At 65.8% G+C, this 115343-nt stretch carries 98 protein-coding genes and 2 riboswitches (2 of these 100 running past the window's edge); of the genes, 26 read left to right on the top strand and 72 right to left on the bottom strand.

Features of this window, described 5'->3' with window-relative positions; all coding sequences use genetic code 11:
- The 3 genes from LK539_RS18540 to LK539_RS18550 form a co-directional block, all read right to left on the bottom strand.
- A protein-coding gene (locus tag LK539_RS18540; protein WP_227802538.1) for a beta-glucosidase crosses the window boundary here: on the bottom strand, positions 1-639 show its 5' portion. The gene continues 1632 nt to the left of window position 1, outside the view; the window shows 639 of its 2271 coding nt (coding positions 1-639); the start codon lies at positions 637-639; its stop codon lies beyond the left edge, outside the window.
- A 47-nt stretch (positions 640-686) separates the two neighbouring features.
- A complete protein-coding gene (locus LK539_RS18545; RefSeq protein ID WP_227802539.1) occupies positions 687-2297 on the bottom strand; it encodes a glycoside hydrolase family 43 protein in 1611 nt (536 codons plus the stop codon).
- A 297-nt stretch (positions 2298-2594) separates the two neighbouring features.
- A complete protein-coding gene (locus tag LK539_RS18550) occupies positions 2595-3050 on the bottom strand; it encodes a universal stress protein (protein ID WP_227802540.1) in 456 nt (151 codons plus the stop codon).
- 261 nt (positions 3051-3311) lie between these two features.
- On the opposite strand from LK539_RS18550, the gene LK539_RS18555 reads away from it, so the two are divergent.
- Positions 3312-4634 (top strand): polysaccharide lyase family 1 protein, encoded by a 1323-nt coding sequence (locus LK539_RS18555; RefSeq protein ID WP_227802541.1) that lies wholly within the window; start codon positions 3312-3314, stop codon positions 4632-4634.
- Between the two features lie 230 nt (positions 4635-4864).
- The gene (locus LK539_RS18560; RefSeq protein ID WP_227802542.1) at positions 4865-7384 is read left to right on the top strand and encodes a toll/interleukin-1 receptor domain-containing protein; all 2520 of its coding nucleotides are present in this window, start codon (positions 4865-4867) and stop codon (positions 7382-7384) included.
- An 84-nt stretch (positions 7385-7468) separates the two neighbouring features.
- On the opposite strand, the gene LK539_RS18565 is transcribed toward LK539_RS18560, so the two are convergent.
- From LK539_RS18565 to guaB, 4 genes are all read right to left on the bottom strand, one after another.
- Positions 7469-8050: a hypothetical protein gene (locus LK539_RS18565; RefSeq protein ID WP_227802543.1), complete on the bottom strand. Its 582-nt coding sequence runs from the start codon at positions 8048-8050 to the stop codon at positions 7469-7471.
- Positions 8051-8228: 178 nt separating this feature from the next.
- On the bottom strand, positions 8229-9284 hold the full coding sequence (locus LK539_RS18570; protein ID WP_227802544.1) for a substrate-binding domain-containing protein: 1056 nt from the start codon (positions 9282-9284) through the stop codon (positions 8229-8231).
- A 413-nt stretch (positions 9285-9697) separates the two neighbouring features.
- Positions 9698-11308, bottom strand: a complete 1611-nt coding sequence (gene guaA, locus LK539_RS18575) for a glutamine-hydrolyzing GMP synthase (protein ID WP_227802545.1) — start codon at positions 11306-11308, stop codon at positions 9698-9700.
- Positions 11309-11380: 72 nt separating this feature from the next.
- On the bottom strand, positions 11381-12841 hold the full coding sequence (gene guaB / locus LK539_RS18580) for an IMP dehydrogenase (RefSeq protein WP_227802546.1): 1461 nt from the start codon (positions 12839-12841) through the stop codon (positions 11381-11383).
- Positions 12842-12991: 150 nt separating this feature from the next.
- Between guaB and LK539_RS18585 the strand changes: the two genes are divergently transcribed.
- Entirely contained in the window at positions 12992-13489 is a 498-nt protein-coding gene (locus tag LK539_RS18585) for a DUF4124 domain-containing protein (RefSeq protein WP_227802547.1), read from the top strand.
- On the opposite strand, the gene LK539_RS18590 is transcribed toward LK539_RS18585, so the two are convergent.
- The 3 genes from LK539_RS18590 to LK539_RS18600 form a co-directional block, all read right to left on the bottom strand.
- Positions 13486-14646 carry a diguanylate cyclase gene (locus LK539_RS18590; RefSeq protein WP_227802548.1) on the bottom strand — a complete coding sequence of 387 codons (1161 nt, stop codon included), beginning with the start codon at positions 14644-14646 and terminating at the stop codon, positions 13486-13488. The two genes, LK539_RS18585 and LK539_RS18590, sit on opposite strands and share 4 nt — an antisense overlap.
- A 139-nt stretch (positions 14647-14785) precedes the next feature.
- Positions 14786-15103 (bottom strand): RnfH family protein, encoded by a 318-nt coding sequence (locus LK539_RS18595; RefSeq protein ID WP_227802549.1) that lies wholly within the window; start codon positions 15101-15103, stop codon positions 14786-14788.
- The gene (locus LK539_RS18600) at positions 15096-15527 is read right to left on the bottom strand and encodes a type II toxin-antitoxin system RatA family toxin (protein ID WP_227802550.1); all 432 of its coding nucleotides are present in this window, start codon (positions 15525-15527) and stop codon (positions 15096-15098) included. The genes LK539_RS18595 and LK539_RS18600 overlap by 8 nt, the downstream gene beginning before the upstream one ends.
- A gap of 107 nt (positions 15528-15634) precedes the next feature.
- Here LK539_RS18600 and smpB point away from each other — a divergent pair, with 107 nt between their 5' ends.
- Positions 15635-16084 (top strand): SsrA-binding protein SmpB, encoded by a 450-nt coding sequence (gene smpB, locus LK539_RS18605; protein WP_227802551.1) that lies wholly within the window; start codon positions 15635-15637, stop codon positions 16082-16084.
- 9 nt (positions 16085-16093) lie between these two features.
- Here the strand turns inward: smpB and LK539_RS18610 are convergent, their stop codons facing one another.
- From LK539_RS18610 to lepB, 4 genes are all read right to left on the bottom strand, one after another.
- Positions 16094-16744, bottom strand: coding sequence for an ATP-binding cassette domain-containing protein (locus tag LK539_RS18610; RefSeq protein ID WP_227802552.1), 651 nt, complete (start codon positions 16742-16744; stop codon positions 16094-16096).
- A 7-nt stretch (positions 16745-16751) separates the two neighbouring features.
- A complete protein-coding gene (locus LK539_RS18615; RefSeq protein ID WP_227802553.1) occupies positions 16752-17951 on the bottom strand; it encodes a hypothetical protein in 1200 nt (399 codons plus the stop codon).
- 22 nt (positions 17952-17973) lie between these two features.
- Entirely contained in the window at positions 17974-19155 is a 1182-nt protein-coding gene (locus LK539_RS18620) for a multidrug effflux MFS transporter (protein WP_227802554.1), read from the bottom strand.
- 106 nt (positions 19156-19261) lie between these two features.
- On the bottom strand, positions 19262-19927 hold the full coding sequence (gene lepB / locus LK539_RS18625; protein WP_227802555.1) for a signal peptidase I: 666 nt from the start codon (positions 19925-19927) through the stop codon (positions 19262-19264).
- Positions 19928-20070: 143 nt separating this feature from the next.
- On the opposite strand from lepB, the gene ppk1 reads away from it, so the two are divergent.
- Both ppk1 and LK539_RS18635 read left to right on the top strand, forming a co-directional pair.
- The gene (gene ppk1 / locus LK539_RS18630) at positions 20071-22221 is read left to right on the top strand and encodes a polyphosphate kinase 1 (RefSeq protein WP_227802556.1); all 2151 of its coding nucleotides are present in this window, start codon (positions 20071-20073) and stop codon (positions 22219-22221) included.
- Positions 22193-22669, top strand: coding sequence for a histidine phosphatase family protein (locus LK539_RS18635; RefSeq protein ID WP_227802557.1), 477 nt, complete (start codon positions 22193-22195; stop codon positions 22667-22669). The genes ppk1 and LK539_RS18635 overlap by 29 nt, the downstream gene beginning before the upstream one ends.
- Positions 22670-22818: 149 nt before the next feature.
- Here the strand turns inward: LK539_RS18635 and LK539_RS18640 are convergent, their stop codons facing one another.
- From LK539_RS18640 to LK539_RS18650, 3 genes are all read right to left on the bottom strand, one after another.
- Entirely contained in the window at positions 22819-24285 is a 1467-nt protein-coding gene (locus LK539_RS18640; protein WP_227802558.1) for a Ppx/GppA phosphatase family protein, read from the bottom strand.
- A gap of 76 nt (positions 24286-24361) precedes the next feature.
- Positions 24362-24550 (bottom strand): hypothetical protein, encoded by a 189-nt coding sequence (locus LK539_RS18645; RefSeq protein ID WP_227802559.1) that lies wholly within the window; start codon positions 24548-24550, stop codon positions 24362-24364.
- A complete protein-coding gene (locus tag LK539_RS18650) occupies positions 24547-25710 on the bottom strand; it encodes a PepSY domain-containing protein (protein WP_227802560.1) in 1164 nt (387 codons plus the stop codon). The genes LK539_RS18645 and LK539_RS18650 overlap by 4 nt, the downstream gene beginning before the upstream one ends.
- 109 nt (positions 25711-25819) lie before the next feature.
- Between LK539_RS18650 and LK539_RS18655 the strand changes: the two genes are divergently transcribed.
- Positions 25820-27961: a TonB-dependent siderophore receptor gene (locus LK539_RS18655; RefSeq protein ID WP_227802561.1), complete on the top strand. Its 2142-nt coding sequence runs from the start codon at positions 25820-25822 to the stop codon at positions 27959-27961.
- A gap of 53 nt (positions 27962-28014) precedes the next feature.
- Here the strand turns inward: LK539_RS18655 and LK539_RS18660 are convergent, their stop codons facing one another.
- The 6 genes from LK539_RS18660 to ppsA all read right to left on the bottom strand — a co-directional run bounded on the left by LK539_RS18660 (position 28015) and on the right by ppsA (position 35653).
- Positions 28015-28614 carry a hypothetical protein gene (locus LK539_RS18660; protein ID WP_227802562.1) on the bottom strand — a complete coding sequence of 200 codons (600 nt, stop codon included), beginning with the start codon at positions 28612-28614 and terminating at the stop codon, positions 28015-28017.
- A gap of 145 nt (positions 28615-28759) precedes the next feature.
- Positions 28760-29581 (bottom strand): SDR family oxidoreductase, encoded by an 822-nt coding sequence (locus LK539_RS18665; protein ID WP_227802563.1) that lies wholly within the window; start codon positions 29579-29581, stop codon positions 28760-28762.
- Positions 29578-30513 carry an SPFH domain-containing protein gene (locus LK539_RS18670; protein ID WP_227802564.1) on the bottom strand — a complete coding sequence of 312 codons (936 nt, stop codon included), beginning with the start codon at positions 30511-30513 and terminating at the stop codon, positions 29578-29580. The genes LK539_RS18665 and LK539_RS18670 overlap by 4 nt, the downstream gene beginning before the upstream one ends.
- A 40-nt stretch (positions 30514-30553) precedes the next feature.
- Positions 30554-30976: an NfeD family protein gene (locus LK539_RS18675; protein WP_227802565.1), complete on the bottom strand. Its 423-nt coding sequence runs from the start codon at positions 30974-30976 to the stop codon at positions 30554-30556.
- 199 nt (positions 30977-31175) lie between these two features.
- Positions 31176-33086 (bottom strand): carboxy terminal-processing peptidase, encoded by a 1911-nt coding sequence (locus LK539_RS18680; protein WP_227802566.1) that lies wholly within the window; start codon positions 33084-33086, stop codon positions 31176-31178.
- 134 nt (positions 33087-33220) lie between these two features.
- Positions 33221-35653 carry a phosphoenolpyruvate synthase gene (gene ppsA / locus LK539_RS18685; protein WP_227802567.1) on the bottom strand — a complete coding sequence of 811 codons (2433 nt, stop codon included), beginning with the start codon at positions 35651-35653 and terminating at the stop codon, positions 33221-33223.
- A gap of 182 nt (positions 35654-35835) precedes the next feature.
- Here ppsA and LK539_RS18690 point away from each other — a divergent pair, with 182 nt between their 5' ends.
- Positions 35836-36684: a pyruvate, water dikinase regulatory protein gene (locus LK539_RS18690; RefSeq protein WP_227802568.1), complete on the top strand. Its 849-nt coding sequence runs from the start codon at positions 35836-35838 to the stop codon at positions 36682-36684.
- Positions 36685-36846: 162 nt separating this feature from the next.
- Here the strand turns inward: LK539_RS18690 and LK539_RS18695 are convergent, their stop codons facing one another.
- From LK539_RS18695 to rpsB, 18 genes are all read right to left on the bottom strand, one after another.
- Entirely contained in the window at positions 36847-37383 is a 537-nt protein-coding gene (locus tag LK539_RS18695; RefSeq protein ID WP_227802569.1) for a peptide-methionine (S)-S-oxide reductase, read from the bottom strand.
- Between the two features lie 10 nt (positions 37384-37393).
- Entirely contained in the window at positions 37394-38611 is a 1218-nt protein-coding gene (locus LK539_RS18700) for an EAL domain-containing protein (protein WP_227802570.1), read from the bottom strand.
- Positions 38612-38661: 50 nt separating this feature from the next.
- Positions 38662-39459, bottom strand: coding sequence for an RNA methyltransferase (locus LK539_RS18705; RefSeq protein ID WP_227802571.1), 798 nt, complete (start codon positions 39457-39459; stop codon positions 38662-38664).
- Positions 39456-40103, bottom strand: a complete 648-nt coding sequence (gene rnhB / locus LK539_RS18710) for a ribonuclease HII (RefSeq protein ID WP_227802572.1) — start codon at positions 40101-40103, stop codon at positions 39456-39458. The genes LK539_RS18705 and rnhB overlap by 4 nt, the downstream gene beginning before the upstream one ends.
- On the bottom strand, positions 40100-41230 hold the full coding sequence (gene lpxB, locus LK539_RS18715) for a lipid-A-disaccharide synthase (RefSeq protein ID WP_227802662.1): 1131 nt from the start codon (positions 41228-41230) through the stop codon (positions 40100-40102). Before lpxB ends, rnhB begins: the two co-directional genes overlap by 4 nt.
- Positions 41231-41243: 13 nt before the next feature.
- Positions 41244-42032: an acyl-ACP--UDP-N-acetylglucosamine O-acyltransferase gene (gene lpxA / locus LK539_RS18720; protein WP_227802573.1), complete on the bottom strand. Its 789-nt coding sequence runs from the start codon at positions 42030-42032 to the stop codon at positions 41244-41246.
- 1 nt (position 42033) lies between these two features.
- Complete coding sequence (fabZ, locus tag LK539_RS18725) at positions 42034-42525, bottom strand: 3-hydroxyacyl-ACP dehydratase FabZ (RefSeq protein ID WP_227802574.1); 492 nt, start codon at positions 42523-42525, stop codon at positions 42034-42036.
- Positions 42522-43571: a UDP-3-O-(3-hydroxymyristoyl)glucosamine N-acyltransferase gene (gene lpxD / locus LK539_RS18730; RefSeq protein ID WP_227802663.1), complete on the bottom strand. Its 1050-nt coding sequence runs from the start codon at positions 43569-43571 to the stop codon at positions 42522-42524. The genes fabZ and lpxD overlap by 4 nt, the downstream gene beginning before the upstream one ends.
- A 70-nt stretch (positions 43572-43641) precedes the next feature.
- Positions 43642-44169, bottom strand: coding sequence for an OmpH family outer membrane protein (locus LK539_RS18735; RefSeq protein ID WP_227802575.1), 528 nt, complete (start codon positions 44167-44169; stop codon positions 43642-43644).
- A gap of 52 nt (positions 44170-44221) precedes the next feature.
- Complete coding sequence (bamA, locus tag LK539_RS18740) at positions 44222-46555, bottom strand: outer membrane protein assembly factor BamA (protein WP_227802576.1); 2334 nt, start codon at positions 46553-46555, stop codon at positions 44222-44224.
- Positions 46556-46624: 69 nt separating this feature from the next.
- On the bottom strand, positions 46625-47965 hold the full coding sequence (gene rseP, locus LK539_RS18745; RefSeq protein ID WP_227802577.1) for an RIP metalloprotease RseP: 1341 nt from the start codon (positions 47963-47965) through the stop codon (positions 46625-46627).
- 3 nt (positions 47966-47968) lie between these two features.
- Positions 47969-49144 (bottom strand): 1-deoxy-D-xylulose-5-phosphate reductoisomerase, encoded by a 1176-nt coding sequence (gene ispC / locus LK539_RS18750; protein WP_227802578.1) that lies wholly within the window; start codon positions 49142-49144, stop codon positions 47969-47971.
- A gap of 13 nt (positions 49145-49157) precedes the next feature.
- Positions 49158-49988 (bottom strand): phosphatidate cytidylyltransferase, encoded by an 831-nt coding sequence (locus tag LK539_RS18755; protein WP_227802579.1) that lies wholly within the window; start codon positions 49986-49988, stop codon positions 49158-49160.
- Positions 49989-50022: 34 nt separating this feature from the next.
- The gene (gene uppS / locus LK539_RS18760) at positions 50023-50775 is read right to left on the bottom strand and encodes a polyprenyl diphosphate synthase (RefSeq protein WP_227802580.1); all 753 of its coding nucleotides are present in this window, start codon (positions 50773-50775) and stop codon (positions 50023-50025) included.
- A 136-nt stretch (positions 50776-50911) separates the two neighbouring features.
- Positions 50912-51472 (bottom strand): ribosome recycling factor, encoded by a 561-nt coding sequence (gene frr / locus LK539_RS18765; RefSeq protein WP_227802581.1) that lies wholly within the window; start codon positions 51470-51472, stop codon positions 50912-50914.
- Positions 51473-51511: 39 nt separating this feature from the next.
- Positions 51512-52228 carry a UMP kinase gene (pyrH, locus tag LK539_RS18770; protein WP_036207004.1) on the bottom strand — a complete coding sequence of 239 codons (717 nt, stop codon included), beginning with the start codon at positions 52226-52228 and terminating at the stop codon, positions 51512-51514.
- Between the two features lie 154 nt (positions 52229-52382).
- On the bottom strand, positions 52383-53288 hold the full coding sequence (gene tsf / locus LK539_RS18775; protein ID WP_227802582.1) for a translation elongation factor Ts: 906 nt from the start codon (positions 53286-53288) through the stop codon (positions 52383-52385).
- A gap of 152 nt (positions 53289-53440) precedes the next feature.
- Complete coding sequence (rpsB, locus tag LK539_RS18780; RefSeq protein WP_227802583.1) at positions 53441-54193, bottom strand: 30S ribosomal protein S2; 753 nt, start codon at positions 54191-54193, stop codon at positions 53441-53443.
- A 315-nt stretch (positions 54194-54508) separates the two neighbouring features.
- Between rpsB and map the strand changes: the two genes are divergently transcribed.
- The 3 genes from map to LK539_RS18795 are packed head-to-tail and all read left to right on the top strand — an operon-like array spanning position 54509 to position 58718.
- A complete protein-coding gene (gene map / locus LK539_RS18785; protein WP_227802584.1) occupies positions 54509-55345 on the top strand; it encodes a type I methionyl aminopeptidase in 837 nt (278 codons plus the stop codon).
- 9 nt (positions 55346-55354) lie between these two features.
- Entirely contained in the window at positions 55355-57937 is a 2583-nt protein-coding gene (locus LK539_RS18790; RefSeq protein ID WP_227802585.1) for a [protein-PII] uridylyltransferase, read from the top strand.
- Positions 57938-57971: 34 nt separating this feature from the next.
- Entirely contained in the window at positions 57972-58718 is a 747-nt protein-coding gene (locus LK539_RS18795) for a pseudouridine synthase (RefSeq protein ID WP_227802586.1), read from the top strand.
- Here LK539_RS18795 and LK539_RS18800 read toward each other — a convergent pair.
- The gene (locus tag LK539_RS18800) at positions 58715-59902 is read right to left on the bottom strand and encodes an NAD(P)/FAD-dependent oxidoreductase (RefSeq protein ID WP_227802587.1); all 1188 of its coding nucleotides are present in this window, start codon (positions 59900-59902) and stop codon (positions 58715-58717) included. The two genes, LK539_RS18795 and LK539_RS18800, sit on opposite strands and share 4 nt — an antisense overlap.
- Before the next feature lie 129 nt (positions 59903-60031).
- Here LK539_RS18800 and LK539_RS18805 point away from each other — a divergent pair, with 129 nt between their 5' ends.
- Positions 60032-60568 (top strand): DUF488 family protein, encoded by a 537-nt coding sequence (locus tag LK539_RS18805; protein WP_227802588.1) that lies wholly within the window; start codon positions 60032-60034, stop codon positions 60566-60568.
- A gap of 3 nt (positions 60569-60571) precedes the next feature.
- Here LK539_RS18805 and LK539_RS18810 read toward each other — a convergent pair whose 3' ends face one another.
- From LK539_RS18810 to LK539_RS18825, 4 genes are read right to left on the bottom strand one after another with little or no spacing between them, the layout of a single operon-like run.
- Positions 60572-61312, bottom strand: coding sequence for an amino acid ABC transporter ATP-binding protein (locus LK539_RS18810; RefSeq protein WP_227802589.1), 741 nt, complete (start codon positions 61310-61312; stop codon positions 60572-60574).
- Between the two features lie 15 nt (positions 61313-61327).
- Entirely contained in the window at positions 61328-62020 is a 693-nt protein-coding gene (locus LK539_RS18815; RefSeq protein WP_227802590.1) for an amino acid ABC transporter permease, read from the bottom strand.
- Positions 62021-62027: 7 nt separating this feature from the next.
- Complete coding sequence (locus LK539_RS18820) at positions 62028-62723, bottom strand: amino acid ABC transporter permease (RefSeq protein WP_227802591.1); 696 nt, start codon at positions 62721-62723, stop codon at positions 62028-62030.
- Positions 62724-62726: 3 nt separating this feature from the next.
- The gene (locus LK539_RS18825; RefSeq protein ID WP_227802592.1) at positions 62727-63557 is read right to left on the bottom strand and encodes an ABC transporter substrate-binding protein; all 831 of its coding nucleotides are present in this window, start codon (positions 63555-63557) and stop codon (positions 62727-62729) included.
- A gap of 184 nt (positions 63558-63741) precedes the next feature.
- Between LK539_RS18825 and xth the strand changes: the two genes are divergently transcribed.
- The gene (xth, locus tag LK539_RS18830; protein WP_227802593.1) at positions 63742-64545 is read left to right on the top strand and encodes an exodeoxyribonuclease III; all 804 of its coding nucleotides are present in this window, start codon (positions 63742-63744) and stop codon (positions 64543-64545) included.
- A gap of 149 nt (positions 64546-64694) precedes the next feature.
- Complete coding sequence (locus LK539_RS18835) at positions 64695-65318, top strand: LysE family translocator (RefSeq protein WP_227802594.1); 624 nt, start codon at positions 64695-64697, stop codon at positions 65316-65318.
- 39 nt (positions 65319-65357) lie between these two features.
- Here the strand turns inward: LK539_RS18835 and LK539_RS18840 are convergent, their stop codons facing one another.
- The 3 genes from LK539_RS18840 to LK539_RS18850 form a co-directional block, all read right to left on the bottom strand.
- Positions 65358-67745: a TIM-barrel domain-containing protein gene (locus LK539_RS18840; RefSeq protein ID WP_227802595.1), complete on the bottom strand. Its 2388-nt coding sequence runs from the start codon at positions 67743-67745 to the stop codon at positions 65358-65360.
- A 102-nt stretch (positions 67746-67847) separates the two neighbouring features.
- On the bottom strand, positions 67848-69275 hold the full coding sequence (locus LK539_RS18845) for an FAD-dependent oxidoreductase (RefSeq protein WP_227802596.1): 1428 nt from the start codon (positions 69273-69275) through the stop codon (positions 67848-67850).
- Between the two features lie 121 nt (positions 69276-69396).
- The gene (locus LK539_RS18850; protein ID WP_227802597.1) at positions 69397-70344 is read right to left on the bottom strand and encodes an amidohydrolase family protein; all 948 of its coding nucleotides are present in this window, start codon (positions 70342-70344) and stop codon (positions 69397-69399) included.
- A gap of 167 nt (positions 70345-70511) precedes the next feature.
- Here LK539_RS18850 and LK539_RS18855 point away from each other — a divergent pair, with 167 nt between their 5' ends.
- A complete protein-coding gene (locus LK539_RS18855; RefSeq protein WP_227802598.1) occupies positions 70512-72026 on the top strand; it encodes a peptide MFS transporter in 1515 nt (504 codons plus the stop codon).
- Between the two features lie 69 nt (positions 72027-72095).
- Complete coding sequence (locus LK539_RS18860) at positions 72096-73307, top strand: pyridoxal phosphate-dependent aminotransferase (RefSeq protein ID WP_227802599.1); 1212 nt, start codon at positions 72096-72098, stop codon at positions 73305-73307.
- A gap of 1 nt (position 73308) precedes the next feature.
- Here LK539_RS18860 and LK539_RS18865 read toward each other — a convergent pair whose 3' ends face one another.
- Genes LK539_RS18865 through LK539_RS18875 form a run of 3 tightly spaced genes read right to left on the bottom strand, consistent with a single transcriptional unit; the run spans position 73309 to position 76570 of the window.
- Positions 73309-74694, bottom strand: a complete 1386-nt coding sequence (locus tag LK539_RS18865) for an ATP-binding protein (RefSeq protein ID WP_227802600.1) — start codon at positions 74692-74694, stop codon at positions 73309-73311.
- A gap of 7 nt (positions 74695-74701) precedes the next feature.
- On the bottom strand, positions 74702-76171 hold the full coding sequence (locus LK539_RS18870; protein WP_227802601.1) for an ATPase domain-containing protein: 1470 nt from the start codon (positions 76169-76171) through the stop codon (positions 74702-74704).
- Positions 76172-76570 carry a hypothetical protein gene (locus LK539_RS18875; protein ID WP_227802602.1) on the bottom strand — a complete coding sequence of 133 codons (399 nt, stop codon included), beginning with the start codon at positions 76568-76570 and terminating at the stop codon, positions 76172-76174.
- Between the two features lie 238 nt (positions 76571-76808).
- Between LK539_RS18875 and LK539_RS18880 the strand changes: the two genes are divergently transcribed.
- Positions 76809-78566, top strand: a complete 1758-nt coding sequence (locus LK539_RS18880; RefSeq protein ID WP_227802603.1) for a DUF885 family protein — start codon at positions 76809-76811, stop codon at positions 78564-78566.
- 110 nt (positions 78567-78676) lie between these two features.
- Here LK539_RS18880 and LK539_RS18885 read toward each other — a convergent pair whose 3' ends face one another.
- From LK539_RS18885 to LK539_RS18915, 7 genes are all read right to left on the bottom strand, one after another.
- Positions 78677-79156, bottom strand: a complete 480-nt coding sequence (locus tag LK539_RS18885) for a hypothetical protein (RefSeq protein ID WP_227802604.1) — start codon at positions 79154-79156, stop codon at positions 78677-78679.
- Positions 79156-79692, bottom strand: a complete 537-nt coding sequence (gene def / locus LK539_RS18890) for a peptide deformylase (RefSeq protein ID WP_227802605.1) — start codon at positions 79690-79692, stop codon at positions 79156-79158. The genes LK539_RS18885 and def overlap by 1 nt, the downstream gene beginning before the upstream one ends.
- Position 79693: 1 nt before the next feature.
- Positions 79694-80581, bottom strand: a complete 888-nt coding sequence (gene galU / locus LK539_RS18895; RefSeq protein ID WP_227802606.1) for a UTP--glucose-1-phosphate uridylyltransferase GalU — start codon at positions 80579-80581, stop codon at positions 79694-79696.
- A 13-nt stretch (positions 80582-80594) separates the two neighbouring features.
- Positions 80595-82901 (bottom strand): NAD-dependent DNA ligase LigA, encoded by a 2307-nt coding sequence (ligA, locus tag LK539_RS18900; protein ID WP_227802664.1) that lies wholly within the window; start codon positions 82899-82901, stop codon positions 80595-80597.
- Positions 82902-82940: 39 nt separating this feature from the next.
- Complete coding sequence (locus LK539_RS18905) at positions 82941-84116, bottom strand: cell division protein ZipA C-terminal FtsZ-binding domain-containing protein (RefSeq protein ID WP_227802607.1); 1176 nt, start codon at positions 84114-84116, stop codon at positions 82941-82943.
- Positions 84113-87637 (bottom strand): chromosome segregation protein SMC, encoded by a 3525-nt coding sequence (gene smc / locus LK539_RS18910; RefSeq protein ID WP_227802608.1) that lies wholly within the window; start codon positions 87635-87637, stop codon positions 84113-84115. The genes LK539_RS18905 and smc overlap by 4 nt, the downstream gene beginning before the upstream one ends.
- Before the next feature lie 117 nt (positions 87638-87754).
- Positions 87755-89956, bottom strand: coding sequence for a DUF1631 family protein (locus LK539_RS18915; protein WP_227802609.1), 2202 nt, complete (start codon positions 89954-89956; stop codon positions 87755-87757).
- Between the two features lie 271 nt (positions 89957-90227).
- Here LK539_RS18915 and LK539_RS18920 point away from each other — a divergent pair, with 271 nt between their 5' ends.
- Complete coding sequence (locus LK539_RS18920; RefSeq protein ID WP_227802610.1) at positions 90228-90425, top strand: hypothetical protein; 198 nt, start codon at positions 90228-90230, stop codon at positions 90423-90425.
- A 71-nt stretch (positions 90426-90496) separates the two neighbouring features.
- On the opposite strand, the gene LK539_RS18925 is transcribed toward LK539_RS18920, so the two are convergent.
- Positions 90497-91057 (bottom strand): ATP-dependent Clp protease proteolytic subunit, encoded by a 561-nt coding sequence (locus LK539_RS18925; protein ID WP_227802611.1) that lies wholly within the window; start codon positions 91055-91057, stop codon positions 90497-90499.
- Positions 91058-91223: 166 nt separating this feature from the next.
- A riboswitch (glycine riboswitch) is annotated at positions 91224-91309 on the top strand.
- Between the two features lie 19 nt (positions 91310-91328).
- Positions 91329-91428: riboswitch (glycine riboswitch) on the top strand.
- A gap of 47 nt (positions 91429-91475) precedes the next feature.
- Between LK539_RS18925 and gcvT the strand changes: the two genes are divergently transcribed.
- The 4 genes from gcvT to LK539_RS18945 all read left to right on the top strand — a co-directional run bounded on the left by gcvT (position 91476) and on the right by LK539_RS18945 (position 96740).
- Positions 91476-92594 carry a glycine cleavage system aminomethyltransferase GcvT gene (gcvT, locus tag LK539_RS18930; RefSeq protein WP_227802612.1) on the top strand — a complete coding sequence of 373 codons (1119 nt, stop codon included), beginning with the start codon at positions 91476-91478 and terminating at the stop codon, positions 92592-92594.
- A gap of 58 nt (positions 92595-92652) precedes the next feature.
- Positions 92653-93033 carry a glycine cleavage system protein GcvH gene (gene gcvH, locus LK539_RS18935; protein ID WP_227802613.1) on the top strand — a complete coding sequence of 127 codons (381 nt, stop codon included), beginning with the start codon at positions 92653-92655 and terminating at the stop codon, positions 93031-93033.
- A gap of 103 nt (positions 93034-93136) precedes the next feature.
- Positions 93137-96016, top strand: a complete 2880-nt coding sequence (gcvP, locus tag LK539_RS18940; RefSeq protein WP_227802614.1) for an aminomethyl-transferring glycine dehydrogenase — start codon at positions 93137-93139, stop codon at positions 96014-96016.
- Between the two features lie 163 nt (positions 96017-96179).
- Positions 96180-96740 carry a nucleotidyltransferase family protein gene (locus LK539_RS18945; RefSeq protein WP_227802615.1) on the top strand — a complete coding sequence of 187 codons (561 nt, stop codon included), beginning with the start codon at positions 96180-96182 and terminating at the stop codon, positions 96738-96740.
- Between the two features lie 65 nt (positions 96741-96805).
- On the opposite strand, the gene LK539_RS18950 is transcribed toward LK539_RS18945, so the two are convergent.
- A complete protein-coding gene (locus LK539_RS18950; protein ID WP_227802616.1) occupies positions 96806-98479 on the bottom strand; it encodes a methyl-accepting chemotaxis protein in 1674 nt (557 codons plus the stop codon).
- Between the two features lie 296 nt (positions 98480-98775).
- On the opposite strand from LK539_RS18950, the gene LK539_RS18955 reads away from it, so the two are divergent.
- The 3 genes from LK539_RS18955 to LK539_RS18965 are packed head-to-tail and all read left to right on the top strand — an operon-like array spanning position 98776 to position 100058.
- Positions 98776-99447 carry an outer membrane beta-barrel protein gene (locus LK539_RS18955; RefSeq protein WP_227802617.1) on the top strand — a complete coding sequence of 224 codons (672 nt, stop codon included), beginning with the start codon at positions 98776-98778 and terminating at the stop codon, positions 99445-99447.
- 37 nt (positions 99448-99484) lie between these two features.
- Entirely contained in the window at positions 99485-99649 is a 165-nt protein-coding gene (locus LK539_RS18960; protein WP_227802618.1) for a hypothetical protein, read from the top strand.
- Positions 99650-99707: 58 nt separating this feature from the next.
- A complete protein-coding gene (locus LK539_RS18965; protein WP_227802619.1) occupies positions 99708-100058 on the top strand; it encodes a DUF3108 domain-containing protein in 351 nt (116 codons plus the stop codon).
- 17 nt (positions 100059-100075) lie between these two features.
- Here LK539_RS18965 and LK539_RS18970 read toward each other — a convergent pair whose 3' ends face one another.
- From LK539_RS18970 to LK539_RS19015, 9 genes are all read right to left on the bottom strand, one after another.
- A complete protein-coding gene (locus LK539_RS18970) occupies positions 100076-101740 on the bottom strand; it encodes a peptide chain release factor 3 (RefSeq protein WP_227802620.1) in 1665 nt (554 codons plus the stop codon).
- 129 nt (positions 101741-101869) lie between these two features.
- Complete coding sequence (locus LK539_RS18975; protein WP_227802621.1) at positions 101870-106474, bottom strand: pilus assembly protein; 4605 nt, start codon at positions 106472-106474, stop codon at positions 101870-101872.
- Positions 106475-106499: 25 nt separating this feature from the next.
- A complete protein-coding gene (locus LK539_RS18980; protein ID WP_227802622.1) occupies positions 106500-107090 on the bottom strand; it encodes a hypothetical protein in 591 nt (196 codons plus the stop codon).
- The gene (locus LK539_RS18985) at positions 107087-108274 is read right to left on the bottom strand and encodes a PilW family protein (protein ID WP_227802623.1); all 1188 of its coding nucleotides are present in this window, start codon (positions 108272-108274) and stop codon (positions 107087-107089) included. Before LK539_RS18985 ends, LK539_RS18980 begins: the two co-directional genes overlap by 4 nt.
- Positions 108271-108708: a hypothetical protein gene (locus tag LK539_RS18990; RefSeq protein WP_227802624.1), complete on the bottom strand. Its 438-nt coding sequence runs from the start codon at positions 108706-108708 to the stop codon at positions 108271-108273. Before LK539_RS18990 ends, LK539_RS18985 begins: the two co-directional genes overlap by 4 nt.
- Positions 108705-109337: a prepilin-type N-terminal cleavage/methylation domain-containing protein gene (locus LK539_RS18995; protein WP_227802625.1), complete on the bottom strand. Its 633-nt coding sequence runs from the start codon at positions 109335-109337 to the stop codon at positions 108705-108707. The genes LK539_RS18990 and LK539_RS18995 overlap by 4 nt, the downstream gene beginning before the upstream one ends.
- Positions 109325-109756 carry a type IV pilin protein gene (locus LK539_RS19000; RefSeq protein ID WP_267877688.1) on the bottom strand — a complete coding sequence of 144 codons (432 nt, stop codon included), beginning with the start codon at positions 109754-109756 and terminating at the stop codon, positions 109325-109327. Before LK539_RS19000 ends, LK539_RS18995 begins: the two co-directional genes overlap by 13 nt.
- Positions 109757-109885: 129 nt before the next feature.
- Positions 109886-111226: a sensor histidine kinase gene (locus LK539_RS19010; RefSeq protein ID WP_227802626.1), complete on the bottom strand. Its 1341-nt coding sequence runs from the start codon at positions 111224-111226 to the stop codon at positions 109886-109888.
- A gap of 10 nt (positions 111227-111236) precedes the next feature.
- Positions 111237-111914, bottom strand: a complete 678-nt coding sequence (locus LK539_RS19015) for a response regulator transcription factor (RefSeq protein WP_227802627.1) — start codon at positions 111912-111914, stop codon at positions 111237-111239.
- A 267-nt stretch (positions 111915-112181) separates the two neighbouring features.
- Between LK539_RS19015 and LK539_RS19020 the strand changes: the two genes are divergently transcribed.
- Positions 112182-112982, top strand: coding sequence for a Crp/Fnr family transcriptional regulator (locus LK539_RS19020; protein ID WP_227802628.1), 801 nt, complete (start codon positions 112182-112184; stop codon positions 112980-112982).
- On the opposite strand, the gene LK539_RS19025 is transcribed toward LK539_RS19020, so the two are convergent.
- A complete protein-coding gene (locus LK539_RS19025) occupies positions 112979-114493 on the bottom strand; it encodes a CHASE3 domain-containing protein (protein ID WP_227802629.1) in 1515 nt (504 codons plus the stop codon). The genes LK539_RS19020 and LK539_RS19025 overlap by 4 nt on opposite strands.
- Before the next feature lie 285 nt (positions 114494-114778).
- Positions 114779-115343, bottom strand: the 3' portion of a protein-coding gene (locus tag LK539_RS19030) for a response regulator transcription factor (protein ID WP_005667428.1). 68 nt of this gene lie beyond the right edge of the window; 565 of the gene's 633 nt are visible here — the last part of the coding sequence; the start codon falls outside the window, past its right edge; it ends in the stop codon at positions 114779-114781.

Here is a 115343-nt window from a genome sequence, read left to right on the forward strand (position 1 = left end):
CTTGAGCGTGGAGATGATGCGGTTCGATTCCACGCCCTTGATCGCCTGCCCCGCCATGCTGCCGGCCAGCAGCGGATCTTCGCCGGCGTACTCGAAGTTGCGGCCGTTGCGCGGCTCGCGCTGCAGGTTCACGCCGCCGGCCAGCATCACGTTGAAGCCCGAGGCGCGCGCCTCGGAGCCGATCATGGCGCCGCCCGCGTAGGCCACCTTCGGGTCCCAGCTCGCCGCCGTGGCCAGGCCCGAGGGCAAGGCGGTGCGTTCGCGTACGGCCGGACCGGCCTGCGAAGCCACGCCCTGGGCGGCATCGGTTTCGAGCAGGGCCGGCAGGCCGAGGCGCGGAGTGCCCGGGATGTAGCCGGCCGACTGCGGCAGCGCATCCGGATGCTTCTTGCTCTTGCCGAAATCGTGGCCGAAATAGCCCAGCACCCAGCGCAGCTTTTCCTGCTGGGTCATGGCCTTGACTACCAGACGGGCGCGCTGGTCGGCGTCCAGCGAGCGGTCCAGCCAGGGTTTCTGGGCCGGCTCGGCTGGCTCCGGCGGTGCGGCGAAGGCGCTGCTCGCGGACAGGGGGAAGGCGGCGGCGATCGCCGCGACGAGGGCCGTGCGCGCGGCGGCCACGGCGAAGTACTTGTGGTGCATGTTGTCTCCTGATTGGTTTTTGTTGTGTGTTACAGCGGGCAGAGGTGCTAGTCTTCCGCGCCCGGGCGGTAGTCGAACCAGTCGAAGTCGGCCGGGGGCATCGGCGCGCTGGCGGGATTGTGCGCCACCATCCCGAGCACCACGCCGGTAAACCCGCCCGCGTCCTCGGAACTGAGCGGGGCGGTCGGCGTGCTGCCGAACTCGGCGACTTCGCGGCCGCTCTTGCCGCCGTCGAGGCGGTAGCCGAACACGTAGCGCTCCGCGGTGGCGCGCACGATCAGCTCCACCTTGCCCGCCCCGAGCGGCGCCTCGCGCAACACGGTGTTTACGCCCTTGACCCGCGTGAGCAGACGGATCACCCTGCCCTTGCCGCTACCGGCGACAAGCAGCTGGTAGTGGTTGTCCTCGTTCATGCGCAGCGCCAGGCCCGCTTCCTGGCCAGCCGCACGCGGCGCGAAATCGAGGAGCGTCGAGGCGCGCACGTTCAAATGCGCCTGGCGCCTACCCACAAAGGCGGGCGTGCCGATGTCGGACAGCGACAGCTTCGTGCCCTTCAGGCGCAGGAAGCCCGGCCGCTCGGCCAGCGACCACAGGTCGCGGGCCGGGGCGCGCAGGAAGATCCAGTCGCCGCCCAGCGTGCGTGCGCCGAACTCGTCGCGCGCCGGCGCGGCCGGCCACGGATGCGGCGCCGGCAGCCCGTCTGCCTGCATCTTCTCGGCCAGCGGCGCGCCGCCATTCACCTTGAGCCAGCCGTCCGCCGTCCACTCCACCGGCGCCAGCAGCGTTTCGCGGCCCAGGTGGTGCTTGTGCTTCAGGTGACGGACGCCGAGCAGCACCATGAACCATTTGCCGGCCGGCGTCTGCACCAGGTCGGCATGGCCGAGCGCCTGCAGGAGCAGCTCCGGGCGGTCGCGGTGGGTCAGGATCGGATTGTCGGGCGCGCCCTCGAACGGTCCCCAGGGCGAGCGCGAACGCGCAAGGATCACCACGTGGCCATAGGAGGTACCGCCTTCCGCATGCAGCAGGTAATACCAGCCGTTGATCTTGTACAGGTGCGGCCCTTCCGGCCAGACCCCGCCGGTGCCGTTCCAGATGCGGCGCGGCTGGGTCTTGAGCTTGCCCGTGGCGACGTCGATCTCGGCCTGGGCGATGCCGCCGCGCTCGCCGCCATCCTGGTAAGTGAGGTAGACCTTGCCGTCCTCGTCGAAGAACAGCGAAGGGTCGATGCCCTGCGCGTCCTTGATCCAGACCGGTTCCGACCAGGGCCCACTCGGGCTGGAGGCCTGGACAATGAAGTTGCCGCCGCCGGTGACGTTGGTGGTGATCATGTAGAAGCGGCCGTTCCCGCAGCGTAGCGTGGGCGCGAAGATGCCCTGCGAACTCTTCTGTCCCGCGAGCGGCAGCTGGCTGGGACGGCCGAGCGCATGGCCGACCAGGCGCCAGTTCACCAGGTCCTTGCTGTGGTAGATCGGTACGCCCGGGAAGTATTCGAAGGTGCTGGTGGCGAGGTAGTAGTTGTCGCCGTCACGGCAGATGCTGGGGTCCGGGTTGAAGCCGGACAGGACCGGGTTGCGGTACTCGCCCGCAACGGCGCTGGCTGCGTACGACAGGGTCAGGACAGTGCATGCCGCCAGCGCCACACGCAGGAAACGGCTCATCGCCTCTCCCCGGCAGGTGCTGTAGCCGGACAGCGGGGGCAATGCGGGCGACTGACACCCGACAAGGTTCGACGTGACATCCAGGCTCCTTTTCGTGCGTGAAATGTTAGCGCAACCAGTATAAGTTACAAAATGGTTACGGGCAACGAAAAGAATTCGCGTGCGCGTCGGGGGAAATAATGTGCTTTTCTATATGGGGCCGGCACGCGGTGACCCCTTGGCGGCCTCTTGTGTCGGAAGTTTGCGGATGTCGCGTGCCGGCACGGTGGCCGGCGCCTGGCGCACCGGATCGCGCTTTCAGCTGGTGCCCGCTCCCGGCCGCAGCACCATGACCGGCACCGGGGCATTGGCCAGCACGGCCTGGGTCACGCTGCCGGCGATCAGGCGGCTCAGGCCGCGCCGTCCATGCGAGCCCATGACGATCAGGTCACACCCCTGCTCGCGCGCAGTCGCCGCGATCGCTTCCGCGATGTCGAGTGCGCTGCAGGTGAGCGCGGTACATGGCACGCCGGCCCGATCGGCACGGACGACGACAGCGTCGACGTTGCGCTGCGCATGCTCCAGCAGCACCTCGGGCTGCAGGCCCGGATCGTAGGCCATCGCTCCTTCGAGCGATTGAAAGGAGGGTTCGGGCACGGCGACCGACAAGGCCACAATGGCGCTGCCGCGCGCCTGCGCGAAGTCGATGGCGGCCTCGACGGCCGCCTCGGAAACGGGCGAGCCGTCGCTGGGCACGAGAATGCGTCGGTACATGGCGAGCTCCGGTACGTGGAAATGATGGGTCAGGCCGGTAACGGGGTGGGAGACATTGGAGCGGAATGAGGCCAGTCTGTTCTCCCGACTACCCAAAATCTTTGACGTACATCAAAATCGACCCATGCAGTCCACCGCGCAGGTCGCCCAGTGCCGCGCTTGGTAGGTTTCAGCGCCAGATTGCCCCCAGGCTGCGCCCGAGCCGCGCATTCCCCTGCTATGCCATAATTTTCGTACTACACGACAAGACAGGAGACGAGGATGCGGTTTTCCACGCGCGCCGCCATAGCGACGATGCTGTACTGGTGCCTGGGCGCGCATGCCGCCGGGCCCTCCGCCGAGCTAGCCGGCATGTCGCGTGCGGGCATCGACGTCAAGGGCTGGGCCGACACGAAGGGCGGCGCAGGCGGCAGGATCGTGCGGGTGAGCAATCTGAACGCCTCCGGCGAAGGCTCGTTCGCCGCCGCGGTGATGGAAACCGGTCCGCGCATCGTGGTGTTCGAAGTGGGCGGCGTGATCGACCTGCAGGGCGCCAGCATCCGTATCAATGAACCCTTCGTGACGATCGCCGGCCAGACCGCGCCCAATCCCGGCATCACCTTCATCCGCGGTGAATTCGCGGTCGCCACGCACGACGTGATCGTGCAGCACATCGCGGTGCGGCCGGGCGAATTCGGGCGCGCCAAGAAGAGCGGCTGGGAAGCCGACGGGCTCTCCACCAGTTCCGCCGACAATGTCATCATCGACCATTGCAGCTTCAGCTGGGCCACGGACGAAAACCTGTCGGCCTCCGGCCCGCGCTTCAAGGGCGCGATGGTCGAGGAATGGCGCCAGGGGACCTCGCGCCGCATCACCTTCAGCCACAACATCGTGGCCGAAGGCCTGCGCGATTCGACCCACAGGAAGGGCGAACATTCGAAAGGCTCGCTGGTGCACGACAACGCCAACCGGGTGCTCTTCTACGGCAACCTGTATAACGCCAACCACGAGCGCAATCCGCTGATCAAGGGCGGCGCCCACGTCGCCGTCGTGAACAACCTGATTCATGACTTCGGCGCCAGGGCGATCCACTACAACCTGATCGCCCACGAATGGGGCGCGCATCCGCCGCAGCTTGGCGTCGTGACCCTGGTCGGCAATGTGGTGCGCGGCGGGGACGATTCGCGGCCTGGCGTGCCCCTGTTCAGCCTGGGCGGCGCGGGCGATGTCAGCCTGTACCTGCGCGACAATGTGGCGGTCGACGCCAACGGCAAGCCGATGCCGCAGACCGGCAGCTATACCGCCTCCGGCGCGCGCATCCTCAAGGCCGAGGCGCCCTACCTGCCAACGGGCCTCACACCGCTATCGAGCGCACGACTGGAGAACGCGATCTACCTGAGCGCCGGCATGCGGCCGTGGGCCCGCGATGCGGTCGACTTCAAGATCATCTCGGATGTCGCCGAAGGGCGTGGTCATATCGTCGATTCAGAAGGGCAGTCGAGCGGCTACCCGAGCTATGCGCCGACACGACGCGCGTTCGATCCGGCCGAATGGAATCTGGCGGACATATCGCCGAAGGCAGGTTGGGCGACGCTGTTCCGCTAACAAGAGGCTACGATTCCAGCCCGAGCCGTCATGTTCTTGAAGCCTGTTGTTCATGCGACGGGATCGGCTCTCCCAGAAGGAGGAACCGGGGCAGAGATGATGTGGAGTGTGTTGCATATCATTTAATATCGGTCCCTTAAGCGATCAAAGCCAGCGCAGCTCTTTGCGAGCTGGATTGGCAGATCGCTAACCTGCATACTGGTTCATTCGCGAGCAGAGGGAACCGTCTCTTGAAATATCGCGCCTTCCTTTCGTACAGTCATGTAGATAGCCTCACTGCCAGGTGGCTGCAATCCAGGCTGGAGTCGTTCAGGATCGATTCCGACCTGGTGGGCAGAAAGACCGCCATTGGAGAGGTTCCAGCCAATCTGAGCCCGATCTTCCGCGATCGCGGGGACTTTCGCGCTGGTTTGCCACTGCCTGAACAAACCTTGCTTTCGCTCGACGACTCGGCGGCCATGATCGTTCTGTGCTCTCCGGCCGCGGCAAAAAGTTTTCACGTGAATGAGGAAATACGCCTGTTCCGGTCACGGCATCCTGAACGCCCTTTCGTTCCCGTCATTGTCCCGAACGTCGCCAGTGTTTCAGAAGCGGAGATATTCCCACGCGCGCTACGCTTCCACGTATCCCCGGATGGCACTGTGACGGATTGCGCGCAGTCGCTGCTGGCTGCAGACCTTCGCGAGACGGCGGATGGTCGCGACCTTGCGCTTGCGAAAATCGCGGCATCCTTGATGGGAGTCGATACCGACGAGATCTTCCGTCGCGCAGTTCGGCAGCGCAAACGTCGAACACGCATCGTCATGGCTACTACACTTTCGTCAGTGGCAATCGTATTCGCTGCCTTGTCCGGCTACGCCCTAGTGGAATATCAAGGCGAAACGTCGCGTAGACTCGCGCAAGCCCAGCTGCTCGCCAGATCGCAACCGACCGAGGCGTTACTTGCTCTGGCCGACGCCGCCGGCAGATTGTTCATCGATAAAAGCCTGCTGAAACAGCTGACGCCAGACCTGATCCACGCGAGACTCACCCTGGCACGTCACGTGCATTCGGATAGTCTTTCCGGAGCGACGTGGGGGCCGAACGGCTCCTATGTCGCGGCCTCGCATGACGGCAGCGCCCTGCTCTACTCGTCCGACCATCGTCTCGCGGGCGTTGCGCCAGGCAGGAGCCCTGAAACTGCTGGCGAGCAGACGGCCTATGGCAAGAATGGTATCCCTTTGTCCTCGGCCGTCCTGGCGTCTGGCGGAAAAGTGCTGGTCACACTCGATTGGCGAGGTTGTTTACGCCAATTGCCAGTCAAGCAAGATAGCGGCCGACCAGCAGCGGACGAGCCGAGCGTCCAGCGCTGCTTGAACAAAAATATGGACGCAGGGGAGCCGGAGTATGCGCCAGCAGACCTGGCGGCCGATGGCAGCTTTGTGATCGCGAGGGATCAACAGCTCGAAATCTACGGTACAACCCGTCGGCTTGTGCCATTGCAAAGCAAGGGAAAGACGATTAAATCCTTGAAACTTGGCCCGAAGCACCAGGTGGCCATCACGTACGCAAATGGAGATATTCGACTCGTTTCGTCGCAAGGACAAGACGTTTCCCTCATGTCGTCAGCTGCGCAAGCCGGATTTTGCGCAGATGGCCGCGTGTGGTCAGTAGCTTCCGATGCAAGTCTTGTACTCGTTGACGAAGCCCGTCAAACGCAGGTTCGACTGGCAGGCAAGCGACCGTGGCACATCTCGAACACCTGTTCGCTATACCTGGACGACGCTGGTGACTTGTATCGCATTGGACGTAAGGACCCGCTACGAAAGGCCGTCGCATACGGCTGGAACTACAGCGGAAATGCCATTGCTACCGCATTCGCCCCGAGTGACAGGTATCTGGCTGTCTCCGGCAACCGTGGCGAGATTCAGGTATATGACCTCTCTACTGCCGAGAGCTTCACATTACGAGGTCATACGCGCCGCGTGTTCAGCATGCGATTCGATGCAACTGAAACCAGGCTCCTCACAGCCAGCCTGGACAGGCAGGCCCGGATCTTCGACCTCCAGCAACGGCTGATCTATTCGGGTGGCAGGTACACAGGGGCCGCTGCAGTCTATTCGGCCCAATCTGGACGCGCGGTGGTCAGCCAGAAGGCCTTCGATTACCTCGAGTTTGCGCCCCTCCCGGCCGAGCGCCCATTCGAGGTGCCTGCGATGCCTACAGGCGAACGTGTCCGTGTACGACAGGACTGGCGGGTCGGAAATCTGTACGCCATGGTTGACGGTGATACCCAGTTGCTGGCGCTATGCAGTACGAGTGATTGTCCCGATGAAGCCATTCAACGCCGGTTGGAAATGGATATCGCAGGCTCCGGCATTGGCCCCAATGCACGGGCCAGTGCGGCCGGAGAATTCCTGGTGGTTCTCGACGACAGTGAAAGGCATGACAGTGAAAGGCTTTCGATTTTTGACTTGCGTGGCCAGACCAGTCTTCCCGTGCTCACGCTCCCCAGTCAAGGGGTTACCAGCGCCACATTCAGTGCGAACAAGCAGGAGCTATTCATGCTGACTGGGGATGAGCTTTCGATTTTACCCTTCGGGCCAAGCGAGATCGCGCGCCGACTGCGTGGGCTGTCCTTCTGTTTTACACCTGAAGAACGTGAAAGCCTGTTCAATGAATCGGCGCGGGAGTCGATCGAACGACATGGCGCGTGCGAGAGCCAGCGCATCGGCCCGCAGCGGCTCCAGTCAAGCGGGAAAAGCAGCTGAAGCAAGAGGCGGCCAATCCATCCTTGTTCTTCGCTGTCGAATGAACGCCACCACTCCACGCCATCGCGCGGTCCGCCCTGTTCCTCATTCAGTACTGCCAAAGTCGCGCTTTGCAGCCAGCACGCGCGCGAGCGCGGTTTCGGGATCGAGTCCGGCCATCATCTGGTTGATGATCTCCCGCTTGTCCTCCGATGTCAGCGTTTCGCAGGCCTGCCGGTGCGAACAGAAATAGGCATACCAGGCTACGTCCGCCGGCCGTTCCTTGCGCGGTTTGAAACGTGCCGGCACCTTGGCGCGCATCGCTTCCACGTACCCCGCCAGCTGCGCATCGGCGGTACTCCAGTTGAAGCCGGCGACGGCGCGCTTGTCGGCTTCCCAGTCACCCTGGTACGCTGGCCCGGGCCGCAAGGTCTCCCTGTTCACGGCCAGGCATGCCAGGTTGGGAAAGCCGTGCGAAGCGCAAAAGCCTTCCACGAACTGGAGCTTGGGTCCGATGCCCACCAGTACCGCCCGGCCGAGCACCTCGTCTTTCGGATGCATGGAGCGCGCCAGTGTCAGCAGGTCGCTGTAGGTGATCGGCATGCCGGGCAGGGACGTGGCCTGGCGTGCCAGGGCCTCGACCATGCGGGCGCCTACCTCAATGTCGTTGAAGGTGAATGGAATCATTACGGGAATACGACGTGTGCTCGCTGCACACAAGAAAAAGCGCGCCTTGCGTAGCAGCTTGTCGATGCGTCAAATGCCTATCTTAGCAAATCCTCGAGACCAGGACGCCAGAGTAGCCCTTCGCCGCATGGTGCATTGTTTCAACGCGCTCGCACTTCCGCCTGCCGTAATCCGCTGCTTATGCCGGCTGCCGGCGTTTGCGGACATTCGCCGGGCGCCCGACGCCCGCCCCGGGCTTGGCAAGCGAGGCCCGCATCGTCACGCTGACGGGGAAGCTGCGCACCACCGGCCGGCGGCCGCCATCGCACAAGTTGAGCAGTTCGGCGACGCCGCTGGCCGTCATCTCGCGCCAGGGAATGCGCACCGACGTCAAGGGCGGCGCGGCATATGCGGCGCTGGGCGCGTCGTCATAGCCGACCACAGAGACGTCGCGTGGCACGTGGATGCCCGCTTCATAGAAACACGAAATCGCACCCAGGGCCATTTCGTCATTGGCGCAGAACAGGGCCGTGAAATGCGTCCCGGACGCGAGGAGTTCATGCGCGGCCGACCAGCCCGCGCTCGAAGAAAAATCGTGTTCGGTCACCCACATGGCGCCGGTATCGATACCGGCGCTTTCCAGCTCGCACATGAAGCCTTCGATACGCTCGACGTTGTCCTGTACCGTCCATGGCCCCGCCAGTACCGCGATGGCACGGTGTCCCTGCTCGAGCAGCGCGCGCGCTGCGAGGCGTCCGCCCAGCACGTGGTCCACCGTAAAACACTGCTCGGGGATGCTCTCGAAGGCGTAGTTCAGCGCCACCAGGCGCTTGCGCCGCTCGCCGAACAGGGCCAGGTCTTCTTCCTGCAGGGGGCTGGTCAGCACGATCACGCCGTCGCAACCACGCTCGATCAGGAGACTCACGCCTTCGATCGCTTCCTTCCTGGGTTCGCCCTTGCCGGTGCCGAAGCCGATCATCATGTGCAGTCCGGCGGCGCGCAGTTCGGCATCGATGATCTTCAGGATGGCGGTATAAAAGGTCCCCGCCAGCATCGGGATGTACACCCCGATCATGCGCGAGCTGCCGTACAACAGCGAGCGCGCCGTGTGCGACGGCCGGTAGCCCAGCGCGTCGATGGCCTGCTTCACCCGCTCCAGCTTGTCGGGCGAGACCGAGCCCTTGCCGCGTACCACGCGCGACGCGGTCCCCGTCCCTACCCCGGCCATGCGGGCCACATCCTTAATTGTCGGCACACTCTCCCTCGATTGACGCTGTTATGGCAAAGAAATCAACCTACGACAGTTTGAAGGGCGCGGGCCGGAATGTCCACCGCCACCTCGCTACCGTCTACCAACAGGCGATAACCCTGGGCCTGGTCCAGTTCAAGACGTTACCAAATCAACATAGCACGGTTGAGTGCGCTAGTGCCCGCGAATGCTTGACGCCGTCGACCTGCGCCCTTTCCTTGGAAGCTTTGCTGATGCAGTGTTGACTTGTTTGTGGCTGTTAGCGTTGAGGTATCGGTCCGCAGGATAAGATTCAGTGGGTTAGTTACATTTTTGGGAATTTGAAATTATGCAAAAACAAAAAAGCCGTTGATCATTCAAATCGAATGATCAACGGCTTAGCTGATTGCTTGACAGTCAGAGCTGGGCTATTACTCCGCTCACTCCCATTCGATGGTCGCCGGAGGTTTCCCTGAAATGTCGTACACCACCCGGTTCAATCCGCGCACCTCATTGATGATGCGGTTCGACACCTTCCCCAGCAGCGAATGCGGCAGATGCGCCCACTGCGCCGTCATGAAGTCCAGGGTCTGCACTGCCCGCAGCGCCACCACGTATTCGTAGGTGCGGCCATCGCCCATCACCCCCACCGACTTCACCGGCAGGAACACGGCAAACGCCTGGCTGGTCGCTTCGTACCAATTGACCGGCGCCTTGCCCGGGTCAATGCCCGCCACGGCCGGCAGCTCGAACGGCGTATTGCGCAGCTCTTCGATGAAGATGGCGTCCGCTTCGCGCAGCAGGTCGGCGTACTCCTTCTTCACCTCCCCCAGGATGCGCACGCCCAGGCCCGGGCCCGGGAATGGATGGCGGTACACCATGTCGTGCGGCAGGCCGAGCGCCACGCCCAGCTTGCGCACCTCATCCTTGAACAGCTCGCGCAGCGGCTCCAGCAGTTTCAGGTTCAGGGTTTCCGGCAGGCCGCCCACGTTGTGGTGGCTCTTGATGGTCTGGCCCTTTTTTCCCTTCCCGGCCGATTCGATCACGTCCGGATAGATCGTGCCCTGCGCCAGCCACTTGGCATTGGTCAGCTTGCCGGCTTCGACCTGGAACACTTCCACGAACTCGCGGCCGATGATCTTGCGCTTCTGCTCCGGATCGGTCACGCCGGCCAGGTGGCCCATGAACTGGTCTTCGGCATCGATGCGCAGCACCTTGACGCCCAGGTTCTTCGAGAACATGTCCATGACCATCTTGCCCTCGTCCTTGCGCAGCAGGCCGTGGTCGACGAACACGCAGGTCAGCTGGTCGCCGATGGCGCGGTGGATCAGGGCTGCCGCCACGCTCGAATCGACGCCGCCGGACAGCCCCAGGATCACCTCATCGGTGCCGACCTGCTCGCGGATCTTCTGCACCGCTTCGCCGATGTAGTCCGGCATGTTCCAGTCCGACTTGCAGCCGCAGATCTCGTGCACGAAGCGGCCGATGATGGCCTCCCCTTGCGAGGTGTGGGTCACTTCTGGGTGGAACTGCAGCGCGTAGAAGCGGCGCTCCTCGTCGGCCATGGCGGCGATCGGGCAGCTGTCGGTCGAGCCCATCAGCTTGAAGCCCGGCGGCATGTCCAGCACCTTGTCGCCGTGGCTCATCCACACGCGCAGCATGCCGTGGCCTTCGTCGGTGACGAAGTCGTTGATGCCGTTCAGCAGGGCCGTATGGCCGCGGGCGCGCACTTCGGCATAGCCGAACTCGCGTACCTTGCCGTTCTCGACCTTGCCGCCGAGCTGGGCGGCCATGGTCTGCATGCCGTAGCAGATGCCCAGTACCGGCACGCCGGCTTCGAACGCCGCCTGCGGGGCGCGCGGCGAATCGCCCTCCAGGGTGGAGTTGTGGCTGCCCGACAGGATGATGCCGGAGGCGCCGTAGTTGCGCACGAACTCGTCGCTGACGTCATACGGATAGACTTCCGAAAACACGCCGGCGTCGCGCACGCGGCGGGCGATCAGCTGGGTAACCTGGGAACCGAAATCGAGGATGAGGATTTTAGAATGCATGTGGGGAGGCAACAGTAGTCAGAATCGGGGTCATACGAAAACGCGGCCCTCGGGCCGCGTTTCATGGATGCGTTACTCGGAACGGTAGTTCGGCGCTTCCTTGGTGATCTGCACGTCGTGCACGTGCGATTCGCGCATGCCGGCCGAGGTGATCTCGACGAACTCGGCTTTCTCGCGCAGTTCTTCGATGGTGGCGCAGCCGCAGTAGCCCATCGACTGGCGCACGCCGCCGACCAGCTGGAAGATGATCGCCAGCACGCTGCCCTTGTAGGCGACGCGGCCTTCGATGCCTTCCGGGACGAACTTGTCGGCCTTGGCGGAGGCTTCCTGGAAGTAGCGGTCGGCCGAACCTTCGGCCATCGCGCCCAGGCTGCCCATGCCGCGATAGGATTTGTAGCTGCGGCCCTGGTACAGGATGGTTTCGCCCGGCGCTTCATCGGTGCCGGCGAACATGCTGCCCATCATGACGGTGTGCGCGCCCGCTGCCAGTGCCTTGGAGATGTCGCCCGAGAAGCGGATGCCGCCGTCGGCGATGCAGGGAACGCCCGTGCCTTCCAGCGCCTTGGCCACGTTCGAGATCGCGGTGATCTGCGGCACGCCGACGCCGGCGACGATACGGGTGGTGCAGATCGAGCCCGGGCCGATGCCGACCTTGACCGCGTCCGCGCCGTACTCCACCAGCGCTTTCGCCGCCGCCGCGGTGGCGATATTGCCGCCGATGACGTCCACGTGCGGGTAACGTTCCTTGATCCACTTCACGCGGTCGAGGATGCCCTGCGAGTGGCCGTGCGCGGTGTCGACCACCAGCACGTCCACGCCGGCCTGCACCAGCAGGTCGATGCGCTCTTCATCGCGCTCGCCAACGCCGACGGCCGCGCCGACCAGCAGCTGGCCGCGCGAATCCTTCGATGCCAGCGGGTGCTCGTGCGACTTCTGGATGTCCTTGACGGTGATCAGGCCGCGCAGTTCGAAGTCATCATTGACCACCAGCACGCGCTCGAGGCGGTGCTTGTTCATCAGGCGCTTGGCTTCTTCAGTGTTGGCGTCTTCGTTCACGTACACCAGCTTTTCGCGCGGAGTCATTTTGGCGCGTGCTTCCGCTTCCAGGTCTTCCTCGAAACGCAGGTCGCGGTTGGTGATGATGCCGACCACCTGCTTGCCCTCGACGACCGGGAAGCCGCTGATGCCGTGCTGTTGCGACAGCGCCAGCACTTCGCGGATCTTCATGGTCGGGGGAATGGTGATCGGGTCGCGCAGCACGCCCGCTTCGAAACGCTTGACGCGCGCTACTTCTCTCGCCTGGTCGGCCGGGCGCAGGTTCTTGTGGATGATGCCGATGCCGCCTTCCTGCGCCATCGCGATCGCCAGGCGTGCCTCGGTCACGGTGTCCATCGCAGCCGACAGCAGCGGGATATTCAGCGTGATATTCCGGGTCAGTTTGGTGCGAAGGGAAGTTTCGGCCGGAAGAACATTGGAGTAAGCCGGGACGAGCAGCACGTCATCGAACGTGAGTGCTTTTTGGAGTAGACGCATAGCATTTTCCTATAGGCGCAAAAGTGAATTATACAGAAAGTACAAACGACTGTCGCAGCCATGCCTAAAAACTGGCCGTAGGGAAGAGTCCGCGATTGACAGCCGGACTGAAGCATGGCGAAATCCGACTGTTACTTAAGGAAAACTTTTATGCCGCACCAGACCGCACCCCTTCGCCTGTTTGCCGCCTGTGCCCTGCTCCTTGGCAGCACCTTGGCCCATGCCCAGTATTCCTGGATCGGCGAGAATGGCGTGCGCCAGTTCTCCGACCGCCCTCCCCCACCGTCCACGCCGCCGCACAAGATCCTGAAGGCGCCGGGCCGGCTGCCGGCACCGCAGGCGGCGCCCGCTCCGGCCGCCGCGACACCTGGAATAGCCAAGGAATTGCCCGACCTGGCTCAGCGCGAAAGGGACTATCTCAAACGCACGAAAGCAAGGGAAGAACAGGAAAAGAAAGAGCTGGTGGAAGCCCAGCGCCGGCGCGACGACGGCGAGCGCTGCGATGCCGCGCGCCAGGCGCGCGCCCAGGTGGAATCGGGCATCCGTATTTCCCGCGTCAACGCCAAAGGCGAGCGCAGTTTCGCCAGCGACCAGGAGCGCGCCGAACAGCTGGCGCGCGCCAACAGGATCCTGGCGGAGTGCCACTAAGCCCCGCCGACTGAAGCGCCGGTGCGCGCGGACGCACACTCCACACGGTTGCGTCCGCCCTCCTTCGCCGCATACAGGGCTGCGTCCGCACGGCCCATCAGGCTAGCGACATCCTCGCCCTCTTCCAGCATTGCCAGGCCGATACTGACCGTGTAGGCGGCGCCGGTCTGCGCCGAGCGGTCGAGCGCGCTACGCAGGCGCTTCGCCACCGCCAGCGCCGTCTCTCCCGTCGCGTCCGGCAGCAGTACGCCGAATTCTTCGCCGCCGAGGCGCGCGAAGTAATCGACCTTGCGGATCACGTCCTGGGTGCGATGCACCAGGTCGCGCAGCACCTGGTCGCCGGTCGCGTGTCCATGGGTGTCGTTGATGCGCTTGAAGTGGTCGGCATCGACCAGCAGCAGGCCGAGTCCGCTGTGGTGGCGCCGGGCCCGTGCCAGCTCGCGCTCGGCGGCCTCGAAGAAGGCGCGGCGCGAAGGCGCGCCGGTCAGGTGGTCGTGCTCGGCGGCATAGGCCGTGTCGGACAGCACGCGCGCATTGGACATCATCACCGCCCCCAGCGTCAGGGCCGGCAGCGCCAGGGTGCCGAGGGCGAAGAAGATCAGGTTGGCGGTGCCGGGCGCGATGAAGCTCACCGGCTCGATCGCATCTGCCAGATAGAAGATGCCGCGCACGCTGTGGGCAAGTCCCAGCAGGAAGGCTGCGATCCGTGTAAAAGCGTAAGGGTAGCGCAGGCGGCCCTCGGCACGGGGCAGGCTGGCGGCGATGCCGAAGCAGGCCGCGCCGTGGAAGACCGATACCGAGGTGATACGCAGCGAGGTCGACTCAGGGCCGTAGTGGAACAGCACTACCCCGGCAAACGAGGCCAGTCCGCCGATTGCGAGGGGGCGCCAGGGCACCGGCAATCCCAGGTGGCGCCGGAATCCAACGAACATCAAGGCGATCGTGACGAGAAAGATCGCGTTTGCCAGTTCGATGCTCAACAGGTCGGGCATGACGCCGCGCGACGCGAACAGCAGCAGCGCGACCACTGCCAGGCCATTGGCCTGCCCCCATTCGCGGATGCCCTCGACCTTGCTGCCGGCGAGCGAAGACAGCACCAGCAGCATGACGACCGACAGCGCGGTGGTGACCAACAACAGACTCAGGGTGCTCAGCATGGGGAAACGGGCAGCGGACAAGGTAGCGGCCTCGCTACGCAGGCAAGGCAAATCCGGCTGCCGGGCGTCGAGGTATCACATGATACCCTGAAGCGGGCAATCCTTATTGCGCAGTGGAATTTTTACCACTTGGCAAAACTCAGGCAGCTGGCTGGGCGCCGCCTTCCTTCTTCGCTGCGCGCTTGCGGCGCGAATCCTTGGGGTCGGCCACGAGGGGCCGGTAGATCTCGATACGGTCGCGCTCGCGCAGCACCGTGTCCAGGGTCTTTTTCTTGGCGTAGATGCCGACCGGCTGGGTGCTCAGGTTAATGTCCGGATAGGCTTCCAGCACCCCGCTCATCTCGATGGCCGCGCCGATCGTGGTGCCGGGTGCGACCTTCATCGGGCGCAGGAATTCCTCGCCAGCCTTGGCGTAGCAGACATAAACCTGCAGCATCGCATCGGCCGGATCAGCCATAGATGGCCTCGGCACGCTTGCTGAAGGAATCGACCATGGTATTGGCGATCATGCCGAACACCGGGCCGATGATCTGTTCCAGGATGATGCTGGAGAACTCATAGTGCAGGTCGAAATCGATCTTGCAGGCGTCGGCGCGCAGGGGCTTGAAGTTCCAGGTTCCTTCCAGCATCTTGAAAGGACCGTCGACCAGGTGCATCTTCATCTGGGTCGGACGGTTGTTGTGGTTGGAAGTGGTAAAGCTCTGCTTCACGCCGTGGAAATTGATTTGCAGGCTGGCCACCAGCTTGTCGTCGCCGCGCTCGAGCACTTTCACGCCGCCGCACCACGGAAGGAATTTTGGATAGTCTTCGACCTTGGCGACAAGGTCGAACATCTGCTCGGTGCTATACCCGAGAAAAACTGATTTGTGCACTACTGCCATTGGTCAACCGTTTGTTATGATGTTGGACGAGTTGCATTTTGCGCCATGCAATCTTTGCATTGGCGCCACAGCAGTAGTTTAACCGAGACGCGGATTTTCGCTATTTCATGAGTATCGCAGACAATAAAAAAGCATTTTTCGACTACTTCATCGAGGACCGGTACGAGGCCGGCATCGTGCTGGAGGGCTGGGAAGTCAAGGCCATCCGCGCCGGCAAGGTGCAGATCAAGGAAGCCTATGTGGTCGTGCGCAACGGCGAGCTGTTCCTGTTCGGCGCCCACGTCAGCGCGTTGAACACGACCTCTGCCTTCAGCCACCCGGAAGCGCTGCGCACCAGGAAGCTCCTGCTGCACCGCGCCGAGCTGGACAAGCTGGTCGGCAAGGTCGAGCGCGCCGGCTACACCCTGGTGCCGCTCAACCTGCACTTCAAGGCCGGCCGCGTCAAATGCGAAATCGGCCTGGCCAAGGGCAAGAAGCAGCACGACAAGCGCGCCACCGAGAAGGACCGCGACGCCAAGCGCGAAGTCGCCGCGGCCATGAAGACCCACCGCCGCTGATCCCTTCCTTCACGCCGCGCTGCGCGCCTCCTCCCCTGGCAACGCGAACACCTGCGCTCGCGATCCCGCGACCGCCTCCTGGTCGTGGGTCGAAAAGAAGAACAGGCGCCTGTCCCCTTCCCGCCTGAAGACCTCCAGCAGGAATGCCTTGGCCTGGGCATCGATGCCGTTGGTCGGCTCATCCATCAGCACGAGCAGGGCTTCGCTGGCCAGGCCGGCGGCCAGCATGAATTTCTTGCGCGTGCCCAGCGACATCGTCCCGAAACGCTTGCCCGTGTGCGGCGCCAGCCCCAGTCCATCCAGCAGGCCGGGCAAGGCCGGCGCCTTGCCTTGGCCGCGCAGGACCAGGACGAAGCGCAGGAATTCGTCGCCCGTCATGAAGTCGTAGGCCACCGCTTCGTCCGGCACCCAGGCCAGCAGCGCACGCGCGCGGCGCGGCTCCCCGGCCAGGTCGTGGCCGCCCACCAGGATACGCCCACTCTGCTGCGGCGCTACGCCCGCCAGCAGCGACAGCAGCGTCGACTTGCCGGTACCGTTCGGCCCCATCAGCGCGACCGCGCCGGGCCCGAAGCCGAATGACAGGCCGGAAAACAGCGCCTGGCCGGAAAAGGCCATGCCGAGCCCCTCCACCGCCAACAGCTTGGTCGTCACAGGATGCATGCGTCTCTCACAGGATCAGGAAAGTTGCGACCAGCACCACGAACTTGAGCAGGACTCCGTCCTTGTGGCGCTGGATGATGGGGGCGCCGAGCAGCGCCAGGGTGGCAAGGCTGCCCGTGCCGTGCCGCAGCAGCTGCGCCGCGACCACGTCGCCCGCGCTTCCCTGCAGCTGGCACGCCGCGTAGCCCGCGCCCAGGATCAGCGCATGCAGGCCGAGCACGCAGCCCTGTTCGGCCACGGCCACACGCAGCGTGGCGAACGGCAGGCTGCGCAGCCACTCGGCCAGCGGTGCGCGGGCGCTCCACAGCACGTGGAAGAGTCCTGACAGCACCGCGGCGATCATCCAGCAGCCGACCTTCAGGAAGGCCGAGGATTCCGCCAGCTTGCCGACACTGAAGATCATCCACAGGCAGGCGACTTGCAGCGCGGCGGCCAGGAGGATGCGCGGCAGCCCGGCATGCGCGTGGCCGCGCACCAGCACGTTCGCCTGCCATGCGAGCAGGAAGGCCATGCCGCCGATGCGCAGGCCGCCGCCGCGGCGTGCGCGTCCCGGTGCATGCGGGACGGGATCGGCAGCCAGCGCGCTCCGCAATCCGAGCAGCACAGCGCTCGAGGCCAGTCCCAGTACCAAGGGCTCATACGGGCCGTAGGCGCCGCACCCAGCCAGCACGCCATAGCCGACGCACAGCATTGCCAGGGAGTGCGCCGTCGGACGCATGGCGGCCGCCTGCGCCGCGCCAAAGCTGAGCAACGCGAGCAGTACCGCGCGCAAGATGAACCACGGCGCCCCGCCGCCGTGCGCTGCGACCTGCCATATGGTCAATGCGACCGGCACCACGAAGACCTGCAGGCCCACCAGCAGCATGGCCGTATCGACCTGCCTCAGCGTACTCCGGTCCAGCGGCAGCGAGCGCGCATACGCCGCCAGCGCGCCGCCGGCGATGAAACCGCGGTGGATGCGCGCCCATAGCGCCACAATGGCCAGCCAGGCGCCAGCCCAGGCGGCGTTGGCGCCGACGCTGCCGGGCTCGCGCCAGAAATGCAGGATCGGCTCGGCCGGCAGCTCCGGCCGCTCGAGCAGCATCGGGCCACACAGGGCCACCACCACGCCGAGCACATGGGCGTAGCGCAGGTAGAAACCGAAGGATTCGCGCCGGAACCAGGCGCGCCGGCTGCGCAGCAGCAGGAAGAAGGGATGCGCCGTCATCCGGCCCATCCCTGCGCCGCCATCAGGCGGCCGGCTTCGCGAAGCGCAGGCTGAGGCGCCACATCAGGAAGCTCAGCACGCAGCCCAGGGCCGCGCCGCAGGCCAGCTTGAAGGCGCTGCCGAACAGCAGCGGCGCCACCAGGCCCGACACCAGGGCAAAGGACATCATCTGGATGAAGCCGACCATCGAGGCGGCCAGGCCGCGGTTGTGCGGGAACAGGCCCATCGCCGACAGCTGGATGCCCGGCATTGCCACCGCCAGGCCGAAGGTGAACACCGCCAGCGGCAGCACCGCCCAGGGCACGCTGGCCGCGAACAGGGCGTTGTAGCCGACGTTCAGGATCGAGGCCACGGCCATCACGCCGTAGCCGACCCACAGCAGGCGGCCGGGCGGCGCCTTGGCGGCGCGCTTGCCGCCCCAGGCCGAACCGACCACCATGCCGCCGATCAGCGGGATGAACATCCAGGCAAAGGCCGTCTCCGGCAGGCCCAGGATCTCCATCACGAAGTTGGCAGCGGAGCCGATGTACAGCGACAGGCCGCCGAACACCAGGCCGAGCGCCAGCGACAGCATCACGAACTGCGGATTGCGCAGCACCATCAGGTAGTTGCGCGAGATCGTCACCGGGTGGAAGACCTGGCGCTTCTCGCGCGGCAGGCTTTCCGGCAGCAGGCGCAGCACCAGCAGGATCATGGCGGCGCCGAACAGGGCCAGGAACACGAAGGTCGCGCGCCAGCCGAAGGTCACGTGCAGCCAGCCGCCCAGCACCGGCGCGATCGCGGGCGCCAGGCCGAACACCATCATGATGTGCGACATCATCTTCTGCGCCTGGGCGCCGGAGAAGCGGTCCTGCACGATGGCCTGGCCGATCACCGAGCCGGCGCCGGCCGAGATGCCCTGCAGCGCGCGAAAGGCCAGCAGCCAGCCGAAGGTCGGCGCCAGCGCCGCGCCGACCGAAGCCAGCGTGTACAGCACCAGCGCCCCCAGGATCACCGGACGGCGCCCGAAGGAATCGGACAGGGTCCCGTAGAACAGCATCATCAGCGCGAAGCAGAACAGGAACACGCTGAGCGTCTGCTGCACCGCCACCGGCCCCACCCCGAACTCGTTGCCGATCGCCGGCATCGACGGCAAATAGGTATCGATCGCGAGGGCCCCGATCATGCCGAGGCAGGCGAGGATGGTGGTGAGGAGTCGTTGCATGGCAGTGCCTTCTGAAAATGACCGGCACTGCGACAGGCAAGCGTCCGGGGGACGCAATTGTACTGAATTTCACAGAAACAATTTTGGCAAGGTCCAATCTGCGCTGTCAGCGCAGCGACATGCCGAAGCGTTCGGTGCGCGGCATCCAGTTGCCGAGGTAGTCGGCCGAGACCAGGATGCGCTCGGCGCGTCCGATCAGGCGGTGGCGCGGCACGAAGCCGATGTAGCGCGAGTCGCGGCTCATGTCGCGGTTGTCGCCCAACATCAAATAGGAGTCCTGGGGCACGATCACCGGGCCGAAGTCGCGCGGCACCACCAGCTGCGGCAGCACCTGGATGCGGTGCTGGTGGCCGTCGACGGTTTCGGCGATGCGCCGCGCCTGCAGCGTGGTGCCGGCCGCCAGTTCCTGCGCCGCTTCCTGCAGCAGGTAGTCCGACTCGACGCCGTTGATCACCAGGCGTTCGTTGCGCATCTCGACGCGGTCGCCCGGCAGTGCGATCAGGCGCTTGATCAGGCGGGTGCCGTCCTCGGGCGAGGTGAAGGTGACGACGTCGCCGCGGCGCGGTTCGCCGGTGCGGGCCAGCACCACGTCGGTGAGCGGCACCTTGACGTTGTAGGCGAGCCGGTTGACGAACACGACGTCGCCTTCCAGCAGGTTCGGGCGCATCGAGCTGGACGGAATCGGGTTCCAGTCCGCCACCGCAGTGCGGAACACGCCGAACAGCAGCAGGAATGCCAGGAAACCCTTGTTGTCGCGCAGGAACGCTTTCATCGAACAACCCTCCTCTTGTTATGATGAGAACGTTATACGCAGGCTGGCTTTAATGATGCTTAAACGTTAAGGCTGCGCCTGCATGTCACCGGGTTGTCATATTCAACAACTACACTTCCTGCGCCGACACTACGACGCAGATCATGGATATGAAACACAAGGCCATCGATACCGAGGCCAGGACCATTCCCGAAGGCGGCGCCTTCCTGAACCGCGAGCTGTCGCTGCTCGAGTTCAACCGTCGCGTGCTGGCCCAGGCCGAGGACCCGTCCATTCCGCTGCTCGAGCGGCTGCGCTTCCTGACCATCGTGTCCGGCAACCTCGACGAATTCTTCGAGGTGCGCGTCGCCAGCCTGCTGGCCCAGCACCAGATGGAAGCGGGCCACAGCGGCGTCCCGCACGCGGTGCACCACACGTTGGAACGCGCCAGCGCGGAGTGCCGCCACCTGATCGACCGCCAGTACAAGCTTTTCAACCAGCAGATCGTGCCGCAGCTAGCGGAGAACGGCATCCACATGCTGCGCCGCAGTGAACGCAACGCCGCCCAGCGCGCCTGGGTCAAGGCCTTCTTCGACAAGGAAGTGCGTCCGCTGCTCACTCCGATCGGGCTTGACCCGGCCCACCCCTTCCCGCGGGTGGTCAACAAGAGCCTGAACTTCATCGTCGAACTGGCGGGCAAGGACGCCTTCGGGCGCGGCACCGGCATCGCCATCATGAAGGCGCCGCGGGTGCTGCCGCGCGTGATCCGGCTGCCGAGCGAACTGTCGGACAAGAAGGGCGAGTCCTACTGCCTGCTGTCCTCGGTGATCCAGGCCCACATGGCCGACCTGTTCACCGGCCGCGAAGTGGTCTCGTATTCGCAGTTCCGCGTCACCCGCAACAGCGACCTGTGGGTCGACGAGGACGAAGTCAAGAACCTGCGCCAGGCCCTGCAGAGCGAGCTCCATGCGCGCAATTACGGGTTCGCCGTGCGCCTGGAGGTCGGGCGTGCCTGCCCGCCGCACCTGTCCAACTTCCTGCTCGAGCAGTTCGACATCGACCGCTCGCGCCTGTTCGCGGTGGACGGGCCGGTGAACCTGGGCCGGATGCTGGAGATCGCCAACACCAAGGACAAGTCGGAGCTGAAGTTCCCGCCCTTCACGCCGGGCTTCCCGCCCAAGCTGACCGGGCCCGACATCTTCTCCGCCCTGCGGCGCCAGGACGTGCTGCTGCACCACCCCTTCGAATCCTTCCAGCCGGTCATCGACTTCATCCAGCAGGCCGCCGCCGATCCTTGCGTGGCCGCGATCAAGCAGACCATCTACCGCGCCGGCATGAACTCGGACCTGATGGAAGCGCTGATCGCGGCCGCCCGCCGCGGCAAGGAAGTCACCGTGATCGTCGAGCTGATGGCGCGCTTCGACGAGGAGGCCAACATCAACTGGGCCGAGCGCCTGGAACAGGCCGGCGCGCAGGTGGTGTACGGCGTGGTGGGCCTGAAGACCCACGCCAAACTGGCCCTGGTGCTGCGCCGCGAAGAGAACGGCCTGCGCCGCTACGCCCACCTCGGCACCGGCAACTACAACTCGACCACCGCCAAGTTCTACACCGACTTCGGCCTGCTCACCTGCGACGACGAGATCACGGCCGACGTCAACGAGGTCTTCATCCACCTGACCAGCCTGACCCGCCCCAAGGCGATCACCAGCCTGTGGCTGGCGCCGTTCTCGCTGCAGAAGGAAGTGGTGCGGGCGATCCGCGACGAAGCGGCAATCGCCAAGGCGGGCCGCCCCGGGCGCATCATCGCCAAGATGAATTCGCTCACCGATGATTCCGTCATCAAGGCCCTGTACGAGGCTTCGCAGGCGGGCGTGCGCATCGACCTGATCGTTCGCGGCGCCTGCTCGCTGCGCCCCGGCGTAAAGGGCCTGTCCGAGAATATCAAGGTGCGCTCGATCGTCGGCCGCTTCCTGGAGCATTCGCGCATCTTCTACTTCCGCAACGACCTGAAGCACGACATTTACCTGTCGAGCGCGGACTGGATGAACCGCAACCTGTTCCGGCGCGTGGAGGTGGCCTTCCCGGTGCGATCCCCTGCCCTCAAGCGCCGGGTGCTGCGCGAAGGCCTGCATCCCTACCTGAAAGACAACGTCAACGCCTGGGAACTGGGCAGCGACGGGCACTACCGACGCAAGAAGACCCGCAGCGGCCAGAAGGGCAGCTGCGCCCAGCAACAGCTGATGGAGATGCTCGGCGCCGACAAGCATCCGAACAAGGAGATCGAGCATGGACCTGATCCTGTGGCGGCACGCTGAGGCTGAACCGCACGTGGAAGAAGGCGACGTCGCGGGCGACCTGCGGCGCGCGCTCACGCCCAAGGGCAAGCGCCACGCGGCGCGCGTCGGCGCCTGGCTGCACCGCCAGTTGCCGGACGACGTGCGGGTGCTGTGCAGCCCGGCGAAGCGCTGCGTGCAGACGGTGGAAGCACTGGGCCGCAACTACAAGCTGCTGGACGCGTTGGCCCCGGATTCGAACGCGGAAGCGATTCTCGACGCTGCGAGCTGGCCGGAGCACCGCCAGCCGGCGCTGATCGTCGGCCACCAGCCGCTGCTGGGCCATGTCGCCTCACTGGTGCTGTGCGGCGGCAAACAGGACTGGCGCATCCGCAAGGCGGGCGTTTTCTGGATCACCCGCAAGGGCAGCGACGGCCTGCCCTATGTAAAACTGGTGGTGGGGCCGGACTTCATCGGCCAGCTGCGCTGACCGGACACCCGTAGGGTGTGCGGCTCCACCGGCTCACCGGATCTGTCGCGAACGAAGGGCCGCCCACGCCGTCAGCTGCTTGTCCGCGTGGGCGGCTCGCAAGCTGCCAGTAGGTCAAGGTGCAGGGTGGAGCCGCCCACCCTACGAAATCAAGCGATACGCGCGTGGAACGGGATCCCGACCTCGTTCCACGCCCCTTCCTCTTTCGCCAGCCAGGGCCCGAGCGTCGGGTGCCTGTCCAGCAGCTCCGCCGGCAGCTCGAGCTCGATGCGCAGCGTATCGAAGCGGCTCTTCATGCGCGCTTTGACGCCGCCGATGTCATTGTCGGCGCGTGCATGCATGAACACCACCGCCATGCGCAGCGCCAGCACCGCGCGCGCGACATCGGTGTCGTCCAGGGCCTCGCGAATCTTGCGCAGGTTGCCCTTCTGGCCCAGCACCAGGGTGCTCATCAGGCGCTGCTCGCGGGTGGTGAAGCCCGGCAGGTCGGCGTGTTCGACGATATAGGCGCCGTGCTTGTGGGCGCCCGTCATCGATATCGAGAGGCCGGCTTCGTGCAGCATCGCGCTCCAGCACAGGTAATGATGGCGCGCATCCAGCGGCTCGAGTTTTTCGTACAGGGTCGAGGCGATGTGCGAGGTGCGCAGCGCGCGCTGGCTGTCCACACCGAAGCGGCGCATGCAGGCGCGAATCGCGGCGTCGCGGCGGTCGCGCCGGTTGGCGCGCAGCTCGAGGTCGGACAGCACGCCCAGACGCAGGCCGGCGTTGATGGCGGTGAGCTGCTGCACGCCCAGTTCTTGCATCACCCCGATCAGCACCGTCAGGCCGCCCACCATCACCGGCACCCGTTCCTTCTTGATGCCCGGCATGTTGAAGGCGTCGACGTGGCCCAGCTCGAGCAGGATGTCGCGCAGCGCATGCAGGCTGGCCTGCGACATGCTGCCGTCGCCGATGCTGTTCTTCGACAGGACTTCCGCGATGGCGCGCATCGTGCCGGAAGAGCCATAGGCGGCGTCCCAGCCCTGGGCCTTGTACAGGTCGGCCGCGTCTTCGAAGCGGGCGCGCGCTTCGGTGACCGCAGCATCGAAACGCTGCGGCGTGATGCGCCCGTCAGCGAAAAAGGCGGCGGTCTGCGGATGGGTGCCGATGCCGAAGGATTCGACCAGGTTGATCTCGGGGCCGATGGCGGCGATGACTTCGGTAGAGCCGCCGCCGATGTCGATGACCAGGCGGCGCTCCTCCAGGCGGTCGATGGCGCGCGCCACGCCCATGTAGATCAGGCGCCCTTCTTCCTCGCCGGAGATGACTTCGACCGGATAGCCGATCGCCCGCTCGAGCTGCGGCAGCAGCTGCTCGGCATTGCGCGCCACGCGCAGGGTGTTGGTGGCGACAACCCGCACCGCTTCCAGCGTGTATTCGTCGAGGATGGCGCGAAAGCCTTCCAGCGAGCGCACCGCGCTCTTCATGGCGGCCTCGGTGAGCATATTGTCGTGGTCCAGCCCCGCGGCCAGGCGGATCGGGTCGCGCGCGGTGCGCACGATGTGCATGCGGCCACCCGCCGGTTCGCCGATGTGCAGGCGGAAGCTGTTGGACCCGAGGTCCACTGCTGCAAACATACGCTCTCTCGCTGGTTGCGCAGGCGGCCCGCCAACCGGGCTGCCGCGTTGGCGAAAGTATACCGTGTCGCGCCGCCTAGCGTGCGTCCTTCGGAGGCGTGCGGCGCAGGGCGTACCAGGCGCCTACCGCCACCGGCGCGCCCAGCGTGACGGCCGAGACCAGGTCCCAGGCGCCGTCACCCAGCAGCGCCGCCACCAGGCCGACCAGGGTCAGGAATGCCAGCAGCACGGGGATCGCCCAGATCTGCGTGCGGCTGCGGATCATGGGGCCTCCGTGGAGCGTGCCAGCGCCGGCGCTTCGTGCACGGGCGAAGTGCTGTGGGCGGCGGCTTTGCTCTTGCGGCTGCGCTTGAGCCACAGGTAGAGGCCCGAGCCGAGGATGATGATGGTGCCGATGTCGAGCAGCGCCCACAGCAGCTTCATGGCCTGGCCGCCGTAGTCGCCGAAGTGCAGCGGCTGCGACAGCAGCAGCGCCGTCAGGTACCAGGGCAGCTCGCGGCGGTCGGTAATCGCGCCGGTGCCGGCGTCGATCAGGACCGGCTTGTACAGGCGCGAGCTGAAGGCTTCCTCGCCGCGCATGTAGACGCCGTAGTGGTGCGGGCTGGCGAAGGGCGTGCCGGGGAAGGCCACGAAGGCCACCTTCATGCCCGGCTCGGCCTGTTCGGCGCGCACGATCGCCTCGTGGATCGAGGCCATCTTCGTCACCTTCGGCTGGCCCTCGTAGGGCTTGAGCATGGCGGCGATCTCGGTGTTCTGCCAATACTTGAGCAGCAGGTCGGCCCAGGTGTTGACCATGCCGGTCGCGCCCACCACGAAGACCCAGACCAGGGTCACGATGCCGAGCAGGTTGTGCAGGTCGAGCCACTTGATGACGCGGCTGCGTTCGTGGCGCACGGCGCCGAAATCGAGCTTGCGCATGAAGGGTGCGTACAGCACCACCCCGCTGACGACTGCGACGATCAGCAACAGCCCCATGAAACCCAGGAACAGCTTGCCGTACAGGCCCGCGAACAGGTCCACGTGCAGGCGGAACATGGTGGACATGAAGGCGCCGCCCTCGAAGGCCGGCTCGGTGATTACCTTGGTGGTGCGGGCATCGACCGCGATCGGCTTGTAGTGTTCGTCCGTGGGGTGATCGCCCAGGGTGACGTTCCAGATCGCGGGCTCGTCGATTTCCTGCGACATGTACATCGCGATCTTGGTGGGATACAGCTCCTTGGCCGAGGCCAGCACGGCATCGATGTTGCCGCGCGGGGTATCGGCGGGCATTGCCGGGGCTTCGACGTCGGTGCCCAGCAGGTGGCCGATCTCGTGGTGGTAGATCAGGGGCAGGCCGGTCAGGCACAGCAGCAGCATGAAGACGGTGCAGACCAGGCTGCTCCATTTGTGGATCCAGCTCCAGCGGCGTAGAGAAACGGGTGACATGGGCGTGGGAAAGCGACAGTTCGGCAAATAATAATCGTTCTCATTTACAGAAGCAAGCCAAACCCGCTAGAATGACAATCATTCTCATTAAGAAAAACACCGTTCACCGATGAAACTGCTTCGCCTGACTCCGATCGCCCTCGCCGCCGCTGCCTTCGCCGCCCATGCCCAGGAGAGCGCCCCCGCCGAACCCGTTGCCACCGTCGTCGTGAGCGCCTCCGCCGACGCCTCGGCCCAGGGCCTGCCTTCTGCCTACGCCGGCGGCCAGGTCGCGCGCGGCGGCCGCCTTGGCCTGCTCGGCAACGTGGACATCATGGATACGCCCTTCAACTCCATGAACTACACCCAGGCTCTGATCCAGGACCAGCAGGCGCGCAGCGTGGCCGACGTGGTGCAGAACGACCCGTCCGTGCGCTCGGCGCGCGGCTTCGGCAACTACCAGGAGCTTTACATGATCCGCGGCTTCCCGGTGTATTCGGACGACATGGCCTACAACGGCCTGTACGGCCTGCTGCCGCGCCAGTACATCGCGTCCGAACTGCTCGAACGCGTCGAGGTGCTCCGCGGCGCCAACAGCTTCATCACCGGCGCGCCGCCCAGCAGCGGCGGGATCGGCGGCGCCATCAACCTGCTGCCCAAGCGCGCCACCAACCGTCCGCTGACGCAGGTGACGGCGGGCGTGGAGACCGGCGGCCAGGCCTACCTGGCGACGGACGTATCGCGCCGCTTCGGCACGGAAGACCGCCTCGGCGTGCGCGTGAATGCGGTGCGCCGCGACGGCGATACGGCAGTGGACCGCGAGAGCCGCGAACTGAGCATGTACGCGATCGGCATGGACTACCGCGGCAAGGGCTACCGTCTGTCGGCCGATGTCGGCCACCAGGACCACCAGCTGCGCGGCGCCCGCCCGAGCGTCACCGTGAGCGAGCCGCTGCCGATCATCGCCGCGCCCGACAGCGACAGCAACTATGCCCAGCCCTGGACCTTCTCGGGCGAACGGGACACCTTCGGCACCCTGCGTGCGGAAGCCGACCTGCCGGGCGGCGCGACCGCATGGGCCGCAATCGGCATGCGCAAGGGGGTCGAGTCGAACATCATCTCCTCGCCGACCGTCATCGCACTGAACGGCAATACCACCATGACGCGCTTCGACAATGTGCGCGAGGACGACGTGCGCACCGGCGAAGTCGGCGTGCGCACTGAGCTCAAGACTGGCGCCGTGTCGCACAAGCTGAGCGCCACGGCTGCGACTTTCCATGCCGAGTCGAAGAACGCCTACGCGATGAGCGACTTCGCGGGCTTCCCGTCCAACCTGTATCGCCCAGTCGACGTGGCCGCGCCGTCGAACGCCTTCTTCACCGGCGGGAGGATGGACAATCCGCTGCTGACCCAGAAGACCATCGCATCGAGCCTGGCGATCGCCGATACCATGGGCTTCCTCGACGATCGCTTCCTGGTGACGGTCGGCGCGCGCTACCAGAAGCTCAAGGACTACGGTTACGACTACGGGACCGGCGCGCCCAACGCCGCGTATGAGGAAGGCGAACTGACGCCGGCGGCGGGCATCGTCTACAAGCCGGCCAAGGGCGTGTCGGTGTACGCCAACTACGCCGAAGCCCTGCAGAAGGGCCCAGTGGCAAACGGCGTCAACATCATCAACCAGGGCGAGATCTTCCCGCCCTATGTCTCACGCCAGAAAGAAGCGGGCGTGAAATACGACGGCGGCAAGCTGGGCATGAGCGCAGCCGTGTTCACGACCTCGCGCCCAAGCGGCGCCGTGGTCGGCAACCGCTTCGGCATCTACGGCGCACAGCGTAACCGTGGCGTCGAGCTGAACGTGTTCGGGATGCCGATGCAGGGCTTGCGCCTGCTGGGCGGCCTGACCCTCCTGGACGCGGAAGAGCTGGCCACTGGCCAGGACGTCATCGGCGTACCGAAGACCCAGCTCAACATGGGCGCCAACTGGGACGTGCCGGGCGTGCAAGGGCTGTCGCTGAACGCTCGGGCGCTGTACACCTCGAAGGTGTACGCCAACGAGGCCAACACCCAGCGCCTGCCCTCGTGGACCCGGTTTGATGTCGGCGCGAACTACACCCTGCGCGTCATGGACCGCGACGTGACGCTGCGCGCCCGCATCGAGAACCTCACCGACAAGAGCTATTGGGCGTCGGCCGGCGGTTATCCGGGGTACGGCTATCTGGTGCAGGGCAACCCGCGCAGCGTGGCGGTGTCGGCAACGGTCGACTTCTGACCCGCCGCGCCTGCGCCCGCTTTACAGCCGCACACTGCCCCTCCGAAGGAGCACTACCAGGCCATCCTCACATTGACTAGCAGGTCTGCGGTGTCGAGCGAGTCACCAGCGCTGGTGACTCGCGCCGCACTTATCGTGACGAAGGTATCTTTCGGGCCATCGTAGCGTTCGACGACGTTATACCCGAGTACTTCCGAGGTAATTTGTTCGCCGGGACCCAGCGCTGCAAACCGTATCGGGGGCTGCCCCCAGATATCAGCGGGCATGTGCGTATCGTCGAGGCCGAACTTGCCAGGGTGTAGAAGCCAGGTGTGATCCAGCGAGCCGTCGATCAGCGTGTCCGGGGAGCCGTTGTAGACGGTGATCGCATATCGACAATCAGCGCCAGGAACGGGGCGAATACTGACATTGACCAAGGATTTGGGGCGCTGCTCGATTTCACGCGCCCGTTCCATTGTCCGTTCTGCCAGCGCCCTTATCCGCCCTCCCGGGTCTGCCTGTTCCGCAGCACGCTCGGCCATTCTACCGACGATGTGGCCACCAAGGCCGAGCGCTACACCAGCCAGGGCGAACGGCATGACATAGGGCCGGCCACCATCGATTAAATAAAACGCTGCCAGCACGACGAGAATCGTGCAGTTCAGCCCCGTCATACCTAGCCGCAGCCTGGCCAGGAATCGCGCTCGCTGGAAAGCCTGATGCATTGTCATAAAGTGCCGTACATATCGGTTTGTTGTGAACGCGGCAGTATCGCGCAAGCTGTCCATATCCGCAATCGCGGAGCGTTGCCAGGTGCGGTCAGTGCGGGCGTACATCCTGTTTGAGTGCAGCCAGCGCCATCTTCTCGACCAGCCCAGGGGCGATCAGCTTGATGAATCGCCCCAGCTTGCCCTTGGCCGTCATCACCACCTCGCGCTTGCGTGCGTCCATCCCGTCGATGATCAGGCGCGCGCATTCCTCCACGCTCATGGCGCCCTCTTCCTTCAGCGCGCTCGAACCCAGCTCGCCGCCCTGCGCGTTGAAGCCGCGGTAGCGGATACGGGTCGCCACCACGCCCGGGTAGGCGGTGGTGACGCTCACGCCATAGCCCTTCATCTCCGCGCGCAAAGCTTCGAAGAAGCCGGTCATGGCGAACTTGGTGGCGCTGTAGGCGGTGCGCCCCGGCACCCCGACCAGTCCCGCCAGCGAGGACACGGCAACGATCCGGCCCTGCGCGGCCTTGAGCGCCGGCAGCGCCGCCTGGGTGCACCAGACCGCGCCCCACAGGTTCACGCGCATCAGCTCCTCGTACCACGACAGGTCTTCGACTTCTTCGAACAGCGCGTGTGCCGAGCGGCCCGCGTTGTTGACCAGCACGTCGATGCGTCCGAATTGCTCGACCGCGCTGACGATCAGGCGGCGGCACTGGATCTGCACGCCGACGTCGGTCGGCACCGTGAGCGTTTGCGCGCCGTGCGCCGCGCACTCGCCGGCCACGGCATCGAGCTGCTCGGCATTGCGCGCAGCCAGCACCAGGGCGATGTTGGCGCCCTCCTTTGCCGCCAGCTGGCGCGCGATCTCGGCGCCGATGCCGTCCGAGGCGCCGGTGATGACAATGGTACGAAACTGCGCCCGCATCATCGCAGGATGTCCGGCTGTTGCGACTTCACGATCTGCAGCGCGCTGGCGATCACGCTGCCCATGTCGCCCATATTCGCAGGCACGATCAGCGAGTTGTTGGTCTTGGCCAGCTTGCCGAAGGCGTCCACGTAGTGCTCGGCCACGCGCAGGTTCACCGCATCCATGCCGCCCGGCTCGCGGATCGCGGCGCCCACCTGGCGCAGCGCAGCGGCGCTGGCGTCGGCCAGCGCGACGATGGCGCTGGCTTCGCCCTGGGCGCGGTTGATCGCGGCCTGGCGTTCGCCTTCGGAGCGGGCGATCGCGGCTTCGCGCTCGCCGCTGGCGATGTTGATCTGCTCCTGGCGGCGGCCTTCCGAGGCGGCGATCAGGGCGCGCTTTTCGCGCTCGGCGGTGATCTGGCGCTGCATCGCGTGCAGGATTTCGGCCGGCGGAGTCAGGTCCTTGATCTCGTAGCGCAGCACCTTCACGCCCCAGTTGGCGGCCGATTCGTCGATCGCGTTGACGATGGTGGTGTTGATGTGGTCGCGCTCTTCAAACGTCTTGTCGAGCTCCATCTTGCCGATCACCGAGCGCAGCGTGGTCTGGGCCAGCTGGGTGATCGCCTGGATGTAGTTCGATGAACCATACGAGGCGCGCATGGCGTCGGTGACCTGGAAGTACAGGATGCCGTCCACCTGCAGCTGGGTGTTGTCCTTGGTGATGCAGACCTGGGGCGGTACGTCGAGCGGGATCTCCTTCAGGCTGTGCTTGTAGGCGATGCGGTCGATGAAGGGCACCACGATGTTCAGGCCAGGCGCCAGCACCGCGTGGAACTTGCCGAGGCGTTCGACCACCACCGCATGCTGTTGCGGCACCACGTTGATGGTCTTGAAGATGAACACCAGCGCAATGATGAAGAAGACCAGCGCAACCATGCCAAACGAGAATTCCATGAGCATCCCTTATAAATGATGTGCCAACTATTAGTTGATCTTATGAATTAGAAACAATGAGCCGGTTGCCGAGCACTTCGACGATGCGGTAGTCGCCCGCCTCGGGAATCGCGCCCGGCCCCAGCTCGACATCCCACAGTGCGCCCCGGTACATCACGCGCGCCTGGCCGTTCTGCCATGCCGGCACGACCACGCGCTGGCCGATGTCGAGGTTGACGTTGCGGTCGCGCGTCGGCTCCGAGCGGGCCGGACGGCCGAAGCGGCTGCGGTGCAGGACCGCGGTGGCCGCCAGGCCGACCACGGCGGCGACCAGGGTCTGGGTCGGGCCGCTTGCGCCCAGGACGGCGGCAAGGGCGCCGGCGCCGAGGCCGATCGCGATCATCAGGAGGTAAAAGGTGCCGGTGAACAGTTCGGCGATCACGAGGACGCCGGCAACTACCAGCCAGTTCATCCAGTCGGTCATGGGCAGGTCTCCTTCGGGTGGGTCAAAAAAGTAAAAAACCCCCGCGGCCTGCAACAGGCGGCGAGGGTTCAACCATGTCGATGCGCTTGATTATTGTGTGCTTTCCGGCAAAAAGTTATCAATGTCAGTGTAGCAGGTCTGGAGGGGAATGGAAGCGTGGCGCCCACCGTTTATCGCAGGCGCATAGCCCTTGCGCCCCTCAAGGCTTGGCCTCTCGCGCCAGCACCAGCGCGTCCGCCAGGACCTGCAGGGCTTCAGCCTGCTGGACCGTCCGCGCATCGATGACGGGCTGCGCGTCGCGCATGCTGCGCCGCTCCGCTTCGTTCAGCGAGACTTCGCGCTGCCCGCGCTCATCCAGCGCGCGGCTCGCCAGCAGCGCCTGGCAACGTGCGTCCTTCGCACACCGTTGCTGGTGCCGAGCGCGCAAAGCCGGCAGCCGCGCGGCGAGCGTGGCATCCTTGCGGTAAGCGAGCGGCATCAAGGGAGGGCTGTCGAATGCCTTGCCCGGCGCCTGTGCGGGGCCGGCGTCGGCCAGGCCGGGCAGCAGGATATCGGGCTTGACGCCCTGCCCTTCGAAACTGCTGCCATCGAGACGGAACACCTGCGACACGGTCATTTTCAGCTCGCCCGGAATATCCTTCGACAACCGCGACAGGTCGACCAGCGTCTGGACCGTGCTCCTGCCATACGTGCGGTCACCCAGCACGATGGCGCGCCCGAGGTCCTGCAAGGCAGCCGTGACGATTTCGGCGCCGGCCGCGCTGCCCCTGTCGACCAGGACCGCGAGCGGTCCGTCCCACGCTGCTGCGCCCTCCGGCGCCTTCTCGACGCTGATCTCGCCCTTGCCCGAGCGCTGCTGCGTGACGGGCGCACCCGGCGCGAACAGCCCGACCAGGCGCAGCGTCTCGTCGAGTGCGCCGCCGCCGTTGCCGCGCAAGTCCAGCATGAGGGCATCGACCCGGTCGCGCCTGAGTGCCCCCAACTGGACCGCCAGGTCGCGGCTCATGCTGGAAAACTCCGTGAGCCCACGGCGCTTTGCCGCGGTGTCCTGGTAAAACTCCGGGACCTTCACCACGCCGATCCGGTAGCTTGCCGCGCCACGCTTGACGACCTCGATCCGGGATTCGGCCAGCCTGGTGGGCCCCGGCTCCCTGTCCCGCACCAGGCCGACCCGCGTGCGCGGGGCATCGGGCGAGGCGCCCGCAGGCAGTACATCCAGGATCATCTCGACCCCGACCACCTCGTCCGCCAGCGCGGCGACTTCGTCCGCAGGCCAGCCGACCACGTCGACCATCGGCTCGGCGGCATTGCGCGCAAGGCCGAGGATGCGGTCGCCCGGCTTCAGGCGGCCCGAGCGCGCCGCCGCGCCATCCGGCGCCATTGCGTGCACGCGTATCAGGCCCGCCTTCGACCCGATGTCGACGCCGATCCCGGACAGGCGGTGGGTAGCCCCGTGGTAGCCGCCCTCCTCGGCCAGGTAGGCCGAGTCCGGGTCGAGGTAACGGGTGTAGGCGCTCATGAAGCGCTCGAACACGGCCATGGGTTGCATGCGCTCGGCGTGCCTGAGCTGGGCATGGTAGCGCTGCCGCAGCCTGAGCCTGACGTCCTCCTCGGCCAGTCCCGCCAGGCGCAGGCTGAGGTAATCGTCCATGACACGCAGGCGCCAGAGCCGGTCCAGTTCCTGCCCGTCGCGCGGCCGCGCCGCCCCTGTGCGCAGGCGCTGGTAGCGCTCCTTGCCGCTGAAATCCATCGGCTGGTCGAGCAGCGCCACGGCGGCCACCATCCGGTCCGCCAGGCGCGCGCGATAGCGGTCGTGGATGGTGAACGCGATTGCCACATCGGGCGCCTTGCGGGCCATTCCCAGGCCGGCGCGCAGGGAGTCGTAGGCCTCGACGTCGGCCTGGGTGAACACCAGGCGGTCCGGGTCGAGCGCATCCAGATAGGCATCCAGCACGGGAACCCCGGCAGGCGCCGACTGCCCCTCCGGCTTGTAGCGGTAACGTTCGAGTACCCGCGAGGTCCAGAGCGCGGCTTCCGCCTGCGCCGCCGTCGGCTTCATGAGCACGTCGGCGGCCATGAGCTGGGTGCTCAGGGCCAATCCGAGTGCCATCCACGCGTGCCTGAACCCCATGTACCGCTCCTGTCGAGAAATGCGAGCGAGTCTAGCATGGGCAAGCCGCCCCAATGAAAAAGCCCCGCCGGCTTGCGCTGGCGGGGCTGTGGCGGGAGTCTGGCCGGCGGCGCTTAGCCCTTGGCGAGCTTCTGCCAGGTGTCGATCACCGAGTCCGGATTCAGCGACATCGACTCGATGCCCTCGCCCACCAGCCATTCGGCGAAGTCCGGATTGTCCGACGGCCCCTGGCCGCAGATGCCGATGTACTTGCCCTGCGCGCGGCAGGCCTTGATGGCGAGGCTCAGCATGGCTTTCACGGCCGGGTCGCGCTCGTCGAAGTCCTTGGCCAGCAGCTCCATGCCGGAATCGCGGTCCAGGCCCAGGGTCAGCTGGGTCAGGTCGTTGGAACCGATCGAGAAGCCGTCGAAGTATTGCAGGAACTGCTCGGCCAGGATGGCGTTCGACGGTACTTCGCACATCATGATGACGCGCAGGCCGTTTTCACCGCGCTTGAGGCCATACTTGGCCAGCAGCTCGATGACCTTCTCGGCCTGGCCCAGGGTGCGCACGAAGGGGATCATGATCTCGACGTTGGTCAGGCCCATGTCTTCGCGCACGCGCTTCATGGCCATGCATTCCATCTCGAAGGACTCGGCGAAGTCCTCGGCCAGGTAGCGCGCGGCGCCGCGGAAGCCCAGCATCGGGTTCTCTTCGTCCGGCTCGTAGCGCGAACCGCCGATCAGCTTCTTGTACTCGTTCGACTTGAAGTCGGACAGGCGCACGATCACCTTTTTCGGCCAGAAGGCGGCGGCGATGGTCGCCACGCCTTCGGCCAGCTTGTCGACGTAGAAGGCGCGCGGCGAGGCGTGGCCACGGGCGACCGACTCGACCGCCTTTTTCAGGTCGTTGTCGATGTTCGGGTACTCGAGGATGGCCTTCGGGTGCACGCCGATGTTGTTGTTGATGATGAACTCGAGGCGCGCCAGGCCGACGCCGGCGTTCGGCACCGACTGGAAGTCGAAGGCCAGCTGCGGGTTGCCGACGTTGAGCATGATCTTGGTCGGGATCGGCGGCAGCTCGCCGCGCGAGACTTCGGTGATCTCGGTTTCCAGCAGGCCGTCGTAGATCTTGCCCTCGTCGCCTTCGGCGCACGAAACGGTCACGAACGTGCCGTCCTTGAGCGCTTCGGTGGCATCGCCGCAGCCCACGACCGCCGGCACGCCCAGTTCACGCGCGATGATCGCCGCGTGGCAGGTACGGCCGCCGCGGTTGGTGACGATGGCCGAGGCGCGCTTCATGACCGGCTCCCAGTTCGGGTCGGTCATGTCGGCCACCAGCACGTCGCCCGGCTGCACGCGTTCCATCTCGCTCGGGTCCTGGATCACGCGCACCGGGCCGGCGCCGATCTTCTGGCCGATCGCGCGGCCGCTGGTCAGCACGGTGCCGGTGCCCTTCAGGCTGAAGCGCTGCTGGGCGTCGCTGGCCTTCTGCTGCGACTTCACGGTTTCCGGACGCGCCTGCAGGATGTAGAGTTTGCCGTCACGGCCATCCTTGCCCCACTCGATGTCCATCGGACGGCCGTAGTGGTTCTCGATGATGACCGCGTACTTCGCCAGCTCGACCACCTCGGCGTCGCTCAGCGAGTAACGGTTGCGCATCTCGATCGGCACGTCGACGGTCTTCACCGAACGGCCGGCCTTGGCCTCGTTGGTGAACTCCATCTTGATGAGTTTGGAGCCGATGTTGCGGCGGATGACAGGCAGCTTGCCCTGGGCCAGCATCGGCTTGTGGACGTAGAACTCGTCCGGGTTGACGGCGCCCTGGACCACGGTCTCGCCCAGGCCATAGCTGGAGGTGACGAAGACCACGTCCTTGAAGCCGGACTCGGTGTCGATGGTGAACATGACGCCAGCGGCGCCGGTGTCAGAACGCACCATGCGCTGCACGCCGGCCGACAGCGCGACTTCGGCGTGGGTGAAGCCCTTATGGACGCGGTAGGAAATCGCGCGGTCGTTGTAGAGCGAGGCGAAGACATGCTTCATCGCTTCCAGCACGTTGTCGATGCCGACCACGTTCAGGAAGGTCTCCTGCTGGCCCGCGAACGAGGCGTCCGGCAGGTCTTCGGCGGTGGCCGAGGAGCGCACCGCGAACGAGACTTCGGTACTGGAATCGGCCACCAGACGCTCGTAGAACGTGCGGATTTCCTGTTCCAGGCGCGGCTGGAACGGGGTGTCGACGATCCACTGGCGGATCTCGGCGCCGGCGCTGGCCAGCGCGCGCACGTCGTCGATGTCGAGGTTCTCCAGGCGCGTGGCGATGCGCTGGGCCAGCGAAGGCCCGCCATCGCTGTGTTCGAGGAAGTCGCGGAAGGCGTCGGCCGTGGTGGCGAAGCCGCCCGGCACGCGCACGCCGGCGCCGGCCAGCTGCGAGATCATCTCACCGAGCGAGGCGTTCTTGCCGCCGACCGACTCGACGTCGGTCATGCGCAGGTTCTCGAACGATGCTACGTAGACGCGTGAGGCTTGGTCAGGCTCCTTCAATGCCGCTACAGACAGGTTGGTCATGGTGATACACCCTTACTTGATGATAGAAAGCTTTTGGCGCATTTCACAATCTGCTGGGCGACGGAGTGTTCTTGTTATTCTGGCCGTCGTGCAGCACAATGCAGACCCGTTGCCGAGCATTTTACCCCGTGACCGGCAGACCATGCTGCTAGTTTGACAGCAAGACTTAGCAAATCGACACCATGACCGTAGAGACCAGCGTTCCCGCCACTCCCCCCTCGCGCACCGTATTCTTCGTTTCGGACGGTACCGGCATCACGGCAGAGACCTTTGGTCACGCGGTGCTGAGCCAGTTCGAGATGCGCTTCCGCCAGATCCGCCTCCCCTTCATCGATTCGATCGAAAAGGCGCACGAGGCGGCGCGCCGGATCAACGACAGCTTCAGCCGCGACGGCCAGCGCCCGATCGTGTTCTCGACCCTGGTGAAACATGACCTGTCGAGCGTGATCCGGGCCGCCAGGGGAATGCACATGGACCTGTTCCAGACCTTCGTGTCGCCGCTCGAGCAGGAACTGGGCGTGAAGTCGACGCACACGATCGGACGCATCCACAATGCAGTGGACACCGAGGAGTACAAGAACAGGATCGAAGCGATCAACTTTTCGCTGGCCCATGACGACGGTCAGTCGCACAAGAACCTGGCCGAGGCGGATGTGATCCTGGTGGGCGTGTCACGCTCCGGCAAGACCCCGACCAGCCTGTACCTGGCGATGCAATATGGCTTGAAGGCGGCGAACTACCCCCTGATCCCGGACGATTTCGAGCGCGGCAAGCTGCCTTCCTCGTTGCCGCCGTTCAAATCCAAGCTGTTCGGGCTGACGATTACCCCCGAGCGCCTGTCCCAGATCCGGAACGAGCGCCGCGCGGGCAGCAAGTATGCGTCGATCGAGAATTGCCGCTACGAGGTGAACGAGGCGGAAGCGATGATGCGCCGCGAAGGCATCCGCTGGCTGTCGTCGACCACCAAATCGATCGAAGAAATCGCTACGACGATCCTGCAAGAAATCAAACCGGACCGCCGCGAGTACTAAGACTGCATCGGGGCCAGGGTCAGCTTGTTCAGCAATTCTCCAGAATTTCCTGCAAATCGACTCCGTCCCTCATTCCCGTTACCTAAGCTTTCTGCAAATCTCCTTAAATGCATATTCGCTCTGGGCCGATTCGAGAAGTTCCCACGCGTCTGACTTCCGCGGCTACTCACGTGCCGACCTCAGTAAACCGCCGAATTCCTTTCTAAGCAGCGCCAGCTTCAGGTCGATATAGGTGGTGCAGAACGGGCCGCCGGCATTCTTTTCAGAATAGCGCTGAAAGCGCTCATCCGACGCTTTGAAGCTTCGAAAGGGCAGGATTCGCGTGACAAGAGGCGCCTCGAATCCTGGCCCGACTTCTATCAGGACGCGCCGTGCAGCTTCGGCCTGGGCCTCGTCCATTACATAAACCGCGCTGCGATACTTGCGCCGCATGGCGTGGTTCGACGTGCTTGAATGCGTCCGTAAATGGATCTCGATCAAGGACCCGAGCGAGATTTCGACTGGTTGAAAGGTGAGCAGCACGGCTTCGGAGAAGTTGTCGTCGGGCGCGTCGGCCCGGATGAACCCCTGCTCCACGCGGATAACGCCGCGAAGAGCAGCGAAGACGGCTTCAGTACACCAATGGCAGCCTCCACCAAAGCCGATTCTCTGCACCTCCGCAGACAACAAAGTTTCCCCTTGCGAAGCTGCATGGGTCATGACGGCACCCTTAGAAGAAGTGCCGCCAGTCTTCGAGCCAGCCGGGGAAGGCCGCCGCTTCCATGGGATTGGCGATATGGTAGCCCTGCGCGTAGGTGCAGCCGAGGTTTTGCAGGAAGTCCCAGTCCTGGCGGGTTTCCACGCCAACCGCCACTGACATGCGGTCGAGGCTGTGGGCCAGGCCGAGGCAGGAACGCAGCACCGTACCCAGCGGGCGGCGCTTGGAGGCGCCGTCGACGAAGCTGCGGTCGATCTTCAGTTCGGTGAAGGGGATGCGCGCCAGCAGCTGCAGGTTCGATCTGCCCGTGCCGTAGTCGTCGATTGCCAGGCCGAAGCCCATCATGCGCAGGCGCACCAGGCGTTCGATGAACTCGGGGTCGGTGTTCAGGACCGAGGATTCCGGCATCTCGAAGGTCAGGTATTCCGGCAGGATGCGGTGGCGCCCGATGCAGGCCGTGATCTGGCGCACGAAGGCTGGATGGGCCAGGGTCTCGGGCGCCAGGTTGATCGAGATCGGGACCGGGATGCCCTGGTCCTGCAGCCAGCGGCAGCGCTCGGCCGAGAGCTCGATCATGCTCCAGTCGAGGAAGTCGACCCGGTTGTTCTGTTCCAGCGCGTCGATGAAGGCGCCGGGACCCAGCACGCCGTGTTCCGGATGGCGCCAGCGGGCGAAGGCTTCCAGGCCTTTCACCTGGCCGGTCGCGAGTTCGATCTTCGGCTGGAAGAAGGGTTCGAACTGGCGCTTCTGCAGGCCGATGCCGATTTCCTGGAAGCTGAAGCGCGGGCTGCCTGCAGCTTCGCTGCTGCGCACGAGCGGGGTGTAGTTGTCGAGCAGGGGTTTGAGCTTGGCGGCGGTGACCGGCTTGCCGACGGTGCCCAGCAGCTCGACGCCATAGGCCTGGGCCAGGGTCTCGACCGAGAACAGCAGGCCGGCCGGCTGGGCGCCGGTGACGATCAGGCGCAGGCCATCGACGACCGCCCCCGTCGCTGCATGCAGCGACCCCACGCTGCGGATCAGTTCGAGGCCGTCCATGCCCGGCAGCGCCAGGTCGACGATCGCAACGTCCACCTTCGGCGTGAAGCCGGCTTCGAGGCGCTGCAGCGCCAGGTGCCCGTCCGGGACGTCGGTGACGCGGCTCGCGCCCAATTGGCCGAGCAGCTCTACCAGCGTCCTGCGCTGGGCTGCGTCGGCTTCCGCCACCAGGAAGTGCAAATGCGCGATGTCCATCTCTACTCCAGTCTGTCTGACGCAGCTTAACCTGAAGGCCAGCCCGGCGTCTATGGCCGAGCGGCCAGCTGCCCCTGGCGCAGCCCCTCGAAGAAGCACACGGCGGCGCAGGCGGCCACGTTCAGGGACTCCACCTTGCCCGCGTGCGGGACGGCGACGCGGTGCGTGGCCAGCTCCAGCAGTTCGCGCGAGACACCCTGCCCTTCATGGCCCAGCACCCAGGCGACCGGGTGGCGCAGGTCGAGTGCGTACAGCTGCTCGCTGGCGTAGCCGCTGGTGGCCAGCACCGGCACCCTGGCCTCGCGCACCAGCGGCGCCAGCTCGATGTTCTCGAAAATGTCGAGCACGAAGTGGGCGCCCATCGCGGCGCGCAGGACTTTCGGCGACCAGCAGAAGGCGGTGCCGGGACTGCAGTAGACCTGCTTGATGCCCGAGGCGGCGGCGCTGCGCAGGATCGAGCCGACGTTGCCGGGGTCCTGCACGCCGTCGAGCAGCACGCTCGATTCGACCAGCCCGGGCGCTTTCGAAGGGGTCGGGGATTCGACGATGAAGACAATGTTCACGCCGTGCTCGACCTGGCTGATGGCGCCGAACAGGGCCTCAGGCAACGCGGTCACGTGGGCATGCAGGGACTCGACGCGCGCGACGATGGCGGCCACTTCGGGGTTGTTCAGCGCTTCGTCGGACACCACGCAGTGCTCGGGCGCGCCACGCAGCTCGAGCCAGCTTTCGCACAGGTGGACGCCGTCCAGCAGGCTGCGACCCGCCTTGCGGCGCGCCTGCGAGCTGGTGGCAAGGCTTTTCAGCTCCTTGTAGAACGCGTTGTCGCGCGAGGTAATGCTCTTCATGCGGCGGCGAACAGGTCCGGCTGCAGCAGCTCCCGCACCGGCGCAAACGAGCGTCGGTGTACCGGCGACGGCCCGTGCAGGCGCAGGCGCTCCAGGTGCAGCGCGGTCGAGTAGCCCTTGTGCTGGTCGAAGCAGTATTGCGGATACTGCGCGTGCAGCTGCACCAGCGCGGCGTCGCGCGCGGTCTTGGCCAGGATCGAGGCGGCCGAGATGGCGTGCACCTTGTCGTCGCCTTCGACCACGGCGTGGGCCTTGATCTCCATCGGCGGACAGCGGTTGCCATCGATCAGGGCGATGGTCGGCATGGTCTGCAGAGCCTCCACCGCGCGGCGCATCGCCAGCATGGTCGCATGCAGGATGTTCAGGGTGTCGATCTCTTCGCAGGTGCACTCGGCGATGGCCCAGGCCAGCGCATGTTCCTTGATGAGCGGCGCCAGCTCGTCGCGGCGCGCTTCGGTCAGTTTCTTGGAGTCGCGCAGGCCCTCGATCGGGCGCTTCGGGTCGAGGATCACGGCGGCGGCGAACACCGGTCCCGCCAGCGGGCCACGGCCGGCCTCGTCCACGCCGCACACGATGTCGGCGTCGGTGAACGGCCGCAGGCGTGGCGGGAGTCCCGGGTAAAAATTGACCTTCTTTCTACTCATTTCTTACGTCCTATCACGCGGAGCACCGCGTCCGCGCTCGCCTCCGCGCTGTTGCGCAGCAGGCTGTGGTGCATGTCAGTAAAGCGGCGCGCCAGCACCTCGTTCCCGGCCGGGTCGTCCAGCTGGCGCTGCACCGCGTCGGCCAGGGCCTGCGGCGTGGCCGCATGCTGAAGATACTCCGGAACGACGAATTCGCGCGCCAGGATGTTCGGCAGGCCGATCCAGGGCTGGTAGCCCATGTGGCGCATGATTTCCCAGGAAGCGCGCATGACCTTGTAGGCGATCACCATCGGCTTCTTGAACAGCGCCACTTCCAGCGTCGCCGTCCCCGAGGCCACCAGCACCGCGTCGGCGGCCGCGATCGCCGCATGCGACTGGCCATCGATCAGCCGTACCGGCACGTCGGCCAGGCCGGCCTTGTTCACGATCTCGGTATAGTAGGCACGCTGGCGCTCGCCCGCCATCGGCGCGACGAACACCAGCTTCGGATCGCGCTGGGCCAGCAGTTTCGCAGCCGCCACAAAAGGCTCGACCAGGTACTTCAGCTCACCCATGCGGCTGCCCGGCATGATCGTGACCACGCGCGCATCGTGCGCAATGCCGAGCGCCGCGCGCGCCGCAGCGACGTCGGGCTGCAGCGGGATCATTTCGGCCAGCGGATGCCCGATATAGGTCACCGGCACCCCGGCGGCGCGGTAGATCGCTTCCTCGAAGGGGAAGATCACCAGCATGTGGGAGACGGCGCGCTTGATCTTCTTGATGCGCCCGCCGCGCCAGGCCCAGATCTGCGGGCTGACGAAGTGCACGGTCGGAATCCCCTGCGCGCGCAGCTGCTCTTCCAGTCCGAGGTTGAAGCCCGGGTAGTCGGCGCCGATGAAGGCCGCCGGGCGTTCCGCCAGCAGGCGGTCGCGCAGGCTGTTCTGGATGCCCTTGATTTCGCGGTAGCGCGGAATGATCTCGAACAGGCCGCGCACCGTGAGGGTCTCGATCGGCACGTCCGACACCATCCCCTGCTCCATCATGCGCGGTCCGCCGATGCCGTGGAAGCGTGCGTTGGGGAGCTGCGGGCGCAGGCCGGCCATGAGGCGGGCGGCGAGCATGTCGCCGGACACCTCACCGGCGACCATCGCTAGCGAAACCTCAGCGGACAATGCCACGGGTAGCCACCCCGAGGAATTCGCGCATGGCGCGGATGTCGGCGCTTGCCGCCGCATGCTGGGCTTCCAGCTCGAGCAGCGCAGCCTTCGATTCTTCCAGCGTCAGGCCCGAGCGGTACAGCTGCTTGTAGGCAGCGCGGATGCCGTCGATCTGCTCGCGCGTGAAGCCGCGGCGTTTGAGGCCTTCGATGTTGATGCCGCGCTGGCCGGCCGGGTTGCCCGACACCAGCACGAAGGGCGGCACGTCCTGCGTCAGGCTGGTGTACATGCCGATGAAGGCATGTGCGCCGATCTTGCAGAACTGGTGCACGCCGCAGTAGCCCGACAGGATCGCATGGTCGCCCACGTGCACATGGCCCGCCAGCTGCGCATTGTTCGAGAAAATCGTGTGGCTGCCGACCTGGCAATCGTGCGCCAGGTGGACGTAGGCCGAGATCCAGTTGTCGTCGCCCAAGCGCGTCACGCCTTCGTCCTGGGTGGTCCCCAGGTTCATGGTGACGAATTCGCGGATGGTGTTGCCGTCGCCGATCTCGAGGCGGGTCGGCTCACCCTTCCACTTCTTGTCCTGCGGCGCGGCGCCGATCGAGCAGAACTGGAAGAATTTGTTGTCCTTGCCGACCGTCGTATGGCCTTCGATGACCACGTGCGGGCCGACGACCGTGCCGGCGCCGATGCGCACATCGGGACCTATGATCGAGTACGGGCCGACCTCGACCGAGCTGTCCAGCTCCGCCTTCGGGTCGACGATCGCGCTCGGATGAATCTTGCTCATGTTACTGCCCTGCCGCTGCGTTGTCGTTGGCGCGGATGGTGCACATCAGTTCACCCTCGACCGCCACCTTGCCGTCGACGCTGGCGACGGCCTTGTATTTCCAGATGCCGCGCGAGACGCGCAGGATCTCGACTTCCATCTTGAGCTGGTCGCCCGGCTCGACCGGACGCTTGAAGCGCGCGTTGTCGATGCCCACGAAGTAGACGACCGAATTCTCGTCCGGCTTCACGTTCATGGTCATGAACGACAGGATGGCGGCGGTCTGCGCCATCGCTTCGATCATCAGCACGCCCGGCATCACCGGCTTGTGCGGGAAGTGGCCGTTGAAGAATTCTTCGTTGACGGTGACGTTCTTGATGGCGGTAATGCGCTTGCCCAGCTCGACGTCGAGCACGCGGTCGACCAGCAGCAGCGGATAGCGGTGCGGCAGGTATTCCTTGATCGCATTGATGTCGAGGGTCGTCTTCGCGGTCGTTTGAACTTCGGTATTCATTGTTGTTCTGAGAGAGTTTTGATGGTTTTTTCGAGCGTGCGGATCTTTTCGCGCATCGAGGCCAGGTTGCGCACGATGGCGGCGCTGCGTTCCCATTCGGCGTTCTTGGCCAGCGGGTAGAAGCCGGTGTACTGGCCCGGCTCGAGCACCGAGCGCGAGACCATGCTGCCCGACGAGATATGGACGTTGTCGGCGATCTCAAGGTGGCCCAGCACCATGGCGGCGCCGCCGAAGGTGCAGTGCTTGCCGATCTTCGCGCTGCCGGCCACGCCGACGCAGCCCGCCATCGCGGTATGGGCACCGATGTGGCAGTTGTGGCCGATCTGGATCTGGTTGTCGAGCTTGACGCCGTCCTCGATGACCGTGTCTGCCAGGGCGCCGCGGTCGATGCAGGTATTGGCGCCGATGTCGACGTCGTCGCCGATCACCACGCGCCCGGTCTGCGGGATCTTGATGTACACGCCGGCTTCGACGGCGAAGCCGAAGCCGTCGGTGCCGATCACGGCGCCCGAATGGACGATGCCGCGCGCGCCGATGCTGCAGCCGGCGTGGAAGGTAACGTTGGCGAAGAAGTGCGTGTCCGCCCCGATGCGCGCGTCACGGCCGATGAAGCAGCCGGCGTCGATCACGGCGTGGGCGCCGATCACGGCGCCGCTTTCCACCGTCACGTGCGGGCCGACGTGGGCGGTCGGGTCGACCGTTGCCTGTGGCGACACGACCGCGCTCGGGTCGATGCCGGGCGCCTTCGGCGTCTCGGACAGCGACACGAAATACTGCGCCGCGCGGGCGAAATAGGCGTACGGGTTGGTGGTGACGATGCGCGCGCCCTCGTAGGTCGCGGCCACGCTCGGATCGTCCAGCGGCGACAGGATCAGGGCCGCAGCCCCGCTTTGCGCCGCCAGGGCGCGCAGCTTGCTGTTGCTGAGGAAGCTGATGTGCTCGGGGCCGGCGCTGTCGAGGGGCGCAATGGCGCTGACGGTGATGCCTGGATCGCCGACCAGCTGCCCGCCGAAGCGTTCGACCAGGTCGCCGAGTCGAATGCCGATGTTGGTGTGTCGGGTGTCAGTCAAAATGTGGTGCTTCTCAAAGTCTGGTGCTGCGCCGTCCGTGGACGTATCACTTGTCGAGCAGCTTCAGGATCTTGTCGGTGATGTCGATGCGCGGGCTGTACCATGCGGCTTCGGCCAGCACGGCGTCGAGCTTGTCCTGCTCGGCCACCTGCTCGATGATCTTGTAGGCACGCGTCGCGATCGCGGCGCGCTCTTCGTTCTTGCGCTGCATGAGGTCTTCCTGGAACTCGCGCTGCATGCGCTGCACGTCCTTTTCCATGTTCAGCAGTTCGCGCGCACGGCGGGTGCGGTCGATGTCGGTCAGGCCGGGCGCCTCCTTGTCGAACTTCTCGGACATCTGCTTGAGTTTGGTGACGGTTTCCTCGACGAGCTTCTGGCGCTTCGAGAATTCGGCCTCGATGCGGGCATCGGCCGTCTTCGCCATTTTCGACTCGGTCATCAGGCGCTCGGTGGCGACAAAACCGATCCGGCCCGCGCCCGGCTGGGCCTGGGCGTGCGCCGGCGCCAGCGGCGCTGCGCACAGCGCGGCCAGGATCAGGGTCCGAGGCAGGTTGGCTATCAGCGTTTTCAACATCTTTCTCCGCAATTCTGGCGGCCTGCGCGAGGCGCAGGCGCCGTCTGGCCTGTCAGAAGCCGGTACCCATCTGGAACTGGAAGCGCTCCAGTCGGTCGCCCGGCAGGCTGTTCAAAGGCTTAGCATAACTCAACTTGAGCGGACCCACCGGGGAAATCCACGACAGCCCGATACCGGCCGAGTAGCGCATCCGGTCGAGGCGAATCTTTTCCTTCTCCTGGTAGACCTGGCCGCCGTCGACGAAGGCGAACCAGCGCAGGCTGCGGTCCTTGCCGCTGCCCGGGAACGGGAATTGCAGCTCGGCGTTGCCGATGAGACGCTTGGAGCCGCCGATCGCGTAGCCGTAGGCCTCGTCCACCACGCCCAGGGTCGAGCTTTCGTAGCCGCGCACCGAACCGATGCCGCCCGCGTAGAAGTTCTTGAAGACCGGGTAGCGGTCGCCGCCGATGCCCTTGCCGTAGTCGAACTCACCGCGCAGGGCCAGCGTCATCCACGAGGTCAGCGGGCGATACCACTGCTGCTCGTACACGGCACGGTAGTATTTCAGGTCGCCGATCGCGTCGATCTCGAGGTTGGCGCGCTGGTAGCGGCCGCGGGTCGGCGTGACCGCGCTGTCGCGGGTGTCGCGGCCCCAGGCCGCAGTCAGCGGGATCGCGGAGGTGCTGGCGCGGCCGATGCCGCTGGCAGCGCCGCCGTTCTGGCGCACGAACTCGAGGTACAGGAAGGGGCTGTTCTCGTCGGTCTCGATCTGGGTGCGTTCCAGGCCGGCGCCGAAGTACACGGTATCGCTTTCCGAGAACGGCACGCCGAAGGTCAGGTTGCCGCCGGTCTGGCGCGTCGAGTAGGTGCCGTAGCCGTACAGCGGACGCGAATTGCGGTGGTACATCTGGAACGAGCGCGAGATGCCGTCGTCGGTGAAGTACGGATTGGTCTGCGAGACCGCGATCGTGCGATTGTACTTGCTGGTATTGACCTCGATGCCGACGGTATTGCCGCTGCCGGCGAAGTTGGCCTGCGAGACCGAGGCGGTGAAGGTGAACTTCTCCGACTGCGAGAAGGCGCCACCGATCATGAAGTTACCGGTCGGCTTTTCTTCGACCGAGATGTTGACGTCCACCTGGTCGCTGGTGCCCGGCGACTCCGGGGTCTCGACCTTCACGTCCTTGAAGTAGCCGAGGCGGTCGACGCGGTCGCGCGAGAGCTTGACGCGGTTGGCGTCGTACCACGAGCTTTCGAACTGGCGGAACTCGCGGCGGATCACTTCGTCGCGGGTGACCGTGTTACCCGAGATGTTCATGTGGCGCACGTAGGCGCGCTTGCCCGGATCGATGAAGAAGGTGAAGGAGGCTTCGCGCTTGTCGCGGTTGATCTCCGGGTTGGCGGTGACGTTGGCGAACGCGTAGCCGAAGGTGCCGAGGCGGTCGGCGATCAGCTTGTTGGTCGCTTCCTGCAGTTCGCCCGAGTAGGTCTTGCCCGGCTGCAGAAGGATCAGCTTCTTCAGCTCTTCCTCGCGGCCGAACATCTCGCCTTCCAGCTTCACGCCCGAGACGGTGTACTGCTCGCCTTCGGTGATGTTGATGGTGAGGTAGATGTCGCGCTTGTCCGGCGTGATCGACACCTGGGTCGATTCGACGTTGGCTTCCAGGTAGCCGTTATTCAGGTACAGCGACTTGATCGCTTCCAGGTCGCCGGTCAGCTTCTGCTTGGAGTACTGGTCGGCCTTGGAATACCAGGTGAACCATCCCGACTTCGACAGCTGCAGGACTTCCTGCAGGCGCTTGTCGCTGAAGGCCTTGTTGCCCACGAAGGTGATCTGGCGGATCTTCGCCACGTCGCCCTCGTCGACGTTGAACATGATCGTCACGCGGTTGCGTTCGATCGGGGTGACGGTGGTGGTGATCTTCACGCCGTACAGGCCGTGCGACAGGTACTGGCGCTTGAGCTCCTGCTCGGCGCGGTCGACCGCGGCCTTATCGAAGATCTTGGTCTCGCCCACGCCGATTTCGCGCAGGGCCTTGACCAGCATGTCCTTTTCGAATTCCTTGGTGCCGGTGAAGTCCACTGAGGAGATTGCCGGGCGTTCCTCGACCAGCACGACCAGCACGCCGTTTTCTTCTTCCAGGCGGATGTCCTTGAAGAAGCCGGTGGCGAACAGGGCCTTGATGGCGGTGGTCGCCTTGGCGTCGTCGAAGGTTTCGCCCACGCGCACCGGCAGGTAGCTGAACACGGTGCCCGCTTCCGTCCGCTGGATGCCTTCGACCCGGATGTCCTTGACGACGAACGGGTTGACTGCGAAGGCATTGCTGGCGCAGAGAGCCAGCACGGCTGCGCCAATCATGCTGCGACGGATGAACGGCAGGGCAAAACGATCAGGTTGTGAATTCATTGGCTGGATCAAAGTCATTGGACAACGTACATATTTTTAGCCGGTGCGTCGGGCCGCTTGACGAGCTTTCTAAAGCAACCGCACCAGGTCATTGAAGACGGCGAGCGCCATCAGCATGAACAGCAGGCCGACTCCGAAGCGCTGTGCGAACTCTCCGACTCGCGCAGGCAGGGGGCGCCCGGTCAAAACTTCCAGCGAATAATACAGTAAATGGCCCCCATCCAGAACCGGAATTGGTAACAAATTCATTACGCCTAAGCTAATACTAATAAATGCAATGAACTGCAGATAAGTGGCCAGACCGATGCGCGCGGTCTGCCCGGCATAGTCGGCGATCGTGATCGGGCCGGTCACGTTCTTCCACGACGCCTCGCCGGTGATCATCTTGCCGATCATCTTGATCGTCATGACACTGGTTTCCCAGGTGCGTTCGGCGCCCCTGGCCAGCGCCTCGAGCGGTCCGGAACGCACCGTCACCATCTCGACCGGCTGCGACAGCAGCACCTTGGCCATGCCGCGGCCGGTGGCCGCGTCCTTCTCGGGCGTGACCGCCAGCGGCACGACGCGGCCGGCGCGTTCGACCTCGAGCTGCACGGTGCGGCCGCTGGCCGCGCGTATGGTCTCGGTGAAGGCCATGCCGTCCACCACCGGATTGCCGTCGGCGTGCAGCACCAGGTCGCCCGGCTGCAGGCCGGCGCGCTCCCCTGCCCCGCCCGGCAGCACCTTTTCGATACGCGCGCGCGCGCGCCACAGGTCCAGGCCCAGGGCCGTGGTGACGTCGCCTTCGACATCAAGCTGCGCGATCCGTTCGGCGGGAATGGTCGCCGCATAGCTGCCGCCGCCCTGGCCGCGCAGGGCCATGCGCAGCTCGCGCTTGTCGACGGTGGCATGGATGATCTGCCAGCGCAGCTCGGACCAGGACTGCACCGGGTTGCCGTTCACGGCCACCACGGTGTCGCCGCCGCGCACGCCGGCGATCTGCGCGCTCGAGCCCTGGGGCGCGGCGCGCAGGCGCGCCGAGGGTTCCTCGACGCCGTGCATGAACAGGACTGCCATCAGGCCGATGGCGACGATGAAGTTGGCGATCGGGCCGGCCGCGACGATGGCGATGCGGCGCCACACGCTCTGGCGCGTGAACTCGCGGTGCAGCTCGGATTCGTCCTTGGGCGCCGTCTCGGGGTCGCGGCTATCGAGCATCTTGACGTAGCCGCCCAGCGGCAGCATCGAGATCGCCCATTCGGTCTGGTCCTTGCCGAAACGGCGCGACCAGACCACGCGGCCCATGCCGATCGAGAAGCGCAGCACCTTCACGCCGCAGGCGCGCGCGACCAGGTAGTGCCCCAGTTCGTGCAGCACGATCAGGGGTCCGAGGGCCAGCGCGAAGGCCAGCACGGTATAGATCAGGCTCATGGCTCAGCCTCGCAGGCGGGCGATCACGGCTTGCGCGGCTTCACGCGCGCGCGCGTCCTGCTCCAGCACGGCCTCGATCGAGGACGCCGGGCCGTGCGGCAGGTCTTGCATCACTTGCGCGATCACGCGGTCGATGTCGCGGAAGCCGATCTCGCGCTCGAGGAAGGACTGCACCGCCACCTCGTTGGCGGCGTTCAGCAGGCTTGGGGCGGTGCCGCCCGCGCGTAGCGCGTCGAAGGCAAGCGCCAGGCAGGGGAAGCGCTCGAAGTCCGGCTTGTAGAACTGCAGCGCGGCCATGTCGGTCAGGTCGAGCTGGGCCACGCCCGAGGCGATGCGCTCGGGGAAGGCCAGCGCGTGCGCGATCGGGGTGCGCATGTCCGGGTTGCCGAGTTGCGCCAGCACCGAGCCGTCGGTGTAGGAGACCATCGAGTGGATCACGCTTTGCGGGTGGATCACGACCTCGATCTGTTCCGCCGGCGCGCCAAACAGCCAGTGGGCCTCGATCACTTCCAGGCCCTTGTTCATCATGGTGGCCGAGTCGACCGAGATCTTGCGGCCCATGACCCAGTTCGGGTGCTTGCAGGCCTCGTCCGGCGTCACCGCTTCCAGGGTCTCGACGGCGCGCTTCAGGAAAGGTCCGCCGGATGCAGTGAGGAGAATCTTCGCTACGCCCGCAAGCTGCGGGTCGCGCGCATAGGTGGCGGGCAGCGACTGGAAGATCGCATTGTGCTCGCTGTCGATCGGCAGCAAGGTCGCCTTGTGCTCGCGCACGGCGTCCATGAACAGCTGGCCGGACATGACCAGCGCTTCCTTGTTGGCTAGCAGGACCTTCTTGCCGGCGCGGGCGGCGGCCAGCGTCGGCGCCAGGCCGGCGGCGCCGACGATGGCGGCCATCACGGTATCGGTGTCATTGCTGGAGGCGATCTCGCACAGCGCCGCTTCGCCGTGGTCGACCTGGATGTCCAGGCCGGCCAACAGCTGGGCCAGGCGCGCGGCGGCGTCCGCCGAGCCGACCACGGCGCGCGCCGGCCTGAAACGGCGGCAGGCCTCGGCCAGTTCCTCGACGCGGCCGTGCGCGCTCAGGGCGTGAACGCGGTAGCGGTCCGGATGGCGTGCGAGTACGTCGAGGGTCGAGGCGCCGATCGAGCCGGTGGCGCCCAGGATGGTAATGCTTTGCATGGTGTGCTTCCTTTTACAGCCAGGCCCCGATCAGGGCCGCCAGTGGCAGGACCGGGACGAGCGCGTCCACGCGGTCCAGCACGCCGCCATGGCCGGGCAGCAGGTTGCTGCTGTCCTTCATGCCGGCGCGGCGCTTGAGCTGGGATTCGAACAGGTCGCCGACCACGCTGGCCGCGACGATGAGGATGAGCACCGCGTAGAGGACGCCCCAGCCGAGGACGGCCTGGACGCGCGCGGCGAAGGTGCCGAGCATGGCCTCGCCGCCGAACAGGATGCTGAGCGTGGCCAGCACCAGCACGGCGATGCCGCCACCGATCGCGCCTTCCCAGGATTTGCCCGGCGAGATCGATGGCGCCAGCTTGCGCTTGCCGAAGGCCTTGCCCGAGAAGTAGGCGAAGATGTCGGCGGCCCAGACGATGGCCATCACCGACAGCAGGTAGAGCGGCGACAAGCGGTACATCTCGACGATGGCGGCAAAGCAGCCCACCACGGAGATGGCATAGACCAGGCTCAGGAAGGTGTTGGCGGTGCTGTTCAGCGGCGGCAGGCCGAGCTTGAGCGAGGGTGCGAAGCGCAGCACCCACACCAGCACGCTGATCGCGAACCAGAACACGGGATTCGGGCTCGGCGAAATGAAGAAGGCGTAGACGAAGGCCGCGGTCCAGAATGCGGCGATCAGCGGCGCCTTGCTGGTGCCCGGGTTAAACAGGCGGAAGCACTCCCAGATCGCCGCCCCGAAAAATACCGAGGCGACCACCGCGAACGCCGTGTAGTTGTTGAAGTACAGGACCGGCAGCAGGACTGCCAGCAGTGCGAGCGCGGTGATGATCCGGGTCTTGAGCATTATTGGTCTTTTGCGTCCGTCTTGTGCGTCTGTCTTATGCCTTGGTCTTCTGCGCCACCTGGTCGCCGGTCTGGCCGAAGCGGCGTTCGCGCTGCTGGAAGGAAGTAATCGCCTCGTCCAACGACGCCTTCGAGAAATCAGGCCAGTAGGTTTGCGTGAAGTAGAGCTCGGAATACGCCAGCTGCCACAGCAGGAAATTCGAAATGCGCTCTTCGCCGCCGGTCCGGATGAACAGGTCGGGCTCGGGCGCATAGGCCATGGCCAGGTGCGGCGCCAGCATCTCTTCGGTGTACTCGGTGACGCCCGGATGGGCCGCCACCATCTTGCTTGTTGCCTGCATGATATCCCAGCGGCCGCCGTAGTTGGCGCACACGCTGACCGTAAGGCGGGTATTGTTGGCGGTGCGGCGCTCGGCCGCGCTGATCATTTCCTGCAGCTTCGGGTCGAAGCGGCTCAGGTCGCCCACGACCTTCAGGCGGATGTTATTCGCGTGCATCTTCGACACTTCGCGCTCGAGCGCGGTGACGAACAGCTTCATGAGCAGCGAGACTTCCTCGGCCGGACGGCGCCAGTTCTCCGACGAAAAGGCGAACAGCGTCAGGTATTCGACGCCGCGCTCGACGCAGGCCTCGACGACGCCGCGCACCGCCTCCACGCCCTTGACGTGGCCGGCGACCCGCGGCAGCAGTCGCTTGGTGGCCCAGCGGCCATTGCCATCCATGATGATGGCGATGTGGCGCGGCACGGCAAGCGCTTCGGGAATGGCTGTGGTCGAACTTTTGAACATCTTTGCTTCCAGCTAGGCCGGCGAAGCAGCTCATGAGAAGCAAGCAGCGTCGGCCGTCTTAAAGGGACTCGGACCGGCCGCAGCACGCATGCCGGGGCCGGTCCGCCTGGGCGGGGCATCTGCCCCAGACCCGGTATTACACCGTCATGATGTCTTTTTCTTTTTCCGCCAGCAGCTTGTCGATCTCGGCGACGAACTTGTCGGTCAGCTTCTGGATCTCGTCGGCGGAACGGCGCTCGTCGTCTTCGGAGGCGGTCTTGTCCTTGACCATTTTCTTGACGGCTTCGTTAGCGTCGCGGCGGATGTTGCGCACGGCGATCTTGGCGTCTTCGCCTTCCGACTTGGTCAGCTTGACCATTTCCTTGCGGCGCTCTTCGGTCAGCGGCGGGGTCGGCACGCGGATCATATCGCCCTGCGACGACGGGTTCAGGCCCAGGTCGGAGTCGCGGATCGCTTTTTCGATGGTGCTGCCCATTTTCTTTTCGAACGGGGCCACGCCGATGGTGCGGGCGTCGATCAGGGTCAGGTTGGCCACCTGCGACAGCGGAACCGGCGAGCCGTAGTACTCGACCATCACGGAATCGAGAATGCCGGCGTGGGCGCGGCCGGTACGGACCTTGGCCAGGTTGGCGCGCAGGGTCTCGATCGACTTGGTCATGCGGTCCTGGGCATTCTTCTTGACGTCAGCTAGGGACATGCTGCTCTCCTATTCTTCTTAAATATGTTGAAACGTGGTTCAAACGTGTACCAGTGTACCCTCGTCTTCACCCATGATCACGGCTTTCATCGCGCCGGGTTTGACGATGGAGAAGACCTTGATCGGCAGCTTCTGGTCACGGCACAGGGCGAACGCGGTAGCGTCCATCACCTGCAGGTTCTTGGCGATCGCCTCGTCGAAGGAAATCGAATTGTAACGGGTGGCGTTCGGATCCTTCTTGGGATCGGCGGTGTAGACGCCGTCGACCTTGGTCGCCTTCAGGACGATCTCGGCCGAGATCTCGGCGCCACGCAGGGCGGCGGCGGTGTCGGTGGTGAAGAACGGGTTGCCAGTACCGGCGGCGAACACCACGACCTTGCCCTCTTCCAGGTATTGCAGGGCCTTCGGGCGGACATAGGGTTCCACCACCTGCTCGATGCTGATTGCCGACATCACGCGCGCCGTGATGCCCACATGGCGCATCGAATCGGCCAGCGCCAGGGCGTTCATGACGGTGGCCAGCATGCCCATGTAGTCCGCGGTGGCGCGATCCATGCCCTGGGCGCCCGGGGCCACGCCGCGGAAGATGTTGCCGCCGCCGATCACGACCGCCACCTGCACGCCCAGCTTCGCCACTTCCGCCACGTCGGCCACCATGCGGTCGATGGTTGCGCGGTTGATGCCGAACTGGTCGTCACCCATCAGCGCTTCGCCAGACAGTTTCAGGAGGACTCGTTGGTAGGCTGGTTTTGTCATGATGAAGCGGCTCCTATGTTGTGTTTCGAATTCGGGTCTGACCGCCACTAAGGCAGTCTCATCTGCAACGACAGATGGCGCGGGTGGAGCCGTGCGACCAACGACGCATGCAGCACCACCCTGCAAAAACGGGCCTTACGGCCCGCTTTGTTGATTACTGCTTGTTGGCAGCCATCTGGGCTGCGACTTCTGCTGCGAAGTCGTCCACCTTCTTCTCGATGCCTTCGCCGACGACGAACATCGTGAATGCCTTCACGCTGGCGTTCGAGGCCTTCAGGTACTGCTCGATCGACTGCTTGTCGTTCTTCACGAATGCCTGGTTCAGCAGCGAGACTTCCTTCAGGTACTTCTGCACCGAACCGTCGATACGCTTGGCGACGATCTCGGCCGACTGCGGCTGCTTGCCTTCGGCAGTCGCCTTGTCGGCGTCTTCCTGGGCTTTCAGCTGGGCAACCGAACGCTCTTTCTCGATCAGTTCAGCTGGCACTTGCTCTGCCGACAGCGAGACCGGCTTCATTGCAGCGATGTGCATGGCCACGTCCTTGCCGACTTGCTCGTCACCCTCGAACTCGACCATCACGCCGATACGGGCGCCGTGCAGGTACGAAGCCAGCTTGGCGGTGGTTTCGAAGCGCTGGAAGCGGCGAACGGTCATATTCTCGCCGATTTTGCCGATCAGTGCCGTACGCACGTCGTCGAAGGTCTTGCCTTCGTGCGGCAGGGCTGCCAGGGCGGCGACGTCGGCCGGGTTGTTCTCGGCGATCAGCTTGGCTGCCAGGTTGGCCATGGCCAGGAAATCGTCGTTCTTGGCGACGAAGTCGGTTTCGCTGTTGATTTCCACCAGCGCGCCGATGTTGCCGGAGATGTAAGCCGCGACCACGCCTTCAGCGGTGATACGCGACGCTGCCTTCGATGCCTTGCCGCCCAGCTTGACGCGCAGGATCTCTTCGGCACGACCCATGTCGCCTTCGGCTTCGGTCAGTGCCTTCTTGCATTCCATCATCGGCGCGTCGGTCTTCGCGCGCAGTTCACCAACCATCGCTGCGGTAATAGCTGCCATGTTGAATTCTCCCAAATGTTTGATGTGTGAGCGGATGTCCGCCGGACACCCACGTGATAATTTATTGCTAAGCGTCGTGCTTAAAAAAAGGGGGGCTCGTGCCACGGCTCGGCGCCCCCTTTGATGTTCAGGCAGGATCTCCCTGCCCTACATTATGCCTGCTCGGAAACTTCGACGAAGTCGTCAGCGCCGGCAGCCTTGACCATCTCAACGACTTCGTTGGTGGCATTGGCGCGGCCTTCCAGGATCGCATCGGCGACGCCGCGTGCGTACAGGGTGATCGCCTTCGACGAGTCGTCGTTACCCGGGATCACGTGGGTGACGCCTTCCGGCGAGTGGTTGGTATCGACCACGCCGATGACCGGGATGCCCAGCTTGCCGGCTTCGGTGATGGCGCCCTTGTGGTAGCCGACGTCGACGACGAAGATCGCGTCAGGCACGCCGCCCAGGTCCTTGATGCCGCCGATCGACTTCTGCAGCTTGACCAGCTCGCGCTGGAACATCAGGGCTTCCTTCTTCGACAGCTTCTCGACCGAACCGTCTTCGATCTGGGCTTCCATGTCCTTCAGGCGCTTGATCGAGGTCTTGATGGTCTTGAAGTTGGTCAGCATACCGCCCAGCCAGCGCTGGTCGACGTACGGCACGCCTGCGCGCTGCGCTTCGGCGGCGATGATGTCGCGGGCCTGGCGCTTGGTGCCGACCATCAGGATGGTGCCGCGGTTAGCCGAGATCTGCTTGATGGTCTTCATCGCATCCTGGTACATTGCCATGGTCTTTTCCAGGTTGATGATGTGGATCTTGTTGCGATGACCAAAGATGAACGGTGCCATCTTCGGGTTCCAGAAACGGGTCTGGTGGCCGAAGTGGATACCGGCTTCCAGCATTTCACGCATAGTAACGGACATGTAATTCTCCAGGGTTGGGTCTTGAACGTAGCCAGTCACCTAATAGGCACCCTTTTGCGGCCACGTTCGCGATTTCATTAAAAAAGACGTTTTTTACAACGTTGCTCGATGCGAATACGAGCAACCCGAGATTCTAGCGGGATTTCACGTGGTTTTCAAGGGTTACGAACGGGCATGCGCCGCAGTCAACATTGCGGCGTGGGCGTTCGTCAAAGAGGCCACTGGCCTCATTGACCCCGCCCACCCTACGAAACCTTTATAATGGCGCAATATCGCCCGCTGACCGGGCTAAACTCATTTGCAGGATAAGAATCTATGGCTTCCACTCCCAAGACACCCGACGAAATCGAAGGCATGCGCGTCGCCTGCCGCCTCGGTTCCGAAGTGCTCGACTACATCACGCCCTTCGTGAAGCCGGGCGTCACCACCGGGGAACTCGACCGCCTGGCAAAGGACTACATGATCAACGTGCAGGGCACGGCGCCTGCCACGCTGAACTACGCGCCGCCGGGCTACCCGCCCTTCCCCGGCTCGATCTGCGCCTCGGTCAACGACGTCATCTGCCACGGCATCCCGGGCGACCGCGTGCTCAAGAGCGGCGACGCGCTGAACATCGACATCACCCCGATCACCAAGGAAGGTTTCCATGGCGATAACAGCCGCATGTTCCTGGTCGGCGAACCCACCATCCTGGCCAAGCGCCTGTCCGAAGTGACCTTCGAGTGCATGTGGCTGGGCATCGCCAAGGTGAAGCCGGGCAACCGCCTGGGCGACATCGGCCACGCGATCCAGCAGCACGCCGAGAAGCACGGCTACAGCGTGGTGCGCGAGTTCTGCGGCCACGGCGTCGGCCGCGTGTTCCACGAAGAGCCGCAGGTGCTGCACTACGGCCGCCCCGGCACCGGCGAAGAGCTGGTGCCCGGCATGATCTTCACCATCGAACCGATGATCAACTCCGGCCGCCGCGAGATCCGCGAAATGCCGGACGGCTGGACCATCAAGACCAAGGATCGCAGCCTGTCGGCTCAGTGGGAGCACACCGTGCTGGTCACCGAAACCGGCGTCGAGGTGCTGACCATGTCGGCCGGCAGCCCGCCGCCGCCCGCCATCGTGGTGCCGCTGCTGCCCCAGTACGCCCCGGCAGAGGCCTGAGGAGGCACCATGGGCCAGGCGGCGCTCCTCGACGGCTCGCGCAGCACGCTGCGCCAACGGCTGAAGGCCGAACGCCAGGCCCTGATCGATGCCTTCCACCAGGACGGCAAACCTGAAAAACTGCTGCGCGGCCTGCGCACCTGCGTCGACGGCATCCTGGGCGACGCCTGGGCCGCTGCCGGCCTGCCCGCCAACACCACGCTGGTCGGGGTGGGCGGCTACGGGCGCGGCGAACTCTTTCCGTATTCCGATGTCGACCTCCTGATCCTGCTCGGCCAGCCGGCCGATGCCATCACCCAGGCGAAACTGGAGGCCCTGGTCCAGCTGTTCTGGGACCTGGGGCTGGAGATCGGCCACAGCATCCGCACTGTCGACGAGTGCCTGGTCGAATCCAGCGCCGACATCACGGTGCAGACCAGCCTGCTCGAAGCGCGGCTGGTCACCGGCGACGCCCAGCTGTTCGACGAGCTGCGCCGGCGCTACCGCGAAGCCCTGGATCCGCAGGCCTTCTTCCAGGCCAAGACCGCCGAGATGCGCCTGCGCCACGCCAAATACGAATACACCGCCTTCGCACTCGAACCCAACGTCAAGGAAAGCCCGGGCGCGCTGCGCGACCTGCAGGTGATCATGTGGGTGGCGAAGGCTGCGGGCCTGGCCGAATCCTGGAGCCAGATGGCGCGCGCCAAACTGATCACGCGCGCCGAGGCGCGCCAGCTGATGGAGAAGGAATACGCCTTCAAGGACATTCGCGTGCGCCTGCACCTGCAGACCAAACGGCGCGAAGACCGCCTGGTGTTCGACGTCCAGACCGCGATCGCCAAGACATTCGGCCTCGAGAACGCGGATGGCCGCCGCGCCAGCGAGTTCCTGATGCAGCGCTACTACTGGGCCGCCAAGGTGGTGACGCAGATGAACACCATCATGCTGCAGAACATCGAGGCCCAGCTGTTCCCGCGCCCGAGCACGGCGGTCCCGATCGGCGGCGACTTCAGCGAGCACTTCAACGAAGTCAACGGCTTCATCGACGTCGCCGAGGACGACACCTTCGAGCGCTTCCCCTCGACCGTGCTCGGGATCTTCGTCGCCATGACCGAGCGCCCGGACATCAAGGGCATGACGGCGCGCACCATGCGCTCCCTGTGGCATGCGCGGAACGTGATCGACGCGGGGTTCCGCGCCAATGCGGCCAACCGCGCCCTGTTCCTGCGCATCCTGAAGGCGCCGAGCGGCCTGGTGCACGCGCTGCGGCGCATGAACGACATGGGCGTGCTGGGCCGCTACCTGCCCGCCTTCCGCAGCATCACCGGCCAGATGCAGCACGACCTGTTCCACGTCTACACCGTGGACCAGCACATCATGATGGTGGTGCGTAACCTGCGCCGCTTCACGATGCCGGAGCATGCCCACGAATACCCGTTCTGCAGCCAGCTGATCGCCAACTTCCGCGACCGCTGGCTGCTGTACGTGGCCGCCCTGTTCCACGACATCGCCAAGGGCCGCGGCGGCGACCATTCGGAACTCGGCATGATCGATGCGCGCGAGTTCTGCCGCGGCCACGGCATCTCCGCGCCCGATACCGAACTGGTGGTGTTCCTGGTCCAGCATCACCTGGCCATGTCGACCGTCGCCCAGAAACAGGACATGTCCGATCCGGACGTGATTGCCAGCTTTGCCGCCCTGGTCAAGGACGAACGCCACCTGACGGCGCTCTACCTGCTCACCGTGGCCGACATCCGCGGCACCAGCCCCAAGGTCTGGAATGCCTGGAAGGCCAAGCTGCTGGAAGACTTGTACAAGGTCACCCTGCGTGTCCTGGGCGGCGAGCCGCATAGCGCCGACCGCGAGCTGCGCGCGCGCCAGAAGGAAGCCCTCGCCACGCTGCGCCTGTACGGCCTGGGGGCCGAGGCCCACGAAGCGCTGTGGAAGCAGCTCGACGTCGCCTATTTCCTGCGCCACGACGCCTCCGACATCGCCTGGCAGACGCGCGCCCTGCACGACAAGGTCGACAGCGGCAAGCCGGTGGTGAAGGCGCGCCTGGCGCCGATCGGCGAAGGCCTGCAGGTGGCCGTCTACATCAAGGACCAGCCCGACCTGTTCGCGCGCATCTGCGGCTACTTCGAGCGCAAGAACTTCAGCATCCTCGACGCCAAGATCCACACCACGCGCCACGGCTACGCACTGGACTCCTTCCTCGTCACGGAAGAGAATTTCGCGGGGAGCTACCGCGACATCATCAGCCTGATCGAGCACGAACTGTGCGTGCAGCTGGCCTCGCAGGAAGCCCTGGCGCCGCCTACGCGCGGCCGCCTGTCGCGCCTGTCGCGCACCTTCCCGGTCACCCCCACCGTGGACCTTCGACCGGACGAGCGCGGCCAGTTCCACGTGCTGTCGGTCGCCGCCAACGACCGCCCCGGCCTGCTGTACGCGATCGCCAGCGTGCTGACGCGCTACCGCATCAACCTGCACACCGCCAAGATCATGACCCTGGGCGAGCGCGTCGAGGACGTATTCCTGATCGACGGCGCCGCCCTGAACAACCCGCGCACCCAGGTCCAGCTCGAGACCGACCTGCTGGATGCGCTCAAGATTTAAACCCTCAGTTTCAACCCTTTTTCCTGTTTTCCCGATGACCGAACCTGTCCGCCTCTCCAAACGTATGTCCGAACTCGGCCTGTCCTCGCGCCGCGAAGCCGATGACTGGATCGCCAAAGGCTGGGTGCGGGTGGACGGCAAGGTGGTGTCGGAACTGGGCAGCAAGGTGCTGCCGCACCAGAAGATCACCGTCGAACGCCAGGCCGCCGCCGAGCAGTCCAAGCGCGTCACGGTCCTGATCAACAAGCCGGTCGGCTACGTCAGCGGCCAGGCCGAAGACGGCTACAAGCCGGCCGTCACCCTGATCAAGCCGGAGAACCGCTGGGCCGATGACCCGTCGCCCGAGCAGTTCCACCCGACCCAGCTGCGCAGCCTGGTCCCGGCCGGCCGCCTCGACATCGACTCGGTGGGCCTGCTGGTGCTGACCCAGGACGGCCGCATCGCCAAGCAGCTCATCGGCGAGAACACGGAGATCGAAAAGGAATACCTGGTGCGGGTGCAGTACACCAGGCCGGGCACGCTGCCGGAAGCGGACCTCAGGAAACTCAACCACGGCCTGTGGATGGACGGGAAGCCCCTGCTGCCGGCCAAGGTGCGCTGGCAGAACGAGGACCAGCTCAGCTTCACCTTGCGGGAGGGTCGCAAGCGCCAGATCCGCCGCATGTGCGAGATGGTGGGACTGAAGGTGCTTGGCCTCAAGCGTGTGCGCATCGGGAAGGTGAAGCTGGGCGACCTGCCGCCGGGGCAGTGGCGTTACCTGCGGCCGGACGAGCAGTTCTAGGAAGCCTCCGCCCAGGCCTCCCGAACGCAGCGCCGTGGCGCCGCGAGCGAGCGGTGCATCAGGTAGCGCGTGCCGGGCACATACAGGCCGCCGGCAAAGATCAGGTCACGCCACCACCCATTACCACCAGCCTGGAAGCATGGCGTCAGCGCGCGGCTCAGGGCCTGGTAGGCGCGCACGGTGCGCAGGCGACCGGCTGAATAGCGCGCCAGCCCTTCCGAAGGGCCGTACTGCTGGACGCTGCCTGCCAGCGCCAGCGCATCCTGCACCGCCAGGGTGGAACCCATGCCGAGCTGCGGGCTCATGGCGTGGGCGGCGTCGCCAACGATCGCGATCGGGCCTTCCGCCAGCCGCGCCGGGCGCGCGTGGCAATAGCTCGCAAACGCGAACTGGTCGTGCGAGTGGATGCGTTCCACCACGGCGCTTGACTCGGGCCACAGCGCCAGCAGCTCGGCTTTCCAGTCTTCGATCAGCGTCGCCAGCCAGACCGCGTGCTGGCCGCGGTGCAGGCTCCAGAAAAAGGAGACCCGCAGCCCATCCTGGACACGCTCGGTCGGCATGATGCCAAACATGCGGCGCGTGCCGCCGTAGCGCTGCAGGAGGTCGGTGGGCGCATGCCATGCCGGCAGGTCGATCAACGACCACAGGGCGCCCCAGGCGTAGGGGGTGGAAGGCACCGCGAGGCCGGAGTCGGCCGGCAGGCGCGAGGTGGCGCCGTTGGCAATGACGACGAAGTCGAAATCGTGTACGGTGTCGCCGGCTGCAATGAGGCCACGTCCGTCCTGCGCACGCACGCTGGCGACGTCGGCGCCGAATTGCAGCGCCACACCGAGGCGCAGGCATTCCTGGTGCAGCACGCCGCCCAGCGCGGAGCGGCTCACGGCGCGCGCCTGCAAGTCCCCGTAGGCGATGTCGACCAGCTTCCAGCCGCGGTGGTTCAGGCCGACCAGGCGTTCGATCGGCACGCTGGCCGCCTCGAAGGCCGGGCCGACGCCCAGGTCCCCGATTGCCGCTACGCCCTGCGGCTGGATCAGCACTCCGGCGCCGAGCGTGGCCAGCGATGGGTGTTTTTCGAAGACGTGGACTTCATGGCCATGGCGCGCCAGGCCGATGGCGGTGGCCAGTCCCGCCGTTCCCGCGCCTACGATACCGACTCGACAGCCCTTCCGCTTGGATTGCAGCATCTTGATCTCCCTATACCGGCGCAGAGTGGACCGCTGGCCAGGCAATGAAGATTATAGATGAGCAACAGTCCGCCGGGGACCAGCGAATACGGCCAGAATGGCGCTACGACAGTCTCAGGGAAATCAAATATGGAACTGGTCTACACGATCGGCCACTCCAACCGGCCGATCGAAGAATTCATCGACCTGCTGCGCGAGCACGGCATCAAACGCGTGCTCGACATCCGCACGGTGCCGAAGTCGCGTCATAACCCCCAGTTTGGGCAGGACCAGCTGCCTGGATCGCTCGAACAGGCGGGCATCGGCTACGAGTACATCCGCGAACTCGGGGGACTGCGCAAGGCGCGCAAGGATACGCCCAACGGCGCCTGGCGCAATGCCTCGTTCCGCGGCTATGCGGACCACATGCAGACGGATGCATTCCGGGAGCACGTCGATATCGTCGCCGCCATGGCGCAGTCGATGCGCTGCGCCCTGATGTGCGCCGAGGCAGTGCCCTGGCGCTGCCACCGCTCAATGGTGGCCGATGCGCTGGCGGTGCGGGGCGTGCCGGTCGAGCATATCATCAACAGGGGCAAAACCAAGCCCCATACCTTGACGCCGTTCGCGCAGGTGAGCGGCACGCAGATCCTCTATCCGCCGGAGGCGGCAGAGGCGCACACTTGACGCTCAGTCCCGGCGGCGGTCGGCCAGGAACTGTTGGGCGCGCGGGTGCTGCGGGTTGGTGAAGAAGGCCTCGGGCGTGGCGCGTTCCAGGATGCGCCCTTCGGCCATGAACAGGATGCGGTCGGCCACTTCGCGCGCAAAGCCCATCTCGTGGGTGACGCAGACCATGGTCATGCCCTGCTGTGCGAGCGAACGCATTACCTGCAGAACTTCGCCCACCATTTCCGGATCGAGGGCACTGGTCGGCTCGTCGAACAGCATGATCGGCGGACGCATGGCCAGGCTGCGTGCGATCGCCACGCGCTGCTGCTGGCCGCCCGACAGCGCGTTCGGATAGGCGTCGCGCTTGTGCGCCAGGCCCACCTGCTCCAGCAGCAGCATCGCGTACTCGCGCGCTTCTTTTGCGGTGGCGCGCTTCAGGTTGACGGGCGCCAGCGTGCAGTTCTCCAGCACCGTCAGGTGCGGGAACAGGTTGAAGTGCTGGAACACGAAGCCGATCCCGGCGCGCAGCTCGTTGACGTCCAGGCCCCTGGCGTGGATATCGCGGCCATCAATGTTGATACTGCCGCTGTCGATTTCTTCGAGCCGGTTGAGAGTGCGGATCAGCGTGGACTTGCCGGAACCGGAGGGGCCGCACACGACCACCACTTCGTTCTTTTCCACCCGCTCGCTGATGTCGACCAGGGCGTGGTATTTGGTCGATCCTTCGCCGTACCACTTGTTGACTTTGTCGAGAACGATCATCGTTCGCTTTCTTGATTACGAAGCCTGCCTTGCGCCGCGCTGCATGCGGCGTTCGAGCAGGAAGGCCAGGCGGGACAGGCCGAAACAGAGGATGAAATAGGTCAGCGCCAGGATCAGGTACACCTCGACCGCCTGGGTGAACACCAGCGTGTTGACCTGGGTCGCGATGAACGAGACCTCGGACAAGCCGATGATGTAGCCGAGCGAGGTCGCCTTGATGGTCGAGACCAGCTGGCTGACGATCGAGGGCAGGCCGTTCCTCAGGGTCTGCGGCAGCACCACCAGGCGCAGCGCCTGAGCATAGGACAGGCCGAGCGAGCGGGCGCTTTCCAGCTGCCCCTTCGGCAGCGCACGGATACCGGCGGCCACGATCTCGGCCAGGTACACGCCGTCGAACAGCACCAGCACCATCAGCATGGTCGTGGCCTGCCCGGTCTTGACGCCGGTGACGGCCGGCAGGAAGAAGTACACCCAGAACACCACCAGCAGCAGCGGCACCGCGCGCACCAGCTGCACCAGCGCGGCGACGGGCCAGGCGACGGCGCGGCGGCTGCTCACGCGCGCCACGCCCAGCAGCAGGCCGAAAGGCATTGCCAGCAGCAGCGCCCCAAACGACAGCAGCACGGTAAGCGCCAGGCCGCCGAGCGGACCGTCCGGGTACTGGCCGACGAGGAAATAGAGCCAATAGGTATCGATCAGTTCGAGCATATTGACCTCATGCCGGACGGACCGGATAACGCCGCTGGAACAGCCAGGCGGCAAACGAAATCAGCAGCGATACGCTCAAGTACGCCAGGGTCGCGAAGGTGAACGCTTCGGCGCTGCGGAAGCTGCTCGTTTCCACGCGTGCGGCCTGGTACATCAGTTCGGCGGCGCCGATGACGGTGGCCACGCTGGTGTCCTTCCACAGGTTGACGGTCTGCGACAGCAGCGGCGGAATCGAGGCCCGGAAGGCTTGCGGCAGCAGTACCAGGCGCACAGCAGCAAATCTTCCCAGGCCCAGCGAACGCGCCGCTTCCAGCTGGCTCGGGGGCACCGCGCGGATACCGCTGCGGATGTCCTCGGCCATGTGCACACCGCTGTACAGCGCCAGTGCGATGACGGCGCATACGGCTTCCGGGTTGTGCGCGTACAGGAACTCGCGCGCGCCCTCGGGCAGCAATTCGGGGAAGGCAAAGTACCAAAACAGCAGGTGCGCCAGCAGCGGCACGTTGCGGATCGCTTCGATAATCGTAGAAGCAATCGCACGCGCAGGCGCGAAGCTGGCCGTGCGCATCACCGCCAGCAGCGCGCCGAAGGGCAAGGCAACGACGAAGCTCGCTGCCGTCAGTTGCAGCGACAGGATGAGACCCTGCACCAGCCAGTCATGGTACTGGCCGGATTGCGGGATGCTGGGGTCGAAAAACTGCAAAACTTAAATCTTGTCGGTGCTGATCTTGAAAGTGCGCTTGGCGATGTTGGCGCGGGTGCCCGGGCCATACCACTTGTTGAACAGCTTCTCGGCTTCGCCGCTGGCTTCCAGGCCGCGCAGGGTCTCGTCGACCACGGCCTTCAGGTTCTTTTCGCCCTTGCGCAGGCCGAGGGCGATCGACTCGATGCCGATGCTGGTCGGCAGGATGGTGAAGCCCTTGGCGGCCGGACCGAGCTTGCCGTAGTCGGCCAGCAGCGAGGATTCGTCGTTGACGTAGGCGATGCCCTTGCCCTGGCGCAGGGCCTGGAAGGCCTGCTGGGTGTTCTCGAAGGTGACCACTTCCGCAGTCGGCACGGCCGCGCGGATATTGGTTTCCTGGGTGCCGCCGCGCACGGTGACGACCTTCTTGCCGGCCAGTTGCGGCAGTGCGGTGACGCCGCTGCCCGCGCGCACCATGACTTTCGAGCCGGTCACGAAATGGGTCAGCGCGAAGTCGACCTGCGATTCGCGTTCCTTGTTGTGGGTGAGCGTGGCGGCCAGCACGTCCACATGGCCCTGCTGCAGCTCGGGGATACGGCTCGATACCGACATCTGCTTGAACTTCGGCGTGACGCCGATCTTCTTCGCGACCGCGGTCGCGATGTCGATCTCGTAACCCACCAGCTGGCGGGTCTTGGGATCGATGAAGCTGTTCGGCTCATCGGTGCCCAGCACGCCGAACACGATCTCGCCTTTCTTCCTGATGTCCGCGAGCTGGTCGGCGTGCGCGGCGGCCGCGACGAGGTTGGTGGACAGGGCGACAGCGCCAATGAGGATGTGACGGCGGGTGAACATGTTCTTCTCCAGACAGCAAAAATTCGATCGCAACAGTATACGACATGGTCTTGCATGGCCGAACGATCAATTAGCCATAAGAAAATGTGTTACGGACTATAAGCGCCGAGAAATCTTCAGGGCCGCGTGGCCCTGCGCCCGCATGCTAAAGTAGCAATCAGATAACGGATACCGCGGAGGCACGATGCTGGTCGTCACCTATAACGTCAATGGAATCGGGGCCCGCCTGGGCGCCCTGCTCGACTACCTGGAAGAACGCAAACCCGACGTGGTCTGCCTGCAGGAGCTCAAGGCGCCGCAGGAAAAATTCCCGGAAAGCGCCATCCGGGACATCGGCTACCACGCCATCTGGCACGGCCAGAAAAGCTGGAACGGCGTCGCCATCCTCACCCGCGACGGTCCGGCGCAGGAACTGCAGCGCGGCCTGCCGGGCGACCCCACGGACGAGCAGAGCCGATACATCGAGGCGGTCTACCAGGGCCTCCTGATCTGCGGCCTGTACCTCCCGAACGGCAACCCGGCGCCGGGACCGAAGTTCGACTACAAGCTGGCCTGGATGGAACGCTTGATCACACGCGGCGCCGAGCTGCTCGATGCGAAAGTGCCGGTCGTGATGTGCGGCGACTTCAACGTGATCCCGACCGATCTCGACGTCTACAAGCCGGAACGCTGGGTCGACGACGCCCTGTTCCGGCCGGAGTCGCGCGCAGCTTTCGAGCGCCTCATGGCGCAGGGCTGGACGGATTCGCTGCGCGCCATGTACCCCGACCAGGTCATCTATACCTTCTGGGATTACTTCCGCAACGCCTTCGGGCGCGACGCCGGCATCCGCATCGACCACCTGCTGCTCAGCCCTGCCCTGGCGCCCGCCCTGCGCGGCGCCGGCGTCGACAAGTTCCAGCGCGCGAAGGAAAAGCCGAGCGACCACGCACCGACCTGGGTCGAGCTGGACATGGATGCCGTCGTGCAGCCGAAGGGCAAGGGCTGACTTGGCGCTAGAGCGCCTAACAAAACCCCAGGGCAAGGCGCAACGTCGAAGACAGTACGCTAGTACGGCGAGACGATGCAACGCAGCCATGGGGGAATTGTTAGGCGCTCTTAGGCTAAGATGCGGGTTTGCCAACACCCAGACCCACCATGCTCACGCCAGAACAGTTCTTCGGTTTCCTCACCGCCGCCATCCTGATCACGCTCTCGCCTGGGCCCGACAACATGATGGTGCTGGGCGTCGGCATCGCCAAAGGGCGGGCGCGCGGGATTGCCTTCGGCCTGGGCTGCGCGTTGGGCTGCCTGAACCACACCCTGCTGGCGGTGATCGGCGTGAGCGCACTGATCGCGGCCTCGCCGACGGCGTTCACGGCGCTGAAGATCGCGGGTGGCCTGTACCTGATCTGGATGGGCATCGGCGCGCTGCGCAGCCGCGGCGGCGCCCAGGCGGCGGGCGTGGTGCCGGACGAATCGGCGCGCCAGCTGTTCTTCAAGGGGCTGCTGGCCAATGCCATCAATCCGAAGGTGGTGCTGTTCTTCCTGTCCTTCCTGCCGCAGTTCGTGGTGGCTTCGCGCGGGGATGCGAACTGGCAGATTGCCTGGCTGGGCCTGATCTTTACCGTGCAGGCCGCGGTGCTGTTCGGACTGCTGGGCTACTTTTCGGGCGCGATCGGGCAGTGGCTGAACCGCACGCCGCGTGCCGGCATGTGGCTGGATCGGACCGCCGGCGCGATCTTCGTGGGACTGGGCCTGCGCCTGATCGTGGCGCGCTGATGCGCCCTGTGCGCGCCAATGGCGCGCACAGGACGGGACTTACAGGCTGATGCTGACCTTTGCTGCGGGCTGCTTGCGCGCCGCCAGCGGCACTTCCAGCAGGTGATGCTTGCCGTTCCAGCTGAAGGGAACGGCACGTCCATCCACCGTCACCGAGCGCGGTTTCTTCTCGATGTTGTGCACCTTCAGTGCAAAGCCGCGTTCCAGCGGCGCCTGCGCCTTGCCGGTCTCGGTCTGCAGCTTGACTTCGAGCTTGCCGCCGGCGTAAGTGCTGTCGAAGCGCACGATCTCATACAGGCCCTTGGCGTAGGCGTCCGCGGTCTCGCCGTCGTCGTCGTACATTTTTCCTTCACCGCGCCCGACGCTGGCGTCATGGTAGTAGTGCAGGTCGATCTGGCGGCTCGAATAGTCGCGCGTGGTCTGCACTACCTTCGCCATCGGGACGAAAGCGCCGGCGCGCACGTAGACTGGGATGTTCGCCTCCACCGGCTTCACCACTTCCAGGATGCCGCCCCGGTGCTTTTCGCCCGTGTGGAAGTCGAACCAGACGCTATCCTTGACCGGGAAGTGCACTTCCTGGCGCATCGCTCCCGGCTGCACGACCGGCGACACCAGGAAGTCGGGTCCCCAATGATAGGTCGAAGAAATCGAGGTAGCTTCCTCTTCGCCGAACAGCACGGGACGCATCAGCGGCATGCCGGTCTGGCTGTTGTCGAAGGCCAGTGTGTAGTTATACGGTAGCATGGCGTAGCGCAGCCAGACCGCTTCGCGCGCCAGCACCTTGGTGCGCTCGGAACGGAACACGGGTTCAGGCGGCACCTCCGCCTGCGCGTGCGGGCGGAAGATCGGCTGGAACACGCCGTACTGCAGCCAGCGCACGTACAGCTCGTCGTCCAGCACCGGTCCGGCAAAACCGCCGAGGTCCGAGTGCATGTAGGCCAGGCCCTGCATGCCCATCTGGAGCGAGATCTCCATCTGCGACTGCAGTCCGCCCCAACCGCGGCTGACGTCGCCCGACCAGGGGATCATGCCGAAGCGCTGCGAACCCGAGTAGCCGGCACGCATCAGGATGAAGGGACGCTCGTTCGGGTAGTCCTTGCGGTAGCCGTTGGCGATCAGGCCGGCCCAGTCGTGGCCGTAGACGTTATGGACCTGGTCCGCCGTCTTGCCACCACCATGCTGGACCCACGAAGGATGCACTTCCGGCTCGCCCAGGTCGCCCCACCAGCCGGCGACCCCACCCTGCTTCAGGCCCTTGTAGATATTCCAGAACCAGTCGCGGCCCTGCTGTGTATACAGGTCGACGATGCCGGTGTTCCCGAAGTAGAAATCATAGGTGGCGGGTTTGCCCGCCTTATCAAGGGCGAGCACCTTCTGCTGCACCGCTTCCTGCCAGCGCTGCGACGTGGTCAGGATGAAGGGCTCGGTGATGACGATGGTCTTGACGCCCTTCTGCCTGAAGTCCGCCATCATCTGCTCGGCCCTGGGGAAGGTGTCGCGGTCCCAGGCCAGGTTGCCCATGGTGCCCTTGACTTCCTTGCCGAACCAGTACAGGTCGAGCACGACGGCGTCGAGCGGGATCTTCTCCTTGGCGAACATCTCGACCACGGCGCGCGTCTCCGCCTCGGACTTGTAGCCGAAGCGGCTGGCGAAGTTACCGAAGGCCCAGCGCGGCGGCAGCGGCTGGCGGCCGGTCAGGCTGGTGTAGTTGGCCATCACGTCGGCCCAGCTGTCGCCGGCCACCACCTGGTAGGTCTTGCGCCCGCCGATCACTTCGTAGCGCAGCGTGCCGTCCTTGCGGCTGTCGAAATCGAGGAAACCCACCTGCGGATTGTCGAAGTGGATCGCGTATTTTTTCGAGGATAGCGCGACGGGAATCGTGAAGTTGAGCAGCTGCGAGCTCTTGCCATAGCCGTAGTCGGCCTTGTTGTAGAGCTGGAAGCGGTTGCCGCGGCGGTTCATGCCGACCGCACGCGCGCCGGCGCCGTACAAGGCCTCGCCCTCTTCCAACGCGAATTCGATCGATTCCAGCTTGTCGCCGCGCGCATAGCCGCCCTTTTCGACGACCAGCGGCTTGCCCTTGTACAGGTAGCTGATGCGGAAGGGCTGCTTGTCGACGACGACGGTAATGCCCGGCGTGGCGAACTCGATGCGGCTACCCTCGGTCTTGAGCGTAGCGCCGACGTCCACGGGCGCCAGCACCACGGCGTGCGAGGACGCGTCAAACTGCTGGCCGTTAGGGATAAAGGTGGTCTCGACCACGTTGGCCGAATACGGCTTGATCAGGTAACGGCCGTCGCTGGTGGACAGCTCCAGGGTGTTCTGGTTGCGGGTGACACCTTCGAGACGCCGTTCGGCGTTCTGGGCAAAGGCGAGCGGACTGGCGAGCAGGCACAGGAGAAGCCGGGCGATCGTGGTTTTCGTCATGGGGTCTCGGTTGATTGTCTTGGACGGCAAGCGAGAGCATGACAGAAAATCACGCCGCGAAAAAGTGGCAATGTAACTAAATTACAGGATGGGTTTGCCAAATCATGGAATCGAGCGGCCCGGCACCGCAGCTCGGGCCAGCCCGGCCAGGTCGTCGTACATTCGCGCTTCGATGGCCAGCCGGGCACGAACGCCGCGTTCTGCCAGCACGGTTTCGGCGGCGATGTAGCCGGACTTCGTCGCGCCTTCCATGGTGCATGGCATGCGGGTACGGGTCCAGTCGCCCGCCAGGGTCAGGCCCGGCATCGGCGAGCGGGCCCGCGGACGCATGGCTTCGAAGCCGACCGTCGGGCAGGGAATCGCCATCGGCACCCGGTGTACATCGGCGTGCAACAGGCGTGCACGCGCGGCGCGCGGCGCGATCTCGGCCAGCTCCGCCACGGTGCGGCGCACGATCTCGGCGTCGCTCAGGTGGTGGGCGCGGTGGCTGTAGATGATGTTGCTGGCGATGACCGTGGGGCGGCCGCGCCAGCCCTTGCGGATCTGGCACAGGTCATAGAAATCGTAATTCAGGCGGCCGGGCGACCACAGGTGCGAAGCGAAGCGCTCGGCCTTGATGTCGCGGTCGAACCAGAGGTAGACGCAGACATAGGGACTTGGCTCGAAGCGCGGCAGCACGTCGAAAGGCGCCTGCTGCCGCCAGTCGCGCGGAAGCGTCGCGGACAGGTCCTGGGGCGGCAGTGCGCTCACCACCTGCTGCGCCGGGATATGCGTGCCGTCAGCCAGCACCACGCCGTCGACGCGTTCGCGGCCGGACAAATAGGCCACGCCCCTGCCCTTGATGACGCGCCCGCCGGCGCGCTCGATGACGCGAACCGCCTGCTGCGTGTACAGCTCACCCAGGCCTACCTTGGCGAAGCCGAAATGCAGCCCGCGGTAGCCGCTCAGCTGGGCATGGATGCGCATCAGGGAGGCGGCGGATACCCGCTCGAGCGGCACGTTGGTGACCACCATCGAGGCGAAGCGCCACCACCAGTCGATCAGGTCTTCGGTCACGCCCAGCGAGCGGAAGAAGTCGAGCCCGGAGATGCGGTCCAGCTCCGGCACCTGCTCTTCGCCGAAGCGCATGCCGCGCCAGCCCGTGGGCAGCATCGACAGGTAGTCATGCATGCCGAGGCCAGGGGCGCCCAGGATGCTGGGCGCGAGGCTGAGCGGCGCCGGCAGCGGATAGTGGCGCAGGACCGTGGGCCTGGGCTTGCTGGCGACCGTGAGCACCTTGCCCGGCTGCCAGCAGATCAGGTCATCCGTGCCGAGGCGCTTCAGGAAGGCCAGCATGTTGTGGTATTCGGAGTGGAAGATGTGGGGACCGATGTCGACCACGTCGCCGGTTACCGGCTCGCGCCAGCAGCTGGCCCGTCCTCCGAGGCGGTCGGAACGCTCGACCACCGTGACCGCGATCCCATGGTCCGCCAGCGCAACCGCGCATGCCAGCCCTGCCAGTCCTCCTCCCACCACCGTGACCTGCGTCATCCCTCTACCTTTCGCTCACCGCACCAGCGCGTCCGGCCAGTGTAGAGAAGCAGGCACGGCCTTCGGTTAGCGCGCGCACATAGCGGTATCGAAATGCGGGTAGAGCCGGTTCAAACCCCGCTCAGCGCAGGTAGGACATCACGTTGTTCGCCACCCGCGCCGCCTCGGCGTCGGTCAGCGGCAGGCTGCGGAACGCCGCCCAGGCCTCGCGCGGCCGCACGTCGACGCCGACCGCGGCGTCGGAACCGTAGAGCACGCGCTCCATGCCGACCTGGCGCAGGCGCCGTACCAGCCGGCGCGCATCGGCGGCCGACAGGCCGGGACGGGCAAAAGCGGTGACGTCGACCCAGACCTGGCGCATGCGCGGATCCTGGCGCGCGGCGGCGTCGGCCAACACCGCCAGGCCGGCGAGCTGCGGCGCGGCTTCGCGTTCGCCGGCATAGGCCACCTGCACCGGCACGTCGGGCGCATGCGGCAGCAGCTGGTCGATCAGGAGGCGCGCCTCGCGGGTGCCGGTTTCGCGCAGCTGCAGCACGATCGCCATGCGGCGCGCGTTGGCCGAACGGAATACCCGGCGCAGGCGCTCGACCTGCTCCGGATCGTCCAGCATCACGCCGCCGGCGGCGGGCTGCAGCCGGATGCCGCGCCCGAACTCCGGGCTGGCCGCGCAGCGCGCCAGTTCGGCCAGGGCGTAGTCCTTGAGCGGATCGACGCTGCACAGCGCCACCAGGCGCTCCGGATATTCCCCGGCCTGGCGTGCCGCCCAGTCGTTCTCGGCGCGCACGCGCTCGTATTCCTCGTCCTGCGAACGCACCGGCTGCCCATACACGTAGGCCACCGACAGCACCGCGGCGCGCGCGATGCCGGCGGCATCGAGCTGCGGAATCACGTCCTGCGCCGATACCGGACGCAGGGTGATGGTCGACGAGGACATGAAGGCCGCGGCGGCGGGGCTGTACACATACTGCTGGTGGTCGGCCATGGGCGCGCCGGGTACGGCGGGAGCCGCCGACACAAGGCCGTGTGATGCTGCCAGGATGCCGCACAGCAGGACGGAAAGACGCCTCATACATACACCTCGAACTGGATGGGCCGGCCACGAACTGATGCCGGACAAAACGCCATGTTATCGCATTGGCACGAACGCCTGTCAAGATTGCATCTTCCATGCCCCTCGCGTAGCATCGCCGGGTGCCCGCCGCCGAGGGGCCGATCACCAGAACAGCAAGGAGACGCATGAAAAACGAACTTCCCCCGCAGATGGGCCAGCCCATCAGCCAGACCCGCTCATTCCTGACGGTGGCGCTGATCGAACTGTGGGAACGCTTCGGCTACTACGGCATGCAGGCGCTGATCGTCTACTTCATGGTGCAGCGCCTCGGCTTCGAAGACAGCCGCGCCAACCTGGTGTGGGGCGCGGCGGCCGCGCTGATCTACGTGGCCCCGGCCATCGGCGGCTGGATCGGCGACAAGGTACTGGGCACGCGCCGCTGCATGATCCTCGGCGCCCTGATCCTGACCCTCGGCTATGCGCTGATGGGCGTACCGACCACGAACACCTGGATGACCTTCTCGGCGCTGGGCGTGATCGTGGTCGGCAATGGCCTGTTCAAGCCCAACACCGCCAACCTGGTGCGCAAGATCTACGAAGGCGACGATTCCAAGATCGACAGCGCCTTCACCATCTATTACATGGCGGTGAATGTCGGCTCGACCTTCTCGATGCTGGCCACGCCGGCCATCAAGGACTACGTCAACGCGACCTACGGCGGTGAGCTGGGCTGGCACGTGGCCTTCGCCGCGTGCAGCGTGGGCTTGAGCATCGGCCTCTTGACCGTGGGCGTGCTGCGCAAGACCATCGGCCACGTCGGCTCGCCGCCGGACGCGGAACCGCTGCGCATGAACCGCCTGCTGGCGGTCCTGGCCGGCGCCGTGTTCGCGGTGGCGGCATCGGCCGTGATCCTCGAGTACCGCGAACTGGCGCGCGCCTTCGTCTACGTCGCCGGTTTCGTCGTGCTGGGCATCTTCTTCCACCTGATCCGCACCAGCGCACCAAACGAACGCGCCGGCCTGATCGCCGCCCTGGTATTGACCCTGCAAACCGTGTTCTTCTTCATCTTCTACCAGCAGATGTCGACCTCGCTGTCGCTGTTCGCGCTGCGTAACGTCGACCTCGAGTTCAACGTGTTCGGCGCCCATTTGTGGACCTGGTCGCCGGCCCAGTTCCAGGCCCTGAACGCGATCTGGATCATGCTCCTGAGCCCGGTGCTGGCCTGGCTCTACACCCGCGCCGGCAGCAGCGGCAAGGACATCTCGATCGCGGGCAAGTTCGCGCTCGGCTTCGCGGTGGTCGCCGCCGGCTTCTTCACCTACGGCTTTGCCGGCGCGTTCGCCGTGAATGGCCTGACTTCGTCCTGGATCATGATCGCCGGCTACGGCTTGTACTCGCTGGGCGAACTGCTGGTGAGCGGCCTTGGCCTGGCCATGATCGCGCGCTACGTGCCGGCACGCATGGGCGGCTTCATGATGGGCGCCTATTACGTCGGCGTGGGGATTTCGCAGTACCTCGGCGGGCTGGTGGCGAACGTGGCGGCGGTGCCGGAGGGCATGACGGATCCGCTGCAGACGCTGCCGGTCTATACGAGCCTGTTCAACAAGCTGGGGATCGCGGCGATCGTCTGCACCCTGATCGCGCTGGCGGCGCTGCCGCTGATGCGGCGCCTGACCGCCACGCACCACACGCACCAGTAATGTCCCGCGTGGGCGGCGAAGCCGCCCACCCTACGGTATCATGGCGGATCAGATTTTACGGATTCGAGCATGTCCATCAACATTCCTACCGAGACCCAGTCCGCGCGCGCGCTACAGGTCGCCCAACGCGTCCACGCCATCGAGCCTTTCCGCGTCATGGAAATGGTGAAAGCCGCCGGCGAAATGAAACGCAGCGGCATCGACGTCATCAGCATGAGCGTGGGCGAGCCCGATTTCACCGCGCCCGACATCGTGGCCCACGCGGCAATGGAAGCCATCAAGGGCGGCGTTACCCAGTACACCGATTCGCTCGGCCTGCGCGAACTGCGCGAGGCGATCTCCGGCCACTACGCGGCCGTGCACCAGCTCGACATCGACCCGCGCCGCATTGTGGTCACCGCCGGCGCCTCGGCCGGCCTGCTGCTGGCCTGCGCCGCGCTGGTGGCCGAGGGCGACGAAGTCCTGATGCCCGATCCCTGCTACCCCTGCAACCGCCATTTCGTCACCAGTTTCGGCGGCAAACCGGTGCTGGTGCCGGCATCGAGCGAAGACCGCTACCAGCTGAGCGGCGCGCATGTGCAAGCCAACTGGCGCGAGCACACCCGCGGCGTGCTGGTCGCTTCCCCCTCGAATCCGACCGGCACCTCGATGACGCCGGAGCAGCTGCGCGAGATGCTGGACGCCGTGCGCGCGCGCGGCGGCTTCGCCATCATCGACGAAATCTACCAGGGCCTGTCCTATGACCATCAACCGGTCAGCGCCCTGGCGCTCGATCCGAATGTCATCACCGTCAACAGCTTCTCGAAATACTTCAGCATGACGGGCTGGCGCCTGGGCTGGCTGGTGGTGCCGGAGCCCCTGGTATCCACGTTTGAAAAACTGGCGCAGAACCTGTTCATCTGTGCGCCGACCGTGGCCCAGCAGGCCGCGCTGGCCTGCTTCACGCCGGAAGCGCTCGCGATCTATGAAGAGCGCCGGCGAGAATTCCAGCGCCGCCGCGATTATCTGGTGCCGGCCCTGCGCGAACTGGGCTTCCAGGTGCCCGTGATGCCGGACGGCGCGTTCTACGTGTACGCCGACATCAGCGCCCTGCCCCATGCGGAAAGCCACGACAGCACCGCCTTTGCCTGGTCGCTGCTGCGCGGGGCGCATGTGGCGATCGTACCGGGGGATGATTTCGGTTTCGCGGCGCCGCAGCGCCACGTCCGTTTCTCGTACGCGACGAAACTGGAACGCATCGAAGAAGCGGTCGGCCGCATGGCGCGCGTGCTGCGCGCCTGATTCAGCCGGCCTGCAGCGCCTCGCGCGCCTCGCCCACCAGTTCCAGCAGGGTGTCGGGCGCAGCGGGCTTGACCAGGTAGCGGTCGAAGCCCGCCTCGAGCGCTCGCTCGCGGTCTTCGCCCTGGCCATAGCCGGACAGCGCGATCGCGAATGGACGCCGGTCAAGCGGGCCGTCCACCGGCGCGCTGCGCAGGCGCCCGATGATTTCCAGCCCATCCATGCCCGGCAGTCCGATGTCGCAGATCACGATGTCGTAGCGGCGCGCCTGCGCCGCGGCCAGGCCTGCGCGGCCGTCGTAGGCCACCGCCACCTCGTGCCCGGCCAGCTCCAGCAGCGCGCGCAGGGTGTCGCAGGCGTCGACGTTGTCTTCGACCAGCAGGATGCGGCAGGCGCCCTCGGAGGCGCTCGGCCCGGCCGGGATTTCATCGATCGGCGCGCCCGCGCTGCACAAGGGCAGGCGCACCGTGAAGGTGCTGCCCAGCCCTTCGCCCGGGCTCTCGGCCGACACCGATCCGCCGTGCATGCCCACCAGGTTGCGCACCACGTTCAGGCCGATCCCGAGTCCTCCTTCGGAACGCGCCAGCGCGCGCGGGCCCTGCACGAACAGGTCGAACACCTGGGGCAGCATGTCGGCCCCGATGCCGCTGCCGTTGTCGTTCACCTGGACCACCACTTCCTCGCCGTCGCGCCAGGCGCGCAGCACGATGCGGCCGCCCGGGCTGGTGTACTTGGAGGCGTTGCCGAGCAGGTTGGCGAAGACCTGGGTCAGGCGCACCGGGTCGCCTTCGATGCTCAAGCGCTCCTCGGGCAGCTCGAGCACGAGCGACTGGCCGCGCTCGCGGATGCGGCCGGCGACCGTCTCCACCGCCTGGTCGAGGGCGCCGTTCAGGGACAGCGGCCGCACCGACAGGGTGATCTTGCCGCTGCTGATGCGGGCAGCGTCGAGCAGGTCGTCCAGCAGGTGCGCCATGTGGTCGACCTGGCGCCGCACCACCCCGGCCACGTGGGCCAGCTGGGCGGAGCTGCCGCTCAGGCTCTGCAGCAGGCTGGCCGACATGCTCAGCGGCGCCAGCGGGTTGCGTAGCTCGTGCGCCAGCATGGCGAGGAATTCGGTCTGGCGGCGATTGGTGGCTTCGGCCAGGTCGCGCAGCGACTGGGCGCTGACGGTGGCCATCACCAGGTGTTCATTGGCTTCGCGCAGCTGGACCACCTGTTCTTCCAGGCGTTCGCGTTCGCGCGCCAGGATGCGGGCGTGCGACAGTTCCGCTTCCAGCGCCGCGACGCGCAGGCGCAGCTCCTGCTCGCGCGAGAGCTCAGACAGGGGACTGTCCTCCCCCATCATGGAACGTTGCTCCGAGCCGGTAGTCGATTCGTCGAACGTTCCCATGCCCGCCTCATTCGCCTGATTTGCCGCTGTCGGTGCGACCGAACAGGACGCCGTTCACCTGGGCCGGGACCGGGTCGATTTCGATGCCGTCGTCGGTGATCCGGAACTCGCGCAGCTCGTTGCTGTGGTCCGATCCGCGCACCTTCACGACCGCGATGTAGCGCCGCACATGGCCGTCGACTTCGGCGTAGCGCATCGCCACCATGGCATCGCTGAGATACGCGATATCGGCGCGCGCGTGGTTCATGTTGAGGTTGCGGTCGTCCAGGCCCACGGTCACCAGCACCGTCACGCCGCGCTTGGCGAGCGAGGCCAGCATATGGAACACCCCCTCGCGGAAGTGGCGGCGGCATTCAGGCGCGAGATAGAGGCTGAACTCCGACAGCGAATCGATGACGACGCGGCGCGCGCCGGTGCGCTCGATGGTCGCCAGCAGTTCGTCCTCGAACTCTTCCATCGTCAGGTCGACGCGGCGGGTCTCGACGATGTGCACCTGTCCGGCCTGCACCATGGCCGCCAGCTCGGCATTGCGCAGCCGGGACGTGCCTTTTTCAAAGCACAGCATCACGCCCTGCTCTCCCAGGCTGACGCCGGCCTGCAGGAAAGCGGAGCCGAGGATGGTCTTGCCGCTGCCCGTCGGACCGACCACCAGCAGCGAATGGGCTTGCGGCAGTCCGCCCAGCAGCATCTCGTCCAGCCCGGCCACCCCGGTCGGGATGCGGCGTGGTTCGCGGTCGACCGCCACGCCCGGATGGCGGTCGTCGGCCAGTGGCGGCAGCAGGCGCGGATAGATGCGCAGGCCCTCGCTCGAGATCCGGAAGGTATGCGAGCCGGACATGTGGGCCTGGCCGCGCATCTTGACGATCCGGATCTTGCGCACCACGGCGTTGTCGTCATGGACCTGGCTCATGCTGATCATGCCGTCCGCGACGGTCGCGATCGGATTGGCCTCGGCTTCGGTGTGCTGGTATTCGCCGATCAGGAAGGTGGTCGCCATCCAGCTCGTCATGCGGGTGCCCAGCTCCTGGACGAAGTGCTGCAGGTCGTTCATGCCTTCGATGCCGGGCTTGCCGCTCTGGATGACCGAGCGGAAGGAATCGACGAACACCAGGCTGGGCGAGAAGTCCTCGACCTCGCGCGTGATGCGTTCCAGCACCCCGCTGTAGTCGCCGGCGCGCAGGTCGGCCGCCAGGTTGACGTAGCGGATCGCCGTGCCGACCTTTTCGGTGTCAAAGAAGGTGTATTGCTGCTGGTAGCGCAGCATCTTCAGCGGCGGTTCGCCGAGCACCGTGAAGAACAGCGCGCGGCGCTCGGGATTGGCGAGCGCGAACATCATCTGGTGGGCGAGCGTGGTCTTGCCGCAGCCGGGAGCACCGGTAATGAGGTTGAACGAAAACTCGTTCAAGCCGCCGCCCAAGAGAATATCGAGCCCCGGCACGCCAGTGGCCAATTTCCCCAAGCTAACTTTATCGGTCATTTATTTCTGCTCCTGTGCATTCTTCTGCTGGCCTGCCGGATGGTCTGCGGCGTTGGTAGCCGAAGCCAGCAATTGCTGCGTCAGCCTCTCTCCGATGAGTGCGGCGAGTAAATCAGTGAAGGTCCGCAGCAAGGCATCGCTGGCTGCAGCGGCGCGTTGCCCGTCGACCAGCGCCATCCGCTCTTCGAGCGCACTGAAGAGCTGCTCGGGCGCACGGCAGGCCTGGCGCGGGGCAAGCCAGGCATAGTCCGGCCCGATGACGTGGACTGCACGGCCGAACAAAGCACAAAACCCGCTCTCTCCGATGAGCGGGCAAAGTTGCGTTGCGATCCGTCGCCACGGCTGTACCAGCGCGCTGTTGCCAGCGGTCGGTTCCGGCGCGCCCGTGCTATTCGTCATGTGTTTATCGTTCAACAATGATTGCCGCTGGTGGAAGTCTAAATCGATGGGACTGGCGCGAGTCCGCGGCAAGGGACGCCGTGGCCGGGTCCCGATGCAACGGGAATTATAACGTGTCAACTGGGCAAAATGATGATTTAACCAACGATCTTTCGGAAACATTTGAACCGTGCCAATCCTTCGCCGAGCCGCTAATATGTATAGCGCGAGCAATATTGCTCTTCTGAGTAGGAGTTCCATGGAAAAGAAACTGGGCGCCGTCCTTGCAACGGCCTGTGTACTGCTGAGTCTTGCGACTACCCCTGCCGGCGCCGCCACCGACGCTGATGCTCGCTTCAAGACAATCTACACCAAAGAGTGGAAGTGGCGCGTCTCGGAACGACTTGCCAGGGCCGACGACGACCGCGGCGTGAGCCCCGCGCTGGCCCGGGTCGATGCGCCGGCCCAGGAGGCACGGCGCGCCTACTGGCAGGGCATCCTCAAGGAGCTCGACGCCATCAAGCCGGCCGACCTTTCCCCCGCCGAGCGCATCAACTACGCCGTGTACCGCGCCCAGATCGCCGCACTGGAAGAGGCCCAGCGTTTCCGCGAGTATGAACAGCCCGTGAATGCCGACAGCGCCTTCTGGACCAACGTCACTTTCGGCGCGCGCCGTCCGTTCAGGAACGGCGAGGATTACCGCAACTACCTGAAGCAGCTGGCCGCCCTGCCCGAGTATTTCGCCCAGGAGACCGCCAACATGCGGGCCGGCCTGGCGCGCGGCTTCACGCCGCCCCAGGTGACGCTGCAGGGACGCGACGTCGCCCTGGTGCCGATCGCCGAAGCGAAAACGCCGCAGGAAACCGTGTTCTTCAACCCCTTCAAGACCATGCCGGCCTCGATTCCCGCCGCCGAGCAGGAAGCCTTGAAGGCGCAGGCAGCGCAAATCATTCGCGACGGGGTGCAGCCGGCCTATGCAAAAGTGCTGGCCTTCTTCCGCACCGAATACCTGCCGAAGGCGCGCACCACGCTCGCCGCCGAGAGCATGCCCGGCGGTAAAGCCTATTACCAGTCGAAGATCGTCGAGTTCACGACCACCAATCTCAGCGCCGAGCAGATCCATGCGATCGGCCTCGCCGAAATGGCGAAGATCCGCGCCGAGATGCACGAGACGATGAAAAAGGTCGACTTCAAGGGCGGCCTGCCGGCCTTCCTGGCTTTCCTGCGCACCGATCCGCAGTTCTACGCGAAGACGCCGAAAGAACTGCTGATGCACGCGGCCTGGACGGCCAAGAAGTTCGACGCCAAGGCCGACCAGTATTTCGGCTACCTGCCGCGCCGGCGCTTCGCGATCCTGCCGGTGCCGGACGACCAGGCGCCGTTCTACACGGCCGGCCGCGGCGGCGCCGGCTCCTACTGGGTCAACACCTACAACCTGCCGGCGCGCGCGCTCTACAGCCTGCCGGCGCTGACCCTGCACGAATCGGCGCCGGGCCACGCTTTCCAGATGCCGGTCGCGCAGGAACAGAAAGGCGTACCGAACTTCCGCCGCGCCTACATCTCAGCCTTCGGCGAAGGCTGGGCCCTGTATTCAGAGCGCCTGGGTGTGGAGATGGGTATCTACGAGACACCCTACGAACACTTCGGCATGCTCAGTTACCAGGCCTGGCGCGCATCGCGGCTGGTGGTCGACACCGCCATCCACGCCAAGGGCTGGACCCGCGAGCAGGCGCAGAACTACCTGATGGAGAACACGGCGCTGGCGAAGCACGAGGTGGAGACCGAGGTCGACCGTTACATCTCGTGGCCGGGACAGGCGCTGTCCTACTACCTGGGGCAGATGGCGATCCAGGAAGCGCGGGCGCGGGCGGAGAAGGCGCTGGGGCCGAAGTTCGACATCCGGAACTTCCACGATACCGTACTGCAGCTGGGATCTGTGCCGCTGCCGGTGCTGCAGCAGCGGATCGATGCGTTCATTGCGGAGGGTGGGCCGAGTCCGTATCCGAAGGAAGGCTGACACGGCTCATGCAAAATTGGATCCCGGCCTTCGCCGGGATGACGGCTCAAGCGTTGACACTAGCTCATGCACGTCGTTCCGGCGAAGGCCGGAACCCAAGTTTGCCTGCGTTATTCGAACAGCTTGAACTTGAGCTGGAACGATATCCCGCCGTACAAGCGGTCCTTGTACGTCGGGATGATCCCGACATTCACCCCCACCCGCTTGTACTCATAGGTCAGGGTCGGGATCGCCGCCGGGAACCAGCCGCCGTGGCGCATGTTCGGGTAGCCATCGAAGGCCGCCAGCGCCAGCCCCACGCGCACCGGACCCACCGCATACGGCTGCCAGATCACCCCCGCATAATTCGACCAAGCGCGGTCGCTGTTGTAGAAGCGCCCGGCCGTGGCCGACATGGTGCCGCTGAAGCGGTACTCGGCGCCCAGGCCCTTGTTGGCGCCATTCAGGTCCTTGTCGCTGTCGAAGTGGGCAGTCGCGAAGCCGGTGTCGAGCCAGAATTCGCTTCTCGGCGCCGGGTCGATTTTCGTGAACAGCTCATCGGCCTGCGCCAGCGGCGCAGCCAGCAGCAGAGAAAGGAAGATGGCGCGCATCAGTCGTCGGCCTTCGGATCGAGATCGGGGAACATCACTTCGGTAAAACCGAAGCGGGAAAAGTCGCGGATGCGCATCGGGTACAGGATGCCCAACAGGTGGTCGACCTCGTGCTGCACCACGCGCGCATGGAAGCCGTCGACGTCGCGGCTGATCGGTTTTCCGTACTGGTCGACGCCCTCATAGTGCAGCTTGGTGTAACGCGGCACGCTGCCGCGCAGGCCGGGGACCGACAGGCAGCCCTCGAAGCCCTCTTCCATTTCCTCGGACAGGGGCTTGAGCACCGGGTTGATCAGCACCGTCTCCGGCACCGGCGGCGCGTCAGGGTAGCGGCCGTTCTTCGCGAAACCGAAGATGACGAGCTGCAGGTCGACCCCGATCTGCGGCGCGGCCAGGCCGGCACCGTTCGCGGCGTGCATGGTGTCGAACATGTCGCCGATCAGGGCGTGCAGCTCGGGCGTATCGAATGCGTCTACCTTCTTGGCCACGCGCAGCAGGCGCGGATCGCCCATGCGCAGGATCTCGCGAACGGCCATGTCATTTCCCCTGTTCGAGCAGGCCCGCCAGCGACGCGCGGAAGCCCTCGGCCGTCTCCGGGTGCTTCAGGCCGATCGCGGCGGTGGCCTTCAGGTAGCCCAGCTTGGAACCGCAGTCGTAGCGCTGGCCCTGGTAGCGGTAGGCCAGCACGCGCTCGGCCTGCATCAGCGCGGCGATGCCGTCGGTGAGCTGGATCTCGCCGCCGGCGCCGGTGCCCAGGTTCTCGAGGTAGCCGAAGATGGAACCGGACAGCACGTAGCGGCCGACCACGGCCAGCGTCGACGGCGCCACTTCCGGCGCCGGCTTTTCGACGATGCCCGAGACCAGTTCCAGGTTCGGACGGTAGCTCGACGCGCTGACGATGCCGTACTGGCGCGTATTCTCGCGCGGGACGTCCTGCACCGCCAGGATGCTGGAGCGCTCGTAGGCGTACAGGTCGGTCATCTGGGCCAGCACCGGCTTGGTCCCGGCGTCGGTGTCCATGAAGTCGTCCGCCAGCAGCACGGCGAAGGGCTCGTCGCCGACCACCGGGCGGGCGCACAGCACCGCGTGGCCCAGGCCCAGCGGCGCGGACTGGCGGATGTAGATGCAGTTGACGTTCTTCGGGATCACCCCGCGCACCAGGTCGAGCAGGGCCTGCTTGCCGGCCGCTTCCAGCTCGGACTCGAGCTCGTAGGCCTTGTCGAAGTGGTCTTCGATGGCGCGTTTGTTGCGGCCGGTGATGAAGACCATCTCGGTGATGCCGGCGGCGACCGCCTCTTCGACGGCGTACTGGATCAGCGGCTTGTCGACGATCGGCAGCATTTCCTTCGGCTGCGCCTTGGTGGCGGGCAGGAAGCGGCTACCGAGGCCGGCAACGGGGAATACGGCTTTACGAATCAGGGTCATGCGATTTTCCTTTTCATTGTCCCAGCAGCGCCAACAGGCCCGCTTCGTCGAGGACGGTGACGCCGAGTTCCTCCGCCTTGGCGAGCTTGCTGCCCGCTTCGGCGCCGGCCACCACGTAGGAGGTCTTTTTCGAGACCGAGCCGGACACCTTGCCGCCGGCGGCCTCGATCAGCGCCCCCGCCGCGTCGCGGCTCATGGTCGGCAGCGTGCCGGTCAATACAAACGTCTTGCCGCTGAATTTGCCTTCGGCTGTGGCCTGCTCCGGCAGCTGGGCCAGCAGCTCTGCGCGCAGCGTCGCCAGCGCGGCGAGCTTGTCGCGGTTGCCGGGGACCGCCATCCATTCTTCCAGCGACGCGGCCACGTTGGCCGGCAGCCCGAACACGCCGAACACGTTCAGGTGGGCCAGCGATTCCAGGTGCTGGCCGGCGGCGATGAGCTGGCGCGCACGCGGCTCGGTCAATTTCGGGATGCCGAGGGCAGCCAGCAAATTGACTTCGTCCAGCTTCTCGCGCAGCTGGGCCCTGGGCGCGTGTTCGCCCTGGGGCGCAACCCCGGCGGCGAGCAGCGCATCGATCTCGCGCTGGTTCTTTTCTTCGGCGAAGAATTCGGCAATCGCCTCGGCCACGGTGCCGCCGATATCGGGCAGCACGCGCAGCAGCGCTTCCGGCGCCTGGCGCACCAGCGCAAAGCGTCCCAGCCAGTCGGCCAGGGTCTTGGCGGTCGATTCGCCCACGTGGCGGATGCCGAGTGCGAACAGCAGGCGTTCCAGCGGCGGATTCTTGCTGGCCGCGATGGCCTCGAGCAGGTTATCGGCCCACTTGGTGGCCACCTTGCCCTGCTTGACGGTCTCGGGGGTGGTGCCGTCGCGCTCGTCGGCCATGCGCTTCATGGTGAGCAGGTCGTCGAGGGTCAGCTTGTACAGGTCGGCCACGCCGTGGATCAGGTTGCACTCGACCAGGCTGTCGATGTAGCGGTCGCCGAGGCCTTCGATGTCCATCATGCGCCGGCCCGCGAAGTGGCGGATCGCTTCCTTGCGCTGGGCGGCGCAGGTCAGGCCGCCGGAGCAGCGCGCCACCGCCTCGCCTTCTTCGCGCACCACGTGCGAGCCGCACACCGGGCAGGTTTCCGGCAGCCGGTAGCGCATCGGCTCCGGGCTCGGGCGGCGCTCCAGCACCACCGACAGCACCTCGGGAATGACGTCGCCGGCGCGGCGCACGATCACGGTGTCGCCCACGCGCACGTCCTTGCGCAGGACTTCGTCCTCATTGTGCAGGGTGGCGTTGGTGACGGTGACGCCGCCCACCGACACCGGCACCAGGCGCGCTACCGGCGTGATGGCGCCAGTGCGCCCCACCTGCACGTCGATCGCCGACACGGTGGTCAGCGCTTCCTCGGCCGGGAACTTGTGGGCCAGCGCGAAGCGCGGCGCGCGCGACACGAAGCCCAGCGCCGCCTGGTCGGCCACGCGGTCGACCTTGTACACGACACCGTCGATCTCGTAAGGGAGCGAACGACGCTTTTCCCCGATACCACGGTAGTAGCCCAGCAGGCCTTCGCAGCCAGTGACGACGGCACGTTCTTTCGAAACGGGCAAGCCGAGACGCTCGAACCACTCCAGCACGCCCGAGTGCGTCTCCGGCAGCTCGGCGCCTTCGAGGCGGCCGATGCCATAGGCGAAGAAGCGCAGCTTGCGCTGGGCCGTGATGCGCGCATCCAGCTGGCGCAGGCTGCCTGCAGCCGCGTTGCGCGGATTAGCGAATTCCTTCTGCCCGGCGTCGCGCTGGCGCTGGTTCAGGCGGGCGAAATCATCCTTGAACATCAGGACTTCGCCCCGTACTTCCAGCACCGCAGGCAGCTCGTCTCCGTGCAGGCGCAGCGGGATCACCTTGACGGTGCGGATGTTGGCGGTGACGTCCTCGCCGGTATAGCCGTCGCCACGGGTGGCGGCCTGTACGAACACGCCGTTCTCGTAGCGCAGGCTGATCGCCAGGCCGTCGAATTTCAGCTCGCTGGAGTACGCCACCTGCTTCGCTTCCAGGCCGTCGCGCACGCGGCGGTCGAAGTTCTCGACGTCTTCATCAGAGAAGCCGTTGTTCAGCGAGAGCATCGGCACCGAGTGCGTCACCTGCCTGAACTCCGGGATCGGCGCGGCGCCCACGCGCGAGGTCGGCGAATCGTTCTTCACCGCCTGCGGGTATGCGCTTTCCAGCTCCTGCAGTTCCTTGAACAAACGGTCGTACTCGGCGTCGGGAATCGTCGGCGCGTCGAGTACGTGGTAGTTGTAGATGTGGCGGTTGAGTTCCTCGACCAGCCACGCCATGCGGTCCTGGATTTCCTTAGGGATGCTCACGGCGCTGCCTCAGACGAACAGGCGCAGCGCGCGGGTGGAGCCGGCCGGAATGTCGGAGGCTTCCATCTCCTGGTAGAACTCCTGGACCTGGCCCTTGATCTCTTCCAGCGCCGGGTCAAGCAGCGGCTGCTCGAAATCGTCGACGATGGTCGCGTCCAGGCGCATGGTCAGCTCTTTCGCGCACTTGACCATGGCGCCGAAGCCGTCGCGCTCAGGCGCCACGCAGGGCACGTCCAGCAGCAGGGTCAGGCGGCCGGTAGCATCGGCGCCCAAAGTGACGTTGGTCGACAGCGTGAACAGCACCCCGCCCTCCCCGTCCGGCATCGAGAAGCGGCCGTCCGGACGCACGTCGAAGCCCTGGTTTTCGAGCGCGCCGATCAGGGTCGAGATGGCCCACGGGGCGCCGTTGGCGGCCAGGTTCACGCCCAGCTGGGCGTCGTGACCGGCGACGAAACGGTGCAGCGTGCGCGCTTCGCTCATCACCTCGATCATGTCCGGCACTTCCGGCTCGGCGCCGATCTCGTCGGCCACGGCGCGCAGGCGCGTGACCAGTTCCGAGTATTCGATTTCGTTCAGGGCCGTGGTGCGGGTGGCCATCTGCACGCCCGCCTGCAGCTTGGTGTACACGCCGCCGTGCACGATCGGCTCCCATTCGCCGCTGACGGCGAAGCCGATGTAGTGGATCGGCTTGTTGCCCACGCGGCGCAGCTTCTGCAGCGCCGGCAGCACCTTGTCGCCGCGCAGGGCGCCCTCGAAGTTGAGCGGGATGATGCAGTCGATCAGCGGGTCGACCAGGCTTTCGGCCAGTTCCGACGGCGGCGTGTCCGGCTTTGCGCCCGGCAGGGCCACGGCGGGGGCCAGTTGCTCGATCGGACGCACACCCGTCGTCGCAGGTGCTGCCGGAACCGCAGGCGCCGGCGCGGCGCTCGGCGCCGCGGTCGGGACCTCCACGGTACCCGGTTCGACGTCCAGCGGCGCCAGCGGCGTTTCCGCGGCGAGGTCGAGCACCGGCTCCTGGCGCTCGACGGCGGTTTCGCCGCTGCGCATCAGCACGTCGTCATGATCCGACGCGAACGCGCGTTCCACGCTCTTGCGGGCCTTGTACTCCTGCCACTTGTTGTAAGAGATGACGCCGGCGACGAACACGCCGCCCGCTGCGATCAGGGTCATTTGTAAATCAGTCATGCTGCTTGTGCCTCAGTAGCGAAATTCGCGGCGGACTCCATGTCCACCGCCACGATGCGCGATACGCCCTGCTCCTGCATCGTCACACCGATCAGTTGATTGGCCATCTCCATCGCAATCTTGTTGTGCGAGATGAAGAGGAATTGGGTATGGTCCGACATACGCTTGACCATGCGGCAGAAGCGCTCGGTATTGGCGTCGTCCAGTGGCGCGTCGACCTCGTCCAGCAGGCAGAACGGCGCCGGGTTCAGGCGGAACATCGAGAACACCAGCGCGGTGGCGGTCAGCGCCTTTTCGCCGCCGGACAGCAGGTGGATGGTGGCGTTCTTCTTGCCCGGCGGCTGGGCCATCACCTGCACGCCGGAATCGAGGATCTCGTCGCCGGTCATCACCAGCTTGGCCTGGCCGCCGCCGAACAGGATCGGGAACAGTTCCGAGAAGTGGGTGTTGACGCGGTCGAAGGTATCCTGCAGCAGGTCGCGGGTCTCGCGGTCGATGCGGTGGATCGCATCTTCCAGGGTGGAGATGGCTTCCTGCAGGTCGTTGTTCTGCGAGTCGAGATAGCGCTTGCGCTCGGTCGCCTGGGCCAGCTCGTCGACCGCCGCCAGGTTGACGGCGCCGAGCGCGCTGATGGCATTGGTCAGGCGCGTCACCTCGCCCTGCAGGTATTGCGGCTTCATGTCAGGCGTGAGCTTCTGCTCCAGCTCGGACTCGACGGCGCCGGTCGTGGCCAGCGCTTCGGCGAACTGCTCCTGGTTCAGGCGCGCGGCCTGTTCCTTCAGCTGCATCTCGGTGATGCGGTCGCGCTGCGGCTGCAAGCTGCGCTCGTTCCCCATCCGCAGTTCCTCGAGCTGGCGCAGCTGCTGGGTGATCTGGTCGAGTTCATGGCGGGCGTCGGCCAGCGCACGTTCCTGGCTGGAGCGGCGATCGAGCAGTTCCTGCAGGCCTTCGTGGGCGGTGCCGGCTTCCAGCGCTTCCAGTTCTAGCCGGCCGGCGCCCAGGCTGGTGCCCACCTGCTCGGCCTGGCTGGTGGCGGTGGCGATGCTGCGCCGCAGTTCCTCGATCTTGCTGCGCTGGGCGCGTTCGGCGAACTGCGCTTCCTGGGCGCTGCGCTCCAGGTCGCGCAGCTTCTGGCGCGCGTCCGCCAGCACCTGCTCTTTTTCCATGAAGGCGGTCTGGCCATCCTCGTGGCTGCCCTGCAGCTCGGCCAGCTCCATGTCGAGCTGTTCGAATTCCTGCTCGGCTTCCGCGGCGAGCTGGCGCTGCTCGGCTTCCTGTGCCGCGATCTCGGACAGGTCGGCGGCAATCTGGTCGCTGCGTTGATTAAAACGCGCCTCGATTTCGCTCTGCTTCAGGACCTCGATCTGCAAGGCATGCACTTCGCGCTGCAGCTGGCCGGAGCGCTGGCGCGCATCCTGCAAACGGCGCGTCAGGTCGCTGACGGCGGCGTCGGCGCGGGTGGCGCGGCTCTTAGCCTCGTCCAGTAGCAGGGCCTGGGCGCGCAGTTGCTTGCCGATGTTCTCGATCTCGTGCTGGCGCGCCAGCATGCCGTCCTGCTCCGCATCCGGCGCGTGGAAGCGCACGCTCGAAGACGTGACCAGATGGCCCTGGCGGGTGACGAAGCAGCCGCCCTGCGGCAGACGGCCGCGCTGCGCAAAAGCCTCGGCCGCGTCCTGGGCCACATAGACATGGTGCAGCCAGTCGTTCAGCACCCCGCGCAGGCCCGGATCGTTCAGGCGCAGCAGGCCGGCAAAAGGCTTCAGGCCGGGGATGTCGGCCGCAGCGGGTGCAGCGGGCGCCGGCGAGTACAGCGCCAGCCGGGCCGGCGGCGCATCGCTGAAGAAGGCCTTGGCCCAGTCCAGGTTCGACATCTCGAGCGCGCCGGAACGCTCGCGCAGCACGGCTTCGAGCGCAGTCTCCCAGCCTTCTTCGATGTCGAGCTTCTGCCACAGGCGCGGCAGCTTCGAGAGTTCGTGCTTTTCCAGCCAGGGCTGGACCTTGCCCTGGGTCTGGACCCGGTCCTGCACCTGGCGCAGCGCGGCCAGGCGCGCTTCCAGCTGGGCGTTCGCACTGGACTCCTGCTGGACCTGGGCGTGCGCATCCTTGCGTTCCTGCTCCACGGCGTCCTGGCGCGCACCTGCTTCGTCCAGCAGCAGGGTCTGTTCTTCCAGCGCCAGCTGCTTCTCTTCCTGTTGCATGCGCAGGTTGTCCAGGGTGGCGCTGTCGGGCAGGTTCAGGCTATTGCGTTCCTGCTGCAGGCGCTCGCGGCGGCCGGCCAGGCTGGTGAGGACGTTGGTGGCGTTGCGCTGGTGGGCGCTGGCCAGTTCGATGCGCTGCTGGACCTGCATGATGCGCGCGCGCGATTCATTCGAAAGCTCCTGGGCCTGGCGCCATGCGGCTTCCAGTTCCGGCACACGCTCGCTGTGCGCTTCGACCGCGATCTGGGCGCCTTCGGCACGCGCGCCGAGTTCTTCCAGCGTGATCTCGGCCTCGCCCAGCTGCTCTTCGTATTCCTGGCGCTGCGCCATCCATTGGTCGCGCTGGGCCGTGAGCGTGCCGAGCTGGGTCTGCAGGCGGGTGCGCGACTCGACCACGAACTTGATCTGCGCCTCCAGGCTGCCGATCTCGGAATTGGTCTGGTACAGGGCGCCCTGCGCCGTGTGCAGGCGGTCGCCGATCGAAAAGTGCGCCTGGCGCATCTGCTCCAGCTCGAGCTCGACGTTGCGCAGCTTGGCGGTCTGGGCTTCCAGCGCGGTCTGCGCCTCTTCCACTTCGCGGAAGTAGCGGACCTGCTCGGCCTTGGCTTCGTTCTTGCGCAGCAGCCAGAGGAGCTTCTGCTTTTCTTCCTGGTCGGCCTGGAGTTGGTGGAAGCGGTTCGCCACCGCGGCCTGGGCTTCGAGTTTTTCCAGGTTGGCGTTCAGCTCGCGCAGGATGTCTTCCACCCGCAGCAGGTTTTCGCGCGTGTCCGACAGCCGGTTCTCGGTCTCGCGGCGGCGCTCCTTGTACTTGGAGACGCCGGCCGCTTCTTCCAGGAACACGCGCAGCTCTTCCGGGCGCGACTCGATGATGCGCGAGATCATGCCCTGGCCGATGATGGCGTAGGCGCGCGGGCCCAGGCCGGTGCCGAGGAAGATATCTTGGATGTCGCGCCGGCGTACCGGCTGGCCGTTGATGTAATAGGTCGAGGTGCCGTCGCGTGTCAGGGTGCGCTTGACCGCGATCTCGGCATATTGGCCCCACTGCCCGGCCGCCTTGCCCATGCTGTTATCGAACACCAGTTCGACCGAGGCGCGCCCGGCCGCCTTGCGGTAGGTGGAGCCGTTGAAGATGACGTCCTGCATCGACTCGCCGCGCAGCTCGGATGCCTTGGATTCGCCCAGCACCCAGCGCACGGCGTCGATAATGTTCGACTTGCCGCAGCCATTGGGGCCGACCACGCCGACGAGCTGGCCGGGCACCTGGAAATTGGTGGGATCGACGAAAGACTTAAATCCCGACAATTTAATGGATGAAAGGCGCACGTTGCTTCGGCTGGGCTAGAGAGTCGTCAAAGGCCTCATCATACCATTTGTTGCTTGCATTTCGGCCAAGAATGAGCCTTGCGAACCCGACAATGCCCCTTTCGGCTCCCTGTGGGCTCAGCCGGCGTGGGCGGCGGCGTGCGCCGGGTCGTTCATGGCGGCCTCGCCGACGGCCTGGGTCAGCACGCGGCCGACCACGCCCTCGGGCGCCAGCACCCGGATGCTGCCGCTGCGGAAGGCCTCGGCCAGGCGCTCGGCCGGCAGCGAGAAGCCTTCCTGGCGCCCAGCGCCCGAGAAGATGAAGAGCGTGCGCAGCGGGCTGACCCAGGCCAGGCGCAGCTTGCGCACCCCGTTAGCACCGGTGAATTCGACCCGCATCCCGCGCTCGAGGCGTGCCAGCTCGACACTGGCGGGATCCAGCGGCGCCTCCTCTTCAGCGGCGTCCGCCTGCTCCAGCGCGATGCGGCGCAGCGCATCCTGCTGGGCGGCTTCAACCGCCAGTTCCAGCTGGCGCTCGGGCGAGAGCTCGAGCGGCGCACGCACGATGGCCGCATGGCACTCGGCCAGGCCGGCAAAGAACTGCAGGCGCTCGGCGTCCTGCCACCCGATGGCGTCGAGCCATTTGTTGAGGGTGGTGAGCAGGGCCGGCAGGCTCTTGATCAGGGCCTTGCGCTGCTCGTGGGTGGCCTTCGGCTTGACGCTCCAGATCAGGTCATCCATGGCGCGGGTGGCATTATCGACCGCGCCGGGTTTGCTGTCCTCGATGGTATAGGCCAGGGTGAGCACCGGGGTCCAGCGCTGCTCCAGGAAAGTGCCGACCAGGGCCACCACTTCATCCCCGGCCAGGCGCAGCGACACCGCCTTCCTTGCCGAGCGCGTGGCAGCAAGCTGCTTTTCCTGGCGCGTGGCCTGGGCGATCGGGCCGGCAATCGCGGCCTCTTCGCGCTGTTCACGGTCGGCAATGCTGGCCTCGAGTTCGGCCACGGCGGCAGCGAACACCTCGGGCTGGGCTTGCCGGCGCACCTGGTCGACGCCGCGCCGCATCGCGCGGTAGACCGGGTCGTCCGGGCTGGCAGCCTGCTCCCAGCCGGCGTGCGACAGCAGGTCGAGCATGCGCCGCGCCGGGTGCGCCTCTTCGAAAAAAAAGCTGCGGTCCTTGAGTGCCGCCTTCAGCACCGGCACCTGCAGGAAGGCGATCAGCTCGCGCGTCTCCTGGGGAATCGATTCGTCGATCAGCACCGTCTCGAAGATGCGCGAGAGCAGGTCGAGCGTCGTTTCGTCGCCGCGCGACAGGCTGCCCTGCGGCAGGCTCTGTTTCAGGCGCGGCAGATAGAACACTTCGTGCGCCGTGGCCTGGGGCGCGTTGCCGGCCAGCGTCTCCAGCACCTCGGCCAGCGGCGCCCCAGCGGCCGCGCGGGCCATCGGCGCCGGCGCTCCTGGCGCCGGGCCGGCGGCGGAAGCGCCGGCAAATCCGGCCGCCGCGCTCGGACGCCAGCCGCCGCTGCCTTGCGGCAGGTTCGGAATCATGGGGATAGCGAGCTCCGCGCCCACCGGGGCCTCGGAAGCGCCGAACAGCTGGCGCAGCTGCTGCGAGACGGCGGCATCGCGCCGCGCCCGCGCGGCACGGGCGCGCGCGCTGTCGTCGGTCTTGGCGAAACGCTCTTCGCGGGCGCGCACCGGCTTGAGTTTGTCGGCCAGGGCATCGAGGATGGGGCCGAGCTCGAACACGACGGACGGGCGCAGCAGCGGCAGGATCAGGCCGTGCGAGGCCTCGTCGGGCTCGAACTCGTGCCAGGCCTCCTGAAGCCCCCGCAGGAAGACTTCGGGACGGAAGGGATTATGGTTGGCGCGCACCAGCTCGCGCCCGAGCAGGACGCCAAGGCGCACGCCCAGGCTGGCCAGGCGTTCGGACTGCTGGATGTCGAAGGGCCGGCTGATGGCGGCAAAGGCCAGCTGCTGGTCCATCTCTTCCAGCGGCACAAGGCTCAGGGTCAGAGGGCTGGCCGCTTGGGGTTTCGCGGCGGGCGCCAGCCGCGCTACCTCCTTGCGCAGCGCCAGTTCGATGGCAGTCGTGGCCAGATGCACGAAGGCATAGGCGTTGTCCTTAAGCAGGTTGCCGGAGCGGATGCGCCGCACCGCCTCCTGCGGGTCGGGGCCGGCGCTGGTCAGGTCCAGCAGGACGGCGCTCATGCGGGTGACCATGTCCATCAGGCCGTCCGCAGCCTGGCGGCTGGCGTGCGCGACGAGTTCGTCCAGCGTCGCAGCTTGCGCGGCGGCGGCCTTGCGGACAGCAGGTGTCTGGGCAGAATTCACGGCCATCGAAGGAGAACGGGGTTGATCGTTTTATTGTGCCACATTATTTCCATATGGCAATAGGAAATAATGCATATAGCGCCATACTGTAGCGCTTGGCGCCACATTCTTGGTAATCTTTCCTTGAGAATGTCGGTTACCGTCCTACACTGGATCACGCCACGGTCTGATTCCGATTCAGCAATACGGGCAGCATGATGGGTCGACCGGACATGCCGCGGTAACGCTCCGCGGCTCGGCAACAGGGCATTTTTCCCCACAGTGAAAGGAAATGATGATGGCCTCGAATCAAGGTAAATCGAAGCAAGGCGGCAGCTCGCAGCAGCACGCCGAAGCCGGCCGCCAGGGTGGCAGCAAGCAGTCGGGTTCGGGCTCGGGTTCGCGCTCGGGTGGCAGCGGCGGCACCCGCGGCGGCACCCCTGAACAGCACGCCGAAGCCGGACGCCAGAGCCACAAGAACGACAAGAAGCGCTGACCCGCCGGCAGGCCCGCCCTGCCGCCGGCAGCTTGTGTCGCCAGCCCATCGCAGTGCGCGATGGGCTTTTTTTATATATTGCGCAGCATGCCGCCCCTGGGCGGACGGAAGTCGCGGATGTCGTTGACCAGGCCGGCAGTCTTCGCATCGCGCGAGTTCAGGTGCAGGTCCGAATACTGGTGGATCGCCCACTGCTCGGGGGTCAGCTCGATGCATTTGCGCAGGATCGACTCGGTGCGCGCGTCGTCGGCGCGCAGGCCTTCGACGATGATGTTCAGGGCATCCGGCCGCGAACCCGGCGACGCGGTCGCGTGCGACTTGTGCACCATGAAGCGCGCCGTCTCGCTGCAATAGCGCTCGCTGCCCGCCAGGTACAGGATCACCGCGATCGAAGCCACCGCCCCGCCGTTGTACATGACGAATTTGATCGGCGAGTTGGCCATGAAGTTGTACAGGCACAGGCCATCGCTGACGTAGCCGCCGTTCGACTGCACCAGCACGTGGGCCGTCTCGATGCCGTCCTCGGTCATCATCGACACCGCCTCGAACATGCGGTGCACCATATCGCTGTTGACGTCGCCTGACAGCGTGAACCATGCTTCCTTGACTTGCTGTGCTTTGTCTTCGCTCATAGTTTTTCCCACTGCAAAGTGTGTGGAATAAGTGTAGCAAAACACGCCCACAGGCCCTTACGGGGGCGCACCAATAGTGCGCGGCAATTCTTTTTGGAAATCGCCAATCTCTCTATCAGCAGACCCCTCTTTGGTTGACACCGAACCAATGCTGACATATCCTCCGCAGTCTTGACCGGGAGAGCGCAGGAACACCTGCCGCCGAAGGGGCACTACCCACAAACTCTCAGGCAAACGGACTGGTCAGGGAGCGGCAGCGCAAGGCGCGGCCGGCTCACACTCTGGAGAGCGGCTCCGCACACACGGAGCCCACCGAAGGGGCAGGCAGCGCTCGCTGCTATCTCTCAGGTACCAAGGACAGAGGGGATACAGGCACCCGCAAGGTGTCACGCACCCCTATTCACTGCCCGAGGATTCCATGACGCTCAAAGCGACCCCGCTCAATTCCGCACACCGCTCCCTCGGAGCCAAGATGGTCGACTTCGGCGGTTGGGACATGCCGGTCAACTACGGTTCCCAGATCGAAGAGCACAACGCCGTGCGTACCGACGCCGGCATGTTCGACGTCTCGCACATGTGCGTGGTGGACCTGAAGGGCGCGAATGTCCGTTCATACCTAGCAGGCCTGCTGGCCAACAACGTCGACAAGCTGCAGGTGCCGGGCAAGGCCCTGTACTCGGCCATGCTGAATCCCGAAGGCGGCGTGATCGACGACCTGATCGTGTACTACTTTGCGGAAGACTGGTTCCGCCTGGTGGTCAATGCCGGCACCGCCGAGAAGGACGTGGCCTGGATGAGCCAGCAGAACGCGGCCACCGGCTCGGGCGTCAGCATCACCCAGCGCCGCGATGGCAATGATCCGATCGCGCTGATCGCGGTGCAGGGCCCGAACGCCCGCGCCAAGGTGTGGCAGGTGCTGCCGACGACCCAGGCCGCCTCCGAGCCGCTGAAACCCTTCAACGTCGTGATCGTCCCGGATACCCAGTTCGGCGAAGTGATGGTGGCCCGCACTGGCTACACCGGCGAAGACGGCTTCGAGATCGGCGTATCAAGCTCGCAGGTGGAAGCACTGTGGAACGCTTTCGCCGCCGCCGGCATCAAGCCCGCCGGCCTGGGCGCGCGCGACACCCTGCGCCTGGAAGCCGGCATGAACCTGTACGGCCAGGACATGGACGATACCGTCAACCCGCTGGACGCCGGCCTGGGCTGGACCATCGACCTGGTGTCGGAGCGCGACTTCATCGGCAAGGCGGCACTGCAGGCCAAGGGCCAGCAGGCCAACTTCGTCGGCCTGATCCTGCGCGAAAAAGGCGGCATCCTGCGCGCCCACCAGAAGGTGATCAGCGCGTCCGGCAATGTCGGTGAAATCACCAGCGGCACCTTCAGCCCGAGCATGCAGCAGGCGATCGCCCTGGCGCGCGTGCCGCTGGACGTGGCCATCGGCGACACCGTGCACGTCGAAATCCGCGACAAGAAACTGGCTGCCAGCGTGGTGAAGCTGCCGTTCGTGCGCAACGGCAAGGTTCTCGCAAGCTGATACAGAATACCTAGAACAAACGTTTATACTACCCGCCTCACCCAACCGGAGCCTTTACATGAACATTCCAACCGACCTGAAATACACCGAGTCCCACGAGTGGGTCCGTCGCGAAGCTGACGGCAGCCTGACCGTCGGCATCACTGAGTACGCACAGGACGCACTGGGCGACATCGTGTTCGTCGAGCTGCCGCAGGTCGGCAAGGCATTCACCGCCGGCGCCGACGCCGCGGTGGTCGAGTCGGTCAAGGCCGCCAGCGACATTTACGCACCGGTGGCGGGCACCGTCACCGCCGTCAACCAGCCGGTCGCCGACGCTCCGGACTCGATCAACCAGGACGCCTATGGCGCCTGGCTGTTCAAGCTGGCCCCAAGCGACGCCGGCGACTACGACAAGCTGATGGACGCCGACGCCTACGGCAAGACCACCGGCAACTGAACCGGAATTGAATGACGGTGCGCCTGCGGGCGCACCTTTTGTTTGACGGTTCCGCCCCGATCTGGCGGATTCCCTCCCGATCTTCCTGTCTCCTGAATTGACCATGACCCGCTCCAGCCTTACCCAACTCGAAGCGCGCGACTCCTTCATCCCGCGCCACATCGGCCCGTCCGAATCCGAACAGGCAGCCATGCTGTCGACCCTGGGCTACGCCTCGCGCGCCGCCCTGATCGACGCGGTCGTGCCCGCGAACATCCGCCGCAAGGACACGATGGACCTCGGCCAGTTCGTCGAACCGCGCAGCGAGGAAGACGCGCTGGCGACCCTGAAGGCGCTCGCCTCGAAGAACAAGGTCATGAAGTCGATGATCGGCCAGGGCTACTACGGCACCCATACCCCGAAGGTCATCCTGCGCAACATCTTCGAAAACCCGGCCTGGTACACCGCCTACACCCCGTACCAGCCGGAGATCTCGCAGGGCCGCCTGGAAGCGATCCTGAACTTCCAGCAGATGATCACCGACCTCACCGGCATGGGCATCGCCAACTCGTCGATGCTGGACGAAGGCACCGCCGCCGCCGAAGCCATGACCCTGCTGCAGCGCGTCGGCAAGTCGGCCTCGAAAGTGTTCTACGTGGCCGACGACGTGCTGCCGCAGACCCTGGAAGTGGTGCGCACCCGCGCCGAACCGATCGGCGTCGAAGTGCGCGTGGTCCCGGCCGGCGAAATCGAGAAGCTGGAAGAGACCTGCTTCGGCGTGCTGCTGCAGTACCCGGGCGTGAACGGCGAAGTGCGCGACTATCGCGCCGCCGTGGAGCACCTGCACGCCGCCGGCGCCATGGTCGTGGTGGCCGCCGACCTGCTGGCCCTCACCGTCCTGGAAGCGCCGGGCACCTGGGGCGCCGACGTGGTCGTCGGTAACAGCCAGCGCTTCGGCGTGCCGCTCGGTTTCGGCGGCCCGCACGCCGGCTACCTGGCCACCCGCGACGAATTCAAGCGCAGCATGGCCGGCCGCCTGGTCGGCGTGACCGTGGACGCCCAGGGCAACCAGGCCTACCGCCTGGCCCTGCAGACCCGCGAACAGCACATCCGCCGCGAAAAGGCGACCTCGAACATCTGTACCGCCCAGGTGCTGCTGGCCGTGATGGCCGGCATGTACGCGGTCTACCACGGCCCGCAAGGCCTCAAGCGCATCGCCGACCGCGTGCACCGCCAGACCACCATCCTCGCCACCGGCCTGAAGTCGCTCGGCGTGGACGTGCTCAACACCACCTGGTTCGACACCCTGACCATCAAGGGCGACGCAGCCGCACTGCACGCCGCCGCCGAAGCGGCCGGCCTCAACCTGCGCCGCATCGACGACGGGCACGTGGGCGTGTCGCTGGACGAAACCACCACCCGCGAGGACCTCGCCAGCCTGTTTGCCATCTTCGGCAACGGCCAGTCGGTCGACATCGACTCGCTCGACAGCGACGCCCAGGCCGCCTACCCGGCCGGCCTTGCGCGCACCAGCGCCTACCTGACCCACCCGACCTTCAACCGCTACCACGCCGAGCACGAGATGCTGCGCTACCTGCGTTCGCTGGCGGACAAGGACCTGGCGCTGGACCGCACCATGATCCCGCTGGGTTCGTGCACCATGAAGCTGAACGCGACCTCGGAGATGATCCCGGTCACCTGGCCCGAGTTCTCGAACGTCCACCCGTTCGCACCCGACGACCAGACCGTCGGCTACCGCGAAATGATCGGCCAGCTGGAAGCCATGCTGTGCGCCGCCACCGGCTACGCCGCCATCTCGCTGCAGCCGAACGCCGGCTCGCAGGGCGAGTACGCGGGCCTGCTGGTGATCCAGAAGTACCACCAGGCGCGGGGCGAAGGCCACCGCAACATCTGCCTGATTCCATCGTCGGCGCACGGCACCAACCCGGCGTCGGCCAGCATGGTCGGCATGAAGGTGGTGGTCACCGCCTGCGACGAGAACGGCAACGTCGACCTGGCCGACCTGAAGGCCAAGGCCGAGCAGTACAGCAAGGACCTGGCCTGCGTCATGGTCACCTACCCGTCGACCCACGGCGTGTTCGAGGAAGGCATCCGTGAACTGTGCGAGGTCGTGCACCAGCACGGCGGCCAGGTGTATGTCGACGGCGCCAACATGAACGCGATGGTCGGCGTGGCAGCACCGGGCGCCTTCGGCGGCGACGTCAGCCACCTGAACCTGCACAAGACCTTCTGCATCCCGCACGGCGGCGGCGGCCCGGGTGTCGGTCCGATCGGCGTCGGCGCCCACCTGGCTCCGTTCCTGCCGAACCAGCTGTCGACCGGCTACGTGCGCAACGAAGCGGGCATTGGCGCGGTGAGCGCGGCGGCCTACGGCTCGGCCTCGATCCTGCCGATCTCGTGGATGTACATCGCGATGATGGGCGCATCGGGCCTGACCGCGGCGACCGAAGTGGCGATCCTGAACGCCAACTACATCGCGCGCCGCCTGGCCCCGCACTACCCGGTGCTGTACACCGGCCACGACGGCCTGGTCGCGCACGAGTGCATCATCGACCTGCGCCCGCTGCAGGACAAGACCGGCATCTCGAACGAAGACGTGGCCAAGCGCCTGATGGACTTCGGCTTCCACGCGCCGACCATGAGCTTCCCGGTGCCGGGCACCCTCATGATCGAGCCGACCGAGTCGGAATCGAAGGCCGAGCTGGATCGCTTCATCGAAGCGATGATCACCATCCACGCCGAGATCGTGAAGGTCGAGCGCGGCGAGTACGACAAGATGGACAACCCGCTCAAGGGCGCCCCGCACACCGCCGAAGTGGTGACCGCCGACGATTGGCAGCATACCTATTCGCGTGAAGTGGCGGCCTTCCCGGTCGCGTCGCTGCGCAAGAAGAAGTACTGGCCGCCGGTCGGCCGTGCGGACAACGTGTACGGTGACCGTAACCTCTTCTGCGGTTGCGCGCCGATCAGCGATTACGAATAAAGATTCCAGGATTTTTATGCATTCGTAAGGCGGCCCCATGGGTCGCCTTTTTTATGCCACTACACGAACATCCCGTTACACTGAGCCATGCTTTTCGCCCGCTATCGGCCACTGCGGACGCATGAACAAGTGCCTGGCTGTCACGTCGTATCGAACAACAATCATGGAATTTCTCAATCAGCTGCAATCACTCATCGCGTCAGATCCCGAGCGGATGCGTGTTCTTCGGCTTGTCAGGGAGTTGGATCTCCCCGATTGCTGGGTTGCGGCAGGGTTTGTCCGGAACTGTGTCTGGGACTTCATGCATCAGCGCGAGCCGACTCTTTACTCTCAGGATATCGATGTGATTTGGTACGACCCGCTACAGGCAACAGCAGCGCGCGATGCAATAGTGGAGGCGACGTTGCGGGGACGGGATAACACGCTGAGATGGTCAGTAAAAAATCAGGCGAGGATGCATGAGCGTAACGCTGACCGCCCCTATCGTTCTGCTGACGATGCGATGAAACATTGGCCAGAAACGGCCACTGCTGTGGGGATTCGACTGAATGCTGAGGGGCAGCTCGAAGTCAGTGCGCCATTCGGCTTAGATGATCTGTTTGCTTTGGTGGTCCGCCCGACCGAGCGTTTCATGGCAGAGAAGCGCTCGATCTATGCGAATCGCATTCATACGAAGAGATGGCAGCTCGTCTGGCCCAATCTCAGCATTGAACTTTCTTGTTGAGCCACTCGTCTGTCTTTTGGTGAACGGCAGCTTCGGGTTGAATTTGCCATTCGTGGCAGTCAAGATCATTTTCGGCTTGATGCAAGCCTCAAGTGAGAGCGCTCGTGGCGGCGGCGTTCCCGGGGCAGGTCACCGGTAACGCCGGTTTCTTTCAGGGCCGGCCTCTCCACTAAAGGCGGCGCCTCCGGCTCGCCCAGCTGGAACGCGGCCACCGTGCGCGACAGCGCCAGCGCCTGCATCTGCAGGCTGCGCGCAGCCGCTGCGGCTTCCTCGACCAGCGCGCAGTTCTGCGTGGTCACCTCGTCCATCCGCACGATCGCCTGGTTGACGCCGGCCAGGCTGCCGGCCTGTCCGGCGCTGGCGCTGCCGATGCGGCTGGCAACATCTTCCATGGCGCGCGCCGCGCCGGCCGCGTCCAGGATGCTGGCCCCGGCCTGGGCCGCCCATTCGGCGCAGCCCTCGATCTCGGCGACGGTCGCCGCCGCCAGTTCACGCAGTTCGCGCGCGGCGCCGGATGCCTGCTGGGCCAGCGCCCTCACCTCACCGGCAGCAGTGGCAAATTCCGCCCCCTCGCCGCTGTCGCGCGCAGACGCCAGCGCCGCATTCAGGGCCAGCGTGCCGGCTTCGCAGGCAAAGGCGTCGATCGCCGCGGCCACTTCGGCCGCGCGCGCCGCGCCATCCTTTACTCGCGCCAGGGTCGCCGCCATGCGCTCGACGGTCTGGCCGCCCTCGCGCGCACTGTTCGATGCTTCCTGCGCCAGCCGGTTCGCGGCCAGTGCGCCGGTGGCGGTGACGGTGACGGTTTCAGCCAGCTTCTGCATGCTGGCGGCCGTGTCTTCCAGCGAACGGCTGCGGAACACCGCGCGGCTGTGCATGCTCAGGTTGCCGAGCGTGATGTCGCGCGAGGCCGTCCCGATGCTGCGCGCCGACTCCATCACGCTACGCAGGGTGCCGTTCAGGTTGCGGATACCGGCGTCGAGGGCGCGCGAGGTCTCCCCGATCTCGTCGTTGCCATAGACCCGCTCGCCGACGGTCAGGTCGCCGCTGGCCAGCCCCATGGCGGCGGCGCCGATGCCGCGGATCTCGCGCAGCAGCACGCGCCGCACGGCCACCGTGATCGCCAGCGAGACCCCGACCGCGAGCAGCACCACGAAGGGCATCAGGCCGGCCGTCAGGCGAAAATCGGCGGCGGCGCTGCCGGACGCCTCTTCGGACAGCTGGCGCTCGAGCCGTGCCAGCATGGCCATGCGCTGCACCAGCACGGTGAATGCGGCTTCTGGCTTGATCATGGCATTCGCGCCGATGGTCTGGTCGGCATGCGCCAGCTCGACGACTTCGCGCGCGGCGCGCACGTAGCGGCGGTGTGCCAGGGCCGCGCCCTCGACGTGGCGGCGCTCCTCGCTGTCGGCCGTGGTCTGGCGCACCAGTTCGCCGAAGGCGCGTTCGATCGCCCCGTGCTGGCGGTGGATGTCCGCGATCAGGAGGTCGATGCGCGTGCGCGAGAAGCTGCTGCCGAGCCAGGTGAGCAGCTTGTAGGTATCGGCATGCACGCGCTGGGCCTGGGCCACCAGTTCGGTGGCGCTGCGCATCTGCACCGCGCGCGGACCGACGATGGTCTGCAGCGACTGGTGCTGGCGCACCATCGCATAGTACGCGCCGCTCGACAGCAGGATCAGGAGCAGCAGGACCACGCCGGGCGCGAGCAGCAGCTTGGGACCGATTTTCAGGCGCGACAGCATGGCTCAGGCGTTCCGTGGCGACGAGGCGGGATGGGATGGATTCGGTTGGAACTGCATGCTGCCTCCCTGTTCAAAAACGCATCACAAGCATTCAATTTCCCATACGCATTCATTGAATCTACGCGGTTCGAACCCGGCGCAATTTGCGCTGGCGCAGATCACCGTCCAGCCCCTCCGACATATGCACCTGTGAAACAGACGCTTACCAATTTGCCACAGTTGCTTGTCTGGTATCTTGTATCCTCCGCGGTGAGCTGAACAACTTGTATGAGGAAACACGCATGAATGCCAGGGGCATGCTTTTCACTGCAATCCTGCTCTGCGCGGGCGGCGCACAGGCGCAACTCGTCGACGTGCCGTCATCGCGCCTGGAAGCCGAATCGGGAAATCGCTTCGGGCCTCTGGCGGAAGGCTTCAAGCGCTATTCCCCTGTGTATGGCGGCAACGAGAGCGCCAACCCGAACGACAAGGTATTCCAGGGCTTCCGCACCGATCCGCGCCTGGTGCTCGGCGTGAAGCTCAACAAGTACCTGGCGCTCGAGACAGGCTTTTCATTCCTGGCGGACGAAGGCTTCCACAGGATCGACACCTTCGGGTCGGGCCCGGCCGAGGCGGCGGTGGCGGCGGGCGACCTGCTGGCCAAGAGCCACACCACCTATGCGGCGGCGAAGCTCAGCATCCCTGTCATCGAGCGCCTGAGCGCCTACGGCAAGGTCGGGGTCGCGCACAGCATAGTGAAGAACGACAGCTTCATGTCGCCGCAACGGGCCCAGGCCATCGCCGCGGGCCGCGGCGCGGACATCGGCAAGGAAACGGGCAGCGGACCGTATGGCGCGATCGGCGCCAGGTACAAACTGAATGACCGTACCACGGTCAGTGGCGAAGTCCGGTCGAACGGCAGCGCCACCCCTTTCGGCCGCGCTTCCAACGCCAGCGGCGTACGGGGCAGCGTCGGCATCGGTTTCTGACTCGCGCAGCAAGCTCCCGCGCGGTTACACTAGCGGGATGAGGAACGGAACCACCATCAGCACGCGCCTGCTGGGCTTATGCGCGCTGTCCCTGCTGCTGCACCTGGCGGTGATCGCCTGGATCGACAGGTACATGGCTGTGCCGCCTCCCCTATCCGGCGCGGCGCCGCTGGCGGTGCGCCTGACGGAGCCGGCGCCATAGGCATAGCTGGGGCGCCGGCAGCGCCTCGGTCGCCTTCGACCGCGAACGGCGCGTCATCGTGTTCGAGAGCCTGGGACGCAGCGCCCAGGACCTGCCCGGCAGCCAGGACGGCGCCACGATGCTGATGCAACTGGCCGGGATCGGCCTGGCCGACCCGGACCAGCTGCAGGAGGCGGTCGAGATCTACGTCGGCCGTGCGGATGCCGCCACGGTGGAGCGCTACCAGGTCATCGGTCAGGAACGCATCGCGACGCCGCTGGGCGAGCTCGATACGCTGCACCTGGCGCGCCAGGGCAAGCTTCAGTTGGAGATATGGCTGGCGCCGCAACAGGGCTGGCTGCCGGTGCAGCTGCGCGCAGGCGGGCGCACCCAGGTGGTGAAGGAGATCAGGAACGCGCCGGCCGGCTAGCCGGCGCGTGAAGCCGGTCAGCCCAGCTTGGCCGCGTGCTCGCGGGTCGCGTGGAAGGTCAGCTTGGGCCAGCGTTCCTGGGTCAGGCGCAGGTTGACACCGGAAGTCGCCAGGAAGGCCAGGTTGCCGGCCGCATCGTAGGCGACCTGGTGGCCGAGCTGGTTCTCGAAGTCGGACAAGGCCTTCTTGTCCTCGCTCGACACCCAGCGCGCGCTCGAGATGCTGCTGCTTTCGAACACGGCGTCGACGCCGTACTCGTTCAGCAGGCGGCTCGCGACCACTTCGAACTGCAGCACGCCGACCGCGCCCAGGATCAGGTCCGAACCCAGCACCGGCTTGAACACCTGCACCGCGCCCTCTTCGCCCAGCTGCTGCAAGCCCTTGTGCAGCTGTTTTACTTTTAACGGATTCCGGATGCGCACCGTGCGGAACAGCTCCGGCGCGAAGTACGGAATGCCGGTGAAGGTCAGCATCTCGCCTTCGGTGAAGCTGTCGCCGATCTGCATGTTGCCGTGGTTCGGCAGGCCGATGATGTCGCCGGCGTAGGCTTCTTCCACCTGTTCGCGGCTGGACGCCATGAAGGTCACGACGGACGACAGCTTCACTTCGCGGCCGAGGCGCAGGTGCTTGACCTTCATGCCCTTCTCGAAACGTCCCGAGCACACGCGCAGGAAGGCGATGCGGTCGCGGTGGGCCGGGTCCATGTTGGCCTGGATCTTGAAGACGAAGCCGGAGAACTTGGCCTCGGTCGGCTCGACCGCGCGCACGGTGGCGTCGCGTTCGCGCGGCGCCGGCGCCCAGTCGACCAGGGCCGACAGGATCTCGCGCACGCCGAAGTTGTTGATCGCCGAGCCGAAGAACACCGGCGTCTGCACGCCCGACAGGAAGCGCTCGATGTCGAACACGTGCGAAGCGCCGTGGACCAGCTCCACTTCCATCTTGAGCTGCTCGATCTCGAGCGGGAACATCTCGGCCAGCTTCGGGTTGTCGATGCCCTTGACGATCTCGAAGGCGCCGTCGGCCTTCTCTTCGCCCGCCTTGAACAGCATGATCTCGTCCTTCAGCAGGTGGTACACACCGCGGAAGTTCTTGCCCATGCCGATCGGCCAGGTCACCGGCGCGCACTCGATCTTCAGCACCGACTCGACCTCGTCCAGCAGTTCGAGCGGATCGCGGGTCTCGCGGTCCATCTTGTTCATGAAGGTGACGATCGGGGTGTCGCGCATGCGGCAGACGTCGAGCAGCTTGATGGTCTGCTCTTCCACGCCCTTGGCCGCGTCGATCACCATCAGGGCCGAGTCCACTGCCGTCAGCACGCGGTAGGTGTCTTCCGAGAAGTCCTGGTGGCCCGGGGTGTCGAGCAGGTTGATGACGTGCTCGCGGAATTCGAACTGCATCACCGAGGATGCGACCGAAATCCCGCGCTGCTTCTCGATGTCCATCCAGTCCGAGGTCGCATGGCGGCCGCTCTTGCGGCCCTTGACGGTACCGGCGAGCTGGATCGCGCCCGAGAACAGCAGCAGCTTCTCGGTCAGGGTGGTCTTACCCGCGTCCGGGTGGGAAATGATGCCGAAGGTGCGGCGGCGCGCGACTTCGCGCGTCACGTGGCCGGCCTGGCGGCTCGTGGTGCCTTCGGCGGCGCTGGCGCTGTCGTCGGCGGTGAATTCGGTGTCGTTGGCCATAGTCGAGCCTTGCAAAGCGGCCCTTGGTAAGAAAACCCTCGATTTTACCGATTCCGCGACGCGCCGTGTGGAGAATGTGCAAGGGGCCGCGCGCGGCGGCCCCTCGACTGGTGTTACGCGACTGTCAACTCACTCGCGCACGCGGCGCCAGCCGGCGCGGCGGGTCGGCATGGTCGACGCCGGATTGTGATCCTTGGTGACGGTCTTGCCGTCGGCGGTGGTGGCGATGGTCTTGGTTTCGCCGTTCGGCAGGCCGATGTTGATGAAGCCGACCACCGCCGAGTTGTTCGACAGGGTCGAGCCGGCGACCTCGCGCACCGGGCGCGCCGTGCACACGTCGAGTTCATAGATGTTACTGGTGCCCCCGACCGAGCAGGCCGACGAGGAACTCGGCAGGTTGGTTACCACGGTCAGCGTGCCCAGCACGATCTTCGGGTCGAGGTTGACCCGCTCGCCGCTGTCGCGGTCGAAGTCGACGTACCAGCCGGCCTGGCTGGCCAGGTTGACTTCCCCGCCCGCGATCGTATAGGTGTCGCCCCCGGCGCCCTCGATCTTGGTCAGCGTCCGCCTCGACATGCCCGCACCGCGCCAGGCGTCGGCGCCGATCGCCGTACCGCTGTCCTTCAGGACATAGGCCGACTGCACCGCGGTGCTGCCGACGTCGGTGATGTCGAGCAGGCGGCCGGTACCAAAGGCCACCACGCGCTGGGTCCCGGGCGTGACGGTGCCGTCTTCCGCGGTGGCGTCGACCCGGCAAAGCGCCACGTCGGGACGGGTCGTGATCGGCTGGTTGCTGCCGGCGTCGCCCATCTTCAGCTTGCTCACCTGGCCGGGAACGGTAAAGTCGAAGCGCCACATCTGGCCCAGGTTGTCGCCGCCGTAGACATAGGTGACCAGCGGATCGGTGGTCGGATTGCTGGTAATGGCGGTGATCTTGGCCAGCCCGGACGGGGTCGCGGTGCTGCCGCTACCGGTCGAGATGCGCTTCAGGACCCTGCCGGTGGCGATATCCACCACGAACAGCCAGCCTTCGCCGCCGCCCGCATTGACGCCGTCCGCACCCGGGATATTGTTGTAGCCCGAGGTCAGGAACACGACCCACTTTTCCACGCCGTCGCTGTCCTTCCAGGTGCCGAACTGCGGGTTGCCGAAGCTCAGGCCGATCTCCGTTTCGAGCTTGTCGCCGCTGCACACGCTGGCGTCCGCGCACAGTTCCCACAGCGCGCGCGGCGCGTCGGGGTCGGTGACGTCGAGCGCATAGTAGCCGCGTCCGCCGGCGTTCAAGCCCGCCACCAGCACGGTGCGCCAGCTGCCGCCGATCATGACGTCGCCCACTTCCGGCGAGCCGTCCACGGTGTACTGGTGATTGGTGCCGTACGAGACGCTGGCCTGCACGTGCAGCTTCTTCATCGTGATGCGCGGCACGTAGGCCCACAGTTCGTCGCCGTTGGCGGCGTCGAAGGCGTGCAGCATGCCGTCGTTGGCGGCGGCAAACACGGTGGCGGCGCGGTCCGCCTGCGCCACCTTGTAGGCGTTGTAGCCGTCGCGCTGGTAGCTCTTGCGCGGGTCGCGCATGAAGGCCGGCTTGGCCGACGCGATGTCGCCGAGGACGATCGGCAAGGTCGTGCTCATTCCCTGCGGGATGGTCTCGGTGCGCGAATAGGCGCGCAGCACGGTGTCGTTGGCATACAGCTGGCGGCCGCGCAGCCAGTCGACGATATTGGCGCCCGCATTGACGATGGCGCGGTTGCCGGCCGACAGGTTGGCGCACTGCGACAGCGCGCCGCACTTGTTGTCGAACCAGGCTTTTTCGACGTCGCTCATCAGCGTGTAGTCGAAGTTCTTGAGCCCGCCCGTGGACAGGTCCAGCATCAGGATGCGGCGATCGACGGCGACCTCGGGGTCGGTGGTATCCACCACCTTGCGCCCGAGCCGCATCGACGAGTTCCAGATGTCGGTGTTGCCGACCACGCCGGTGACCGTGTCGATCTTGCGCTTGGTGAGCTGGCCGTGCCATTTCACGGTGGTAAAGGTGGCGGAGAAGATGTCGTTGTCGAACTGCGAAATGTTCGGCGTCGAGGTCGCCGAGGCCGCGGCCGCGCCGACCTTGACCTCGATGTTGGCCAGCGCCTCGCGCAGGCCGTCGATCACCTGCAGCGGATCCGAGGCCGAGAAGTACTTGCCGTGGCCGTTGATCGCGGCGTGCCACAAATCGTCGACGCGCGACTGGTAGGCGGCGGACCCGCTGTTGTCATTGGTCTTCGGATCGGGCCAGACATAGGGGCCATTGTTGTTCCACGGGCAGCCGCTGGTGACACCGGTGATCAGCTTGTAGAAGTCACCGCCCAGCGCGGCCGCGCCGTCGTAGTCGGGTTCATAGGTCATGACCCCGTCCACGCCCAGGCCGAGCGCATAGGTCTTCATGTGCAGGCGCGTGTTCTCCCCCGCCCCGGCCGGCACCAGGCCCGGCCTGCTCCAGTCTTCGAGGCTGGGGCGCAGCGAGGTGGTGCCGGTATTGGTGCCGCCGTTGTACCAGTACAGCGAGACGTCGGCCAGCGAGTTCCCGCTCTGGGCCGAGGTGTCGACACAGCCCTTGGAGCGCAGGCAGAAACGCGACGCGTCTTCGCGGTTGTCGTTGTTGGTCACGCTGGCCGCGGCATTGCCGTTCCAGTAGCCGTCGGTGGTGACGAAGGTGAAGTTCTGCTGGCAGGGGAACTGCACCACCGCGTTGTCCGTCGAATAGTTGTAGGGCGACTGGTTCGCGTACAGCTTGCCGATCGCATGCAGCGCCTGGCGAATCGGGGTCGACTGGTTGCCGTCCATGGCATACAGCGCGCTGTACCAGTCCGCGCGGTGGTTGCCCCCGAACGGCTTGGGCTTGGTCATGCTACCCTCGGCCGCCGCGCTCGACAGCGAGACCAGGCCGACGTTGTAGTTGTCGTTGATCGGCTGGAAGGCATGGCCGACCGCTGTCTTCATCGCCTGGTTGCGGGTCTTGTAGTAGCCGTACCAGTTGGCGAAGTTGGTCATCTCCTCGGCGTAGGTGCAGGTCGCGCCGGCACAGTCCGTACGGTTCGGCGCCTTCGGATAATTGTTGCGCGATGCGACGATGTCTGTGCGCGCGAAGGTCGTGGCGCCCAGGTCATTGGTCGTGGCCGGGAACACGTCGCTGACGGAGGCCGTGGTGCTGAACGAGACGTTACCCTGGTTGGTGAGGTTGCCGACCGTGATGTTCTTGCCCGAGGCGGCGCCGGTATCGACCAGGCAGACGGTGGTGTTCGGAGCGGCCTGGCAAATGGCGCCGCTGCCAGCGGTGCCGCCGACGTAGGCGGTGACCGTGCCCTGGGTCCCGATCTTGTTGCGGATCGCCAGCGCGACCGAGGCGGCGCTCCAGCCCTTGGTCAGGGTCAGGCTGGTGTCAAACAGGTTGACGCCGCCGAAGCTCACTTGCGACAGGACCTGGTTCTTGCTGTTGTTGACCGAGCCGCTCACCTTCAGCAGCGCGGTCGAGGCGCCGCCGGTGTCAAGCGCCAGGACGGTGCCGGCGCGGCTTTCGTCAGCCTGCAGCCAGCACGGACCGATCGTCTTGGGGCTCGTGCTCGCCGGGCAGGCGATCGGCACCACAGCCACCACGTTGTTGGCCGAGAGGGTGATGCCGTAGGTGCTGCAGGCCGGCACGCCGCCGCCGGTAGGCGTGCGCACGCAGGCCAGGAACTGGTTGGCCAGGCCGGTCTTGGCGATGATCGACGCGGCCAGGGCATTGGCCGCCTCCTGCTGCAAGGTGGCGCTGTTGGTCCCGGTGGCGGCCGTCACGGGGCCGTTGGTGATGGTCGCGGTGCCGGCCTCGGTCGTGGCGGTGACGGCGTCGAGCCTGACCGGAGTGCTGCCGGGCGAGGCGCCGACGGTAATGGTGCCGTACCAGACGGCGGGACGCGAGATGTCCCCGTAGCGCGGATACTTGAAGTTGCCGACATATTTGGCCTGGCAATTGGTCAACGCGGTCGAGTCGCACCAGCGCACCTTGGCCGGGATGGGATAGCCGGCCGGCGCCGGGGCGTTGACATCGGTGGCCCGGCAGTTGGTCATGGCAGCGTTGGTGCAGTATTCCGCTACGTTGATGGTGTAGTAATAGGGATTGGCGAGGAACACCTGCCCGGTATAGCGGTTGCTGCTCGGGTAGTTGTAGCCGTTGCGGTTGACCTGGCAGTTGTTGTTGCTGGTGTCGCACCAGCGGATGTCCGGGAAGCCCGTCACCAGGTTGGTGCGCGAGGTGCTGTTTCCGAGCAGGTCGGTATCGTTGATGCCGAAACCGTCGGTGGTAACCGAGGTCCAGTTGCTGGTCTGGCTCGCGGTCAGGCTCGGGTAGGTGCTGCCGTCCGCCTTTACCGGGGGGCTGTAGCGCACGCGTGGGTTGTAGTACTGCTTGTTGAAATCGGGACTGGCGAACGGCGGATCGCCGGCGCGGCAGCCGCGCGTGCCGCCCGCCATCGTGGCGCGCGAGCGGCAGGTGATGTTGTCGTCCACGTAGTCGGGGGTGAAGGTGCTGGTCATCGAGCCCGAGTTATCGTACAAGAGCATCAGGTTCGGCTTGACCGTGCCGCTGCCGGTGATGTTCAACAGGGGCAGCTGGGCGATCGCGGTGGGCGCGGCGCGCGCCGGCAAGGCCGCGAGGGCCACGACGATGGCGATGGCGAACGCCAGGATGGCGGGGAGTCGGTTGGATAGGATCTTCATGCGCGTTCCGTATGCAGTTTGCGGCTCAGGCGCCGATCAGGACCACCATCTGGGTGATCACATTGCCGCCGCGCGGACCATCGATGCGCGCGGTGATCACGTAGTGCAGTTGCGGCACGCCCGCGTACACGGGCGCATCCGAGGCCATGCTGTCGCCGAGGCGCACGGTGTTGCCAAGCGTGGAGGTGTTGGCGGCGGTCTGGACGCATGCGTTATCCGGGTCGCTGTAGACCACGTCGAGGCGGCACATGCGGTGGATGACGTAGCGGATCCGGTTGCCCTTGCCGTCGTCGATTTCCTTGGAGCCGTCCCAGAATCCGCTCGAGCGCACAGTCTGGGTGGTGTCGAGCGTGGCGCGGTAGCCCTCGCCCGGCACGTGGCCGTCGAGCTGGATCTTGTTGTTCTTCGCGGTGTCGCTGAGCCAGGCGAATCCCTGGTGCAGGCCGTAATCGGCGGCACGCGCCAGGCTGGCGTCATAGGCCAGGTTGGACGCGGTCAGCGTGGTCGAATTGCTGGAACGGAGCAGATAGATGCTCGAGACCAGCAGCACCAGCAGCATGATCAGCATGACCGGCAGCGCGATACCCCGCTGGCGAGGGAGATGTGGACGTGTCATGCGGTCGGTCTCCAGCCCGCGTTGCGCAGCGGGACGATGGTTTCGAAGACGCGGTAGCGGTAGCACTTCCAGTCGACCGGATCGCCGTCGACTTCCACGTTCACCTCGACCGGCTCGGCGTCGGTGTTCACCGCGTCCTGGACGGCAAACACCGTCGGGGGCACGGTCGTCGCCGTGCATTCGCCGGTGGCCGGGTCGGCGCGTTCCGGGTTCCTGGCGCGCGCCACCACGGCGATGCGCAGCGCGGCGATGCGCTGGTAGTCGCCCGCGCCGCCCTCGACGCCATCGCCGTCGGCGTCGATCATGGTGCTCGACCAGGCGGAAAGCTGCAGCCCCTGCTCGGGCGCGAACAGGTCGCCCGCCCGCGTGTCGAAGCCGTACTGCGCCTTGAGCGCGACAATGTTGTCGGCCACCGGCTGCGAGGCCGCGCCGGCGCCGGCCAGGTCGGTGGCGCGCAGGCGCAGGAAGCCGCCCTCGACCGACCAGGTGCGGAAGGACAGGCTGGCGGTCGGCCCCAGGTTGAAGATGCGCGAGGCGCCGCCCGTGTAGTGGGCGCCGAGGGCGCCGCTGTTGTAGCGGTTGCCGGCGCCGGCGATCATCACATACTGCTGGGACGGCGGCGGCGGCAGCGCCCCCGTGTCGGACGAGATCTGGGCCAGCGAGCACTGCTCGCCCAGTTTTTCGGGCGCCACCAGGATGACGTCGCCCTTGGCGAAACCGTAGGGCACACGGTCGACGTCGATGCGGGTACCGCCGATGTAGTTGGTGGTGATGCGCAGGGTGCCCGTGCCGCTGAACGAGCTGCCGGTGTACAGGGTGAGGCTGTCGGAAGCGTCCGCGCCGCCCGGCACGATCACGGCCGCGGCGAGCGGATGGATACTGTCGCCGTCGCGCGTGGCTGCCGTCATCTCGAAGCCCTCGGTGTCCGCCAGCACGGTGTCGCAGCCGACGATCAGCGGATCGTTCAGGCCGAAGCCGGCCCCCTCGACGTCGCCGCTGATCGAAAACATGGCGAGCATCCCGTTCTGCATCGAGTCGGAGCCGCCCAGCGCGGCCTGCTTGTTGCGCTCGGAATCGGTCATCAGGCGGGTGGCGAACAGCACCGCCAGCAGGCCGATCACGACGCTGACCATCAGTTCGACCAGCGAGAAGCCGGCCGCGCGCGTCAAGCCCAGGCGCTTCATGTCGACCCCGCGAAGTAGGAAGTGATACGGTGGGTGTTGACCGGCGTGTCGGCCTTGCGGCGCCAGCTGATCGCGATGTCTACCGCTGCAGGGGCCGCGCCCGCGGCCGGCGTGACGCTGATGACCACGGCCGCGCCGGGGATCAGGGCGGCGGTCTCGTCGTACCACTGCTCCAGGCGCGCCGACGGCTCCTCGCCGGCGGCGATCTCGTAGTCTTCCAGGTTGCCCAGGTCGGTATTCATGATGCCGAGCAGCTTGTCGGCGGCGATCGCGGCCTCGGCGCGCATGCCGGCGTCGGACAGGGCCGCATACGAGCGCGCCTGGAGCCCGATGGTGCCGAGCAGGCCGATCGCCAGGATCACGGCGGCCAGCAGGGCTTCGAGCAGCGCGATGCCCTGCTGGGCTTGCCTGCGGAAACTAGGGAGTCTGTTCATTCGGGGCACCTGCGCGAATCGTCGTCGGCGACATCCGGATTGCACTGGGTGGCAATGCCGGCCAGGGTCAGCACCACGCTGCTGGCGGGGAAAGATTCTGCGCCCGCGGCCGGGTCCAGGTCGATGCGCATCATGCGTGTGCCGACGCGCGAATCGACCCATCCCAGCGGGGTGAAATAAACCGCGGTGGCGGCGCCCGGGCCCGGGGACACGACCAGGCGGCTGGTAGCGGGCAGCGCGTCGGCACGGCGCGCCACCGAAGTGAAGCTCGCGCCGGCGCTGTCTTCCGGCTTGACGCCTTCCTCGACGGTCGACCAGTCGCCGTCGGCTTCGTTGCACGGCTCTTCGGGCGTCGGGAAGCACAGGTCGACCTGCCAGTCGTACTGGCCGCTGACGGCGTTGCGGCTCAGGACCAGGCGGCTGGCGCTGTTGTGGGCCAGCGCCTTGGCGCGCGCGAGAATCAGGCCTTCGGCATAGAACTGTGTGGCGGCGCCGGCTTTGGTGGCAGCCACCCAGTCGACCATGCGCGGCACGCCGAGCGCCAGCAGCAGCGCGAACACGGCGAGCGTGATCATCGCCTCCACCAGCGTGAAGCCGCCTGGGTGCGGGCTGGCGCTTACTCGGCGCACTGGCCCTCCTTGCGGTCGACCCAGCAGGCGTCGTTGGTGACCCAGTCGGCCGGCGCACTGGTGGTCGCGCGGCCGCCGTTCTGGTCGATGGTGAACACGAAGCCGTCGGCGCTTCCCTGGCCGGTGGCGGTCACCACGTAGGCGCTGGCGCTGGCTTCGGTCAGGGTGAAGGTGAAATGTTCGGAATCCCTCGGCATCAGGCCCAGGGCGTCGGCGTCGAAGCCGGCGTAGCTGCGGGTGTTTGCCCAGTGCTGCTCCATCTTCGGCTGGATGCCGGCCAGGCCGCTGAAAGCTTCGGTCAGGCGCGCACGCATCATGTAGCTGTTGTAGGACGGGAGCGCCACGGCCGTCAGGATGCCGACGACGACCACCGCGATCATGAGTTCGATGAGGGAAAAACCGGCCTGGCGCTTGTTCATGGATGAGTCTCCGAAGGGTCCGGCGGACTGCCGGAATGTTTCCATGTGGAATCATAACCCACGAAGCTTGCATTTCCCTGAGGAAAACCTGACAGAATCCTGACAAGCGCACAGGGCGCGGAGACGCGTTTATGCGGGCGGGAAGCGCACGCTGAAGGTCGCACCCAGCCCGCCCGGGCCGCTGTCCAGCGCAATCTCGGCGCCATGGGCGTCGGCGATGTCGCGCACGATCGCCAGGCCCAGCCCGCTGCCGCTGCTGTGCTGGTCGAGGCGCACGAAGCGCTGGAACACCTGCGCCCGCTGCTCGGGCGGGATACCGGGCCCGGAATCCTCGACCGCGAACAGGGCGCCGTCGGGCGTGGCCTGGCAGTGCACGGTGACCCTGCCCTGCGCCGGCGTGTAGCGCAGCGCGTTGTCGACCAGGTTGTCGACCAGGTCGCGCAGCATGTGGCGGTCGCCCATGAGCTTCACACTGGCCAGCTCGAAGCCGAGGTCGATGTCCTTGCGCAGGGCCTGCTCGACGAAAGCCTGGACCGCCTCGGCCACGATGTCGGCCAGGTCGAGCGGCGCCAGCTGGGCGCGCTCGAAACGGTCGGGGGCGGCGCGTTCCAGCGACAGCAGCTGGTTGGCCTGGCGGATCATGCGTTCGTTGGCGCGCAACAGCAGGTCGACGGTGCGCCCCGTCTCGGGATCGTCGCGGTGGCGCGCCTGCAGCCACTCCAGCTGCAGCCGCAGTCCGGCCAGTGGCGTGCGCAGCTGGTGCGCGACATTGGCGCGAAAATCGTCCTGGGCGCGGGCGCCGGCCGCGATCCGCCCCAGCAGCGCATTGAAGGCACTGACCAGCGGCGCCAGTTCACGCGGCATCCCGTTGTCGTCGAGCGGCGCCAGGTCGTGGCTGCCGCGCGCATCCAGGCGAGCACGCAGGCGCGCCAGCGGCGCCAGGCCATTGCCGACCGAAAACCACACCAGACCCACCAGGGCCAGGCTGAACAGGAGCTCGAGCAGCACCAGGGCGCGCACGATGGCCGCCCTCACCCCCTGGCGCTGGCTCAGGGTGCGCGCCACCGCTACTTCGACCGGGCCGCCGGGGCCCGGCACCAGCAGGCTGGCGACCCGTACCGGCTGGCCGTGCAGGCGGTCGTCGCGCACCGGCTCGGCGCCCGGGCGGCGCGGGAAGGCGGGTTCGCCCGCCAGCACCCGGCCGCCCGCATCGCGCACCACGAACCAGCTGGGGTCCTGGGCGGCGGCGCCGATCACGGGTCCGCCGGCGCCGGATAGTTCGATACTTGTGGAAGCATTACCCGGCCGCAGGCGCGCGGCCAGGCCGGCGGCTGCGTCCAGCAAGCCCTGGTCGAAGGCGAGCTGGGCCGGCGTCCAGGCCAGCAGGTAGGTCAGGCTGGCGGCCAGCAGGTTGAACACGAGGATGGGAGCGACCAGCCATTTCAGCAGGCGCAGGCGGATGCTGCTCATGGACGAGGGCTCAAGCGGCGGCTTCGAGCAGGTAGCCGAAGCCGCGGATGGTGCGGATCGCCACCCCGGCGCCGTCGAGCTTCAGGCGCAGGCGCGAGACGTAGACCTCGACCGCGTTCAGGGTCAGGTCGTCGCCCCAGGGTGCGATGGCGTCGATGATCTGCTGTTTGGAGACCACGCGGCCGGCGTGCTGCAGCAGGTACTCCAGCACACCCCACTCGCGCGCCGATAGGTCGAGCACGCGCTCGCCCACGCGTGCGCGCCGGGTCGCGCTGTCGAGACTGAGCTGGCCGAGGCCGAGCTGGGCGGGAGGCGGCGCCACGCGCCGGGCCAGGGCGCGGATGCGCGCGACCAGTTCGGCGCTGGCGAAGGGCTTGACCAGGTAGTCGTCGGCGCCGGCTTCCAGGCCGCGCACCCGGTCTTCGACGGCGTCGCGCGCAGTCAGGAGCAGGACCGGGCAGGCGGCGCCCCGGGCACGCAGGCGGCGCAGCACCTCGAAGCCGTCGATGCCGGGCAGGCCGATGTCGAGCACGATCACGGAAAACGGCAGGGGCTGGGCCTGCAGCCGCGCGTCGGCGGCGAGCCCGTCGACGACGAGTTCCACCCCCATGTCCTGGGCCTGCAGGGTGCGCACCAGCCCGTCGGCCAGCACGGCGTCGTCTTCGACCAGCAGCAAGGGCAAGGGCATGTCGTGTCAGCGCAAATGCAAAATCACATTATGCGCGAATTCGGGGCATAAGCGTTTCCACAACAAAAGAAAACGCGATGACAAAACGATATCTCTCTAGTAGGACTGGGCTGACAAAATGGCCTGCGCCAAGCCTACACAGGTGCGACTGCCAGTCTTATGTTCGCCAACGGACTATAGCTTTAATGTACACACATCGCGATGAGGCAAAGAAAAAAGACCTCAAACATTCGCACCCGACGCACGTTAGAGATAAGAGGACATAAAATGAACAACACTCAACTTGGTGGTATGCACAAAGCGCAACACAAGATCCCAGCCACTAGTGAGACTGTGAAAGCCGCGTCCCGCCCCGTTGTCAGCTACAGCGGCACCCAGCAGAACGAACTGCTCGGCGCCCTGCCCCGCCAAGACCTGGAAAGCCTGTTCGAGCAACTGGAGCTCGTTCCGCTGCCATTCGGCAAGGAGTTGTTCGAGTATGGCAGCAAATTGGAATACGTGTATTTTCCGACCACCGCAATCGTGTCGCTGCTGTACGTGATGGAAGATGGCGCCACCACCGAGATCGCGGTGGTCGGCCACGAAGGCGCAGTCGGCGTGTCGCTGTTCATGGGTGAACGCGCCACCTGCAGCGCTGTGGTCCAGAGCGCCGGCTACGGCTACCGCCTCAAGACCCAGTTCCTGCGCGACGCATTCAACAAGGGCGGCGCCCTGCCCCAACTCCTGATGCGCTACACCAACGCCCTGTTTGCCCAGATGGCCCAGAACGCCGTCGGCGGCCGCCACAGCTCGATCGAACAGAAGCTGTGCCGCTGGCTGCTCGACCGCCTGGACCGTTCGGCCAGCAACGAGCTGAAAGTGACCCAGGAACTGATCTCGATCATGCTGGGCGTGCGCCGCGAAAGCATCACCGCCGCTGCCGGCAAGCTGCAGGACGAAGGCCTGATCCAGTACCGCCGCGGCAACATCACCGTCCTGGACCGTGCCGGCCTGGAAGAATACGCCGGCGAGTGCTACAAAGTGGCCAAGTCGGAATACGACCGCCTGCTGAGCGACGTGGCCCGTTAAGAATTGACCGGCGCCCCATCCGGCGCCGTACCGCTTCTCGCTTCGAACGCCGTCCCCAGTAACAGGGACGGCGTTTTCATTTCCGGGGTTTCGCGCAGCTGCGCGGGAACGGGCCTGCCCTCGCCGCCTGGCGCGGAGGCCGGAATCCAGGCGCGCACGCAGGTGCCGACGTTGTTGACGCCGCGCGCCACATGCAGCGTTCCGCCCAGCAGCAGCGCGCGTTCGCGCATGCCCAGCAGCCCATGCGATTTCGAGCGGGTCATTGCATCCTGCGCGATGCCGATGCCGTCATCGGTGATTTCCAGTTCCCAGCCGTCCGGTTCGCGCGTCAGGTTGACGATGACGGTGCGCGCCTTGGCATACTTGGCGATATTGTTCAGGGCTTCCTGGGTGATGCGGAACAGCGCGATTGCCTGCATCGGCCCGGCCTCGTCGGCCTCGGCATCGACCAGGGCGTCGCAGTCGAGCGCGGTCACGCGCGCGTAATCGGCGCAGTAACTCTGGAGCGCCGCCGATAGCCCCATGTTGTCCAGCAGGCTGGGGCGCAGGTTTTCGATGATGCGGCGCTTGAGCTGGACGGTGTCGACCAGGGTCTTGCGTGCCCGGCCCAGCATTGCCACCAGCTCCGGATGCGTGCCCTTCAGTTTCTCGCTGACGGACGTCATGTCCATGCCGATGGCGGTCAGGTTGGCCCCCATCTCGTCGTGCAGCTCGCGCGCCAGGCGCGATTTTTCTTCCTCCGACACCCGGATCAGGTGGCGCGAAAGCACCGACAGCTGCTCGGTACGCTCGGCAACAATGGCCTCAAGACTATCGTTTGTGCTCTGAAGGGCGCGCTCGGCTTCCAGGCGCAGGCCGAAGCTGCGCTGCACGAGGCGGTGGAACAGCAGGATCACGAGGATGGCGACGGCATTGATGCCGACGCCGAACAGCACCGTGCGGCGCGACTGTTCGTAGAACGCGTTCGTGCGCGCGGCCAGCAGTTCGTTCTGTTCGCGCGTCATGATCACGACCTGCAGGCGGATTTCGTCCATCTCGCCGCGCTCGTCGGCGGCTGCGGAAATGGCGACGATGTCGACCAGCCCGCCCTGGCGGTAGACCTCGAGCGACTGGTGCATCAGGCCGAGCTTGCGCTGCACCAGGCTCCGCAACTGAGCCAGGTTCCTGGTCTGGGAGGGACTGTCGGCCAGCAGGACACCGAGGGCGCGCAGCTGGTTGTCGATCTGCTGGGGCGCCGCATGCAGGGGGCCGAGATTGACTTCCGAGCCGGACAGGAAATAGCCGCGCAATCCACTTTCGGCATCGGTGACGAGCAGGTTCAGGAGCTGCAGCTCGTCCGTGACGCGGGCGGTCTGGGCCTGCAGGGCATTGGCCGAGCGCAGGTCGTCGAGATTGCGGATGAGGAAGACCGCGTTGATGACCAGGATGACGACACAGGCCACGCACAACAGGGTCTTGGAGAGAGGCAGGCCGCGCAAGCGCTTGCCGTCGAAAGCAGTAGAAAAATACATTGGCTTCCTTTCGCGCAACTTGTGCCGTCCGGGCCGATTATAGTCGCGTTAGCGCGACGATGCTTTCAAGGCCGTGCGGATACGAAGCTTACGCGGATGCCAGCCTCAGTGGACGCGGAATGCTGGGTGGCCGACAAATGCAAGTGTGCGCGTATCTACGGCGGCGCGCAATACAAATGTTGCACTGCGGCGAATATTTTGTAACGTTTAGAAACAAGTGTTGGCTGGAAAGAGTTTTCCGCCGGAAAGAAAACGCGCCGGTTGCCGGCGCGTTGGTGCAGATGCTCAGTCGAGCAGGTTGTTCTTCATGGCGTAATAGGTCAGGTCGCTGTTCGACTGCAGGCCCATTTTTTCCATGATGCGGGTACGGTAGGTCGACACGGTCTTGATCGACAGCGACAGCGCATTGCCGATGTCCGACACGGTGGCACCCTTCGCCAGGCGCAGGAAGACCTGGAACTCGCGGTCCGACAGCTCGGTATGCAGCGCCGTATTCGGGTCGCGGTCGAAGCTTTGCGCCAGCAGTTCGCCCACGGTCGAGCTCACGTAGCGGCGGCCCTGGTAGACGGTGCGCACTGCGGTCTTGAGCTCGTCGGCTTCGCATTCCTTGTTCAGGTAGCCGTTGGCGCCCATCTTGAACAGATTGAGCGCGTACTGCTGCGCCGGATAGCCGGACAGGATCAGCACCGGCAGGTTCGGCTGGCCCTGGCGGATCGTGCGCAGGATATCGATGCCGGACTGGTCCGGCATGGCAATGTCGAGCAGGAGCACGTCGCAGATCTCGCGGCGTGCGATGTCGAGGGCTTCGCGCCCGGTAGCGCCTTCGGCGACGACTTCGAAATCGCCGGAC

Origin of the sequence: Massilia sp. IC2-476, from assembly GCF_020707295.1 — a bacterium.
In the GTDB taxonomy this organism is placed as follows: Bacteria; Pseudomonadota; Gammaproteobacteria; order Burkholderiales; family Burkholderiaceae_D; genus Telluria.

Bases quoted from the DNA above. Each gene is read 5' to 3' on its own strand.
- LK539_RS18545 (WP_227802539.1), bottom strand. From the start codon at position 2,297: ATGAGCCGTTTCCTGCGTGTGGCGCTGGCGGCATGCACTGTCCTGACC.
- LK539_RS18550 (WP_227802540.1), bottom strand. From the start codon at position 3,050: ATGTACCGACGCATTCTCGTGCCCAGCGACGGCTCGCCCGTTTCCGAG.
- LK539_RS18555 (WP_227802541.1), top strand. From the start codon at position 3,312: ATGCGGTTTTCCACGCGCGCCGCCATAGCGACGATGCTGTACTGGTGC.
- LK539_RS18565 (WP_227802543.1), bottom strand. From the start codon at position 8,050: ATGATTCCATTCACCTTCAACGACATTGAGGTAGGCGCCCGCATGGTC.
- guaA (WP_227802545.1), bottom strand. From the start codon at position 11,308: ATGCATTCTAAAATCCTCATCCTCGATTTCGGTTCCCAGGTTACCCAG.
- guaB (WP_227802546.1), bottom strand. From the start codon at position 12,841: ATGCGTCTACTCCAAAAAGCACTCACGTTCGATGACGTGCTGCTCGTC.
- LK539_RS18585 (WP_227802547.1), top strand. From the start codon at position 12,992: ATGCCGCACCAGACCGCACCCCTTCGCCTGTTTGCCGCCTGTGCCCTG.
- LK539_RS18590 (WP_227802548.1), bottom strand. From the start codon at position 14,646: ATGCTGAGCACCCTGAGTCTGTTGTTGGTCACCACCGCGCTGTCGGTC.
- LK539_RS18595 (WP_227802549.1), bottom strand. From the start codon at position 15,103: ATGGCTGATCCGGCCGATGCGATGCTGCAGGTTTATGTCTGCTACGCC.
- LK539_RS18600 (WP_227802550.1), bottom strand. From the start codon at position 15,527: ATGGCAGTAGTGCACAAATCAGTTTTTCTCGGGTATAGCACCGAGCAG.
- smpB (WP_227802551.1), top strand. From the start codon at position 15,635: ATGAGTATCGCAGACAATAAAAAAGCATTTTTCGACTACTTCATCGAG.
- LK539_RS18610 (WP_227802552.1), bottom strand. From the start codon at position 16,744: ATGCATCCTGTGACGACCAAGCTGTTGGCGGTGGAGGGGCTCGGCATG.
- LK539_RS18615 (WP_227802553.1), bottom strand. From the start codon at position 17,951: ATGACGGCGCATCCCTTCTTCCTGCTGCTGCGCAGCCGGCGCGCCTGG.
- LK539_RS18620 (WP_227802554.1), bottom strand. From the start codon at position 19,155: ATGCAACGACTCCTCACCACCATCCTCGCCTGCCTCGGCATGATCGGG.
- lepB (WP_227802555.1), bottom strand. From the start codon at position 19,927: ATGAAAGCGTTCCTGCGCGACAACAAGGGTTTCCTGGCATTCCTGCTG.
- ppk1 (WP_227802556.1), top strand. From the start codon at position 20,071: ATGGATATGAAACACAAGGCCATCGATACCGAGGCCAGGACCATTCCC.
- LK539_RS18635 (WP_227802557.1), top strand. From the start codon at position 22,193: ATGGACCTGATCCTGTGGCGGCACGCTGAGGCTGAACCGCACGTGGAA.
- LK539_RS18640 (WP_227802558.1), bottom strand. From the start codon at position 24,285: ATGTTTGCAGCAGTGGACCTCGGGTCCAACAGCTTCCGCCTGCACATC.
- LK539_RS18645 (WP_227802559.1), bottom strand. From the start codon at position 24,550: ATGATCCGCAGCCGCACGCAGATCTGGGCGATCCCCGTGCTGCTGGCA.
- LK539_RS18650 (WP_227802560.1), bottom strand. From the start codon at position 25,710: ATGTCACCCGTTTCTCTACGCCGCTGGAGCTGGATCCACAAATGGAGC.
- LK539_RS18655 (WP_227802561.1), top strand. From the start codon at position 25,820: ATGAAACTGCTTCGCCTGACTCCGATCGCCCTCGCCGCCGCTGCCTTC.
- LK539_RS18660 (WP_227802562.1), bottom strand. From the start codon at position 28,614: ATGACGGGGCTGAACTGCACGATTCTCGTCGTGCTGGCAGCGTTTTAT.
- LK539_RS18665 (WP_227802563.1), bottom strand. From the start codon at position 29,581: ATGATGCGGGCGCAGTTTCGTACCATTGTCATCACCGGCGCCTCGGAC.
- LK539_RS18670 (WP_227802564.1), bottom strand. From the start codon at position 30,513: ATGGAATTCTCGTTTGGCATGGTTGCGCTGGTCTTCTTCATCATTGCG.
- LK539_RS18675 (WP_227802565.1), bottom strand. From the start codon at position 30,976: ATGACCGACTGGATGAACTGGCTGGTAGTTGCCGGCGTCCTCGTGATC.
- LK539_RS18680 (WP_227802566.1), bottom strand. From the start codon at position 33,086: ATGGCACTCGGATTGGCCCTGAGCACCCAGCTCATGGCCGCCGACGTG.
- ppsA (WP_227802567.1), bottom strand. From the start codon at position 35,653: ATGACCAACCTGTCTGTAGCGGCATTGAAGGAGCCTGACCAAGCCTCA.
- LK539_RS18690 (WP_227802568.1), top strand. From the start codon at position 35,836: ATGACCGTAGAGACCAGCGTTCCCGCCACTCCCCCCTCGCGCACCGTA.
- LK539_RS18695 (WP_227802569.1), bottom strand. From the start codon at position 37,383: ATGACCCATGCAGCTTCGCAAGGGGAAACTTTGTTGTCTGCGGAGGTG.
- LK539_RS18700 (WP_227802570.1), bottom strand. From the start codon at position 38,611: ATGGACATCGCGCATTTGCACTTCCTGGTGGCGGAAGCCGACGCAGCC.
- LK539_RS18705 (WP_227802571.1), bottom strand. From the start codon at position 39,459: ATGAAGAGCATTACCTCGCGCGACAACGCGTTCTACAAGGAGCTGAAA.
- rnhB (WP_227802572.1), bottom strand. From the start codon at position 40,103: ATGAGTAGAAAGAAGGTCAATTTTTACCCGGGACTCCCGCCACGCCTG.
- lpxB (WP_227802662.1), bottom strand. From the start codon at position 41,230: ATGGTCGCCGGTGAGGTGTCCGGCGACATGCTCGCCGCCCGCCTCATG.
- lpxA (WP_227802573.1), bottom strand. From the start codon at position 42,032: ATGAGCAAGATTCATCCGAGCGCGATCGTCGACCCGAAGGCGGAGCTG.
- fabZ (WP_227802574.1), bottom strand. From the start codon at position 42,525: ATGAATACCGAAGTTCAAACGACCGCGAAGACGACCCTCGACATCAAT.
- LK539_RS18735 (WP_227802575.1), bottom strand. From the start codon at position 44,169: ATGTTGAAAACGCTGATAGCCAACCTGCCTCGGACCCTGATCCTGGCC.
- bamA (WP_227802576.1), bottom strand. From the start codon at position 46,555: ATGAATTCACAACCTGATCGTTTTGCCCTGCCGTTCATCCGTCGCAGC.
- rseP (WP_227802577.1), bottom strand. From the start codon at position 47,965: ATGAGCCTGATCTATACCGTGCTGGCCTTCGCGCTGGCCCTCGGACCC.
- ispC (WP_227802578.1), bottom strand. From the start codon at position 49,144: ATGCAAAGCATTACCATCCTGGGCGCCACCGGCTCGATCGGCGCCTCG.
- LK539_RS18755 (WP_227802579.1), bottom strand. From the start codon at position 49,988: ATGCTCAAGACCCGGATCATCACCGCGCTCGCACTGCTGGCAGTCCTG.
- uppS (WP_227802580.1), bottom strand. From the start codon at position 50,775: ATGTTCAAAAGTTCGACCACAGCCATTCCCGAAGCGCTTGCCGTGCCG.
- frr (WP_227802581.1), bottom strand. From the start codon at position 51,472: ATGTCCCTAGCTGACGTCAAGAAGAATGCCCAGGACCGCATGACCAAG.
- pyrH (WP_036207004.1), bottom strand. From the start codon at position 52,228: ATGACAAAACCAGCCTACCAACGAGTCCTCCTGAAACTGTCTGGCGAA.
- tsf (WP_227802582.1), bottom strand. From the start codon at position 53,288: ATGGCAGCTATTACCGCAGCGATGGTTGGTGAACTGCGCGCGAAGACC.
- rpsB (WP_227802583.1), bottom strand. From the start codon at position 54,193: ATGTCCGTTACTATGCGTGAAATGCTGGAAGCCGGTATCCACTTCGGC.
- map (WP_227802584.1), top strand. From the start codon at position 54,509: ATGGCTTCCACTCCCAAGACACCCGACGAAATCGAAGGCATGCGCGTC.
- LK539_RS18790 (WP_227802585.1), top strand. From the start codon at position 55,355: ATGGGCCAGGCGGCGCTCCTCGACGGCTCGCGCAGCACGCTGCGCCAA.
- LK539_RS18795 (WP_227802586.1), top strand. From the start codon at position 57,972: ATGACCGAACCTGTCCGCCTCTCCAAACGTATGTCCGAACTCGGCCTG.
- LK539_RS18800 (WP_227802587.1), bottom strand. From the start codon at position 59,902: ATGCTGCAATCCAAGCGGAAGGGCTGTCGAGTCGGTATCGTAGGCGCG.
- LK539_RS18805 (WP_227802588.1), top strand. From the start codon at position 60,032: ATGGAACTGGTCTACACGATCGGCCACTCCAACCGGCCGATCGAAGAA.
- LK539_RS18810 (WP_227802589.1), bottom strand. From the start codon at position 61,312: ATGATCGTTCTCGACAAAGTCAACAAGTGGTACGGCGAAGGATCGACC.
- LK539_RS18815 (WP_227802590.1), bottom strand. From the start codon at position 62,020: ATGCTCGAACTGATCGATACCTATTGGCTCTATTTCCTCGTCGGCCAG.
- LK539_RS18825 (WP_227802592.1), bottom strand. From the start codon at position 63,557: ATGTTCACCCGCCGTCACATCCTCATTGGCGCTGTCGCCCTGTCCACC.
- xth (WP_227802593.1), top strand. From the start codon at position 63,742: ATGCTGGTCGTCACCTATAACGTCAATGGAATCGGGGCCCGCCTGGGC.
- LK539_RS18835 (WP_227802594.1), top strand. From the start codon at position 64,695: ATGCTCACGCCAGAACAGTTCTTCGGTTTCCTCACCGCCGCCATCCTG.
- LK539_RS18840 (WP_227802595.1), bottom strand. From the start codon at position 67,745: ATGACGAAAACCACGATCGCCCGGCTTCTCCTGTGCCTGCTCGCCAGT.
- LK539_RS18845 (WP_227802596.1), bottom strand. From the start codon at position 69,275: ATGACGCAGGTCACGGTGGTGGGAGGAGGACTGGCAGGGCTGGCATGC.
- LK539_RS18850 (WP_227802597.1), bottom strand. From the start codon at position 70,344: ATGAGGCGTCTTTCCGTCCTGCTGTGCGGCATCCTGGCAGCATCACAC.
- LK539_RS18855 (WP_227802598.1), top strand. From the start codon at position 70,512: ATGAAAAACGAACTTCCCCCGCAGATGGGCCAGCCCATCAGCCAGACC.
- LK539_RS18860 (WP_227802599.1), top strand. From the start codon at position 72,096: ATGTCCATCAACATTCCTACCGAGACCCAGTCCGCGCGCGCGCTACAG.
- LK539_RS18865 (WP_227802600.1), bottom strand. From the start codon at position 74,694: ATGGGAACGTTCGACGAATCGACTACCGGCTCGGAGCAACGTTCCATG.
- LK539_RS18870 (WP_227802601.1), bottom strand. From the start codon at position 76,171: ATGACCGATAAAGTTAGCTTGGGGAAATTGGCCACTGGCGTGCCGGGG.
- LK539_RS18875 (WP_227802602.1), bottom strand. From the start codon at position 76,570: ATGACGAATAGCACGGGCGCGCCGGAACCGACCGCTGGCAACAGCGCG.
- LK539_RS18880 (WP_227802603.1), top strand. From the start codon at position 76,809: ATGGAAAAGAAACTGGGCGCCGTCCTTGCAACGGCCTGTGTACTGCTG.
- LK539_RS18885 (WP_227802604.1), bottom strand. From the start codon at position 79,156: ATGCGCGCCATCTTCCTTTCTCTGCTGCTGGCTGCGCCGCTGGCGCAG.
- def (WP_227802605.1), bottom strand. From the start codon at position 79,692: ATGGCCGTTCGCGAGATCCTGCGCATGGGCGATCCGCGCCTGCTGCGC.
- galU (WP_227802606.1), bottom strand. From the start codon at position 80,581: ATGACCCTGATTCGTAAAGCCGTATTCCCCGTTGCCGGCCTCGGTAGC.
- ligA (WP_227802664.1), bottom strand. From the start codon at position 82,901: ATGGCGTGGCTGGTCGAGGAACTCAACCGCCACATCTACAACTACCAC.
- LK539_RS18905 (WP_227802607.1), bottom strand. From the start codon at position 84,116: ATGACTGATTTACAAATGACCCTGATCGCAGCGGGCGGCGTGTTCGTC.
- LK539_RS18915 (WP_227802609.1), bottom strand. From the start codon at position 89,956: ATGGCCGTGAATTCTGCCCAGACACCTGCTGTCCGCAAGGCCGCCGCC.
- LK539_RS18920 (WP_227802610.1), top strand. From the start codon at position 90,228: ATGGCCTCGAATCAAGGTAAATCGAAGCAAGGCGGCAGCTCGCAGCAG.
- LK539_RS18925 (WP_227802611.1), bottom strand. From the start codon at position 91,057: ATGAGCGAAGACAAAGCACAGCAAGTCAAGGAAGCATGGTTCACGCTG.
- gcvT (WP_227802612.1), top strand. From the start codon at position 91,476: ATGACGCTCAAAGCGACCCCGCTCAATTCCGCACACCGCTCCCTCGGA.
- gcvH (WP_227802613.1), top strand. From the start codon at position 92,653: ATGAACATTCCAACCGACCTGAAATACACCGAGTCCCACGAGTGGGTC.
- gcvP (WP_227802614.1), top strand. From the start codon at position 93,137: ATGACCCGCTCCAGCCTTACCCAACTCGAAGCGCGCGACTCCTTCATC.
- LK539_RS18945 (WP_227802615.1), top strand. From the start codon at position 96,180: ATGGAATTTCTCAATCAGCTGCAATCACTCATCGCGTCAGATCCCGAG.
- LK539_RS18950 (WP_227802616.1), bottom strand. From the start codon at position 98,479: ATGCTGTCGCGCCTGAAAATCGGTCCCAAGCTGCTGCTCGCGCCCGGC.
- LK539_RS18955 (WP_227802617.1), top strand. From the start codon at position 98,776: ATGCTTTTCACTGCAATCCTGCTCTGCGCGGGCGGCGCACAGGCGCAA.
- LK539_RS18960 (WP_227802618.1), top strand. From the start codon at position 99,485: ATGAGGAACGGAACCACCATCAGCACGCGCCTGCTGGGCTTATGCGCG.
- LK539_RS18970 (WP_227802620.1), bottom strand. From the start codon at position 101,740: ATGGCCAACGACACCGAATTCACCGCCGACGACAGCGCCAGCGCCGCC.
- LK539_RS18975 (WP_227802621.1), bottom strand. From the start codon at position 106,474: ATGAAGATCCTATCCAACCGACTCCCCGCCATCCTGGCGTTCGCCATC.
- LK539_RS18980 (WP_227802622.1), bottom strand. From the start codon at position 107,090: ATGACACGTCCACATCTCCCTCGCCAGCGGGGTATCGCGCTGCCGGTC.
- LK539_RS18985 (WP_227802623.1), bottom strand. From the start codon at position 108,274: ATGAAGCGCCTGGGCTTGACGCGCGCGGCCGGCTTCTCGCTGGTCGAA.
- LK539_RS18990 (WP_227802624.1), bottom strand. From the start codon at position 108,708: ATGAACAGACTCCCTAGTTTCCGCAGGCAAGCCCAGCAGGGCATCGCG.
- LK539_RS19000 (WP_267877688.1), bottom strand. From the start codon at position 109,756: ATGAACAAGCGCCAGGCCGGTTTTTCCCTCATCGAACTCATGATCGCG.
- LK539_RS19010 (WP_227802626.1), bottom strand. From the start codon at position 111,226: ATGAGCAGCATCCGCCTGCGCCTGCTGAAATGGCTGGTCGCTCCCATC.
- LK539_RS19015 (WP_227802627.1), bottom strand. From the start codon at position 111,914: ATGCCCTTGCCCTTGCTGCTGGTCGAAGACGACGCCGTGCTGGCCGAC.
- LK539_RS19020 (WP_227802628.1), top strand. From the start codon at position 112,182: ATGAACAACACTCAACTTGGTGGTATGCACAAAGCGCAACACAAGATC.
- LK539_RS19025 (WP_227802629.1), bottom strand. From the start codon at position 114,493: ATGTATTTTTCTACTGCTTTCGACGGCAAGCGCTTGCGCGGCCTGCCT.